The following is a 114,231-nucleotide window of genomic DNA, read 5'->3' as shown; positions in this document are numbered from 1 at the left end:
CGCGAAGCCTCCCTGTCCCTCGAACGTCAGCAGGCCGATGCCGAGGCGCGGCAGAAGCGCGAGATCGAAACCATCCGCGCCCGCGAAGAAGCCGAGACCGCCAAGGTCAAGGAAGAAGAGCGGCTGAAGGCCGAACAGGCGCGCATTCAGGCGCAGCAGGAAATCGACGTGCGCACCGAGAACCATCAGCGCGAAGTCGAAGTGGCCCAGCAGAACCGCCAGCGCGCGGTGGTCATCGAGGTGGAGAAAGTCACCCGCGCCAAGGACCTGGAAGTGGTGGCCCGCGAGCGTGAAGTGGAACTGCAACGCATCGAGAAAGAAAAGGCCCTGGAAGAGCAGCGCAAGAACATCGCCACGGTGATCCGTGAGCGGGTCGCGGTGGAGAAGACCGTGGCCCAGGAAGAAGAGCGGATCAAGGAAGTACGCGAAGTCTCCGAAGCCGAGCGCGCCAAGCAAGTGGTGGTGATCCAGGCCCAGGCCGAAGCCGAGCAGGATCTGGTGCGCCAGGTCAAACAGGCCGAAGCCGACGAAACCCGCTCCAAGCACAAGGCGGTGGAAATCAACAACCTGGCCCAGGCCGAACTGGAAGCGGCGGCCAAGCAGGCCGAAGCCAAGAAGCGCCTGGCCGAAGGCCTGGAAGCCGAGCGCGCCGCGCCTGGCCTGGCCGATGCCCGGGTGCTGGAAATCACCGCGGCGGCCCAGGAAAAAGAAGGCCTGGCTCAAGCCCGCGTACGCACCGAGCAACTGATTGCCGAAGCTCGCGGCGAGCAGGAAAAAGGCCTGGCCGACGCCCGCATCATGGAAGCCCAGGCGGCTGCCAAAGAGAAGGACGGCCTGGCCGAAGCCAAGGTCATGGAAGAGAAACTCGGGGCCCAGGCCCGTGGCGAAGAGCAATTGGGCGCGGCCAAGGCCAAGGCCACCAAGGACCTGGGTTCGGCCGAAGCCGAAGTGCTGCTGCAACGCCTGAACGCCGAAGCCGAAGGTCTGGGCAAGAAGTTCGGTGCCCTGGATTCCCTCAGCGACAGCGCGCGTCAGCACGAAGAGTTCCGCATGCAACTGGAGAAGAACTTCGAGGAAGCGATGGCCGCCATCGCCGCCAACAAGGACATCGCCAAGGACCAGGCCGAAGTGCTCTCGGCTGCTCTGAGCAAGGCCAAGATCGAGATCGTTGGCGGCGAAGGCGACTTCTTCAACTCCTTCGCCAAGTCGCTGTCGGTGGGCAAGGCCATCGAGGGCGTGGTGGGCAAGAGCCCGGTGGTCCAGGACGTCCTGGCACGCCTGCTCAATGGCAAGGGCGCCCCGGCGGTTGCCGCTGAACTGGCGGCCGCTGCCGTCTCGCGCAAGGCCGACGCGCCGTCTGCCGAAGCCTGACCCACACCTGGCACACCTGTAGCCGCTGCCGAAGGCTGCGAACGACTCCGCAGGAGGCGCAGCCCTTGAGGGCCTGATGGTCCTCAAGTGTCTGGCGCAGCTCCGCTGCAGGTCCGTGTCGGGCACCGGGCTCCAGGTTTGAGGAGCCCGCTTTTTTTGCACACCGCCGTAGATCCAGGAAGGCCACGATGTCGGACGCTCAAGTCGCAACTCCCCCGCAGGACGTATTGGACAAGGCTGTCGCCGAAGGCGGCGCCTATGAGGTGCTGCACAAGCGCCTGCTGGACCAGGGCCAGCGCCTGCGGGCCACCACCGACGACCTCAACCAGAGGCGTCTCGACGAGTTCGGCAACAGCCGCATGGAAGTGGTCGGGCGGGTGCGCATCCGCACCGAGAACAACTGCATCGCCCGGGACATCGTCCAGGTCGGCGACTGCCTGTTGTTCGGCTACAACGTGTTTATCGGCCTGAAGAAGGAAACCAGCGTCGCCGACGTGTTTTCCCTCTACCGGCTGGTGGAAGAGGGCGAAGGCTACGAAGCCGAACCCGTGCCCCTGGAAGGCAGTTTCCTTTCTGCCCAGGGCTTCCTCAACGATTTCAACGAGCTTTACACCTATTACAAGAACACCCGCCTGCTGCAACTGGCGATCCGTGACGGCAAGCTGCTGGCGAGTTTCCAGATCGGCGAGCGCGTCACCGATGTGCGGGTGTTCCGCTGGTCGATCTCGGTGGACGGGCGTGAAGTCCGTTACATCGACAACCGTGGCGAGCGGGATATCGCCCTGCCGGCACCCTTCGATTTCGAATGGAAGAAGGCCACCCGCGAGATGGTGGTCGAAGGCCGCTTCCCGCACCTGAACATCCTCGACACGGTGTTCGTCGAAACCATCGGCGGCGACCTGACCATCAAGGTCGAGAACAACACCGAGTCGGGCCTGGGCATCTACCGCGAAGAGGTGCTGGACAAGACCCAGTCCCTGGACGACTCGCAGATCGAATTCGCCCGCCTGGGCAGCCTGATCCTGCTCAAGGTCCTGCCGTACCGCGAAGAGCAGTGGCGCTATCTGGTGTTCAACAGCCTGACCCGCCAGGTGGAGCGCATCGACGCCATCGGCCTGGCCTGCGTGCAACTGCCGGAAGACCACGGGATCATCTTCCCTGGCGGCTATTACCTGCAGAGCGGCGAGTACAAAACCTTCGAACAGTCCATGGACGGCATGCGCTTCAAGCGCTCGGTGCGCTCGCCCAATGGTGAAGATGTGCAGTACATCTTCTACCACCCGGAGCAGGGCCGCTCGGTGCTGCTGACCTACAACATGATCAACCGCCAGTTGCAGAACCCGCTGTTCGGCCACGGCTACGCGCGCCTGGAAGACGGGCGCATGGTGATCTTCGCCGCCGAAGGCGACGAGCCGACCCGGGTGCACCCGATGCAGGTCTGGCAGACGCCATTCTTCACCGAGGAATACGCCGCGCGGCAACCGACCCGCAGCGGTTTCCTCGGGCGCATCGGCAATGCCGAACTGGTGCGCAGCGTGTCCGACCTCTACGACCTGTGCCGCGAGATCGACACCCCGGCGGTGTCGGTGCAGCGCTATTCGCTGCTGTGCCAGAACACCCGGCGCCTGTTCGATGTGTACCACTGGCTGGGCAGCGCCGAGCTGGACGGCCTGGCGCCGCTGCTGCGGGAAGTGGCGTCCACCTCGGAGCTGGTGCTGGATGAGTACGAGAAAGTCGAAAGCATCCGCCGTCAGTCGGACCAGGCCATGGTGGCCGCCGAGGCCAAGCAGAAAACCCTGCTCGACAGCCTGCTGGTGGACAGCTGGGATCAGGTGCAGAGCTTCGTCGATGCGCTGAACGGCATCACCGCCCAGCGCGGCCTGCTGCTGACCATTCGCGACTACCGCTACATCGACGTGGCGCGCATCGACGCCATGGAAGCCGAGCTGCTCAAGGCCCAGGAACGCACCGCCGCCGGCACTGCGACCTTCCTCGCCAGCGACCAGGCCCTGCAACCCTTCGTCACCCAGCTGGAAACCCTCGACGCCCAGGCGCAGAAAGCCGAAACCGTGGCCCAGCTCAGTGAGCCCCTGGGCGCTCTGCAAGCCATGGCCGGCGATCTGGACATGCTGTCGAGCCTGATGGCCTCGCTACAGATCGACGACGCCACCCAGCGCACCCGGATCATCGAATCCATCTCGCAGATCTACGCCCGCCTGAACCAGGCCAAGGCCCGCGCCGAGCAACGGCGCAAGGGCCTGGGCTCGACCGAGACCGTGGCCCAGTTCGGCGCCCAGTTCAAACTCTTCAGCCAGGGCATCACCAACGCCCTGGCCCAGGCCCAGGACCCCGAGCGTTGCGACGAGCAACTGTCGCGCTTGCTGGTGCAACTGGAGGAGCTGGAAAGCCGCTTTGGCGATCACGAACAGTTCCTCGGCGACATCCTCGGCAAGCGCGAGGAGTTGCTGGAAACCTTCGAGGCCCACAAGCAATCGCTGCTCGACGAGCGCCAGCGCAAGGCCCAGGGCCTGCTGGACGCGGCGCGGCGGATCCTCGACAGCCTCGGCCGGCGCACCGCCAAGTTCACCCAGGCCGAGGAGCTCAATGCGTTCTTCGCCGCTGACCCGCTGATCCTCAAGCTGCGGGAGCTGGCCGAGCGCCTGCGCGAGCTCAAGGACAGCGTCAAGGCCGACGATGTCGAGTCGCGCCTCAAGGGCGCCCGGGATCAGGCGGTGCGCGCCCTGCGCGACAAGACCGAGCTGTTCGAAGAGGGCGGCAACGTCATCAAGCTGGGGCCGCGCCACCGCTTCAGCGTCAACACCCAGGAGCTGGACCTGACCCTGATGCCCCGGGGCGATGAACTGCACCTGCACCTGACCGGCACGGATTTCCTCGAACCCCTGCGCGACCCCGAGCTGGAAGCCCTGCGCGACTTCTGGCAGGTGGCCCTGGAGTCGGAATCGGCCCAGCTGTACCGCGCCGAATACCTGGCCGGGCAAGTGCTGGACGCCGCCGACCAGGGCCAGGAGGGCCTGAGCCTGGAAAGCCTGAAACCCTTGCTGGCGCAGCCTGAAGAACTGGCGCGGGTGATCCGTGATTTTGCCGCGCCGCGCTACAAGGAAGGCTACGAGAAGGGCATTCACGACCACGATGCGGCGGCGATCCTGCTGCAACTGCTACCGCTGCGCGACAGCGCCGGCCTGCTGCGCTTCGGCGCGGCGGCGCGGGCCTTCGCCGCGCTGTTCTGGGACCGCCAGCAGCACTCGCCGCAACCGCAGCAATGGGCCGAACGGGCTCGCACCAGCCGGCATATCCAGCAACTGTTCGGCCGTCGTGAAGGCTTGCTGCAATTGCAGGAAGAAATCTTCCTGGCGCTGCAGGACTGGCGCCAGCAGCAGGCCTTCAGCCTGCCGGCGGAACTGCTGCCGGAAGCCGCCGAATACCTGGTGCAGGAGCTGGCGGCGGAGCGCATCGAATTCACCTTCAGCAAATACGCCAAGCAACTGCAGGAAGCCCTGAACTTGCGCCTGCAAGGCGCACGCATGTGGGACGACTACCAGCAGGCCCTGGCCCAGCTGGCCGAGCGCCCCGCCGCGCAGTGGGCGCTGGCCGGCAACTGGCTCTCGGCCTTGTGTGCCGAAGGCGAGTTCGCCGAATGGAGCGACTACGTGCCCGAGGCGGTGGCCCTGTCGCTGCTGCGGGAAGACTTTGCCAAGCGCATCACCGAAGTCGACCTGCGATTCAAGGTCGACAACCTGATGGGCGAACACCCGCGCATCCAGGAGCGCAGCCTGTCCCTCACCGTGGACGGTTTCTTTGCCCGCCTGCGGGCCCACCGCGAGCAGTTCCTGCCCGGCCTGCAGCGTTACCAGGCGCTGCGCCAGGGCATCATCAGTCGTGAGCGCTCGGCCCTGCGCCTGAGCGAATTCAAGCCGCGGCCGCTGAGTTCGTTCGTGCGCAACAAGCTGATCAACGATGTGTACCTGGGCTTTATCGGCGACAACCTGGCCAAGCAGATGGGCACCGTGGGCGAGAACAAGCGCACCGACCTGATGGGCCTGTTGATGCTGATTTCGCCACCGGGCTACGGCAAGACCACCCTGATGGAATACGTCGCCCACCGCCTGGGCCTGATCTTCATGAAGATCAACGGCCCGGCCCTGGGTCACCAGGTGCGTTCCCTGGACCCGGCCCAGGCGCCGGACGCCACTTCGCGCCAGGAACTGGAGAAGCTCAACCTGGCCCTGGAGATGGGCAACAACGTGATGCTCTATGTCGACGACATCCAGCACACCCACCCGGAATTCCTGCAGAAATTCATCTCGCTGTGCGACGGCACCCGACGCATCGAAGGCGTGTGGAAAGGCCGCACCAAGACCTACGACATGCGCGGCAAGAAGTTCTGCGTGGTGATGTCGGGCAACCCGTACACCGAGTCCGGCGAAGTGTTCAAGATCCCCGACATGCTGGCCAACCGGGCCGACATCTATAACCTCGGCGACACCCTGGGCGGCATGCAGGAAGCCTTCGCCCTGAGTTACATCGAGAACGGCCTGACTTCCAACCCGGTGCTGGCGCCCCTGGCCACCCGCGACATGGCGGACGTCTACCGCTTCGTCGCCAAGGCCGAAGGCAAGGCCTTCTCCAGCAACGAGCTGAGCCACAGCTACAGCGGCGCCGAGATCAACGAAATCACCACCACCCTGCAACGCCTGATGCAGGTGCGCGACGTGGTGCTGCGGGTCAACCAGCAGTACATCGCCAGCGCCGCCCAGGCCGACCAGTACCGCAGCGAGCCGCCGTTCAAGCTGCAAGGCAGCTACCGCAACATGAACAAGATGGCCGAGAAGATCTCGGCGGTGATGAACGACGCCGAGCTGCTGCAACTCTTGGCCGACCACTACCAGGGCGAATCCCAGCTGCTGACCACCGGCGCCGAGGAAAACCTGCTCAAGCTCGCCGAGCTGCGGGGTAACCAGACCCCGGAGCAGAGCGAGCGCTGGGCCCAGATCAAGCGCGACTTCGTGCGCAACCGCTCCATGGGCGGCAGCGACAGCGATGTCGGCACCCGGGTCGTGGCCCAGCTCAACGATCTGGTGGAAGGCGTGCGCGGCCTGGCCCGACCCGCGCAGCAGCATGACCTGCGCGAAGTGCTGGAAAACCTCTCCGAGCACCTGGAGAACAGCTTCCTGCCACTGATCAAGGTCATGCACAAGAAGATCGACGTCGACCTGCACAGCCACCAGCGCATCGGCGACATCGCCACGCGTGTGGACGAATTGAGCCGCATGCTCAGCCACGGCGATGTGCCCACCCTCAAGGACCCCCAATAGCCGCTGCCGGCTTGCCGGCGCACAGCCAAGGATCACGACATGGATTTTGCCCACCTGGACCAGCAACTGCGCGACAGCCTGCTGGACCTGAAACTGAGCAACGAAGAACGCGACGAACTGCGCCAGCTGGGCAGCGAACTGAGCAGCGACCAGGTGCGCTACCTGCGCAACCGGGCCTTTGATCTGGTGCGCGAGCTGGCGCTGACAGACAGCGCCAATGTGCTGCCGGCGCTGAAATGGCTGGAGCAGGTGATCAAGACCCTGGACACCCACAGCGCCCCGGTGCGCGACATGGCCAGCGCCCACTTCAGCCCGGGCGAGGATTGCCGGCGCAAGATCCGCGACCTGTGCCGCCAGGCGCGAGTCTCGGTGGATATCTGCGTGTTCACCATTTCCGACGATCAACTGAGCGACGAAATCCGCGCCTGCCACCAGCGCGGCGTGGCCGTGCGGGTGATCAGCGACAGCGAAAAACAGTACGACGTCGGCAGCGATATCGCCGCGCTACGCGAAGCCGGGGTGCCGGTGCGGATCGACGACACGCCGTTCCACATGCACCACAAGTTCGCCGTATTCGATGGCCGGACCCTGCTCAACGGCAGCTTCAACTGGACCCGCAGCGCCACCACCGGTAATGAGGAAAACCTGCTGGTGATCGACCATCCGCAACTGGTGGCCAGTTACCTCAAGGAGTTCAACGAGCTCTGGGCCCGCTACGCGCCGCGTTAAGGCGTGCAGCGGCGGGCCAGCACCCGGCCTCAGGCGGCGTTCGGCTGACTCCAGAGGCTGTCGTCGGCCAGCCTGTCGAGGAGTTTCTGGCGCAACCTATGGGCCTGTTCCGGGGCGCTCTGGCTCAGGGTTTCCAGGGCCAGGTGCAACTGCTGCAGCGGGTTTTCGCTGTTAAACAGGCTGCCCAGTTCCAGGCCGGCAATGGCTTCTTCGAAACGTTGCTGGCGGATATGGTTCAGCAGCGTGGCGTGGCTTAACTGGCTGGCATAGGAAACGTTCTGTTCCAGGCGGCTCTTGAGCTCGGCGGCCTTTGCCTGCTCGTCGATGTAGAGGTAGACCAGTGCCAGCTGTGCCAGGTGGTAGTTTTTTTCCGCTGGATCCAGCGCCGCATTCTGAGCTTCGTCGTCGAGCGCTTGCACGGTCTGGTCCAGCAGTTCGATGGCTTGCCGGGTCTGTTCCAGGTCGTGCAGCAATTTGGCCTGTGCTGCCTGTTTCACCGGGCGATCGGCATATTCGAGCTGGGTGTTGAGGAGCGCCACTTCCTCAAGACCGTTGCGGATCAGCTCGCTGTCGCGGCGCTGGGGCGCCAGGGCCGCCTGCACCCACAACTGGGTTTCCACGATCAGCAGGCGATGCCACGGCCATTGCTCAGCGCCACGCCAGGTCTCCAGTGTCAGCAGGGCCTGCTCCAGCAGGTGGGCGCACCAATGCGGGTGCTCCTCAAGGTAGGTGCGCCACAGAGAGAGCAGGCACCACAGACGCTGCGAGGGCGCGATCGCGCAGGCCTGCAAGGCCGCCTCGGCCTCGGCCAGCTCATGGCGCGCGACATGCCAGTGCAACAGGCTCAGCAGCATCTCGCTGGCGTGTCTCACCGGCACCTGCGCGATCAGCTGCGCCGCCAGGTCCGGGCGGCTGGCGTCCAGGATCAGCTTGAGCAGCGCTGGGTAGCCGCAGTAGTCCTCGGGCTCGGGGTTCTGCGCCAGCAGTTCGAACCCGGCGTCGAATTCCCCGGCTTGCATCAGCAAGACCACGACGATGATCTGGGCCGACGCGGGCAATTGCGCGGCCATGGCCGGGAACTGCGCGTCCTGCCCCTGGGCACGGTACTCGCGCAGGGTCTGTTCCAGTTCATACGGGTCCAGTTCGTCGGCCGGCTGTTTGAGCAGCAGTTGCCAGGCCAGGCCGAGGCTGATGGCGGCTTGCTCGGCCTGTCCCACACTGCGTTGCAGGGTCGCCAACTTCCGGTGCTCACCGGCACAGCCCTGGTTCAACTGCTCGACACCGAAGGTCACCAGCAAGGCGCGGGCCTGCTCAAGTTCACCGCGGGCCACCAACAGTGGGATGCGCAGCAGGGGTGCTGACGGCAGGGGCTGATGCAGGCGCTCCAACAGGCTCAGCACCGCCTGCGGGCCGTCCTCGTCGAGCAGGGTTTCGAGCAGTCGGTACAGCGCCATGGGCTGGTAGGTTTCGTCGAGCTCGGCCAGGACTTCCAGAGCCTGGGCCTGGTTGCCTTGCCGATACAGCGCGGCGGGTATCTGCAGCAGCCCCTGTTGCCGGGCTTTGCCCGTCAGGCGCTGGGCCAGTTGCAGGGCCACCTGCGGTTCGACGGCGCTCAGGTACGCGGCGCGATTGATCTGCGCCTCCTCGTCCAGGTTGATGCCCGGGCTGCTGCCCTGGTCATTGCTGCTGCCCTTGTGGGCATAGACCACCAGCAGCGAGATCACGCCGGTGATGAGCAGCAGGATGATAAGCACTTCCATGATTCGGCTTTCCTTGGGGGCGAGAACGGCTCAAGACTCTGGACGCCAACACAGCGCCCCGTTGGGGGCGCGCAAAAGGCCGCTGAGTCAATTCGCCTGAGAGGTGCGCCAGGCCTGCCCGCTGCTGAACCGCTCCATCAGTTGTTGCTGAAGTTCGGCGGCGCGCTCGGGGGCGCGCTGGTGCAGCTCCTCCAGGGCCTGATACAGGCGTGATAGCGGCTTCTTGTCGCTGAGCAGGACGCTCAGGTTCAGGGCTTCGATGGCCTGGGCGTAGCGCTGGTGCTCGATGTGATTGAGCAGCAGGTCCTCTTCCAGGTCGCGACTACCGGCCTCCAGGCTGTGCAATCGATCCTGCAGGGCCTGGGCCTGCTGCGCCTCGTCGATGCTCAGGTAGGCGCTGGCGATGTCCTCCAGGTAGAAGGTTTTGTCCATTTCATCGACCTCCGGCAGGCGGTCGCTATCCAGCAATGCCAGGGCCTGCTCCAGCAGGGTCCTGGCCTGGGCGGTCTGCCCCAGGTCGTGCAGCAGCCTGGTCTGCTCGCGAATGCACAGCAATTGCTGTTCGCCGTCTTGCTGCTGATGCAAGCGCTGCCATTCCTCAAGGCTGCTGCGCACCAGCCAACTGTCCCGGCGATGGGCCGGCAGTCGGCTTTGCAGCTGTAGCTGGGTGTACAGGGCCTGCATGCGCATGCCGCTCCAGAACTCCTGGTCATTCTTGTAACCGTCGATCTGTTGCAGCGCCTTGGCCAGCAGTGCCTCGGCCCATTGCGGCTGGGTGGCGTGGTGCTGCTCACAGAGACTGAGCATCAGCCCCGGATGCTGGCTATGTTCAGGTTCCAGGCTCAGCAGCAACGCTTCGGCCTCTGCGGTCCGGCCTTGTGTCGCCAGATGGCTCAGCAGGCTCAGCAGCAGGCTGTAGCGATGCAGGTCGGGGGCCTTCTCCAGCAGGCGCAGGGCGTTGTCGATGGGAGGAAGGGCCAGGGCCAGGTCCATCAGTTCGCTGTGGGTGGTGGAGTAGAGGTCTTCGCTGATGGGGGCCAGCAGGTTGAGGGCAGCGTCCAGTTGACCGGCCTGGATCAGGGCGGCGACTGCCTGGGCCCGTTCTTCTGCCGGCAGGGGCGCGGCGCGGGTGAGGATCGTGTCGAACTGACCCAGGGTTGCGCAGGCTTCGAACAGGCTGCGCAGCGTTGACTGGCGATGGCCGTCCTCGGATTGGTCAAACGCCGACCAGGCGAGCTCGACGCTGACCAGCGCCGCGTCCTGCATCCCGGCCTGATGCTGCAGGCGCGCCAGGATCAGCAGGTTGCCGATGCTCTGGCGTTCATGGGCGGCCGCTTGGCGCGGGTCGCTCAGTTCGCCCAGCACGGCCAGGGCCCGCTCCTGTTCGCCACGGGCCTGGAGGATACGCACTTGCAGCAGCGGCCAGCTGGGCAGGGATTCCCCCCAGTTCTCCAGGAGTTCCAGGCAGGCCTGGGTGTCGTCGCTGTCGAGCAGGGTTTCGATCAGGGTATTGAGCACGTAGTCCCGGGCGTGAGGCGGCAGTTGCTGGTACAGCTCCCGGGCCTGGGTTTTGTGGCCTGCCAGGTAGAGCTCGCTGGCCACCAGTTGCAAGGCCAGTTCCCGGGCTTCGCCGGGTAGCGTCTCTGCCAGTTTCAGCGCCAGCAGCGGTTCGGCCTTGCTCAGCAGCAGGGTCTGATTGATCTGCGCGGTGAGGTTGCTGGTCAGCTCCAGGTCCTCGTTTCGATCGGCGGTTTTCTGGCGGGAGTACAAAATCAGTGCGATGAACAGCAGCACGATGACAAGCAGGGTGACAAAGAGGGTCATGGACGTCCTTTTCTATTGAACTGCGGCGTTGGCGCGATGCGCGCCAGCTGATTCGCGCGGGGGTTATAAAACCCGGGCGGCAGGCTGGCAACCGACTTTACCGAGGCAATGCATTTCAGCGGATTTCAGCGCCAGGGCCGCTGGCCGGTCAGCGGTCGGGCAGGGCGGCAGGTTTCGGGTTAGACTTGCCGCCTTTTCGCACACTCAAGAAGCCCGCACATGGCCCAGCCGTCCACCACCTACAAATTCGAACTGAACCTGACCGACCTCGACCGCGGGGTCTATGAAAGCGTCAAGCAGACCATCGCCCGTCACCCTTCGGAAACTGAAGAGCGCATGACCGTGCGGCTGCTGGCCTACGCCTTCTGGTACAACGAGCACCTGTCGTTCGGTCGGGGTCTGTCGGATGTGGACGAGCCGGCACTGTGGGAAAAGAGCCTGGACGACCGCGTGCTGCACTGGATCGAAGTCGGCCAGCCGGACGCCGATCGCCTGACCTGGTGCTCGCGCCGCACCGAACGCACCAGCCTGCTGGCCTACGGCAGCCTGCGGGTCTGGCAGACCCGGGTGCTGGACGCGGTGAAGAACCTGAAGAACCTCAACATCGCAGGCGTACCCCAGGACGTTCTCGAAACCCTGGCCAAGGACATGCCGCGCGTCATCAAGTGGGACGTGATGATCAGCGAAGGCACGATCTTCGTCACCGATGATCGCGGCCAGCACGAAGTGCAGCTGGAATGGCTGCTGGGCGAGCGCGGCTGATTGCCCGCTCTGCCCCTGAACGATCCACCGTCCCCCCAGAGAAGTTGCTGTTAGCCCATGCGTATCGAACCCCGTGAGTTGCCCGCCGTCCTGCCCTTTCTCGGCGATCTGCCGCCACTGCTGACCCGCCTTTATGCCGCCCGTGGCGTGCAGTCGGTGGAGGAACTGGACAAGAGCCTGGCGCGGCTGATCCCGTATCAGCAGCTCAAGGGCATCGACGCCGCGGTGGACCTGCTGGTGACCGCCCTGGACCAGCGCCAGCGCATCCTCATCGTCGGCGACTTCGACGCCGATGGCGCCACCGCCAGCACCGTGGGTGTGCTGGGCCTGCGCCTGCTGGGCGCGGCCCATGTCGATTACCTGGTGCCCAACCGCTTCGAATACGGCTACGGCCTGACCCCGGAAATCGTCGCCGTGGCCCTGCAGCGCGAGCCGCAGTTGCTGATCACCGTGGACAACGGCATCTCCAGCGTCGAAGGCGTGGCGGCGGCCAAGGCCGCAGGCTTGCAAGTGCTGGTCACCGACCACCACTTGCCCGGCCATGAACTGCCGGCGGCGGACGCCATCGTCAACCCCAACCAGCCGGGCTGCGAGTTTCCGAGCAAGGCCCTGGCCGGGGTCGGGGTGATCTTCTATGTGCTGATGGCCCTGCGTGCGCGCCTGCGCAGCCTGGGTCACTATGAAACCCGGCCGCAGCCGAACATCGGCGAGCTGCTGGATTTGGTGGCCCTGGGTAGCGTGGCGGACGTGGTGCCCCTGGACGCCAACAACCGCATCCTGGTGCATCAGGGCCTGGAGCGGATTCGCGCCGGTCGCGCGCGGCCGGGGCTCAAGGCGATTCTCGAAGTGGCCAAGCGCGATCATTCGCGCATCACCTCCACCGACCTGGGCTTTATCCTCGGTCCGCGGCTCAACGCCGCCGGGCGCCTGGACGACATGAGCCTGGGCATCGAATGCCTGCTCAGCGACGACGTTTCCGCCGCGCGGGCCATGGCCGCCCAGCTCGACGAACTGAACCAGGACCGCAAATCCATCGAGCAGGGCATGCAGCGCGAAGCCCTGGCCCAGCTCAAGGAGCTGCCGGTGGAGTCGATGCCGTTCGGTCTGTGCCTGTTCGACGCCGACTGGCACCAGGGGGTGATCGGGATTCTCGCCTCGCGCCTGAAAGAGCGTTACCACCGTCCGACCATCGCTTTTGCCGACGCCGGCGAGGGCATGCTCAAGGGCTCGGCGCGTTCGGTGCCGGGCTTCCATATCCGCGACGCCCTGGACGCCGTGGCCGCGCGCCATCCGCAACTGATCAGCAAGTTCGGCGGCCACGCCATGGCCGCCGGCCTGTCGTTGCCGGAGCAGAACTTCCCGGCCTTCGCCGAGGCCTTCGACGAAGAAGTGCGGCGCCAGCTGCGCGAAGAAGACCTCACCGGGCGCCTGCTGTCGGACGGCACCCTGGCGGTGGAAGAGTTCCACCTGGAACTGGCCCGCGCCCTGCGCCACGCCGGTCCCTGGGGCCAGCACTTCCCCGAGCCGATGTTCCATGGCGTGTTCGAACTGGTGGAGCAACGCATCGTCGGCGAGCGTCACCTGAAAGTGGTGCTACGCAGCGAATGCGGCTCGCTGAAGCTGGACGGCATCGCCTTCGGCATCGACCGTGAAGTCTGGCCCAACCCGACCATTCGCTGGGTGGAACTGGCCTACAAGCTCGACCTCAACGAGTTCCGTGGCCAGGAAACCGTGCAGTTGATGATTGCCCATATCGAACCGCGTTAAGGGACGCTGCGGCTGGTTTCGCCAGACTTTTGGAAAGCGGGATGGCGGTATGTCTCTTTCTTTTGTAAGGGGTTTCCGAGACACTCCCGGGCGCTTGTGGCGATCTACTCAGCTGACTAGTCTCGGTTCATCACTGCCTATCAGTGATCGGGAATAGCAGCCCGGGTCGAACGCAAGCGATGCCATCAGCACTGCAATTCAGATTTGCAGTGTGCTGTTATGGCGGCTGTGCGTGGGGGCGCTTTCGGGCGCACCGGTTCCTCGACCCGGTCTGCTAGCCCGCGTACAGCCGCCACCCTTTTAAACGTCTAGCAGCGTTAGGTGTGGAGGCTTCATCGTCGAGGAGCTACACCATGAAAAAGATCGTTCCCGATCCGCCTGTTTCCCCTCCTTCTTCCCGTCGTAATCCTGCCCACGATCTGGCCAATGAAAGGGTTCGCCATGCCCTGGCCAATATCGGCGTAGAGGGCTCGCTGATCGCGACGCTGCAACCCACCGCCGCTGGTTCTGCGGGCCCCGATAACCCCTTCACTGTGCGCCCCGGTATCAGTGCCGAAGAAGCGCTGATTCATGTGTCCATGCTGCTCAAGGCCGCCGAGGAGGTGTCCGATGAAATCACCGAGCACGCCAGCGGCATCGAGCGTGGCCTGATCTGGTCGCTGGTGCATTCGGTGGAGATGGCCCGCGGCGTGGTGGAAGCCTTGCTCGATGGCAATCGCAGGGGGCCTGCAATCTGACGCTCTGCTAGCCGCTGCCCCGCCGCAGCGGCTAGCGCTTGGGTCCGGAGGCAAGTTTTTACCCCGGCACGCATCAGGAACCCTGCCAGCGACACTGTTGTCGACTAGTCTCTAAGCACTGTCTGATTGGCCTTGTGACCTTTTGTCATCCATCTTCCCGCGGGGGCGGGCGCTTCACTTCGCAGTCACTCGTCGACCGTTCAAACAGAACCCTGGAGCCTGACCATTGATCGAGAGGTGCCCCATGAGTCTGCTGCTTGAACCCTATACCTTGCGTCAACTGACCCTGCTCAACCGCATCGCCGTGTCGCCCATGTGCCAGTACTCGTCGGTGGACGGGCTGGCCAACGACTGGCATCTGGTGCACCTGGGCAGCCGCGCCGTCGGCGGCGCCGGGTTGATCTTCACCGAGGCCACGGCGGTCACCGCCGACGGCCGGATCACCGCCCAGGACCTGGGCCTGTGGAACGACGCGCAGATCGAACCCTTGCAGCGCATCACCCGTTTCATCACCGCCCAGGGCGCGGTGGCCGGCATCCAGCTGGCCCATGCCGGGCGCAAGGCCAGTACCCACCGGCCCTGGCTCGGCAAGTCCGGCAGCGTCAAGCCCGAGGACGGTGGCTGGGTGCCGGTGGGGCCCTCGCGGATTGCCTTCGACCCGCAGCACACGCCGCCCACCCAGCTCGACGAGGGGCAGATCGGCGAGATCATCCAGGCCTTCGTTGAGGCGGCCAAACGCGCGTTGGAGGCCGGTTTCAAAGTGGTGGAAGTGCATGCCGCCCATGGCTACCTGTTGCATCAGTTTCTCTCGCCCCTGAGCAACCAGCGCCAGGATCAATACGGCGGCTCGTTCGAAAACCGCATTCGCCTGGTGTTGCAGGTGACCGAGGCGGTGCGCGGGGTGTGGCCCGAGGAGCTGCCGCTGTTCGTGCGGGTGTCGGCCACCGATTGGGTGGAAGACGGCTGGAACCCCGACGAAACCGTGGAGCTGGCGCGGCGCCTCAAGGACCTGGGGGTGGATTTGATCGATGTGTCGTCCGGCGGCACTGCGGCCAATGCCGAGATTCCTACCGGTCCGGGTTATCAGACGCGCTTTGCCGAGCGGGTGCGCAAGGAATCGGGAATGGCCACCGGCACCGTGGGCTTGATCACCGAACCGGCTCAGGCCGAGCACATTCTGCGCACCTGCCAGGCGGACATCATCTTCCTGGCCCGGGAGCTGCTGCGCGACCCTTACTGGCCGCTGCACGCCGATGACGACCTGGGCGGGCGCAAGGCAATCTGGCCGGCGCAGTATCAGCGGGCGACCCACAGGGACCAGCCGATTCATGAGTCGGACTTGCGCGAGTAGCCATCGGGAAATGAAAAAACGCCGCTTTATCGTGAGATAAAGCGGCGTTTTTCTTGCTATCAGTGGCGAGGGAGCTTGCTCCCGCTCGGTCGCGCAGCGGCCGTAAAGCCTGAGGGCGGGGTGTGCGCTGGGGCCCTGGTGGCGGTGGTCATGGGGGGCGACAGGTCGCCCCAGCGGGAGCAAGCTCCCTCGCCACGATCAGCGGTTGGCCCCTCAGGCCTGGATCAGGGGTATTTGCGCTTGTCCGGCGCCGGTGGGAAGTACTGGTACAGCCAGGTTTCGCTCAGGGTGCGATCGTGGGTGCGGATGAACAGCCGCAGTTCCACCGGATCGACGCTGTCGTTGGTTGGGTACCAGTCGAAGAGGATGCGGTAGCCCTTGATCTCGTCCAGTACCAGGATGCTGAAGTCCTTGACCTCGCCGTTGGAAGCGGTGACCACCGGCTCGATGCCGGTGCCGGCGGGCAGGCGGTCGAGGCCGCCGCCGGTGAAGTCCACGGCAAAGCGTCGGGCCCAGACTGGCGGGTAATGCTCGCCCGGGGCCCAGCCCTCGACGAAGCCGCCCATGCCGGAGCGGGTGGCATGCACTCGCGCCAACGGCGTGCCCACCGGCGGCAGGGCGCTCCAGTAGAGCTTGTAGCCGTAGTTCAGGGAGTCGCCGGCGGCCACGGGTTGTTTCGGGGTCCAGAAGGCCACGATGTTGTCCATGGTTTCGCCGGTGGTGGGGATTTCCAGCAGGTCGATGCTGCCTTCGCCCCAGGCGGTGGTGGGCTCGACCCACAGGCTCGGGCGGCGGCTGTACCAGTCCACGGTGTCCTGGTAGCTGGCGAATTCATGGTCGGTCTGCACCAGGCCGAAGCCTTTCGGGTTGGTGTCGGCGAAGGCGTTGAATTGCAGGGTCGCCGGGTTGTTCAGCGGGCGGCAGATCCATTCGCCATTGCCGCGCCACATGGCCAGGCGGTCGGAGTCGTGGATCTGTGGGTGGATGGTGTCGCACATGCGCCGTTCATGGGTGCCGCAGCTGAACATGCTGGTCATCGGTGCGATACCCAGTTGTTCGATGGCGGTGCGGGCGTTGATGTGGGCGTCGATCTCCATCACCACGCGCTCGGCCTGGCAGTCGATGTCGAAGCGGTAGGCACCGGTGGCGCTCGGCGAATCCAGCAGGGCGTAGACCACGAAACGGGTGCTGTCCTTGTCCGGGGTCTCGAACCAGAACTGGGTGAAGTCGGGGAATTCCTCGCGGCGCTTGGCGTAGGTGTCGATGGCCAGGCCCCGGGCCGAGAGGCCGTACTGGCCGGTGGCGTCCACCGCCCGGAAGTAGCTGGCGCCGAGGAAGGACACCACGTCGTGCTTGTCCAGCTCCGGGGCCTTGAACAGCTTGAACCCGGCAAAGCCCAGGTCGCCCTTGAGCTGGGCAGTGTCGACGCTGGTGTTCTGGTAGTTGAACAGCGACGGGCGAAAGTGCACCTCCCGGGCCAGGCGGGTCTTGGGGTCGACGCTGTGCATGCGCACCGGCTGCTTGAAGCCCATGCCGACGTGGAAGAACTGCACGTCCAGCTGGCCGTTCAGGTCATTCCACAGCGAGTGCCGGCTGTCGTACTGGATGGCGTTGAATTGCTGCGGCGTCATCTGCGCCAGGGTCGGTGGCAGCACCTGCTTGGTGTCCAGGTATTGCTTGGCGGCCAATTGCTTGGCCTGGGCCTTGAGGCGCTCGAAATCGAAGGCCTGGGCCTCGCCATCAGCGGCGCCGGCCCAGGCTCGGGCGGCCAGCAGCCCGCTGGCCGAGAGGCCGGTGTAGGCCGCCAGGGCCATGGAAGCTTTGAGGAGGTGCCTGCGGTGCATAGATGAACCTTGTGGGGGGCTGGGATCGTCAGCCGCTCCTGGCTGACTGGGGGGATCGCAAGGTGAGGTCCGGCCATGCCATTGGCCAGACGCAGCGGACGATAAATAGAGGGTCGGTAGAATAAACGGTTCGCCCCGGGCAGAAAAATGCTTAGCTTGTGTCCATTGGTAACCACTTGAATCGCCTCAGGAACCGGCCTCATGTTGCACCTGCGTGCCCTTACCGCAAACGATATCCCGCAGCTCAAATGGATCGACCGCGCCGAAGTCATCGACGGCTTCTACCGGGTGCAGGCTGGCCGTCTGATCGGCTATGCCCAGCACGAGGTGGTGACGGGGTGGCCGGAGGGCGAGGCCGAGCATGACGCGCTGATCTTGCAGCAGTGTTACCAGCGTGGCGGCTGGTTGCATGGGGGCTTCGACGGTGAGGTCTTGGTGGCGGCAGCGGTGGTCGATTGCCTGGCGATCGAGTGCGCCGGGCTGGATTTGCGGCAGTTGAAATTCCTCCATGTGAGCCAGGCTTATCGCGGCCTTGGCCTGGGCCGCCAGCTGTTCGCCCTGGCCCGGGAGCAGGCCCTGGCCATGGGCGCCCAGGGCCTGTACGTGTCGGCCACGCCGTCGCGGCACACCGTGGATTTTTATACTGGCCTGGGCTGTGAGCTGCTGGCCGTCCCGGACCCGGAGCTGCTGCGCCTGGAGCCCGAGGATATCCACCTCTGTCTGCGGCTGGTTTAAGCCGGCGCGCGCTTGCGCCAGTGCGGCCAGGCACCGAGGGTCACCGCCCGCAACAGCCACTCGCAAGGGCCGTACTGATGAGTGCGCAGCCATAGGGCGCTGAGTTGCATCTGCAACAGGTAGATGGCGATCACCAGCAGGGGAATCCACAGCGGCGACAGGTGGTTGATCAGCCCCAGTCCGTAGCCGGTGAACAGCAGGCAGAGGATCAGCGATTGCAGCAGGTAGTTGCTCAATGACATGCGCCCCAGTGGCGCCAGGCATTGGCACAGGCGCTGGCCCAGAGGCGAGTCGAAGGCCCGGAGCAGCAGCATGGCGTAGCTGGCCGAGAGCAGCGGTGCGCTGATCTGGCTGATGCCGTAGCCGATGACTTCCAGGCCGCCACCGGGTGCGTAGGCGCTGCAGTAACCGTAGAGCAGGGCGCCCCCCAGACCGATGGGCAGGGTCAGGGCCAGCAGCCGGGGCACCCGCGTGGCAAAGCGTTCGGGCGCCACCAGCAGGCCTTTTCGTCCGGCCACATAACCCAGGAGGAACATCGCCAGGGTGCTGGGCCCTTGCAGCAGCCACAGGGCCGAGGCGGTTTCCAGCAAATGCGCCGCGTTGTAGCTGAGGGTGTCCAGCGCATCGGCGCCCAGGGCCCGCTCCTTGAGCAGCGGCTGGCCGTCGGCGGCCCCGGTAGAGAGGCCGGCGTTCAGCAGCTCGATGCCGAACAGCAGAATCAGCAGCGCCGTGGTGCCGATCAACAGGATCGCCAGGATGGCCGCGACCCGTGCCGTCAGCCCGCGCAAGGCCAGCAGCACCAGGCCCAGCAAGGCGTACAGGGTGAGGATCTCGCCATAGAACAACAGCGCACCATGCACCAGGCCGATGGCCAGCAAGGCCAGCTGCCGACGCAGCATGCGCGGCACGAAAGGTTCGCCCGCCCGCTCGGCTGAGGCCATCTGCAGGGTGAAGCTGTAGCCGAACAGGAAGGAGAACAGCAGGTAGAACTTGGCCTCGAACAGCACCGACACCAGCCAGCGGATCAGGTGGTCGAGGTCGCTGGCGTAGGCCGGGTTGCTGACCGGCGAGGCGTAGTAGGGATCGGCGAACGACCAGATGTTCACCGCCAGGATGCCCAGTAGCGCGAAGCCGCGCAGGGCGTCCACCTGCTGCAGGCGCGCCACCTGGCGCGGCAATGGCGCGTTCATTTTCGGGACCCGGTCAACAGGGCGTGTTGCAGGGGGACGAGGGGCATGGGCTGGCCTGTCGGTTAAAGGAGTGAGGGCTCAATTAACGCGATCAGGCGGCGAGGGGGCAATCAAACTCTTGTGAAAAAAAGTCAATGGGCCTGCGCCGCCCTGTCCGCCCCAGGGCTGGCACGCCGCTCCGGGTTCAGCTCTGCGCCGGCAGGCACTGGGCTCCGGCGGCGGGCGTTTCGCCTTTTTTCGTCCACCAGGTCAGGGGCCGGAGGCTGTTCAGGTCGCCGCGCTTGATCGCTTCCCGGTAGCAGGCCAGGGCCCGGGGGCCATCGGTGGTGCCCCACTTGCCCTCGGCGTAGCCGCTGCCCAGGTAGTAGTAGGCGTCGGCCGAGTCCAGTTCCCGGGCAGTGCGCAGTACCAGCTCTTCGGACTTGCGTGGTTGCTGGCATTCATTGACCGAGCCATCGCCGAGCGGATCGCAGTAGTACATCGACAGCATCAACGCCGCCTCGGCATCGGTCGCCGCGTAAGGCAGCAGCAATTCTTCCGGTTCCCCGGGCTTGAGCGCCGGGGCCATGCCCGAGTAGCCCAGGCTCACTGCCTGCACGGCCGCCTTGGCCGAGCCATGCCGGGCGGCGTCCAGCAGAAGCTGCTGGCCCAGCTCGAAGAAGTACTTGGTCAACAGGTACTGCTCCCGACCACCGTAGCCCAGGAACAGATCGGCCTTGCGCATCTGCCGCTGCAGGGCGGTTTCATTGGCCGGGGCATCCTGGTCGAGCAGGCCGTCCATGGACCACTGCTCGACCCGCACCAGTTGCCAGCAGGCGCCCTGTTGAAAGACGAAGGCCTGGAGCACGTCGCCCTGCGGGTCATGCACCACCAGGGTCTGGCTCTCCCAGAAGGATTGCAGTCCGGCCCGGGCCTGGGCCTTCGGATCGAGCAGGGTCAGCAGGTGTCGGGTATCGCCTGTCAGCTTGTGCCGGGTGGTGATCTCGCGTCCGTATTCGTCACGGCCCGGGCGCTGTTCGATCAGCGGCGAATCGGTGAACGCCTGCTGCAGCTGCGGGCTGCTGGCAAAGGCCTGGAGGAAGGTCGGCAGGTCGCTGGACGGGCAGGCGGGGGCAGCAGCCTGGGCCACTTGAGCGGCAGCACCGAGCAACAGGGCGGCGCACAGTGGGCGCAACAGATGACGAAGGGCGGGCATCGGCGAACTCGTTGAGTTGGGAAACGGAGCGGCGTTCATGGGGTGTCCGGGGCCGGCGCGGGCACGAAGCGGCGGCACAGCCACTGCGCCAGAGCGATCGCCAGTAGCGGTGGCACGCTCATCAGCAGGCAATAGACGTAGCCGCGGATCGGATGGTCGGGAAACATCGCCCAGGCGCTGAACAGCACCAGGGCGCCGACCAGGCCCAGCTTGGCCTTGAGGTTGGGCACCAGGGCCACCAGCACGCTGACGATGATCAGCAGATAAAACAGTAGATCCACCATCACGCCCAGGCCAAAGCCCTTGGCCAGGGCGCCGAAGTGGCTGCGATACAGCGGTACGCCCCAGACATGCGCCAGATAGAACAGCGGCGCCGGCAGCGCCAGCGGCACCAGGCTGGTGCAGATGCGCAGCAGGTGATAGCGGCTGGTGGCGTCCAGGCTCATGGACGGCACTTGCGGGCGGTGGCGGGGCGGGGCATGGGCGCATCCTTGCTGCCTGAAGGCGTTCGGCGATTGCGGTCGCGGGTAGCGGGGTTTTCAGGCGGCGGATAGTGCCGCAACTGGGGGCGCTTATCCAGTCTGGCAGCGCAGGACCGATCTGCAGGCGCTGGTCAGCCAGCGCCTGCCGGTGGCGAGGGGCGGTCAGTGCTTGAACATGACGTGACGCACCGTGGTGTAGTCCTCCAGGCCATACAGGGACATGTCCTTGCCGTAGCCGGAGAGTTTCTGGCCGCCGTGGGGCATTTCGCTGACCAGCATGAAGTGGGTGTTGACCCAGGTGCAGCCGTATTGCAGGCGTGCCGACAAGCGATGGGCGCGGCCGACGTCGGCGGTCCACATCGAGGAGGCCAGGCCGTAGTCCGAGTCGTTGGCCCATCCCAGGACCTGGGCTTCATCCTGGAAGCGGGTCACCGACACCACCGGGCCGAAGACTTCGCGGCGCACGATCTCGTCATCCTGCCGGGCGTCGGCCAGCACCGTGGGTTCGAAGAAGTAGCCGTCTCCCGGCACCGCCTTGCCCCCGGTGACCAGGCGTATGTGCGGCTGGGCAAGGGCGCGCTCGACAAAGCCGGCCACGCGCTCGCGATGCGCGGCGGTGATCAGTGGCCCCAGCTCGGTCGCCGGGTCGTCCTGCAGGCCGTGGCGGATGCTGCCGACGGCGGCGCCGAGCTGCTCGACGAAGCGCTCGTAGACCCCGTCCTGCACGTAGATCCGGCAAGCGGCGGTGCAATCCTGGCCGGCGTTGTAGAAGCCGAAGGCGCGGATGCCTTCCACCGCGGCGTCGATATCGGCGTCGTCGAAGATGATCACTGGGGCCTTGCCCCCCAGTTCCATGTGCATGCGCTTGACGCTGTCGGCGGTGCTGGAAATGATGTTCGCGCCGGTGGCGATCGAACCGGTGAGCGACACCATGCGGACCTTGGGATGGCTCACCAGCGGCTGGCCGACGCTCGGGCCACGGCCGAACACCAGGTTGAGCACGCCGGCCGGGAAAATCTCGCTGGCCAGCTGGGCCAGGCGCAGGGCGGTCAGCGGGGTCTGTTCCGAGGGCTTGAGCACCACGGTGTTGCCGGCGGCCAGGGCCGGGGCGATCTTCCAGGCGACCATCATCAGCGGGTAGTTCCAGGGGGCGATGGAGGCGATCACCCCCACCGGGTCGCGGCGGATCATCGAGGTGTGCCCGGGCAGGTATTCCCCGGCCGCCGAGCCGCCCAGGCAGCGGCTGGCGCCGGCGAAGAAGCGGAACACGTCGGCGATCGCCGGGATCTCGTCATTCAGGGCTGCGCTCAGGGGCTTGCCGCAGTTGTCCGATTCCAGCCTGGCCAGTTCGGCGCCGTGGGCCTCGATGGTGTCGGCGAGCTTGAGCAACAGCAGCGAGCGGTCCTTGGGCGGGGTCTGCGACCAGCTGGCGAAGGCGCTGTCGGCGGCCTGCACCGCAGCGTCCACCTGGGCCTGGCTGGCCTCGTTGATCTCAACCAGCACGCGGCCCAGGGCCGGGTTGTACACCGGCTGGGCCGGCCCCTCGCCGGCCACCAGTTGGCCGTTGATCAGCAATTTGGTCTGCATGTTCATCTCCTTTCTTGGCGCTTGGGGTAGGGACGCGGATCATTTGCCGCCGCTGCCGGCCACGCTCTCGCCGCCACGGGTCAGGTAGTAGGCGCCGAGGATCGGCAGCATGGTCACCAGCATCACCAGCATGGCCACCACGTTGGTCACCGGCACGTCCCGGGGCCGGCTCAACTGGTTGAGCAGCCACAGCGGCAGGGTGCGTTCATGGCCGGCGGTGAAGGTGGTGACGATGATTTCATCGAACGACAGGGCGAACGCCAGCATGCCCCCGGCCAGCAAGGCCGAACCGAGGTTGGGCAGGATGATGTAGCGGAAGGTCTGCCAGCCGTCGGCGCCCAAGTCCATGGAGGCTTCGATCAGGCTGTGGGAGGTGCGCCGCAGCCGGGCGATCACGTTGTTGTGGACGATCACCACGCAGAAGGTGGCGTGGCCGACGACGATGGTGAACAGGCCCGGCTCGATGCCCAGGGTCTTGAAGGTCGCCAGCAGGGCGATGCCGGTGATGATGCCCGGCAGGGCGATGGGCAGGATCAGCATCAGCGAGATGCCCTGCTTGCCGAAGAACTCGCGGCGGTACAGGGCCGCCGACGCCAGGGTGCCGAGGACCAGGGCGATCAGGGTGGCGATGGCGGCGATCTGCAGCGACAGCTGGATGGCGTCCAGCACGTCGGGGCGGCTGAAGGCCACGCTGAACCACTTCAGGGTCAGGCCCCGGGGCGGAAAGCTGAAGGCCGCGTCTTCGGTGTTGAAGGCATAGAGGAAGATGATCAGGATCGGGAAGTGCAGGAACACCAGCCCGCCCCAGGCCGCCAGGCGCAGGCCCAGGGATGCTTGTTCAGAGTGCATCGAAGGCCCCCAGGCGTTTGACGATGGACAGGTAGATGGCGATCAGCACGATGGGCACCAGGGTGAAGGCGGCGGCCATCGGCAGGTTGCCGATGGCGCCTTGCTGGGCGTAGACCATGCTGCCGACGAAGTAGCCCGGCGGGCCCACCAGTTGCGGCACGATGAAGTCCCCCAGGGTCAGGGAGAAGGTGAAGATCGAGCCGGCGGCGATGCCCGGCACCGCCAGCGGCAGGATCACCAGCATGAAGGTCTGGCGCGGCGTCGCCCCGAGGTCCGCCGAGGCCTGCAGCAGCGAGGGCGGCAGGCGCTCCAGGGACGCCTGGATCGGCAGGATCATGAACGGCAGCCAGATGTAGACGAACACCAGGAAGCGCCCCAGGTGCGAGGTCGACAAGGTGCTGCCGCCGACCCCGGGAACGCCCAGCAGCCATTGCAGCGGCGCCTCCAGCCCCAGGTGCTGGATGAACCACTGGGCCACGCCGCCCTTGGCCAGCAGCAGGGTCCAGGCATAGGCCTTGACGATGTAGCTGGCCCACATCGGCAGCATCACCGCGATGTAGAAGAACGCCTTGGTCTTGCCGCTGGTGTAGCGGGCCATGTAGTAGGCGATGGGAAAGGCGACGATGGCGCTGGCGATGGACACCGCCACGGCCATGCCCAGGGTGCGCAGGATGATGTCGGCGTTCGACGGCTGCAGCAGCGCGGCGAAGTTGCCCAGGGTCAGCTCCGGGGTGACCGCCATGGTGAAGTCGTCGAAGGTGTAGAAACCCTGCCACAGCAGGGTCAGCAGGGAGCCGAGGTAGATCGCGCCGAACCAGATCAGCGGCGGCACCAGCAGCAGCGTCAGGTACAGGTTGGGGCGCCGGTACAGCAGGTTGGACAAGCGCCGCAGGAGCGAGTCGCCGCTGCCTTGGACGAGGGCCTGGGTGCTCATTTCAGACCTCGTCCGTCACGCTGTCGGTCAGCGGGATCATCGCCTCCCGGGCCCAGCGGGCGCTGATGCGTTGTCCGGTGCAGTGGCTGCTGCCGGTGTCCTGCCACTGGTTGTTGGCCTGGCTGATGTTCAGGGTCTGGCCGTTGTCCAGTTTCACTTCGAAGCGGGTGGCGCTGCCCTGGTACTGGATATCGTGGAGCAGGCCGCTGATTTCGATCTCCGAGGCCGCCAGCGGGCCTTGGGCAAAACGCACGTGTTCCGGGCGGATGGAGAAGGGCTGCGGGCTGCCGCTGAGCTGTTGCGCCAGCTCGCCGCGAATCACGTTGGAGGTGCCGACGAACTCGGCGACGAAGGAGGTGGCGGGTTTCATGTACAGGTTGCGCGGGCTGTCCACCTGCTCAATGCGGCCCTTGTTGAATACCGCCACCCGGTCGGACATCGACAGGGCCTCGGTCTGATCGTGGGTGACGAAGATGAAAGTGATGCCCAGCTGGCGCTGGAGCTTCTTCAGTTCGCCCTGCATCTGCTCCCGCAGTTTCAGGTCCAGGGCCCCCAGGGGTTCGTCCAGCAGCAATACCCGTGGCCGGTTGACCAGGGCCCGGGCCAGGGCCACCCGCTGGCGCTGGCCACCGGACAGTTGCGCCGGCTTGCGCTCGCCATAGCCGCCCAGGGCCACCATCTCCAGGGCCGCCTCGGCGCGCTCCAGGCGTTCGTGGCGGGCCACGCCCTTGACCTTCAGGCCGTAGGCGACGTTGTCCCGCACGTTCATGTGGGGGAACAGTGCGTAGTCCTGGAACACCGTGTTGACGTCCCGTTGATAGGGCGGCAAGCCCGCGGCCTCGGCGCCGTGGATGCGGATCGAACCGGCGCTGGGCTGCTCGAAGCCGGCAATCAGCCGCAGGCAGGTGGTCTTGCCCGAACCGGACGGGCCGAGCATGGAGAAGAATTCACCGTCGTGGATATCGATGGACACCCGATCGACGGCCTTGACCTCGCCGAACTGACGGGAAACCTGGGTGAACTGGACTGCAAGGGTCATGGTGCACTGCTCCGAAAAGGCGCTGCCTGTCGCAGGCGTTGCCTGGGTCTTGCTCGATGGGCGGGGGGCACCGGCAAGCCGGCTCCTGGGGATGGGTTCAGGAGCCGGTTTGCTGGCGCAGGCGCTTAACGACCGCCCATGATCGCGATGTAGTCCTGGGTCCAGCGGCTGTAGGGCACGAACTTGCCGCCCTCGGCCTGCGGGGTTTTCCAGAAGGCGATCTTGTCGAACTGGTCGAAACCGTTGGTCTTGCAACCCTCGGCCCCCAGCAGCTCGCTCTCTTTGCAGGCCGCTGGCACCGCCGGCAACGAACCGAACCAGGCCGCGACATCGCCCTGGACCTTGGGCTTGAGCGACCAGTCCATCCATTTGTAGGCGCAGTTGGGGTGCTTGGCCTCGGCGTGCAGCATGGTGGTGTCGGCCCAGCCGGTGGCGCCTTCCTTGGGAATGGTCGAGGCAATCGGCTGTTTCTCGTTGACCAGGCCATTGACCTGATAGGGCCAGGCGCTGGAGGCCACCACGCCCTCGTTCTTGAAGTCGCTCATCTGCACCGTGGTGTCGTGCCAGTAGCGGTGGATCAGCGGTTGCTGGGCGCGCAGTAGATCGAGCACCGCCTGGTACTGGGCCTCGGTCAGTTCATAGGGGCTCTGGATCCCCAGTTCCGGCCGTGCGCTCTTCAGGTACAGCGCTGCGTCGGCGATGTAGATCGGCCCGTCATAGGCCTGGACGCGGCCTTTGTTGGGCTTGCCGTCCGGCAGGTTCTGCGCCTTGAACACCACGTCCCAGCTGGTGGGCGCCTGCTTGAACACCTGGGTGTTGTACATCAGCACGTTGGGGCCCCATTGGTAGGGCGTGCCGTAGGTCTTTTGCTCGACCACGTACCAGGGGCCGTCCTTGAGGCGCGGGTCGAGGTTCTTCCAGTTGGCGATCAGCGCGGTGTTGATCGGTTGCACCCGCTTGCCGGCGATCAATCGCAGGGAGGCGTCGCCGGAAGCGGTCACCAGGTCGTAGCCGCCCTTGGCCATGAGGCTGACCATCTCGTCGGAGGTGGCGGCGGTCTTGACGTTGACCTTGCAGCCGGTTTCCTGCTCGAAGCCGGTGACCCAGTCGTAGTTCTTGTCGCTCTCGCCCCGTTCGATGTACCCCGGCCAGGCGACGATATCCAGTTGGCCTTCGCCGGGACCCACGGCCTTGAGCGGTTCGGCGGCTTGCAGGCTGGCGCTGGCCAGCAGGGCGGTGGTGAGAGCACTGAGGATTGCGGTCTTGTGCGCGGACATGGGGATTGCCTCTGCTTTTATTAGGATTGGGGCAGTGGTTGACGATGGGGTGCTGCGGCCGCGGACGGCTTGTTATTAGCGTAGTGGTGTTATTTCAGCTCGTTGCCGTGGCGCGCCATGATGTGGCGCACCACGCTGTAGTCCTGCAGTGAATCGCTGGACAGGTCCTTGCCGTAGCCGGAGCGCTTGAGGCCGCCGTGGGGCATTTCACTGGCCAGCATGAAATGGCTGTTGATCCAGGTGCAGCCGTATTGCAGGCGCGCCGCCACTTGCATGGCCTTGTCCAGGTTTTGCGTCCAGACCGAGGAGGCCAGGCCGTATTCCGAGTCGTTGGCCCAGTCCACCGCCTGCTCCAGTTGTTCGAAGCGGGTAACGGTGACCACCGGGCCGAACACCTCGCGCTGGACGATCTCGTCGTTCTGGCGACAGCCGGCCAGCAGGGTCGGCTGGTAGTAGAAGCCGGCGCCGGAGTGCACCGCCGCGCCGGTGATGCGTTCGATGTGGGGCTGGCTCAGGGCGCGCTCGACGAAGCTGGCCACCCGGTCGCGCTGGCGGGTGCTGATCAGCGGACCGATTTCGTTGTCGGCGTCGCGCTTGCTGGCAAAGCGCAGGCTGCCGACGGCGCTGCCCAGCTCGGCCACCAGGCGCTCGTGGATACCGGCCTGGGCGTAGACCCGGCAAGCGGCGGTACAGTCCTGGCCGGCGTTGTAGTAGCCGTAGCTGCGCACGCCCTCGACCACGGCCTCCAGGTCGGCATCGTCGCAGACGATCACCGGTGCCTTGCCCCCCAGTTCCAGGTGGGTGCGCTTGAGGGTTTTGGCCGCGGCCTGGAGGATTTTCTGGCCGGTGACTATGTCGCCGGTGAGGGACACCATGCGCACTTTCGGATGGCTGACCAGATGGCTGCCGACCCCTTCGCCGCCACCGCAGACGATGTTGATCACGCCCCGGGGCAGCAACTGCGCCAGGCTCGGGGCCAGGGCCAGGATCGACAGCGGGGTGTGTTCCGAGGGCTTGAACACCAGGGTGTTGCCCGCCGCCAGGGCCGGGGCGATCTTCCAGGCGGCCATCATGATCGGGTAGTTCCAGGGCGCGATCGAGGCCACCACGCCCAAGGGGTCGCGGCGCACCATGCTGGTGTAGCCCGGCAGGTACTCACCGCTCAACTGGCCGTTCTGGCAGCGCACCGCGCCGGCGAAGAAACGGAACACGTCGATGCTGGCGCCAAGGTCGTCCTGGCGCGCCAGGTGCAGCGGCTTGCCGCAGTTCAGGGCTTCCAGGCGGGCCAGGTAGTCGGCCTGTTTTTCCAGGCTGTCGGCAATCGCCAGGAGCAGGTTCGCGCGTTGCTGCGGGGTGGTCCGCGACCAGCTGGCGAACGCCCGGTGGGCGGCGAGGATCGCGCTTTCCACCTGTTCGCTGCTGGCTTCGGCGATCTGCGTCAGCACCTCGCCGGTGGCCGGGTTGAGAATCGGCTCGACCCGGCCCTGGCCGCTCACCAGTTCGCCATCGATCAGCAACGCCGTGCACAGCGGAGTCTGTGGGCCAGCCATTTTGCGGGTTCTCTTTTCTGCTAGGGCCATGGGGCTCCCCTGGGGGTGAGGGCCCGGCCTGCTCTTGTCGGGAATGCCCAGAGACTAGTGGCGGGGCCTGAGGTCGACAAATTCTTAATACTCAAGGGGGCGTTCGATTAAATAGATGGCTTGCGCCCGCCCGGAGGCTGCTCCCGGGCCACGGTGAGGAAGGGGTCCACCAGGGCCGGGCGCGCGGTGCCCCGGCGCCAGGCCAGGCCGACATCCAGGGTCTGGTTGAGATCGGCCAGGGGCCGGGCCTCGATGATGTCGCCCTCCAGGGACCAGGGACGGTAGGTCATGTCCGGCTGGATCGACAGGCCGAGCCCGGCGGCCACCAGGCTGCGCACCGCTTCGGTGGAGGCGGTGCGCAGGCTGATCCGTGGCTGCAGCCCGGCCAGGCTCCACAGGCGCTGGGCGTTGCGTTCCATTTCGTCGACGTTGAGCTGGATCAGCGGCTCCCGGGCCACGTCCGCCAGGTTGATGCTGTCGTGTTCCAGCAAGGGGTGCCGGGGCGGCAGCCAGAGGCGGTGCGGCGAGTGGGTCAGGACTTCGGTCTGCAGGGCGTGGCGGTCTTCGAGGTTGGACAGGATCAGCACCCCGACGTCGATTTCGCCGCTGACCAGCAGGTGCTCGATATAGGGGCGTTCGTCCTCCATGACGCGGATGTCGACATTGGGGTAGGCGCGCTGGAAACGGGTCAGCAGGTCGGCCAGGTAATAGCCGGCCACCAGGCTGGCCACCCCCACGGTCAACTGCCCGGCCACCGGGTCGCTGTTCTGTTGCAGGCTGCGCTTGGCGTTGTCCACCGTGGCCAGGATCAGGTGTGCCTGACGCAGGAACTGATGCCCCTGGTGGGTCAGGGTCATGCCCTTGGCATGGCGGTTGAAGAGGGTGACGCCGATTTCCTGCTCCAGTTGCTGGATGGCCAGGGTCAGGGTCGACTGGGAAATGAACACCGCCTGGGCGGCGGCGGAGATCGAGCCGGTTTCGGCCACGGCGATAAAGTGACGGATCTGGCGCAAGGTCATCATGGCGGGGCTACCGGGCGGCTTTTTAGAAGTATTGGGCGCTGTATTGGTAAAACCGATGCCTTGTTTAGCACCTTTCCCTGATCCGGCGAAAGCAACATTCAGAAGCACTATCGTCCCCTGGCCCTCGGCACTTCTCTCTAGGCTTGCGGCCTTACGTGTCGACATGACACTGACTGTGCGGAGGCGGCAGATGAACACCCGTGGATTGCTCGATCAATTGCTCAGGTCCGGCCAGGAACTGTTGCAGAACCAGACCGGCAGCGCCTCAGGCGAGCGCGGCAAGGCCCAGCAGGGCGGCCTTGGCGGTTTGCTCGGGGGCAAGTCCGGCGGTCTTGGCGCATTGCTCGGCGGCGCTGGCGGCGGGGCCCTGGCCGCCGGGGCCATGGGCTTGCTGCTGGGCAACAAGAAGGCCCGCAAGTTCGGCGGCAAGGCCCTGACCTATGGTGGCCTCGCGGCCCTCGGCGTGCTGGCCTACAAGGCCTATGGCAACTGGCAGGCGCAACAGGGCGCGGCCCCGGGCCATGAGCCGCGGACCCTCGACCGGTTGCCGGCGCAGCAGGTCGAGCAGCACAGCCAGGCGATCCTCAAGGCCCTGGTGGCGGCTGCCAAGGCCGACGGCCATGTCGACGAGCGCGAGCGGGCGCTGATCGAGGACCAGTTGCGCAAGCTCGACAACGACCCGCAACTGCAGCAGTGGCTGCACAGCGAGTTGCACAAGCCGCTGGACCCGGCGGACGTGGCCCGCGCCGCCGGCACCCCGGAAATGGCCGCCGAGATGTACCTGGCCAGCGTGATGCTGGTGGATGAAGAGCACTTCATGGAGAAGGCCTACCTGGATGAGCTGGCGCGCCAGCTGCAACTGCCAGCGGGACTCAAGGCCGAACTGGAAAACCAGGTGCGCCAGAGCGCTGGCTGACGTTCGCGGCCGCTCCCTTGGCCATGGATGGCGGTTCTGCCCGGGGGATTTGCCGATATGCCTTGCGGGTCGAGAAAGGCCCGCTAAACCGCGAGCCAGAGCGGGCGCGCAAATTTGCCCAAAGTGCTGCCTGTGTCGTTAAACCACCCGTAAAACCGCTTTCGTCCTCGGCTATACTCCCCCCATTTTCGAATGGCCCCGAGGACTGACTGTGAAGAACTGGACGTTGCGCCAACGCATTTTGGCGAGCTTTGCGGTGATTATCGCCATCATGCTGCTGATGGTCGTCGTCTCGTACTCGCGCCTGTTGAAGATCGAAGCCGGTGAAAACAGCATGCGTGACGATGCGATCCCCGGGGTCTATTTCAGTTCGATGATCCGCAGCGCCTGGGTCGACACCTACCTGCAGACCCAGGAGATCATCGGCCTCAAGCAGAATCAGGACATCAGTTCCGAAGACAAGGCCGACTTCAAGGCATTTGAAGAGCGCCTGCAGGCGCAGATGAACAACTACAAGCAGACCCTCAACAGTCGCGAAGATCAGACCGAGTTCGATGCCTTCGAGAAAGACCATCAGGATTTCAATCGCATCCAGGCCGCGGTGCTCGATCTGCATTCCAAGCGTCAGGAAGCCGAGGCGATTCGCCTGTTCAACGAGCAACTGACGCCGGCCTGGGTGGCCGGACGGATGAAGCTCAATGACATCATCCGCGAGAACAAGGCCGTGGCCGATGCCGCCAGCGACGCCATCGACGAGGCGGTGGCGACGGCCAAGGTCAGCATGGGCGTGTCGTTGCTGGTGGCCATTCTTGCCGCCGGTCTGTGTGGCCTGCTGCTGATGCGGGCGATCATGGCGCCGATGAACCGCATCGTGAGCATTCTGGATGTGATGCGCACCGGCGACTTGAGCGGCCGCCTGAACCTGGACCGCAAGGACGAGTTCGGCGCCGTGGAAACCGGCTTCAACGACATGATGACCGAGCTCACCGCCCTGGTGTCCCAGGCCCAGCGTTCGTCGGTGCAGGTGACCACCTCGGTGACCGAAATTGCCGCCACGTCCAAGCAGCAACAGGCCACCGCCACCGAGACGGCGGCCACTACCACGGAAATCGGCGCCACTTCGCGGGAGATCGCCGCGACCTCCCGGGACCTGGTGCGCACCATGACCGAAGTGTCCAGTGCCGCCGACCAGGCCTCGGTGCTCGCCGGGTCGGGCCAGCAGGGCCTGGCGCGTATGGAGGACACCATGCACTCGGTGATGGGCGCTGCGGACCTGGTGAACGCCAAGCTGGCGATCCTCAACGAGAAGGCCGGCAACATCAATCAGGTGGTGGTGACCATCGTCAAGGTGGCCGACCAGACCAACCTGTTGTCGCTCAACGCCGCCATCGAGGCGGAGAAGGCCGGGGAATACGGCCGCGGCTTCGCCGTGGTGGCCACCGAGGTGCGACGCCTGGCGGACCAGACCGCCGTCGCCACCTACGACATCGAACAGATGGTCCGCGAGATCCAGTCGGCGGTGTCGGCGGGGGTCATGGGCATGGACAAGTTCTCCGAGGAGGTGCGTCGCGGCATGGCCGAAGTGCAGCAGGTGGGCGAGCAACTGTCGCAGATCATCCATCAGGTCCAGGCCCTGGCGCCGCGGGTGCTGATGGTCAACGAAGGCATGCAGGCCCAGGCCACCGGTGCCGAGCAGATCAACCACGCCCTGGTGCAATTGGGCGATGCCAGCAGCCAGACCGTCGAGTCCCTGCGCCAGGCCAGCTTTGCCATCGATGAGCTGAGCCAGGTAGCGGTAGGCCTGCGCAGCGGCGTTTCGCGTTTCAAAGTCTGATGGACGAACTGGCGCACAAGCGCAGTGGCGCTGCCGGGGCGAAAACCGCTCTGTTCCTGATGTTTCGCATCGGTCAGGAGCGCTATGCCTTGCAGGCCGTGGATGTGGTGGAGGTGCTGCCGCGCCTGCAGCTCAAGCCCATTGCTCGGGCGCCGTCCTGGGTCGCCGGGGTGTTTGCCTACCGCGGCGTGGTGGTGCCGGTGATTGATCTGTGCGAGCTGACCTTCGGCCGTCCGGCACAGTTGCGCACCAGTACCCGGCTGGTGCTGGTGCACTACCGCAGCGATGCCGAGCGGCCGCCACGGGTGCTGGGGCTGTTGCTGGAGCAGGCCAATGACACCCTGCGCTGCGATCCGCGGGAATTTCAGCCTTACGGCCTGGACAACCGCCAGGCCCCTTATCTGGGGCCGGTGCGGGAGGATGCCCAGGGGCTGCTGCAATGGGTGCGGGTCGACGACTTGCTGGCGGCCGAGGTGCGCGAGCTGCTGTTTCCCGAGGAGCCTCTGGACCCGGCGTCGCTTGAGGAGTCTCGATGAGTGACGAGCAACGGTTTTTCGATTTTCTCAAGGAGCGCATCGGCCTGGATGTGGCGTCGGTCGGCCCGGCGATCATCGAGCGCGCGGTGCGCCAGCGCTGCAATGCGCTGTACGCCCACAGCAGCGACGAATACTGGCAGAAACTGCAGGGCTCCCGGGAAGAGCAGCAGGCCCTGATCGAGGCGGTGATCGTTCCGGAAACCTGGTTTTTCCGCTACCCGGAATCCTTCGCCACCCTGGTCAAGCTGGCCAAGGCCCGCCTGGGACAGATCAACGGCATGCGCGCCCTGCGCCTGCTGAGCCTGCCGTGCTCCACCGGCGAAGAACCCTATTCGATCGCCATGGCCCTGCTCGACGGCGGCCTGGCACCCCATCAATTCAAGGTCGACGGCCTGGATGTGAGTCCGCTGTCGGTGGAGCGGGCCCGGGCCGCCCGCTATGGCAAGAACTCCTTTCGCGGCCAGCACACCGAGTTTCGTGAGCGGCACTTCCATATCGAGGGCGATCGGTATTGCCTCAGCGAGCGGGTGCGCGAGCAGGTGCGGCTGCAGGTGGGCAATGTCCTGGACCCCGGACTGCTGGCCGCCGAGCCGCCTTTCGACTTTGTCTTCTGCCGCAACCTGCTGATCTATTTCGACCAGCCGACCCAGCGCCAGGTGTTCGAGGTGCTCAAGCGCCTGACCCATGAAGAGGGCGTGCTGTTCATCGGCCCCGCCGAGGGCAGTCTGCTGGGGCGCCTGGGCATGCGTTCGATCGGCATTCCCCAGTCCTTTGCCTTCAGCCGGCAGCAGGAGCCGGAACCGGCGCCGCTGCCGGTGAGCTTGCCCAAGCCCCCGTCCTTGCCGCTGCGAGCGCCGCATCCGCCAGCCCCGGCGCCGCGGCCACGGCCCTTTGCCAGCCGCACGGCCCCGGCCCCCGCTCCAGCGCTAGACAACCCGCCGCTCAGCGATGCGGCGAGCCTGCTGGCCAGCATTGCCACCCTGGCCAACGAGGGCAAGAGCGCCGAGGCCCGTGCCGCCTGTGAGCGCTACCTGCAGCAGCATGAGCCGGTGGCCCAGGTGTTCTACTGGCTGGGCCTGCTCAGTGACGTGGCCGGCAATGCCATGGAGGCCCAGGGCTTTTACCGCAAGGCCTTGTACCTGGCGCCCCAGCACCCCGAGGCCCTGGCGCACCTGGCGGCGCTGCTGGCGTCCCAGGGCGATGTGGCCGGCGCCCAACGATTGCAGGCGCGGGCGGTGCGCAGCACCCGCGCTGCCGACAGTGAGTTGAAACGATGAGCCATTCCCTCTCATTGGACCTGACCCGTGAAGATGCCCAGGCCATCGACGATTGCTGGAACCGCATCGGCATCCACGGCGACAAGTCCTGCCCGTTGCTGGCCGAGCACATTCATTGCCGCAACTGTTCGGTGTACTCCGCCGCCGCCACCCGCCTGCTGGATCGCTATTCGTTGCGCCAGGAGGACCGCGAGCAATCGGTGGCCCTTTCGCCCGACAGCGATGTGGTCACCCGCTCGCTGCTGATCCTGCGTCTGGGCGAGGAGTGGCTGGGGCTGGCCACTCGCTGCCTGCTGGAAGTGGCGCCGCTGCAGGCGATCCATTCCTTGCCTCACCAGCGTTCGCGGGCGCTGTTGGGGGTGGCCAATGTGCGCGGGGCGCTGGTGGCCTGCCTGTCGTTGAGCGAGCTGCTGGGGCTCGATGGCGCGCCAGCCGGCGCCGCCCCTTCGGCACGGGTCATGCCGCGGATGCTGATCATTGGCGCCGAGGGCGGCCCGGTGGTGGTGCCGGTGGATGAGGTGGACGGTATCCATGCCATTGACGAGCGCATTCTTGCGGGCGCGGCGCTGTCCGGCGAGCAGGCCAACGCCAAGTACACCCGTGGCGTGTTGCAATGGCGGGGCCGCAGCCTGCGCTTGCTGGATGAAGAGCAGTTGCTCTTGGCCGTGACCCGGAGCCTGACATGACCCCCGATCAAATGCGCGATGCCTCGTTGCTGGAGCTGTTCAGCCTGGAAGCCGAGGCCCAGACCCAGGTGCTCAGTGCCGGACTGCTGGCGCTGGAACGCAATCCGACCCAGGCCGACCAGCTGGAAGCCTGCATGCGCGCGGCCCACTCCCTCAAGGGCGCGGCGCGGATTGTCGGGGTCGATGCCGGGGTCAGCGTCGCCCACGTGATGGAGGACTGCCTGGTCAGCGCCCAGGAGGGGCGGCTGTATTTGCAGCCCGAGCACATCGATGCGCTGTTGCAGGGCACCGACCTGTTGATGCGCATCGCCACGCCCGGCGGCGCCGAACAGGCCGCCCCGGACGTGCTTGCCTACGTGGCGCTGATGGAGCGCCTGCTGAGCCATGGCCCGGCGCTGTCGGACGCGCCTTTGCCCGCGGTGCCGGAGCCCGCGCCGCCCACGCCGCTGGACGCCATGCCGGAGGCCTTCAGCGAGCCCGAATCCCAGGTGTTGTCGAATGAGCCGGCGTTGGAATCGAACCTGAACCCGGCGCGTCCGGGCAGGCGCATGACCGAAGGCGGCGAGCGGGTGCTGCGGGTCACCGCCGAGCGTCTCAACAGCCTGCTGGACCTGTCGAGCAAGTCCCTGGTGGAAACCCAGCGGCTCAAGCCCTATTTGGCGACCCTGCAGCGTCTGCGGCGGATTCAGAGCAACAGCCTCTCCGCCCTGGAAAACCTCAACCTGCACCTCAAGGAGCACAGCCTGAGCCTGGAGGCCCAGGAAGCCCTGGGGGATGCGCGGCGGCTGCTGGCCGAGTCGCAGCAACTGCTGGCGGAAAAGACCGCCGAGCTGGACGAGTTCGGCTGGCAGGCCAGCCAGCGGGCCCAGGTGCTGTATGACACGGCCCTGGCCTGTCGCATGCGGCCCTTTGCCGATGTGCTCAGCGGTCAGGCGCGCATGGTCCGTGACCTGGGACGCAGCCTGGGCAAGCAGGTGCGGCTGGAGATCGAGGGTGAGAAGACCCAGGTCGATCGCGACGTGCTGGAGAAGCTCGAAGCGCCGCTGACCCATCTGCTGCGCAACGCCGTCGACCATGGCATCGAATTGCCCGAGCAGCGCTTGCTGGCGGGCAAGCCGGCAGAAGGGGTGATCCGCCTGCGGGCTTCGCACCAGGCCGGCCTATTGGTGCTGGAGCTGGGCGACGACGGCAACGGCGTCGACCTTGAGCGCCTGCGCCAGAGCATTGTCGAGCGCCAGCTGTCACCGGCGCAGACCGCCGCCCAGCTCAGCGAGGAAGAATTGCTGACGTTCCTGTTCCTCCCCGGCTTCAGCCTGCGGGACAAGGTCACCGAAGTGTCCGGGCGCGGCGTCGGCCTGGATGCGGTGCAGCACATGGTGCGGCAGTTGCGCGGGGCGGTGCTGCTGGAGCAGACCAGCGGCCAGGGCAGTCGCTTCCACCTGGAGGTGCCGCTGACCCTGTCGGTGGTGCGCAGTCTGGTGGTGGAAGTCGGCGACGAGGCCTATGCCTTTCCCCTGGCGCACATCGAGCGCATGTGCGATCTGCAGCCGGAGGAGATCGTCCAGGTCGAAGGGCGCCAGCATTTCTGGCACGAGAGGCAGCACGTCGGCCTGGTGGCGGCCAGTCAGCTGTTGCAGCGCCCGGCGACCCAGAGCAGCACGCCCACCCTCAAGGTGGTGGTGATCCGTGAGCGCGACGCGGTGTACGGCATCGCCGTGGAGCGCTTCATTGGCGAGCGCACCCTGGTGGTGCTGCCGCTGGACGACCGCTTGGGCAAGATTCAGGACATTTCCGCCGGAGCTTTGCTCGATGATGGCCGGGTGGCGCTGATCGTGGATGTCGAGGACATGCTGCGTTCGGTGGACAAGCTGCTCAATACCGGGCGCCTGGAGCGCATCGCGGGCAATCATCCGTTGCACGCACAGGCCGCGCGCAAGCGTATTCTGGTGGTCGACGACTCACTCACGGTGCGTGAGTTGCAACGCAAGCTGCTGATCAACCGCGGCTACGACGTGGCCGTGGCGGTGGATGGCATGGACGGCTGGAATGCCTTGCGTTCGGAAAGCTTCGACTTGCTGATCACTGATATCGACATGCCGCGAATGGACGGAATTGAATTGGTCACACTCTTGCGTCGCGACAATCGCCTGCAATCCCTGCCGGTGATGGTGGTGTCCTATAAGGATCGCGAGGAGGACCGGCGCCGTGGCCTGGACGCCGGCGCCGACTACTATCTTGCCAAGGCCAGCTTCCATGACGACGCGCTGCTGGATGCGGTGGTGGAACTGATTGGAGGCGCACGGGCATGAAGATCGCCATAGTCAACGACATGCCCATGGCGGTGGAGGCCCTGCGCCGGGCGCTGGCCTTCGACCCCAGCCATGAAGTGGTGTGGGTCGCCACCAATGGCGCCGAAGCGGTGAAGTACTGCGCCGAGCTGACCCCGGACCTGATTCTCATGGACCTGATCATGCCGGTGATGGACGGCGTCGAGGCCACGCGGCGGATCATGGCCGAGTCGCCGTGCGCCATCGTGATCGTCACCGTCGACCGCCAGCAGAATGTCCACAGAGTGTTCGAGGCCATGGGCCACGGCGCGCTGGACGTGGTCGATACCCCGGCCCTGGGAGCCGGCAATGCCCAGGAGGCGGCGGCGCCGCTCTTGCGCAAGATCCTCAATATCGGCTGGCTGATCGGCCAGCGTGGCAGCCGGGTACGGTCGGCGCCGGTGCCCTTGCGCAGCGGCGCTCCCCGCCAGGGCCTGGTGGCCATTGGCTCCTCCGCCGGAGGCCCGGCCGCCCTGGAGGTGTTGCTCAAAGCCTTGCCAAAGGACTTCCCCGCCGCCATCGTGCTGGTCCAGCATGTCGATCAGGTGTTTGCCGCGGGCATGGCCGAATGGCTCAGCAGCGCCTCCGGCCTGCGGGTGCGCCTGGCCCGGGAGGGTGAGCCGCCGCAAAGTGGCACGGTATTGCTGGCGGGCACCAACCATCACATCCGTTTGCTGAAGAACGGCACCCTGGCCTACACCGCCGAGCCGGTGAACGAGATCTATCGGCCCTCCATCGACGTGTTTTTCGAAAGCGTCGCCAGCTACTGGAATGGCGATGCGGTGGGGGTGCTGCTGACCGGCATGGGCCGTGACGGCGCCCAGGGCTTGAAGCTGATGCGCGACCAGGGATTTTTGACCATCGCTCAGGACCAGAACAGTAGCGCGGTGTATGGCATGCCCAAGGCGGCGGCTGCCATCGGCGCCGCCACAGAGATTCGCCCACTGGACAAGATCGCTCCACGTTTGCTGGAGATATTTGCCAAATGACTGATAAACGCAGCTGTCCTGGCCAGGTAGCAACTCAGGTGACAACCCATGAATGATTTACAGCTCGACGAATTCAAGACCGATGAAAATGCCGCCATGGTGTTGCTGGTGGACGACCAGGCCATGATCGGCGAAGCGGTTCGGCGTGGGTTGGCGAATGAGGAAAACATCGATTTCCACTTTTGCGCCGATCCGCACCAGGCCATTGCCCAGGCGATCCGCATCAAGCCCACGGTGATTCTCCAGGACCTGGTGATGCCGGGTCTGGACGGCCTGACTCTGGTGCGTGAGTACCGCAACCACCCGGCGACCCAGAACATCCCGATCATCGTCCTCTCCACCAAGGAAGACCCGCTGATCAAGAGCGCGGCCTTTGCCGCCGGGGCCAACGACTACCTGGTCAAGCTGCCGGACAACATCGAGCTGGTAGCGCGGATCCGCTATCACTCGCGCTCCTACATGACCCTGCTGCAACGCGACGCCGCCTATCGGGCGCTGCGGGTCAGCCAGCAGCAGTTGCTGGACACCAACCTGGTGTTGCAGCGGCTGATGAACTCCGACGGCCTGACCGGACTGTCCAACCGCCGGCACTTCGACGAATACCTGGAGCTGGAATGGCGCCGGGCGATGCGCGAGCAGAGTCAGCTGTCGTTGCTGATGATCGACGTCGACTACTTCAAGATCTACAACGACACCTTTGGCCACCTGGAGGGCGATGAAGCCCTGCGCAAGGTGGCCACGGCGATTCGCGAGGCCAGCAGCCGGCCCTCGGACCTGCCGGCGCGCTATGGCGGCGAGGAGTTCGTGCTGGTGCTGCCCAACACTTCGCCGGGAGGGGCGCGGCTGGTGGCCGAGAAACTGCGGCAGACCGTCGAAGCCCTGAAAATTCCCCATAACGCCCCGGTGGAAGGCTCCAGCCTGACCATCAGCATCGGTCTTTCCACCATCACCCCGCAGCCCAACAGCCATTGCCGGCAGTTGATTTCGGCGGCGGACAAGGGGCTGTACCTGGCGAAAAACAACGGTCGCAATCAGGTCGGGATCGAGTAGGCAGTTTCCGCTTGTCCTCTAGGCGTCAGCCATTTCCGTGGTCGGCGCCTGATCCTGTGCAACCTCCACCAGGGTGTCTCTGAACAGGTAGTAGCTGTGGCTCGCGGTGTGCCGACACGTGAGCTTTACCGCTTCGATGCGATAGGTGGTGTAGGTGTTGAGTGTCTTATCGATGAACCAGTTGTTCAGCAGGTTGCCAGGGGCGATCGGATAGTCGCCAAAGCTGTAGTCCATGTAGCCGCCCCTGTAAACGTGGACCCAGCGACAGCTGAACCTGGCCTGCAGCCATTGGGTTCGCTCACCGACCTCATCCGCCAGCATTCTTGTGCGGTAGTAGATCCACCACCACAAAAAGATCAGCCAGGGCACTACCAGGGCGCAGGCCAGTGCCGGTGAGACCATCAGCCAGATTCCCATCAATGGCATAAAGGCCAGTGCGCTGAAGAGCGCAGCGAAAAACGCCTGGACGCCTCTCCAGTTTCGGCGCTCCCTGCACTGGATGTTTTCTATTTCTGCGCTGTTGAGTGTGCGTCCCATGAGCCTGATGCTTCCTTGTCATTTCGGCTGGGATTGTATAGCGCTGGCCGGTCTCAAGAGCTCCGTGGTTGCACATTGCAGCCCGTGAGCATCGAAGGCGGTGTGTCTTGCCGAGCAGGGCTTGCAGGTAAGTGATGAGAATAAAATTCAGTGTGCACTTGGATTTCAGTGGGGCTGTCACTGAAATTAGATGGCCGATTCGCCGCTAAAGCCGCTAAGCGGGCTGCCGTGATTCGGTGATTCCGTTATAATCGCCGGCTTTCAAAAGTTCGCCAACGAGTGCCGCCCCCCATGGAAATCAACCCGATCCTGAACACCATCAAGGACCTGTCCGAGCGCTCCGAAACTATTCGGGGGTATCTTTGACTACGATCAAAAGCATGAGCGTCTGACCGAGGTCAATCGCGAGCTTGAAGATCCGAGTGTCTGGAACAAACCCGAATACGCCCAGGAGCTGGGCCGCGAGCGCGCTGCGCTGGCACAGATCGTCGAGACCCTGGACGAGCTGAACAGCGGTCTGGCCGACTGCCGCGACCTGCTGGACATGGCGGTCGAGGAAGAAGATGAAGGCGCAGTGGGCGATGTGGTCGCCGAGCTGGCCCGGCTTGAGGAAAACCTCGCCAAGCTGGAATTTCGCCGCATGTTCAGCCATGAAATGGACCCGAACAACGCCTACCTGGACATCCAGGCCGGTTCCGGCGGCACCGAAGCCCAGGACTGGGCCAACATCCTGCTGCGCATGTACCTGCGCTGGGCCGACAAGCGTGGTTTCGAAGCGACCATCATGGAGCTGTCGGCCGGTGAAGTGGCCGGGATCAAGGGCGCGACCGTGCACATCAAGGGCGAGTACGCCTTCGGTTGGCTGCGTACCGAGATCGGCGTGCACCGCCTGGTGCGCAAGAGCCCGTTCGACTCCGGCAACCGTCGCCACACCTCGTTCTCCGCGGTGTTCGTCTCGCCCGAGATCGACGACAAGGTGGAAATCGAGATCAACCCGGCCGACCTGCGGATCGACACCTACCGTTCCTCCGGTGCCGGTGGTCAGCACGTAAACACCACCGACTCGGCGGTGCGTATCACCCACGTACCGACCAACACCGTGGTCAGCTGCCAGAACGAACGTTCCCAGCACGCCAACAAGGACACCGCCATGAAAATGCTGCGGGCCAAGTTGTACGAGCAGGAAATGCAGAAGCGCAACGCGGCGTCCCAGGCCCTGGAAGACACCAAGTCGGACATCGGCTGGGGTCACCAGATCCGCTCCTACGTGCTCGACGCGTCGCGGATCAAGGACCTGCGCACCAACATCGAACGCAGCGACTGCGACAAGGTGCTCGACGGCGACATCGACGAATACCTGGAAGCCAGCCTGAAATCCGGACTGTAAACAGACGCGATACAGGATCGGCTGACTCAACGCGATCCCTGTAGGAGCCAGCTCTGCTGGCGATCCCCGGGCCGCAAGGCCCGGGGGCAACGAACCTGATGGAATATCTAAAGACATGAGCGACCAACAACTCGACCCGCAAGCCCTGCAACAGGAAGAGAACTCCCTGATCGCCCTGCGCAAGGAAAAGCTTGCTGCCGAGCGCGCCAAGGGCAATGCCTTCCCGAACGACTTCCGCCGCGAAAACTACTGCCAGGACCTGCAGAAGCAGTACGCCGACAAGACCAAGGAAGAGCTCGCAGAGGCGGCGATCCCGGTCAAGGTCGCCGGTCGCATCATGCTCAACCGTGGCTCGTTCATGGTGATCCAGGACATGACCGGTCGCATCCAGGTCTACGTCAACCGCAAGACCCTGTCCGAAGAAACACTGGCCGCGGTGAAAACCTGGGACATGGGCGACATCATTGCCGCCGAAGGCACCCTGGCCCGTTCCGGCAAGGGTGACCTGTACGTTGAAATGACTCACGTGCGCCTGCTGACCAAGTCCCTGCGCCCGCTGCCGGACAAGCACCACGGCCTGACCGACACCGAACAGCGCTACCGCCAGCGCTACGTCGACCTGATCGTCAACGAAGAGGTGCGCCAGACTTTCCGCGTGCGTTCGCAAGTGATCGCGCACATCCGCAGCTTCCTGATGAAGCGCGACTTCCTCGAAGTCGAAACGCCGATGCTGCAGACCATTCCGGGCGGCGCCGCGGCCAAGCCGTTCGAAACCCACCACAACGCCCTGGACATGGAAATGTTCCTGCGTATCGCGCCTGAGCTGTACCTCAAGCGTCTGGTGGTCGGTGGTTTCGAGAAGGTGTTCGAGATCAACCGCAACTTCCGTAACGAAGGCGTTTCGACCCGGCACAACCCTGAATTCACCATGTTGGAGTTCTACCAGGCCTACGCCGACTACGAAGACAACATGGACCTGACCGAAGAGCTGTTCCGTGAACTGGCACAGCTGGTACTGGGCAGCACCGACGTGCCGTATGGCGACAAGGTGTTCCACTTCGGCGAGCCGTTCGCCCGCCTGTCGGTGTTCGACTCGATCCTCAAGTACAACCCCGAGCTGACCGCCGATGATCTGAACGACATCGACAAGGCCCGCGCCATCGCCAAGAAAGCCGGGGCCAAGGTGCTGGGCTTCGAAGGCCTGGGCAAGCTGCAGGTGATGATTTTCGAAGAGCTGGTGGAGCACAAGCTGGAGCAGCCGCACTTCATCACCCAGTACCCGTTCGAAGTGTCGCCGCTGGCTCGTCGCAACGACGACAACCCCAACGTCACCGACCGTTTCGAGCTGTTCATTGGCGGCCGCGAAATCGCCAACGCCTACTCCGAGCTCAATGACGCGGAAGACCAGGCCGAGCGTTTCATGGCCCAGGTGGCGGACAAGGATGCCGGCGACGACGAAGCCATGCACTACGACGCCGACTTCGTCCGTGCCCTGGAGTACGGCATGCCGCCCACCGCCGGTGAAGGTATCGGCATCGACCGCCTGGTGATGCTGCTGACCAACTCGCCGTCGATCCGCGACGTGATCCTGTTCCCGCACATGCGGCCGCAAGCTTAAGCGTTGTGAACAAGAAGCCGCCTTCAACAGGCGGCTTTTTATTGTCTGGCTGGAACTGACGTACCGCTTCTAATTCTGTGTGATTTTTCAGAGGGAATACCTGTCGTGAACCGCGCAATTGCTCAAGAAGGTGCAGCTGGCATCGCCACTGCGGTGGCTGAAAGTGTTCAGTACCAGGGGCGCAAGGCCAGCCGACAGGGCAGTGAACAGCGCAGACAGGAGATTCTCGACGCCGCCATGCGCATTGTCGTGCGTGACGGTGTGCGGGCCGTGCGTCACCGCGCGGTGGCCGCCGAAGCCGGTGTGCCCTTGTCGGCCACCACTTATTACTTCAAGGACATCGATGACCTGCTCACCGATACCTTCGCCCAATACGTCGAGCGCAGCGCGGCGTTCATGGCCAAGCTGTGGGCCAGCAACGAAGGGTTGCTGCGCGAGATGGTCGCCTACGGTGATGGCAGCCCGGCGTCGCGCTCGCAATTGGCCGATGACATTGCCCGCCTGACCGCCGACTACGTCCAGCGTCAGTTGCACACCCGTCGCGAGCACCTGATGGCCGAGCAGGCGTTCCGCCAGGAGGCGCTGCTCAACCCGCGCCTGGCGCAGCTGGTGCGCTCGCACCAGCAGATCCTGCTCCAGGGCACCTGCCAGTTCTTCCAGGTCCTGGGCTCGCGGGAGCCGCAGCAGGATGCCAAGGTGTTGACGTCTATAATCGGCCGGATGGAATATCAGGGCCTGCTCAACGACAGCGAGCCACAGGCGGAGGAGGAGATGCTGGGCATCCTCACCCGCTACATGCACCTGGTGCTGGCTTCGGTCTGATTCATCCGTCCCCGGGCTGGCGCCGCGATTCAGGCGGTGCAGCCGGCGTCAGCGGCTACAGTGATTCTGGTGTTCAAGGGAGAGTGGCATGCAAGCCTGTCGGGTCCTGATGGCTCTGGCGTTTCTTCTGCTCAGTGGTTGCCTGGTGGTCTTCAAGGAGCCGCTGCCGGCCGAGCAGGCAGCGCCTGCCGCGTTGCTGGGCAAATGGGCCAGCCAGAATGCCTGGGGCGAGCCGCTGAACATCGAGGTGCGCCAGATCGGCGCCAACCGCTATCGGGCCGCGAGCTTCCCCGGCGGCATGGCGCGCCCGCGCGACACCTACGAGTTCACGGTGTCGCAACATGGCAATCGCTGGTACCTGTCAGCCGCGGTGCCCCAGGCCTTCGGCGGGCACTACAGCATTGCCGGGTTCGAACTGACGGCCAGGCACGAGCTGGTGCTCTATACCCTGGACCTGGAACAGATTCGCCAGTCCCTGGGTCAAAAGGCCCTGAGCGGGGAGCCCATGCCCACGGCCGAGGGCGAGGGGCTGCTGATCAGCAGTCCGTTGCCCGAGGTCTTCGCTTACCTTGACGATCCCGCCAACTCCGACCTGTTCGTCGAGACGGCACGTTTCAAGCGCGTGGCCCGCTGAGCCTGCGCCACAGACCCAATCAATAGGAACTTCCGGTGGACGATTACCAGCAGACGATACGCACTTTGTCCGATCGCATAGTGCTGGCACAGACCCCGATCCGCGTACTGGATGCGGTGAAGTGGGACGAGAACATCCGCAAGGGCTTTCTCAAGGCCAAGGGCAAGGAGATGCCTGCGGTGGATCGCGCCTATTACGAAGGACGGCCGCTGTCCTTCGATTCCGGAGCGGTAAAGCTGGAATTCCAGAACATCGAGCGCGACATCACCCGGCAGTTGGGGCAGTTCAGCCCGGTGGGGCAGATCATGCGCCGCATGTGCAAGGAATACCGCATGGTGGTGCGCATGCTCGAAGCCCGCGGCACCGGCGACTTCGGGCTGATTTCCCAGGAGCTCTACGGCGCCGCCTCCGATGCCTTCCACGCCGGCGATCCGACCCTGGCGGACCTCGGGCTGATGATGTCCGACTACCTGAACAACATCGACGGGCGCGGCGATCTCAAGGACGAACCCAAGGTGCTCAGTGCCAAGCAGGCGGTCAGCCTGTTGCAGAGCCGGCTGAACAAGGTGTTCGGCGAGGCCGAGGAAACCATCCGCGTGTTCGAGTCCGACGGTATCGTCGCCGACGCCGCGGCGGGCGCTGACTACATCAAGATCCGCAGCGACGCGATGTTCAACGAGCGCGATGTGCGGGCCCTGGAAGTCCATGAGGGACTGGTGCATGTGGGCACCACCCTCAACGGCCTGAACCAGCCGATCTGCACCTTCCTGGCCAAGGGCCCGCCCTCGTCCACGGTGACCCAGGAAGGCCTGGCGATCCTCATGGAAATCATCACCTTCGCTTCCTACCCGAGTCGCCTGCGCAAGTTGACCAACCGCACCCGGGCCATCCACATGGTGGAGGAGGGCGCGGACTTCCTGCAGGTGTTCGAGTTCTTCCGCGAGCAGGGTTTCGAGATGGCCGAGAGCTACGGCAACGCCAGCCGGGTGTTCCGCGGTTCGGTGCCCACAGGGCTGCCGTTTACCAAAGACTTGTCCTATCTCAAGGGCTTCATCATGGTTTACAACTACATTCAGCTGGCCGTGCGCAAGGGCAAGCTGGAGCAGATCCCCTTGCTGTTCTGCGGCAAGACCACCCTGGAAGACATGCGCACCTTGCGCCAGCTGGTGGATGAAGGCCTGGTGGTGCCACCCAAGTACCTGCCGGACCAGTTCCGTGACCTGAATGCCCTGTCGGCCTGGATGTGTTTCTCCAACTTCCTCAACCACCTGAGCCTGGACCGGATCGAGGCGGACTACTCCAATATCCTTTGAATCGTTCCGGGGGGCACACATGGACGTATTGATAGCTGCACGGAGTGGCCGATGATGCGCATCCTGGCCGCGCTGACCCTGTTGCTGTGCCTCAATGGCTGCAGCTCGCTGCTGTTCTATCCCGAACCCGGGCTGCCCTTCACTCCCGAACGGGCCAAGCTTGAATACCGTGACGTGACCCTGACCAGCGCCGATGGCCTCAAGCTGCATGGCTGGTGGCTGCCGGCCAAGCCGGGAGTGGCGGTCAAGGGCACGGTGCTGCACCTGCATGGCAACGGCGGCAACCTGGCCTGGCACCTGGGGGGCAGTTGGTGGCTGCCGGAGCAGGGCTATCAGGTGCTGCTGCTGGACTATCGCGGTTATGGCCTGTCCGAAGGGGCGCCGAGCCTGCCGGCGATCTACCAGGACGTCGATGCCGCGTTCAAGTGGCTGGACCAGGCGCCTGAGGTGCAGGGCAAACCCTTGATCGTGCTCGGACAAAGCCTGGGTGGCGCCCTGGCCATTCACTATCTGGTGGAGCACCCCGAGCGTCAGGCCCGGCTCAAGGCCATCGTCCTCGATGGCGTGCCGGCCAGTTATCGCGATGTCGGGCGTTATGCCCTGAGCACCTCCTGGCTGACCTGGCCGCTGCAGGTGCCGCTGTCGTGGCTGGTGCCGGACGCCGACAGCGCGATCAACTCGCTGCCGCGCCTGACCGGGGTGCCGAAACTCATCTACCACAGCATCGACGATCCGATCGTGCCCCTTTCCAATGGCATCCGCGTGTATCAAGCTGCGCCCCCGCCCAGGGTCCTGCAACTGACCCGCGGCGGCCATGTGCAAACCTTTGCCGATCCGACCTGGCGCAGCGTGATGCTGCGCTACCTCGATGATCCGCAGCATTTCGACGGGTTGCGTCGCCTGGGGGAAATCCCCAATTACCCGACGCCCCCGAATTCAGCCGTTGAACCTCCAGAGAGTCCGCAATGAGTGAAGAACGCAACGCCATTCCAATGATCATCACCGGTATCTGCAGCATCATCGTTACCGTGGGCAGCCTGTGGTACTACGGCTATCTGCACTTCGCCAAACCGGAAGACGCGCTGCTGCTCAGCGACTTCACCATGCTCAAGACCGTGCCGGGCGAGGACTACAAGATCTCCCTGCAACCGGCCGATGAAGTGGCCCAGTGCATCGATGGCGTGCTGGTGCTGTTCGACACCCAGCAGAAGGGCCTGACCGGGGTCCTGGTGAACAAGAAGAAGCAGGCCGTGCGCTGCATGGGCCAGGAGACTCCGCAACTGCAGCAGTGATCGGCTCGCCGGCAAGCCGGCTGCTCAAGGGATAACCGCACACAAAAACGCCGCCGACCTGAAGAGGTCGGCGGCGTTGCGTTTCACCTGCCTATATAAGGCAGGGGCGACATCAGTTGCGGCTGATGGCCGAACGTGGCGCCACCGGCTGGTTGTCGTTGGAAATGGTCACTTCCACCCGACGGTTCATGGCGCGACCGGACACGCTGCCGTTATCGGCCACCGGATATTCCTTGCCATACCCCTGGCTGACGATGCGCGATGGGTCGACGCCCATGCGGATCAGGGCCATCTGTACCGAGCCGGCACGGCGCTCGGACAGGGACTGGTTGTAGGAATCGCTGCCGGTGCTGTCGGTGTAGCCTTCGACGATCACCTTGCGGTCCGGGTTCTGCTGGAGAAATTGCGCCAGCTTGTTGATGTTCACCAGGCCGCTGGACTTCAGGTCGGACTTGTTGGTGGCGAACAGCACGTCACCAAAGGTCACCAGGGTGCCGCGATCGGTCTGCTTGGCGTTGAGGCTGTCCTGCAGCTGCTTGATCTGCGCGTCACGGGCTTCGAGGATCGCGCGGGCGCGCTGGTCGCCGGCGTCCTTGAGCTTGGCTTCGGCGGTGCGCAGGGCGATGGTTTCCTTGGCCACTTCAACCCGCTGGTTGGTCAGGTAGGCCAGTTGGTCGACCTTCTTCTCGTCTTCCTTGTTCAAGTAGGCCTTGTCGGCCTTGTCCATCCAGTCGGCGGCGTCCTTGGTTTCCAGGGCCGCGACTTTGCTCGCCTGCGGGTTGGCTTGCAGGCCGGAGAAGTTGGTCCGGGCGTTTTCCAGGTTGGCGTTGGGCGGGGTGGAGCAGGCCGCCAGGGCTACGCTCATGGCCAACAGGGCAGGGATCATCAGTTGTTTGCGCATAATGGTTCGTCCTTTCAATCAAATACGAGTACGTGGGAATCGGCGGCGGCTTACTGCACGCTGCGCATACCTTCCTGACGCAGTTCCTGAACGCCTTTCTGCGAGTCTTTCAGCGCCTGTTCGGCCTTGGCGGCCTGGGCCTTGCGCTCGGCGACACGGGCGTCCCACTCGGCTTGTTCGGCCAGGCGACGGGCTTCGTCGTACTTCTTGTCGTGCATGGCGATCTCGGCTTGCTTGAGCTTGTCCTGGGCCGACTTCATTTCCACGGCGGCGAACTCGGTGCCGCCTGCGCTCACTGCGCTATTGACCGCAGATTGCGTGACCGCGTACTGCTCGGAAGGCGGGTTACCGGCACAACCGGCCAGTACCATGCTGCTACCGAGGGCCAGCGCGGCCAGCTTCAGCCCGCGCAGAGAGGTGAACGAGGATTTGGCAGTGCTGATCTTCATGGTCTTCAACTCCATTGGGTAACTCCTGAAAAACATCAATATCCATCCCGGTCCTGGCGCCGTGACGCTTAAGTGACGGGCGCTGATGGCAAAATTTGAAACGGCCGTTCCAGTGATGGCTACTGGGTGTGACCCGAGGCTTTTTTGAATAGTTCAGAGAAAGATGGCGATTGGCCGGAAAAAAACTGACGGCTCGGACAAGGCTCTAAATCGGGAACTTTTGCCGTGCAGCGGGGTATGCCCGGCCCTGTTCAGGGCCGGGGAGGATGACGTTCAACAGGCTTTGGAGAAGGCGCCGACTCAGTGCTTCGGCTTGTCGGACGGGCTGGCCATGAGCTGCAGATGCTGGCGTGAAAGGGCCAGAAAGCGCGGTGTCGGACCGATATCTTCGTACAGCGGATCGCCCTCTTCATCGGTGGCCACGACGTGCTGGCCCTGGATGTAGGGAAAGCTCGCCTCCAGCTCTTCCAGGGCGGCGCCGATCAGTTCGCCGAGCAATTCCTCGGTCTGGCGTTTGGGGTACATCTCGGAGAGGGCGGCCAGGCGCGCGGCGGCTTCCACGTCCAGGTGAATCCGGTAGGCGGTCTTGCTCAGGCGCCCCTTGGCGTTTTCTTCCCAGTGTTGTGCGAGTTCACGGATTTTCATGCTGACCTCGATGAACGCCTGCTCGTGGCAGGTTGGGTTGAGTGACCGGCCGGGGCCGGTGCGTGGCCCTTGTGCGGCCTACCCTTGAGATTAGCCCCTGCGGCCAGGGTTGCCCGGGATCAGCTCGCAGGCTTGCTAAGGCAGGCGTGCAGGCGGCACTCTTGAGCCTTCCGTGCCGCCTTGAGTCTGCTGGAGAACACCTCGATGACCGATATTGATGCGCGCTTGCGCGAAGACGTTCACCTCTTGGGCGAACTGTTGGGCAATACCATCCGTGATCAGTACGGGGAGGCTTTCCTCGACAAGATCGAGCAGATCCGCAAGGGCGCCAAGGCCGATCGCCGGGGCTCGCCCGGGGCCGAATTGAGTGCCAGTCTCGACTCGCTGAGCGAAGACGAATTGCTGCCGGTGGCGCGGGCCTTCAACCAGTTCCTCAACCTGGCGAACATCGCCGAGCAGTATCAGTTGATTCACCGCCGCGACGAGTCGCAACCGGCGCCCTTCGAAGCCCGGGTGCTGCCGGAGCTGCTGGCGCGGTTGCGGGCCGAGGGGCACTCCGCCGACGCCCTGGCCCGGCAGTTGGCGCGTCTGGAGATCGAGCTGGTGCTCACCGCCCACCCTACCGAAGTGGCGCGCCGCACCCTGATCCAGAAATACGATGCGATTGCCGCGCAGTTGGCGGCCCAGGACCATCGCGATCTGACCAGCGCCGAGCGCGGGCAGATCCAGGAACGCCTGCAACGACTGATCGCCGAAGCCTGGCACACCGAGGAAATTCGCCGTACCCGGCCGACCCCGGTGGATGAGGCCAAGTGGGGCTTTGCGGTGATCGAGCATTCGCTGTGGCAAGCGATCCCCAATTACCTGCGCAAGGCCGACAAGGCGCTGTTTGAAGCCACCGGCCTGCGTTTGCCCCTGGAGTCGGCGCCGATCCGTTTCGCTTCGTGGATGGGCGGCGACCGCGACGGCAACCCCAATGTCACCGCCAGCGTGACCCGCGAAGTGTTGCTGCTGGCGCGCTGGATGGCCGCCGATCTGTATCTGCGTGACGTCGATCACCTGGCCGCCGAGTTGTCCATGCAGCAGGCCAGCCCGGCCCTGCTGGCCAAGGCCGGGGACAGTGCCGAGCCCTATCGCGCGCTGCTCAAGCAACTGCGCGAGCGCCTGCGGGCCACCCGCAACTGGGCCCAGGCGGCGCTGGGCGCGGCGGTGCCGGCCGGGCCCGAGGTGTTGCAGAACAATCGCGATCTGCTGGAGCCCTTGCAGCTGTGCTACCAGTCGCTGCACGAATGCGGCATGGGCGTGATTGCCGACGGTCCGTTGCTTGACTGTTTGCGCCGGGCGGTGACGTTCGGCCTGTTCCTGGTGCGCCTGGATGTGCGTCAGGACTCCAGTCGGCATACCTCGGCCATGACCGAGATCACCGATTACCTGGGCCTGGGTCGCTATGCCGACTGGAGCGAAGAGGACCGCATCACGTTCCTCAATCGCGAACTGGCCAGTCGGCGGCCGTTGTTGCCGGGCTACTTCAAGCCATCGGCGGACACTGCCGAAGTGCTCGCCACCTGTCGCGAGATCGCCCAGGCGCCGGCGGCGTCCCTGGGGTCCTACGTGATTTCCATGGCCGGAGCGGCCTCCGATGTGCTGGCGGTGCAATTGCTGCTCAAGGAGTCCGGGGTGCTGCGGCCGATGCGCGTGGTGCCGCTGTTCGAAACCCTGGCGGACCTGGACAACGCCGGCCCGGTGATGGAGACGCTGCTGCACCTACCGGGCTATCGCTCGCGGCTGCAGGGGCCTCAGGAGGTGATGATCGGCTACTCGGATTCGGCCAAGGATGCCGGGACCACCGCTGCCGCCTGGGCGCAGTATCGGGCGCAGGAGCGGCTGGTGGATATCTGCCGTGAACAACAGGTGGAACTGCTGCTGTTCCACGGTCGCGGCGGTACGGTGGGGCGCGGCGGCGGTCCGGCCCACGCGGCGATCCTGTCGCAGCCGCCGGGTTCGGTGGCGGGGCGCTTCCGCACCACCGAGCAGGGGGAAATGATCCGTTTCAAATTCGGCCTGCCGGACATCGCCGAGCAGAACCTCAACCTCTACCTGGCAGCGGTGCTGGAGGCGACCCTGCTGCCACCACCACCACCGGAGCCGGCCTGGCGTCACCTGATGGACGAGCTGGCCAGCGATGGGGTCCAGGCCTATCGCGCGGTGGTGCGGGACAATCCGCAATTCGTCGAGTACTTCCGCCAGTCCACCCCGGAGCAGGAGTTGGGCCGCCTGCCCCTGGGCAGTCGACCGGCCAAGCGCCGGGCGGGTGGGATTGAAAGCCTGCGGGCGATCCCGTGGATCTTCGGCTGGACCCAGACCCGCCTGATGCTGCCGGCGTGGCTCGGCTGGGAGGCCGCCTTGAGCAAGGCGCTGGCCCGGGGCGAGGGTGAGTTGCTGGGGCAGATGCGCGAGCGATGGCCGTTCTTCCGCACCCGCATCGATATGCTGGAAATGGTGCTGGCCAAGGCCGATGCGGACATTGCCCGCTCCTATGACGAGCGCCTGGTGGAGGCGGAACTGCTGCCATTGGGGGCGCATTTACGCGACCTATTGTCGCAGGCCTGCGCGGTGGTCCTGGGGTTGACCGGACAGTCGCAATTGCTGGCCCACAGCCCCGATACCCTGGAGTTCATCCGCCTGCGCAATACCTACCTGGATCCGCTGCACCTGCTGCAGGCGGAGCTGCTGGCGCGCTCGCGCAAGCAGGAGGCGCCGCAGGGAAGCCCCGTGGAACAGGCGTTGCTGGTCTCCGTGGCCGGTATCGCCGCCGGTTTGCGCAATACCGGCTGAGGCGGCAGGGGGCTGTTTGCCTGCTCTGGCGCAGCCCCGATCAGGACAAACCCAAGGTGTCGCTCAGATTCATCTGGCGACACTTTGTTATGGGGTTGCGACTTGTTCTACCCGGCCAAAGTGGCACAAAAAGGCCGGGTTCCTCCGACTTTCGACTGCTTGTGCGGGCTGTGTCGGCTGTGTATCTTGATCAGCCTTTGGCCGTTTGGGCGGTCATCACCCTATTTTTGAGATTGGCCCCACGAGGCGAATCCGAGCGTTTCTAAATAAAAAATTGAGGAGCACATCGATGCGCGTAATTCTGCTGGGAGCTCCCGGGGCCGGTAAAGGTACTCAGGCAAAGTTCATCACCGAAAAGTTCGGCATTCCACAGATCTCCACCGGCGACATGCTGCGTGCCGCGGTCAAGGCCGGCACCGAGCTGGGCCTGAAGGCCAAGAGCGTGATGGACAGCGGTGGCCTGGTGTCCGACGACCTGATCATCAACCTGGTCAAGGAGCGCATCAGCCAGCCTGACTGTGCCAAGGGTTTCCTGTTCGACGGTTTCCCGCGCACCATTCCTCAGGCCGAAGCACTGGTCAAGGCCGGTGTGGAACTGGATAACGTGGTGGAAATCGCGGTCGACGACGAAGAGATCGTCCAGCGTATCGCCGGTCGCCGTGTACACGAGGCCTCGGGCCGCGTGTACCACACCGTCTACAACCCGCCGAAGACTGCCGGCAAGGACGACATCACCGGTGAAGACCTGGTGCAGCGCAAGGACGACACCGAAGAAACCGTGCGTCATCGTCTGTCGGTCTACCACTCCCAGACCAAGCCGCTGGTGGAGTTCTACCAGCAACTGGCCTCGACCCAGGGCAAGCCGAAGTACAGCCACATCCCAGGTGTTGGCTCGGTGGAAGTGATCACTGCCAAGGTACTTGAAGCCCTGAGCTGAATTGCCTGATCGTTTGATCGTTCAACGGCCCGCTTGCGGGCCGTTGCTGTTTATAATGCGTCACTTTTTTCAATGCCGATGGAACCCCGAATGAGCACCTTGCTGGCCCTGGACACCGCGACTGAAGCTTGCTCCGTTGCTTTGCTGCATGACGGCAAGGTCACGAGTCATTACGAGGTGATCCCGCGCCTGCATGCGCAGAAGCTGTTGCCGATGATCAAGGAACTGCTGGCCAATGCCGGTACCACCCTGCAGGCGGTGGATGCCATCGCCTTTGGCCGTGGCCCGGGCGCCTTCACCGGCGTGCGGATCGCCATTGGCGTGGTGCAGGGGCTGGCCTTCGCCCTGGAGCGTCCGGTGCTGCCGGTGTCCAACCTGGCGGTGCTGGCCCAGCGCGCGTTGCGTGAGCACGGTGCGACCCAGGTGGCCGCGGCCATCGATGCGCGCATGGATGAAGTCTATTGGGGCTGCTATCGGGAAACGGCCGGCGAGATGCGTCTGGTGGGGGCCGAGGCGGTATTGCCGCCGGAAGTCGCGGCCTTGCCGGAAGACGCCGCTGGCGACTGGTTTGGCGCGGGCACGGGCTGGGGGTATGGCGAGCGCATTGCCGTGCCGCTCAGCGCTCAGGACGCGGGCATGCTGCCCCATGCCGAAGACCTGCTGACCTTGGCGAGATTTGCCTGGGAGCGGGGCGAGGCGATCGTCGCCGATGAGGCACAACCGGTCTATCTGCGGGATAAGGTGGCCACGCCCAAAGCCCGTTGAGGGCTGTCCAAGTGGTTGCGGTTGTTCAGATTTATGCTGCTGGCAGCCGCCAATCGTCTGGTTTTGTGCATCGCTCTTGCCCGGTTTTAAACCTTTTGGCTTTTCTGTGTTCTAGTTATCACTCGGGCATTTGCTAAGTCGCAGCGGTGCCGCTAAATTGCCATCATTGACCCCGGGCTTTTCAGTATGCGCATAGACGGCATCTCCTCGCAGTCCTACCCCATCAAGCGCAAGCCTCGCAAAGGCCCGGTGCTGGTAGATGAGTCCCTGGATGATGCCGATGCCGACGCCGTCGACGTCCAGTCCGAACCCCAGAGCCGTTCCCAGGCTTCTGCCCCCCGCACCGGTAATCTCCCCGCCCGTCCACAGGACATGATCTTCCAGCGCGCGATGAAAAAGAGCGTGGCCAATGCCCTGGCCAGCTACTTGACCACCGCCGGCTTTGTCGATTGGGATCTGGAAGTGGTAGGGCTCGACCTGCACATCTGATGCTGCCTTATTTCCTCGGTTGTCCTTCCTGGAGCGAAAACGCCTGGCGTGAGTACCTGTATCCGCAAGACGCCCGGGCGAATGATTTTCTCGGCCTGTATTCGCAGGTCTTCAACGCCGTCGAAGGCAACACCACCTTCTATGCCCGCCCCGCGCCGACGACGGTGCAGCGCTGGGCCGAGATCATGCCCGAGCACTTTCGCTTCACCGCCAAGTTTCCCGGCGACATCAGTCACGGCGGTGACCTGCGCCAGCAGTTGAGCGCGGCCGAGAGCTTCATTCAATTGCTCAGCCCCCTGGGTGACCGGGTATCGCCCCTGTGGTTGCAACTGCCGGCCAGCTTCGCGCCTCAGCGACTGGCGGAGCTGGCGGGTTTTATCGAGGGCCTGCAGCGGCCACTGGCGGTGGAGGTCCGGCACCCGGAATTCTTTGCCAAGGGCGATGCCGAGCGCATGCTCAACCGATTGTTGCGTGAGCGGGGTGTCGAGCGTATCTGCCTGGATCCGCGGGCCTTGTTCAGTTGCACCTCCAGTGCTCCGGCGGTGCTGCATGCGCAGTCGAAAAAGCCCCGGGTGCCGCCACGTCCGGCGGCTTTCACGCAGTTTCCCCAGGTGCGTTTCATCGGCCATCCGGAGCTGGAGGCCAATGATCCGTTTCTGCTGCCCTGGATCGACAAGGTGGCCACCTGGATCGAGGAAGGGCGCACGCCCTATGTGTTCCTGCACACTTCCGACAACCGCTTGGCCGCTGAACTGGCCCGGCGCTTTCACGCTCGGCTGATGCAACGTTTGCCTGGCTTGCCCGCGTTGCCTGAGTTATACAGAGAGCCCGCCGCGGAGCAGCTCGGCCTGCTCTGAGGCGCCTTCATGGCCTTCTTCAGGAGCGAGCAAATGGACGCGCAATCCCTTCGAGCCAACGCTTTCAAGGCCCTGCACGAGCGTGCCGGTGCCTTTGTCATTCCCAATCCCTGGGATGCCGGTTCCGCGAGGATGCTGGCCGGCCTTGGTTTCGAGGCGCTGGCCACCACCAGCGCGGGCTATGCCTTCTCTCTGGGGCGTCCGGATGCCGAGGGCGCGGTGAGCCTGGAAGATACCTTGAACAACGTCCGCGGGATTGTCGGCGCCAGCAGCCTGCCGGTGGCGGTGGACCTGGAAAACGGTTTTTCCGACACTCCTGAAGGCTGTGCCCAGGCTTTGTTGCTGGCGGCGGCCAGTGGCGTGGTGGGCGGTTCGATCGAGGATGCCAGTGGACGTGCCGACCAGCCCATTTATGACTTCAATCTGGCCGTGGAGCGTATCGAGGCCTGTGTGGCCGCAGCCCGCAGCCTGCCATTTCCCTTCACCCTGACGGCTCGGGCAGAGAATCTGCTCCACGGTCGCGACGATCTGCCTGACACCATCCGCCGGCTGCAGGCCTTTGCCGAAGCCGGGGCCGATGTGCTCTACGCACCGGGGTTGCGCAGTGCCGAGGATATCCTGCAAGTGGTGCGGGCCGTGGCCCCCCGGCCGGTGAACGTGCTGATGGCCGGCGGCCTCAACCTGAGCGTGACGCAACTGGCGGAGCTGGGGGTCAAGCGCATCAGCGTCGGTTCGGCCATGGCTCGCGCGGCCTATGGGGCGTTCTACCGCGCGGCTGAGGACATTCGCGATCACGGTCGCTTCGATTTCGCCGAGCGGGCGATGCCGTTCCAACAGATCAATCAATTGTTCAAGCAGCCATGAATAGGGAGTTTGTGTGCGGAGGCTGAAAGTGCTGGGCGCCCTGTTGCTGCTGGGCGCCCTGTTGTTGATCGGCATCCGCCTGGGCTGGTTGCCGGTGGCTGATGCGTGGAACCCCTGGGCGCCATTGGATGTGCAGGCCAAGCCCAATCTACTGACCCGTTTCAAGCTGGCGCGGCTGCGGGACGATCCGCAGCTGTGCGATCAGGTGTTGGCGCGCTCCGGTTTGCGCACCAGCCGCCAACCCGACAGTCGTGGCGATGTGGCCTGTCCGCTGAGCAATACCTTGCGGGTGCAAGGTGGTGCAGTTGCGTTGAGCAGCAGCTTTCTCGCCAGTTGCCCGCTGGCCGTGGCTTTTGCCCTGTTTGAGCGTCATGGGCTGCAGCCGGCGGCGCAGGCGGTGTATGGGCAGTCGGTGGCGCGGGTCGATCACCTGGGCAGCTTTGCCTGCCGCAATATGTATAGCCGCGAAAAGGCGGCGCGCAGTCAGCATGCCAGCGCCAATGCCCTGGATATCGCCGGCTTTCGTTTGAGCGATGGACGCAGTATCAGCGTGCTGCGGGACTGGCCCAGGGACAGCAACGAAGGGCGCTTTTTGCGCTTGGCCCGGGACGGCGCCTGCGATGCGTTCAATGTGGTGCTGGGGCCGGACTACAACAGCGCGCACCGCAACCATTTCCATCTGGATGTAGGGCCTTGGTGGGTGTGTCGCTAAAGCGCGGCTCAGGCGGCGATGCGCAGGTTCTGCAGGATCAGCGGGCGTGCCCAGCCGATGTCGAAGTCCATCTGCCGTTGCTGTTCGATGAGTTCTTCCGGCGGGAACGGTTCGGCCGGCTTGTCCAGTAGATCCAGCTCGAATTCGGCAATTGGCAGGTGCAGAGGGCGCGGCTCCGGTGCCGGGCCGGGAGCGGGCACTGGCTGGCCGGCATTGAGCACGAGCGGCCGCACCCAGCCACTTTCGAAGTCCTGCTGGCGTTGCTGGGCGATGATTTCTTCCGGCGGGAAAGGCGCAGCGGGTTTGTCCAGCAGATCCAGTTCGAATTCGGCAATCGGCAGGAACAGCGGCTCGGGAGGGCGGACTTCGGTTTCCTGCACGTCGCAGTGGCGCTGATTGACGATCTGCGTCAGCACATCGCTGCCGCCCGCCGGTTCTACCGGGCCGTCGACGGCAACTGCCGGCAGCCCTTCAACGCTCGCGCCATCTCCCCGTTGCTCGGCCAGGGCCTGGGCAAAGAAGTCCTGCCACAGATGGCTGACGCCGCTCAGTGCCTGGGAGTTGCGTAGGCCATAGTCGCCGTGGCGAGAGATATAACCTATCGATGTGCGTTGAATGTCTGACATTGCTCTCGGTCGACGCTTGAGCTCTGGCAAAATGGCCGATAGTTCTGTTATCGGCAGTTTTTGCCGATCATTAATTTTTTGAGTGTGGTTTCAGATGAATGAGCAACCCGCGGCCTGCCGCATCCACGTCGAGGCCCTGGGCGCTGGCTTCGAGCCCCTGGCGCGGCAATGGGCCGAGCGCCTGGGGCTGCCCTTGCAGATCGACGAGCCGGAGTTCGCCCTGCAGGTCGGTGAGCAGGGCCTGCAATTGCAGCAACTGGGGGCCGATGCGCCGGGGCCGGTACGGGTCGACTTCGTGGAAGGCGGCGCGGCCCATCGACGCCTGTATGGCGGTGGCAGCGGACAGATGATCGCCAAGGCGGTGGGGGTGGCGCAAGGCGTGCGGCCTCGAGTGCTGGATGCCACGGCGGGGTTGGGCAAGGACGGTTTTGTCCTGGCCACCCTTGGGTGCGAGATGAGCCTGATCGAACGCCAGCCGTTGATTGGCGCGCTGCTGGAAGACGGCCTGGCCCGTGCCGCGCTGGACGCCGAAGTGGCGCCGATCGTGGCTCGCATGCAGTTGCTCAAGGGCAACTCCATCGAGCTGATGCGCAACTGGGAGGGCGAGCCGCCCCAGGTGATCTACCTCGATCCGATGTTTCCTCATCGGGAAAAAAGCGCCTTGGTGAAAAAGGAAATGCGCCTGTTCCGCCCGCTGGTGGGGGATGACAACGATGCGCCAGCGCTGCTGGCCGCAGCCCTGGCCCTGGCCAGCCATCGGGTGGTGGTCAAGCGTCCGCGCAAGGCACCCTGCATTGACGGACCCAAGCCGAGTCACGGGCTGGAGGGCAAGTCCAGCCGCTATGACATCTATCCGAAGAAGGCCCTCAAGGCCTGAATCCGATCTAGGCAGTTTCAGGGGAGGGCTCCTGGTTGTAGGCGCCGGCTTGCCGGCGAAGGCGATCCAGGGCCTCTTCGCTGGCAAGCCAGCTCCTACGCCAGCCAGCTCCTGCACATGCCGGTTTTTATGGCCGGTAGGCGCGGATGAACAGCGCCACCACTTCCTGCACGTGCTCTTCCGCCGCGGCGCCCTTCAACGGCTCGCCGCAGCCATAGAGCAGGCGGAAGTTGGCCCCGCCCTTGAGCATGCAGAAGAAGTGTTCGGCGGCATTGCGCGGCTTGTCGATGTGCAAGGTGCCCAACTCATTGATTCGCCTCAGCAGCCGTTCCATGCCTTGCAACACGCGCTCCGGGCCGGCCTCGATGAACATCTGCGAGAGCTTGGGATCCTGGTTGCCCAGGGCCATGATCAGGCGATGCAGGTTCACCGACTCGTCGCTGTTGATCAGTTGGTGAAAGCCTCGGGCGATGTTCAGCAGGACGCCTTCCACCGACGTGTCGGGCGTCAGTTCGTAGATCAGCGTCGGCAGCTGTTCTTCGCACTTGGCCACCACCGCGGCGGTGAACAGGGTCTCCTTGTCATTGAAGTGGCTATACACCGTGAGCTTTGAAACGCCGGCTTCGGCGGCGACCGCATCCATGCTGGTACTGGCGTAGCCATTGCTCAGAAACAGGTTTTTCGCTGCTTCGAGGATGGCCTGGCGCTTGGCCAGATCCTTGGGCCTGCCTGGCCCAACGTTTGCGGAGAGATTGTCGGACATTTTTCGCTGTTAATACTGGACTGGTGAGTTTGCTATTAATAACATACCGGCCAGTATAATTATTCAAAGCACCATTAGCGAAGGGTCGCCGCCATGTTCCGCTATGCCTTGCCAGTCAGCCTGGCTTTTTTTCTGTCTGCTTGTGGGCACGAAGAGCCCGTTCAAATGGGGATCCGGCCGGCCATGGTGGTCCAGCCAGAGCCTTCGGCACAGGCTGCGGACAGTTATCCCGGCGAGGTGCGTGCCCGTTACGAACCCGAGCTGGCATTCCGCATTGGCGGCAAGGTCAGTCGACGACTGGTCGAGGAGGGCGAGCGGGTCAAGGCCAATCAGCCCCTGGCCGAGCTCGATCCTCAGGACGTGCGCCTGCAGCTTGAAGCCACCCGGGCCCAGGTCACGGCGGCCACCGCCAACCTCAACCTGGTGCGTGCCGAGCGCGATCGCTACAAGACCCTGCTGGAGCGGCAGATGGTCAGCCGTTCCCAGTACGACAATGCCGAAAACCTCTACCGCGCCGGTGAAGCGCGGCTGAAGCAGATCAAGGCCGAGTTCGACGTGGCCAACAACCAGGCCGGTTATGCCGTGCTGCGGGCCCCCCAGGATGGCGTGGTGGCCAAGCGCGCCGTGGAAGTCGGGCAAGTGGTGGCGGCGGGGCAGACGGTATTCACCCTGGCCACGGACGGTGAGCGTGAAGTGCTGATCAGCTTCCCCGAGCAGAACTACGCTCGCTTCAAGATTGGCCAGCCGGTGTCGGTGGAGCTCTGGACCCAGCCGGGCCAGCGTTTCGACGGTCGCATCCGCGAGCTGTCGCCAGCGGCCGATCCCAAGTCCCGAACCTTTGCCGCACGCATCGCTTTCATGGCCGGCAAGGTTCCGGCGGAGCTGGGCCAGAGTGCCCGGGTGTTTATCCAGCACACCGATGCGCAGTCGCTGTCGGTGCCGTTGTCGGCCCTGTCTGCCGAAGGTGGCGCGACCTACGTCTGGCGTGTCGACGCCAACAACACCCTGCACAAGACGCCGGTGCGGGTCGGTGCCTTCGGCGAGAAGAGCGTGCCGGTGCTCGAAGGCTTGAGTGCCAGTGATTGGGTGGTGGCCGCCGGGGTGCATGTGCTCCATGAGGGCTTGCAGGTACGCCCGGTGGATCGCTCCAATCGTGTGGTCAACCTGGCGGCCAAGGAGTAGTCCCGATGGGTTTCAACCTTTCCGCCTGGGCGTTGCGCAATCGCCAGATCGTCCTGTTCCTGATGCTATTGCTAGCCATTGTCGGCGCCTTGTCCTACACCAAGCTGGGCCAGAGCGAAGACCCGCCTTTCACCTTCAAGGCCATGGTGATCCGCACCAACTGGCCGGGGGCCACGGCCCAGGAAGTGTCGCGCCAGGTCACTGAGCGCATTGAAAAGAAACTGATGGAAACCGGTGAATACGATCGCATCGTGTCCTTCTCCCGCCCCGGGGAATCCCAGGTGACCTTCATTGCCCGGGACTCGATGCATTCCAACGAGATTCCCGATCTCTGGTACCAGGTCCGCAAGAAGATCAGCGACATCCGCCATACCTTGCCGTCGGGCATCCAGGGGCCGTTCTTCAACGATGAGTTCGGCACCACCTTCGGCAATATCTATGCGCTGACGGGCAAGGGCTTCGACTACGCCGTGCTCAAGGATTACGCCGACCGCATCCAGATCCAGCTGCAGCGGGTCAAGGACGTGGGCAAGGTCGACCTGCTGGGCCTGCAGGACGAGAAAATCTGGATCGAACTGTCCAACGTTAAGCTGGCGACCCTGGGTCTGCCGCTGGCCGCGGTGCAGCAGGCGCTGGAGGAACAGAACGCCGTCTCCACCGCCGGGTTCTTCGAGACCCCCAGCGAGCGGGTGCAATTGCGGGTATCGGGCAATTTCCAGACGGTGGAGCAGATTCGCAATTTCCCGATCCGCATCGCTGACCGCACCTTCCGCATCGGTGATGTGGCGGATGTGCGCCGGGGCTTCAATGATCCGCCGGCCCCACGCATGCGCTTCATGGGCGAGGACGCCATCGGCCTGGCGGTGGCGATGAAGGAGGGCGGCGACATCCTGGTGCTGGGCAAGGCCCTGGAAGGCGAGTTCTCGCGCCTGCAGAACAGCCTGCCGGCAGGGATGGAGCTGCGCAAGGTGTCCGACCAGCCGGCGGCGGTGAAGACCGGGGTCGGCGAGTTCGTGCGGGTGCTGGCCGAGGCGCTGATCATCGTCCTGCTGGTGAGCTTCTTCTCGCTGGGCGTGCGCACCGGGATGGTGGTGGCCCTGGCGATTCCCCTGGTACTGGCGATGACGTTCGCCACCATGTACTACCTGGGGATCGGCCTGCACAAGATTTCCCTCGGCGCGCTGGTGCTGGCCCTGGGGCTGTTGGTGGACGACGCGATCATCGCGGTGGAGATGATGGCGATCAAGATGGAACAGGGCTTTGACCGGATCAAGGCCGCCAGCTTTGCCTGGACCAGCACCGCTTTCCCCATGCTCACCGGCACCCTGATCACCGCTGCAGGCTTCTTGCCGATTGCCACGGCCCAGTCCGGCACTGGCGAGTACACCCGCTCGATCTTTCAGGTGGTGACCATTGCCCTGGTGGCGTCGTGGATCGCCGCCGTGGTGTTCGTTCCCTACCTGGGGGAGAAGCTCCTTCCGGATCTGGCCAAGCTCCATGCCGCCAAGCACGGCGCCGAGTCCAATCCCCACGGCACGCCTTTCTACCAGCGCGTGCGCCGGGTGGTGGGCTGGTGCGTGGAGCGGCGCAAGACCGTGATCGTCCTGACCCTCCTGGCGTTTGTCGGCTCGGTCATGCTGTTCCGCTTCGTTCCGCAGCAGTTCTTCCCGGCCTCGGGACGCCTGGAGCTGATGGTCGACCTGAAGCTGGCGGAGGGCGCGTCCCTGAGCAATACCGCCGACGAGGTCAAGCGCCTGGAGGCGATGCTCAAGGATCACCCGGGCATCGATAACTACGTGGCCTATGTGGGCACCGGTTCGCCGCGTTTCTACCTGCCGCTGGATCAGCAACTGCCGGCCACCAGCTTTGCCCAGTTCGTGGTGCTGGCCAAGTCCATCGAGGAGCGCGAAAGCCTGCGGGGCTGGCTGATCTCGACCCTCAATGAACAGTTCCCGGCCCTGCGCTCGCGGGTCACGCGGCTGGAAAACGGCCCGCCCGTGGGTTACCCGGTGCAGTTCCGGGTCACCGGCGAGCACATCGAGGAAGTTCGCGCCCTGGCCCGCAAGGTGGCGGCCAAGGTGCGGGAGAACCCCCATGTGGTCAACGTGCACCTGGACTGGGAGGAGCCGAGCAAGGTGGTTTACCTGAACGTCGATCAGGACCGGGCCCGGGCTCTGGGCGTCAGCACTGCCAACCTGTCGAAGTTCCTGCAGAGCTCGCTGATCGGCTCCACCGTCAGCCAGTACCGCGAGGACAACGAGCTGATCGAGATCCTCCTGCGGGGCACCCGGCAGGAACGCACCGAGCTGGCATTGCTGCCGAGCCTGGCGGTGCCCACCGACAACGGCAAGAGCGTGTCGCTGTCACAGGTGGCGACCCTGGAATACGGCTTTGAGGAAGGGGTGATCTGGCACCGCAACCGCCTGCCCAACGTCACGGTGCGAGCCGATATCTACGGCAAGGAGCAGCCGGCGACCCTGGTGCAGCAGATTCTGCCGACCCTGGAGCCGGTCCGCGCCGAACTGCCGGATGGCTACCTGCTGGAGGTGGGCGGCACCGTCGAGGACTCGACCCGTGGCCAGAACTCGGTGAAGGCTGGCGTGCCGCTGTTCATCGTGGTGGTGCTGACCTTGCTGATGATCCAGCTGCGCAGTTTCTCGCGCACGGCCATGGTGTTTCTCACCGCGCCCCTGGGGCTGATCGGGGTCACCCTGTTTCTGCTGGTGTTCCGCCAGCCGTTCGGCTTCGTGGCGATGCTCGGGACCATTGCCCTGTCGGGGATGATCATGCGCAACTCGGTGATCCTGGTGGATCAGATCGAGCAGGACATCAAGGCCGGGCAGCAGCCCTGGGACGCGATCATCGAAGCCACGGTGCGGCGTTTCCGGCCTATCGTGCTGACGGCCCTGGCGGCGGTGCTGGCGATGATTCCGCTGTCACGCAGCGTGTTCTTCGGGCCGATGGCGGTGGCCATCATGGGCGGGCTGATCGTGGCGACGGCATTGACCCTGCTGTTCCTGCCGGCCCTTTACGCGGCCTGGTTCCGCGTCAAGAAATCCTAGGGGCCGGTTTGCCGGCGAACAGGCCCCTGAGGCGGACGCCTGTTCTGGCGACGCCTTCGCTGGCAAGCCAGCTTTTGCGGTGCGGGTGTGATCAAGGGGCGCACATTGCACCTGGCGTAGGAGCCGGCTTGCCGGCGAACAGGCCCTTGAGGCCGGCGTCTGCCTACAGACGCCTTCGCCAGCCAGCTGGCTCCTACCGCTGAGGGGAAGGTCTTTACAGGGTGCCGAAGACTTTCTTGGCCAGGCTGGTGGCCGCGGCCGCCGGGTTCTGGCGAATGGCTTCTTCCTGCTTGCCGATCATTTCGAACAGGCCATTGAGGGCTTGCTCGGTCACGTAGCTTTCGATGTTGGCGCTCTTGGCATCCAGTACACCCAGGGTCGCGGCCTGGCCTGCGAAGGAGTTGTACTGCTTGGCCAGGCCCACCTGGTCGGTGGCCTGCTTGACGATCGGCAGGAACTTGGCGCGGATCTGCTCGCGGCTGCTCTTGTCCAGGTACTGGGTGGCAGAGTCCTTGCCACCGGCGAGAATGCCCTTGGCGTCCGCCACGGTCATTTTCTTCACCGCATCCACCAGCAGCGCCTGGGCTTGTGGCACTGCCGCCTCGGCGGCCTTGTTCATGCTGGTTTCCAGCTGATCGACCTGATCACCCATGCCGAACTGCTTCATCTTCTTCGCCACTTTGCCCAGGTTGCCCGGCAGTTCGATGCGCACATCGGGGTTGTTGCTGAAACCGCCAGGGGTCCCCAGCTGTTTCACGGCGATCTGCGCGCCCTGGGTCAGGGCGTCCTTGAGGCCGCCGCTGGCGTCACCCTGGGACAGGTCGCTGAGGGACAGGGCCAGGGCGCTGGCGGAGATCAACAGACCAGCGCACAGGCTGGTGAAGCGGAGCGAAGTACGGAGCATGGCGGCTTCCTTGGACAATGAGAGTTAACGTACAGCGTCGACACGGAGTCTCAGCGGCTGGGGATCCTTGCCGTCGAGATTGACTCCGTTGTGTTCGGTAGTGATGAACATCAGCTTGCCGTCCAGCTCGATCCGCGCGCTGACCGCGTAGCGGTGGCCGGGCTTGACCTGGGCCGGGTCGTAGCTGAGGTGGAACGGCAGCGGCACCTGGCCCTTGATCGGACCGCTCTGCTCGGCCAGGACTTGCGCCGGCGCGTCCGCCAGGGATACGTCCTGCAGGCTCACGCTCAGGGTGGCGGCCGGTGGCAGGGCGATGCGCTGCAGGTAGAAGACTTCACCATCGAGGCTGGCCTTGGCCGCAGGCTGCATGGCTTGGCAGGCGCCGAGCAGCGCGGTGGCCGCCAGCAGGATGAGTTGTTTCATTGGGGATCTCCGTATCGGGGGCGCCGCAGATCCTGCGGCGCCGATAAGAATCTAGTCGCTTTGCACCGGCGCCGCGAGCTGCTCGGCGGCATCTTCGCTGCGGTGCAGGGCGACCTGACGGATCGACAGGCGAATCTCCGCCGGCAGCACGCGCTTGGCCGCGCCTTCGGCCAGTTCCCCCAGCAGAGGGTGGTAGCTCAGCTTGCCGGCGTCGTCGCGGCGCAACACGCCCTGGTCCAGCAGGGTCTGGATGAAGTGGCGGAACAGGCTCTTGTCGAAGAACTCCGGGGCATTGAGGCCATGCAGGATCGACAGGCGCTGGGCCATGACCGTGCACAGGTCTTCCAGCTCTTCGGCGCTGATGCTGTTCTGGCCGCTGTTGAGCAGCAGGGAGATGGCCATGTAGAAGCGCTGCAGGGTCTGGGCGATGCTCTTGGACAGCAGGGTCAGCAGGACAAAATGCCGCGAGCTGGGGGCCGGACGCAGGTACAGGTCTTTCTCGAAGCGCAGCAGGCCCTGTTCGACAAAGGCCTCCAGCCACTGGTCCACCACCGCATCCAGCTCTTCCAGCGACCAGCGAATGAACAGCTCCGCCTGCAGGTAGGGATACAGCGCCCGGGTGTAGCGCAGGATCTGTTCGCGGCTCATGCGCGACGAACTCTGGAAGAAGCTCGCCAGCAGCGCCGGCAGGGCGAAGATGTGCAGCACGTTGTTGCGGTAGTAGGTCATCAGGACGGCGTTCTGCTCGTCCAGGTAGAGGATCTTGCCCAGAGCGTCGCTTTGCTCGGCCAGCAGGTCCATGTCCTTGACGTGCTGGATCAGCGCCCGGCCATCGCCTTCCGGCAATGTGGTGTGGGGCGAGTAGGGCACGCGGCGCAACAGTGCCAGGTACAGGTCCAGGACCCGGGCCATGGCGCGTTCGTCCAGGGCCAGGCGGCTGGTGGAGAGCAGGGCCAGGGCCACCAGATTCACCGGGTTGATCGCCGCGGCTTCGTTGAGGTGCTGGGCCACCCGTTCGCCCAGGCGGTTGGTGGTTTCGTTGAGCCAGGCCGGGCGGTACTGCGGGCCCAGCTCCTGAGTGCGCCAGTCCGGCTGCTCCTGGTCGAGGAATTGCGCCAGCTTGATCGGCTCGCCGAAGTTCACCGCCACCTGGCCGAAGCGCTGTTTGAGGGCGCCGATGACCTTGAAGATGTCGAAGATCGACTCCTTCTTCTTGCTCGCGCCGCGCAGTTCGCCCAGGTAGGTACGGCCTTCCAGCACTCGCTCGTAGCCGATGTACACCGGCACGAAAACGATCGGCATGCGCGAATTGCGCAGGAAGCTGCGCAGGGTGATGGCCAGCATCCCGGTCTTGGGTTGCAGCATGCGTCCGGTGCGCGAGCGACCGCCTTCGACGAAGTACTCCACCGGGAAACCCTTGGTGAACAGGGTGTGCAGGTATTCGTTGAACACCGAGGTGTACAGCGGGTTGCCCTTGAAGGTGCGGCGCATGAAAAAGGCCCCGCCGCGGCGCAGCAGGCCACCGATCACCGGCATGTTGAGATTGATCCCGGCGGCGATGTGCGGCGGGGTCAGGCCGTTGCGGAACAGCAGGTAGGAGAGCAACAGGTAGTCGATATGGCTGCGGTGGCAGGGCACGTAGATCACTTCGTGCCCCTGGGCGATCTTCTGCACGCCTTCGAGGTGGTTGACCTTGATCCCGTCGTAGATCTTGTTCCAGAACCAGCTGAGCACCACTTCCAGGAAGCGGATCGCGGTGTAGGTGTAGTCCGAGGCGATCTCGTTGCCGTAGCGCAGGGCCTGGGCCTTGGCCTTTTCCGGGGAGATCTTCTCGCGCTCGGCCTCATCCAGAATCGCCTGTTTCACCAGGGGCTGGTTGAGCAGGCCCTTGACCAGGTTGCGCCGGTGGGAAATGTCCGGGCCGATGACCGCCGCCTTGAGGTTGCGAAAGTGCACCCGCAGGATGCGCTGGGCCATGCGCACGGTGCGCTCGTGGCCCTTGTTGTGTTCGATCAGTTCGCGCAGGTTGATCGGCGCGGAGAACTGCACCCGGGTCTTGCGCCCCAGGATCATGATGCTCAGCAGCCGGCGCAGGCGCCCGGTGACCGCCCAGCTGTCGGCGAACAGCAGTTTCCACGGGCTGGACTCGCTGTCCGGAGACTGGCCCCAGAACACGCTGACCGGAATGATCTGCGCATCTTCGGCGGCGTTCTGGGTCAGGGCGCTGACCAGCCGGGTCAGGGTCGGTGGCGCCCCGCGCTTGTCCTGCCGGCCGAGCCAGTCGGGCTCCGGGGTCAGGTAGAAGAAGGCCGCGGGCTCCAGCAGATTGCCCACCGACACCGGCAGTACCGGGCGTGGCAGCCCGGCCTTGGTGCATTCAGTATCGACCACGGCCAGATCAGTCAGGGACGGGTTTTGCAGGACGTAGAACACCGGCCGGCTGCGGTCGAGGTCGAGGGTGAAGGACGACTGGTTGATGGTTTCCGAGCGCACCCAGAGGTACAGCAGGCGGCGCAAGGTGCCAAACACGAGACGGCGGATCGGGGAGCGGGTCATACGGCTTCTGCGTGAGTGAATATGTGGATGAACACAAAACCGAGCACCTGCTCGGGGCCGGTAGTGTGCCGGATTCGTCGAAAATCGGCAAAAAAGCGCCGAAACAAGATTGAGTTGAGAGTTTTTACGCCTGTCATATACTCGGCCGACTCTCCAGCGGCCGTGTTGCCTCCTGTCATAGAGAGGCAGGTCGAGGGAAAGTTCTCAAGGCTGGGTGGCAGTGCATCCGGCCAATAATAAAAAAATGAGGTATGGATTCATGACTACTCGTGAGACCGGCAATGTGAAGTGGTTCAACGACGCCAAGGGCTACGGCTTTATTCAGCGGGAAGGTGGGGCGGACGTGTTTGTCCACTACCGAGCGATCCGTGGCGAAGGCCACCGCTCCCTGACCGAAGGCCAGCAGGTGGAGTACGCCGTGGTTGAAGGCCAGAAAGGTCTGCAGGCCGAAGACGTCGTCGGCCTGTAACCAACCTTGTAGGAGCTGGCTTGCCAGCGAAAGGGGGGGCGCTGGCGATGCAATGCTCAGGGGCCTCTTCGCCGGCAAGCCGGCTCCTACGGGTATGCGCTGTTCAGGCGGTGCGCCAGGTAATCTCTTCTTCACCGTCGGCGCTGATGCGAATCCAGCGATCGGCGGACTCTTCACCCTCTTCCTCGACCCAGCTGCCCGGTGCGCAGCGCACTTCCACGTTCAAGGCGGTAAAGGCGGCGCGGGCGCAGGCGATGTCGTCATCCCACGGGGTCTGGTCGCTTTCCAGGTACAGGCTGTTCCACTTGCCCACCGCTTTGGGCAGCCAGGTCACGGGTACCGAGCCTGCGGTGCATTTGTAGGTCTGGCCCTTCTGTACCCAGTCGCTGCAAGGGCCGAGCACGGCGCCGAGCCAGGCGGCGATGGCCTTGTAGTCGACGTCGGCGTCTTTCAGGTAAATCTCGATATCGGGCTGGCGCATGGATGTCCTCATTGCCGGTCTGAAAAATCCATTCGCGGATTTCTTCGACCCCGGGCCGATGCCCGAAGTCGTGGGTTCTAGTGGGGGTTATTGCAGCACGAAGTAATCGTAGCGCATCGACACGCTGACCTCGAAAGGCTCGGTTTGCTCGATCACCGCGGCCCGGCGTTCGGCGCTGGCGCGCCAGCCGTGAGGGGTCATGGCCAGCAGGTTGGCGCGATCTTCCGGGCGCTCCAGGCGCAGCTTGAACTCGAGGGTTTCGCTGTGGGCCTGGGTCATGCCCTCAGGCACCAGGGCCAGGTGCTTGTCGTCGGTGTACTCGCGCACTTCGTCGTACAGGCGCTCGCGCAACTCCATCAGGTGGCCGCTGGTCGGGCCGACCTTCATCAGGCCGCCGCCGGGGCTCAACAGGCGCTTGGCCTCCAGCCAGTCCAGGGGGCTGAAGACGCTGGCGAGGAACTGGCAGCTGGCATCGGCCAGGGGGATGCGCGCCATGCTGGCGACCATCCAGGTCAGTTGCGGCGCCCGGCGGCAGGCGCGTTTCACCGCTTCCCGGGAAATATCCAGGGCGTAGCCGTCGGCACCGGGCAGGGCCTCGGCCAGTTGCGCGGTGTAGTAACCCTCGCCACAGCCGATGTCGACCCAGCGCTGGGGCGCGCGTTCGGCCGCCAGCTCGGCCAGGCGCCGGGCCACCGGGGCGTAGTGCCCGGCGTTGAGAAAGTCGCGGCGGGCCTCGACCATGGCCTGGTTGTCGCCCGGGTCACGGCTGTTCTTGTGCTGCACCGGCAGCAGGTTCAGGTAGCCCTGGCGTGCGCGGTCGAAGCGATGCCCGGCCGGGCAGACCACGCCGTTGTCCACGGCATTCAGCGGGGCGCTGCAAAGAGGACAGGCCAGCATCAGGCAAGCAACTTGACGAGCGTCTGGTAGTAGATCTCGGTCAGCACATCCAGATCGCTGGCCAGGATCCGCTCGTTGACCTGGTGGATCGTGGCGTTGACCGGGCCCAGTTCCACCACCTGGGTGCCCAGGGTGGCGATGAAACGCCCGTCGGACGTACCGCCGCTGGTGGACGCCTTGGTTTCGCGGCCGGTGACCTGCTTGATGCTGGCCGAAACCGCGTCCAGCAGGGCGCCGGGTTCGGTGAGGAACGGCAGCCCGGACAGGGCCCAGTCCACGTGCCAGTCCAGGCCGTGCTTGTCGAGGATCGCCGCCACCCGTTGTTGCAGGCCTTCCACGGTGGATTCGGTGGAGAAGCGGAAGTTGAACACCGCCACCAGATCACCGGGGATCACGTTGGTGGCGCCGGTGCCGGAATTGAGGTTGGAGATCTGGAAGCTGGTGGGCGGGAAGAAGGCATTGCCGTCGTCCCAGTGCTCGGCCGCCAGTTCCGCCAGGGCCGGCGCCGCCAGGTGGATCGGGTTCTTCGCCAGGTGCGGGTAGGCCACGTGGCCCTGTACCCCGCGCACCGTCAGCTTGGCGCCGAGGGAGCCGCGGCGGCCGTTCTTGACCACGTCGCCCACCAGGCTGGTGCTCGAAGGCTCGCCGACGATGCACCAGTCCAGGCGCTCCTTGCGCGCCGCCAGGCGTTCCACCACGGCCTTGGTGCCGTGGTGCGCCGGACCTTCTTCGTCGCTGGTGATGAGGAAGGCCACCGAGCCCTTGTGGTCCGGGTAGTCGGCGACAAAGCGCTCGGCGGCCACCAGCATGGCCGCCAGGCTGCCTTTCATGTCCGCCGCGCCACGGCCGCAGAGCATGCCGTGTTCATCGATCAGGGCTTCGAACGGGTCGTTCTGCCAGGCCTGGACCGGGCCGGTGGGCACCACGTCGGTGTGCCCGGCAAAGCACAGCACCGGGCCTTCATGCTGGCCATGGGTGGCCCAGAAGTTGTCCACGTCCTCGATGCGCATCGGTTCCAGCTTGAAGCCGGCATCGCCCAGGCGCTGCATCATCAGCTTCTGGCAATCGGCGTCGACCGGCGTCACCGAGGGGCGACGGATCAGATCACAGGCAAGTTGCAGGGTCGGCGAAAGCTCGGCGTGGGCCGTCATGGGGAACTCCGGTGCAAGGCAAGATCAGGCGCGGCTCTTTTCTTGTTGTAGGAGCGAGCGTGCTCGCGATGGACTCAAGAGCGGCGCAGAGCATCAGGTGCTGGCGTCATTCTTGACCTCTATCGCGAGCACGCTCGCCCCTACAGGGAGAGCTGCGGGGCTAGGCGCGCAAAATGGCGGATATCTTAAAGCAAAACGGCGGCCTGAGGCCGCCGTTTAGTGCTTTGCGTCGATTTAGGCGGCTGGAGCCGGCTCGGGGTGTTCCGCCGGTTTTGGCAACGACGAAAGGAAGGCCATGACCAGCGCCGCCACATAGGGCAGCGACTGCACCAGGAGCATGGTCACCCAGAAGCGCATGTCGTTGCTCGGCAGGCCCTGCACCAGGAAGATCCCCAGCGCCGCGCCCCACAACAGCAGCATGATGAACAGCTCTTCCCGGGCTTCCGAGATCGCTACCCAGAAGCCGTGGTTGTCGGCGTTCTTCGGCGTGCGGAAGAACGGAATGCTGCTGGTGAAGAAGCCGTACAGCACCGCCTTGGCGATGGTGTGGGACAACGCCAGGCCCGCCAGGGCCGCGCAGAACGCGTCCTTGAGGTTGACCCCCACCGCCCGGCGGTAGAGGAAGATGATCTTGCCGACCTTGAACACGAACAGCGCCAGCGGCGGGATGGCGAAGATCAGCAGCGGCGGGTCGACCCGTTGCGGCACGATGATCATCGCCGCCGACCACAGCAGGGCGCCGACGGTGAAGAAGATGTTCATGCCGTCCGCCACCCACGGCAGCCAGCCCGCGAGGAAGTGGTAGCGCTGGCCGCGGGTCAGCTCGGTGTCCTTGCCGCGCAGCAGGCTGGCGGTGTGGCGCTTGATGATCTGGATCGCGCCATAGGCCCAGCGGAAGCGCTGCTTCTTGAAGTCGATGAAGGTGTCGGGCATCAGGCCCTTGCCGTAGCTTTCGTGGTGGTAGGCCGCCGACAGGCCTTTCTCGAACACCCGCAGGCCCAGCTCGGCGTCTTCGCAGATGCACCAGTCGGCCCAGCCCAATTCTTCCAGCACCGAGCGCCGGGTCATGGTCATGGTGCCGTGCTGGATGATCGCGTCGCGGTCGTTGCGGGTGACCATGCCGATATGGAAGAAGCCCTTGTATTCCGCGTAGCAGAGCTTCTTGAAGGTGCTTTCGTTCTGGTCGCGGTAGTCCTGGGGCGACTGCACGATGGCGATCTTCGGATCGGCGAAGTGCGGCACCATGTGCTTGAGCCAGTTGCGGTCGACGCAGTAGTCGGAGTCGATCACCGCGATCACTTCGGCATCCTTGGCGGTGTGCGGCAGCAGGTAGTTCAGCGCGCCGCCCTTGAAGCCGGCCAAGGGCGCGACGTGGAAGAACTTGAAGCGCGGCCCTAAGGTTTCGCAATAGGCCTGCACCGGCTCCCAGACCGCCGGGTCCTTGGTGTTGTTGTCGATGATCAGGACTTCGAAGTCCGGGTAATCGAGGTTGGCCAGGGCATTGAGGGTCTGTTTGACCATCTCCGGCGGCTCGTTGTAGCAAGGCACGTGGATCGAGACTTTCGGCCGGTAGTTGGAGTCGCCTTCCACCGGCAGGAACTCGCGCCGGCGCTTGTGGATCCACACCGCCTCGGCCAGCTCATGGGCCTCGGTCAGCAGCACGATGAACACCCCCAGAGCACCAAGCGCGAGCAAAAAGCCCACGGTCAGGCTGAACCAGGTGCTGTATTGCTGGCTGTAGTCGTAGCCGATCCACACCAGCACCGAACCGCAGAGAAACGCGATGAAGGTCAGGAAGGTCCGGCCGCGCTGGCGCAGGGCCGAGCCGTCGATCATCAGCAGGGTCAGGGACAGCAGCGCCAGCACCACCGAACCGATGGCCAGCACCCGCCATTGCGGGATCGCCACCACTGGGCCTTCGAAGTTGAATTTCTGCTGGCGCGCGGCGTTGAACACGCCCCAGTAGGCGCCCACCGAACCTTCGTCGCTGGCCTTCCACGGCTGGTCGAAGGCTTCGATGACAAAGTAGTTGTAGCCCTGGCGGTTGAGCTTGTTGACCAGGGTCCGCAGGTAGATCGCCTGGTCCGCGGGGCTGGCGTCAGCGCCACCGCGCATGCGGCCGTTGCTCGGCCAGCCCACTTCGGACAGCAGCAGCGGTTTTTTCGGGAACATCTTCTTCAGGTCCCGGGCGCGGTCGAGGACGAACTGCCCGGCCTTGTCCATCGGGATGAACTCCCAGTAGGGCAGGATGTGCGCGGCGATCAGGTCGACGTGCTTGGCCAGCTCCGGGTGTTCTTCCCAGACGTGCCACTGTTCCGAGGTGGTGACCGGGACTTTCACCGCGGCGCGGACCCGGTCGAGAAGCACCGACAACTGGTCGGCGGTGATTTCCTTGCGGAAGATCGCTTCGTTACCCACCACCACCCGCACTACGCTGCGCGAGCTGTTGGCCAGCTCGATGGCGCGCATGATTTCCCGCTCGTTGCGCTCCAGGTCCGGACTGATCCAGATGCCCAGGGTCACGCGCAGGCCGAACTCTTCCGCCAGCTTGGGAATATCCTGCAGGCTGCCGTCCACCGAATAGGTACGGATGTTGTCCGTCAGTTTGCTCATGATCTCCAGGTCGCGACGCATTTCATCGTCGGACGGGTACTGGTCCTTCTGCGGGAACTGGCCCTGCTGGAAAGGCGAGTAGGAAAAACCGGAGATCTGTTCCGGCCAGTCGGGGGCCGAGACCGGGCGATTGATCAACGCCCAGAAGCCGGTAAAGAGCGCGGCAATGGCCAGCACTATCACCAGGTTGAGTCCAAATTTACGCGATGACATAGCTATTTCGGGTTCCAAAAGGTGTGGAACGAGGGAAGGGTTGGCAGGCGCCAAACGGCGGGCATCCTACACCGGCCCTCAACTGAGCGTACAGCGCACAGAGGAAAGCCAGACCTTGGGCACTTGAATTGCGTTTAAGTTCTTTACTTGTAGCTGGCGGCTTAAAACTTGTCGCTTCCGCACCCTATAATGCGCGCCGGTTTTTTAGGTGATGGTCATGAGTACAGAAGATCCACGGTTTGCCGGCGTCGCCCGTTTGTATGGCATTGAAGGCCTGGAGCGGTTGCGGGCGGCCCATGTGGCGATTGTCGGTGTCGGCGGCGTCGGCTCCTGGGCGGCGGAAGCCATCGCTCGCTGCGGGGTGGGCGAGATCTCGCTGTTCGACCTCGACGATGTCTGCGTCAGCAACAGCAACCGCCAGTTGCACGCCCTGGACAGCACCGTGGGCAAGCCCAAGGTCGAGGTCATGGCCGAGCGCCTGCGCGGCATCAACCCGGATTGCCGCGTGCACGCGGTGGCGGACTTCGTCACCCGCGAAACCATGGCCGAATACATCACCCCGAACATCGACTGCGTGATCGACTGCATCGACAGCGTCAATGCCAAGGCGGCGCTGATCGCCTGGTGCAAGCGGCGCAAGATCCAGATCATCACCACCGGCGGCGCCGGCGGGCAGATCGATCCGACGCTGATCCAGGTCTGCGACCTGAACCGCACCTTCAATGACCCGCTGGCCTCCAAGGTGCGTTCCACGTTGCGCCGCGATTATGGCTTCTCGCGCACCGTGACCCGGCATTACAGCGTGCCCTGCGTGTTTTCCACCGAGCAGCTGCGCTACCCGAAGCCGGACGGCAGCATCTGCCTGCAGAAGAGCTTTGTCGGCGACGGGGTCAAGCTCGACTGTGCCGGCGGTTTTGGCGCGGTGATGATGGTCACCGCGACCTTCGGCATGGTGGCGGCGACCAAGGCGGTGGACAAGGTTGTTGCTGGCGTGCGCCGCCCCTCGGAACGCAGCAAACCCCTGTAGCCGCTGCCGCAGGCTGCGATGGGGGCTTGAGGCCGCTAGAGGTCTGGCGGGAGATCGCCAGGCAAGGTCCTGCGGACCTTTTCGCAGCCTCGCAGGCTCGGCAGCGGCTACAGGGGGCCGGCCAGTTCGTTCATGCGTTGCAAGACGGCGTTCAAGCCGTTGCTGCGTGATGGTGAGAGTTGGCGCGACAGGCCCAGTTGATTGAACCAGTCCGCCAGGTCCACTTCCCGCAACTGCTGCGCCGTCAGGCCGTTGACCCGGGCCAGCAGCAAGGCCACCAAACCGCGAATCAGCCGTGCATCGCTGGCGGCGGCAAACTGCCAGCGCCCTTCATGCAGCTTTGCCACCAGCCAGACCTGGCTTTCACAACCCAGCACCCGATTGGCTTCGATCTTGTCCGCTTCGTCCAGGGCCGGCAGGCGCTCGCCCCATTGCATCAGCAGGCGCGCCCGCTGTTCCCAGCCGGCAGCGCCCTGGAACACTTCCAGGGCGGCGACGGCATCCGCCGGCAGGCTCATCGCAGCAACTCCAGGGCCTGATCCAGGGCCTCGAAGAAGCGCTCCAGATCCTCGGAGTCGTTGTACAGCGCCAGGGACACGCGGATCGCTCCGGCCAGCCCCAGGCTCTGCATCAGCGGCATGGCGCAGTGATGCCCGGCGCGCACGGCAATGCCTTGTTCGGTCAGCAGGTGGGCCAGGTCGGCGTTGTGTACGCCATCGACGACGAAGCTGGCCAGGGCCACTTGCGGTGCGCCCAACAGGCGGATGCCCTTGCGCGCTTGCAGGCCGTGCAGCAGGTAGGCGTGCAGCGCCGCTTCATGGGCGCTCACGGCCTGTTGATCCAGGCCGGCGAGGTAATCCAGGGTCGCGCCCAGGCCGATAACCCCGGCAATCGGCGGGGTGCCGGCCTCGAAGCCCAGCGGCGCCGGGCGGAAGCTGGCGTGATGGTAGTCGGCGTTCTGGACCATTTCGCCGCCGAACTGCCAGTGGCGCAGCCCCTTGAGCGCCTCATGGCGGCCAAACAGCACGCCGACCCCGTCCGGGCCGTAGAGCTTGTGGCTGGAGAACACATAGAAGTCGCAGCCCAGGGCCTGCACGTCATGACGGCCATGGACCACACCCTGGGCGCCGTCGATCACAGTCAGTGCACCCCGGGCCTTGGCCATGGCCAGCAGTGGGCTCAAGGGCTGCCAGGCACCGAGCACGTTGGACAGCTGGCTCAGCGCCAGCAGCCGGGTTCTCGGGCCGATCAGCTGGCTGGCCGCTTCGATATCGAGCAAGCCGTCGGCATCCAGCGGCAGGACGATCAGCTTGAGTTGACGCCGGGCGGCCAGTTGCTGCCAGGGCAGCAGGTTGGCGTGGTGTTCCAGGGCGCTGATGACGATTTCATCGCCGCTGTCGAATAAGTGTTCCAGGCCGTAGGCCAACAGGTTCAGCGCGGAGGTGGCGCCGTGGGTAAAGACGATGTGCCCGCTGTCACCGGCATTGAGCCACTGGCCGACCTTGCTGCGGCTGTCCTCGAAGGCCTGGGTGGCGTGGGCGCCGGGCAGGTGTTGCGCGCGATGCACATTGGCCGCGCCATTGGCGTAGTAGTGGGCCAGGGCGTCCAGCAGGGCTTGGGGTTTTTGCGTGGTGGCGGCGTTGTCCAGGTAGGTCTGGTCCTGGCGCTGCAGGGCGGCGATGGCCGGGAAGTCGGCGCGCCAGGGGGAGGGTACAAGCATGGTGGCAGAACTCGTTTGAACAGGCCGGGCGCCGATGATAAGCGCCCGGCCGGTTCCAGTGAAACCGAATCGCTGCTTCGGCTCTGCAGGAAAACTGCCTGCGCTTCGACCATGCGGCGCGCTGGGCGCCTTCGGCGTTACGCAGAAGCAGGCTCGGAATGCTCATGTAGGTCCCTACACTGCGCTTCCTCGCCTGCTTTTGCCTTGCCTGATCTTTGCTCGGCGAGTTTTCCTACAGGCCTAGTTGTGAGCGTGCAGCGCTTCGTTGAGCTCGATGGCCGACTTGTGGGTCTTGCACTCCACGGCGCCGGTTTCCGAGTTGCGACGGAACAGCAGGTCCGGCTGGCCGGCCAGTTCACGGGCCTTGAGCACCTTGACCAGCTGGTTGTTCTCGTCCAGCAGCGCCACCTTGGTGCCGGCGGTCACGTACAGGCCCGATTCCACGGTGTTGCGGTCACCCAATGGGATACCGATACCGGCGTTGGCGCCGATCAGGCAGCCTTCGCCGACCTTGATCACGATGTTGCCGCCACCCGACAGGGTGCCCATGGTGGAGCAGCCGCCGCCCAGGTCCGAACCCTTGCCGACGAACACGCCCGCCGATACACGGCCTTCGATCATGCCCGGGCCTTCGGTGCCAGCGTTGAAGTTGACGAAGCCTTCGTGCATCACGGTGGTGCCTTCGCCGATGTAGGCGCCCAGGCGAATCCGCGCGCTGTCAGCGATACGCACGCCGCTCGGCACCACGTAGTCGGTCATCTTCGGGAACTTGTCTACCGAGAACACTTCCAGCAGTTCGCCGCGCAGGCGGGCTTCCAGTTGGCGCTCGGCCAGCTCGCCCAGATCGATCGCGCCCTGGCTGGTCCAGGCCACGTTCGGCAGCAGCGGGAACACCCCGGCCAGACTCAGGCCGTGCGGCTTGACCAGACGGTGGGACAGCAGGTGCAGCTTGAGGTAGGCCTCTGGAGTGGAGGTCAGTTGAGCGTCTTCGGCCAGCAGGGTGGCGACCAGCGGCTTGTGGCTTTCGGCCAGGCGGGTCAGCAGGGCGGCCTGGGTGGCGTCGATGCTCTTCAGTGCGTCGGCCATTTGCGCGGCCTGGGCGGTGGTGAAGGTGATGGCCTGGTTGCCTTCGCTGTAACCGAGGATCGGTGCGACAGCGGCAACGATTTCGGCGGCAGGATTGAGCAATGGCGATGCGTAGAACACTTCCAGCCAGGCGCCTTGACGATTTTGGGTGCCGACACCGAATGCCAGGCTGAACAGAGTAGTGGACATGCAGTTACCTCTTGCGAAATAGAGTGAGCAGGCTTACTTGAGCGCCGCTGCGTAAAGGTCTGGCTTGAAGCCAATCAGGGTCTTGTCTCCGAGATCGAGCACCGGGCGCTTGATCATCGAGGGTTGCGCGAGCATCAGTTCAACGGCTTTCGCCTGGTCGAGATCGGCTTTGCTTTCGTCATCGAGTTTGCGAAAGGTCGTGCCTGCGCGGTTCAACACCACCTGCCAACCGTGCTCGTCGCACCATTGGTTCAGGTGCTCACGGTCAATGCCGGAGGTTTTGTAATCGTGGAAGTCATAGCTGACAGCGTGTTCATCGAGCCAGGTGCGCGCCTTTTTCATGGTGTCACAGGCTTTGATGCCGAAAAGGTGCAAGGTTTTGCTTGAAGCGGTCAAGGAATTGCCCCCTTTGGAGATGCTGGAGATCAAAGGTCACGGATTATGCCACGACCGCAGCGCTTCGGCGTCGGCCTGAAATCGGCTTTGTCGCAGGTTGTTGCGTGGCAGGGCGTGGGGCTTGCGACTTATGTGCAGCGGTCAGCAGCAAGTTTAAGCGGCTAATATGGCACTTCGTCGGCGATTCTCAGCAGAGGTCGGTACGATTTTTCTTGTTGAGCCATGGATTTTCGCTTTATGCAGACTGCCTATACCGTCCTCATCCTGCTGATGCTGGTGAGCCTGTCGCGGCTGGTGGGCCGGGTGATTCCATTGCCCTTGCCCCTGGTACAGATTATCGCCGGGGCCTTGCTGGCCTGGCCGACCCTGGGTTTGCATGTGGCCCTGGACCCGGAATTGTTCCTCTTCCTGTTCCTGCCACCGCTGCTGTTTTCCGATGGCTGGCGCATGCCCAAGCGTGAATTCTGGCGTTTGCGGGGGCCGATCCTGACCCTGGCGGTGGGTTTGGTGCTGTTTACCGTGGTCGGTGCCGGGTATTTCATTCACTGGCTGCTGCCGACCATTCCTCTGCCGGTGGCTTTCGCCCTGGCCGCGGTGCTGTCGCCCACCGACGCCGTGGCGGTGTCGGCGATTTCCCAGAACCGTCTGCCGACCCCGCTGATGCACATGCTCCAGGGCGAGGCCTTGATGAACGACGCCTCGGGCCTGGTGACCTTCAAGTTCGCCCTGGTGGCGGCCGTGACCGGGGTGTTTTCCCTGGCCAATGCCAGCCTGACCTTTGTCCTGGTGGCGGTGGGCGGGCTGGCGGTCGGCGTGGCCCTGAGCTGGTTGGTCGGGCGCCTGCGTGCCTGGATGATCGCCCGCGGCTGGGACGACCCGGCGACCCATGTGGTGTTCATGCTGCTGTTGCCGTTCGCCGCTTATGTGCTGGCCGAACGCCTGGGGGCCTCGGGCATCCTTTCCGCCGTGGCGGCGGGGATGATGCAGAGCTGGCTCGACCTGCTGCCGCGCCAGACCAGCACCCGGCTGCTCAATCGCAGTGTCTGGTCGTTGCTGGAGTTTGCCTTCAACGGGTTGATTTTCCTGCTCTTGGGACTGCAACTGCCGGACATCATCAAGGCCGTGGTCAGTCATGAAACCTCACTCTGGCCGACCCTGTTCTATCGCTGCCTGGATGTGCTGGCGATTTTCCTGGTGCTGCTGGTATTGCGCTTTATCTGGGTGCAGAGCATCTGGCGCCTGTCCGGGCTGTTGCGGCGCTGGCGTGGCAAGGGCGAACTGACCCTGGTGCCCACCGCGCGTTCCTGCTGGCTGCTTACCGTGGGCGGGGTGCGCGGGGCGGTGACCCTGGCGGGCGTGATGTCGGTGCCGCTATTGCTCGGTGCTGGCGAAGCCTTCCCCGAGCGCGACCTGCTGATCTTCATTGCCGCCGGGGTGATCCTGCTGTCCCTGGTGGCGGCCTGCATCGCCTTGCCGCTGCTGTTGCGCGGCATTGTCAAAAGCCCTGACGACAAGCGCCGCGGCGAAGTTCGCGATGCCTGGCGCAAGACCGCCGAGGCGGCGATCCATGCCCTGGAAGCCGAGGAAGTGGCCGAAACCAGTGAGGTTCCGGATGCGGCCCAAGCGGCGCTGGCCACTGAACTCAAGGGACGCTTGATGGCCGAGTACCGGCATCAGTTGGAGGTCTACAACGACTCCGCCGAGGCCCAGGCCCTGGCGTTGCAGATGGACTTGCTGGAGCGCCGCCTGCGGCTCAAGGCCCTGCGCGCGCAACGCCTGGAGCTGTACCGTCTGAGCCGACATCACCAGATTGGTGACGACGTACTGCGTGAGGTGTTGGCGGACCTGGATTTGAGCGAGGCGAATCTGGGGGTGGTGAAGTGAACGAATGAAGCTTTCGTCGGCAAGCCGACTCCTACAGAGAGGGTGTAGGAGCCGGCTTGCCGACGAAGGGCCTCACGCGCGACGCAACACGAAATCGCGAATCCGTTCCGCGGCTTCCACACACTCCGCCAGCGGCGCGACCAGCGCCATGCGCACACGTCCGGCACCGGGGTTGGTGCCGTCCACATCCCGCGACAGATAAGAGCCCGGAACCACGGTCACGTGCTCCTGCTCGAACAGGTCGCGGCAGAAGGCGGCGTCATCCCCGGCCACGTTCGGCCACAGGTAGAAGCTGCCGTCCGGGCGCTGCACGTCCATCACCGGCGCGAGGATCGCCAGCACCGCGTCGAACTTCTCGCGGTACAGGGCGCGGTTGGCGCGCACGTGCACTTCGTCGTTCCAGGCGGCGACGCTGGCCAGTTGGGTCTGCACCGGCATGGCGCAGCCGTGGTAGGTGCGGTACAGCAGGAAGCCCTTGAGGATCTCGGCGTCGCCGGCCACGAAGCCGGAGCGCAGGCCCGGCAGGTTGGAGCGCTTGGACAGGCTGTGGAACACCACGCAACGCTTGAAGTCCTTGCGGCCCAGTTCGACGCAGGCGCTGAGCAGGCCCGGCGGCGGGGTCTGTTCGTCGAAGTACAGCTCGCTGTAGCACTCGTCTGCGGCGATCACGAAGTCGTATTCGTCGGCCAGGGCGATCAGATTTTTCAGGGTGTCCAGCGGAATCAGTGCGCCGGTGGGGTTGCCCGGGGAGCACAGGAAGAGGATCTGGCAGCGCTGCCAGATCTCGGCCGGTACGGCGTCGAAATCCGGGTTGAAGCCGTTTTCGTCCAGGCACGGCAGGTAGTGCGGCTTGGCTCCGGCGAGGAAGGCTGCGCCTTCGTAGATCTGATAGAACGGGTTGGGGCTGACCACCAGGGCGTCGTCGCCGCGGTTGACCACGGTCTGGGTGAAGGCGAACAGGGCTTCGCGGGTGCCGTTGACCGGCAACACGTTGCGCGCCGGGTCGATCCAGCCGCTTGGCACGCCAAAGCGTCGCTCGCACCAGCCGCCGATGGCTTCACGCAGGGCCGGGATGCCCAGGGTCGTGGGGTAGACCGCCATCTGATCGAGGTTGCTGGCCAGGGCTTCGGCGACAAAACTCGGCGAGCGGTGCTTGGGCTCGCCGATGGACAGGGCGATGGGGCGCTTGTCCGGGTTGGGCGTCACGGTGCCGAGCAGGGCCCGCAGCTTTTCGAACGGGTAGGGCTGCAACTGGTTCAGAGCGTTGTTCATCGGTGCGTTTTCTCACTCAAAGCGGCGGTTCGGACCCTTCAGATGCTCAGGCGGGTCGTTTCGAGAGTCGGTTCGTGGCTGACACTCAACTGTTCGACGATCGCATCCTGCAAGCGGCTGCACAGCTGGGGGTCGGAAAGAGGCTGGTTGTGCGCATCGGTAATGAAGAACACGTCTTCCACGCGCTCGCCCAGGGTGGCGATCTTGGCATTCTGCAGCGACAGGTCGAACTCCAGGAAGATCTTGCCGATCCGCGCCAGCAGGCCAGGGCGGTCCGGGGCGCTGAGTTCGAGCACGGTCACCGGGCGCTGGGCGTCGTTGTGGATGGTCACCTCGGGCTCGAAGGCAAAGTGCTTGAGCTGGCGCGGCACCCGGCGCTGGATGATGGTCGGGTAATCGTCGGGGTTGCGCAGGGCGTCGGTCAGGCCCTTGCGGATCTGCTCGACCCGCTGCGGGTTGTTGCCGATGGATTCGCCGTCGTTGTCCAAGACGATGTAGGTGTCGAGGGTGAACTGGCTGCTGGAGGTGATGATGCGTGCGTCATGGATGTTCAGGTTGAGCTGGTCCATGGCGGCCACGGTCACCGCGAAGAAGTCGTGCTGGTCCGGGGCGTAGATGAAGATCTGGGTGCCGCCCTCGAACTCGCGTTGGGTGATTTCCTTGATCAGCACCAGTGGCCCGCCATCGGCCGGTTGCTGGAGGATCGCATCGCTGTGCCAGGCCACATCGCCGGCGGTGTGGCGCAGGAAGTAGTCGTCTCCCAGTTGCGACCAGAGTTGCTCGACTTCGTCCGGGTCGGTGCCGTTGCGCACCAGGATGTCCAGGGCGGCGCTCTGGGTCTGGCGGATCTGCTCTTCGCGGTCCACCGGGTTTTCCAGGCCGCGGCGCAGGGCACGCTTGGTTTCGGTGTAGAGCTGGCGTAACAGACTGGCGCGCCAGGAGTTCCACAGGGTCGGGTTGGTGGCGTAGATGTCGGCGACCGTCAGTACGTAGAGGTAGTCGAGGCGGGTCTGGTCGACCACGGTCTGGGCGAAGTCGTGGATCACCTGCGGGTCGGACAGGTCCTTGCGCTGGGCGGTGGTGGACATCACCAGGTGGTTCTGCACCAGCCAGACGATCAGCCGGGTGTCCCACAGAGGCAGTTGATGGCGCACGCAGAAGGCCTCGGCATCCACCGCGCCGATCTCCGAGTGGTCGCCGTGGCGGCCCTTGCCGATGTCATGGTAGAGGCCGGCCAGGTAGATCAGCTCGGGCTTGGGCAGCTTGCCCATGAGCTTGCTGGCCAGGGGGAATTTCTCGGAGATCGGCGTGTACTGCATCTTGCGCAGGTGCTTGATCAGATTCAGCGTGTGGGCGTCCACGGTATAGATGTGGAACAGGTCGTGCTGCATCTGTCCGACGATGAAGCCGAACTCCGGCAGGTAGCGCCCGAGGATGCCGTAGCGGTTCATCCGCCGCAGGTTGCGGTGGATGCCGATCTCGCATTTGAACAGTTCGATAAACAGGCTGGTGTTGCGGATATCGTGACGGAAGTCATCGTCGATCAGGTGCCGGTGCTCACGCAGCAGGCGGATGGTGTCGGCGCGCACGCCTTTGATCTCCGGGTGCTGGGCCATCAGCACGAAGATTTCCAGCATGGCGAACGGCGTGCGTTTGAACACGTTGTCGTTGATCGCCTCGATGTAGCCGTCGTGCAGTTGGAAGCGCGCGTTGATCGGCTGTGGCGGGGCTTCGTCCTCGGGGGCGAGGATCACCTCTTCGAAGTGCTGGATGATCAGGTCGCTCAACTGGGCGATGCTCATCACCACCCGGTAGTACTGTTGCATGAAGCTTTCAATCGACTGCTTGACGTCTTCACCGCTGAAACCCAGCAGCTCGGCGATGGAGCGTTGGTGATCCAGCAGCAGACGGTCTTCGGCGCGACCGGCGAGCATGTGCAGGGCGTAGCGGACCTTCCACAGGAACTCCTGGGAGGAGGCCAGCAGGGCGTTTTCGCTTTCCACCAGGAAGCCTTCGCCGGCCAGGGCCCGCAGGTTCAGGGTGCCGTACTGGCGCCGGGCGACCCAGAGAATGGTCTGGATATCCCGTAGGCCGCCGGGGGAGCCTTTGACGTTGGGCTCCAGGTTGTATTCGGTGTCGTTGTACTTGTGGTGGCGGGCCTTCTGTTCGGCGCGCTTGGCCAGGAAGAAGTCCTTGCTCGGCCACATGTGCGCGGTGCTGGTGACGTCCAGCATGCGCTGGCGCAGGTGCTCGGGGCCTGCGATGGTGCGGCTTTCCATCAGGTTGGTGATCACCGTCAGGTCGGCCCGGGCCTCCTCGGCGCACTCGTCCACCGAGCGCACGCTTTGCCCGACTTCCAGGCCGATGTCCCAGAGCAGGGTGAGGAAACGTTCGATGGAGTCGCGAAAGATCTCGTGATCGGCGCTGTCCAGGAGGATCAGCAGGTCGATGTCGGAATAGGGGTGAAGCTCGCCGCGGCCGTAGCCGCCGACCGCCACCAGGGCGATGTCGGCCTCTTTGCTCCAGGTGAACTGGTCCCAGGCCTTTTGCAGGATGTTGTCGATGAACCAGGCGCGATCCTCGATCAGCCGGCGGATTTCCCGTCCGCTGCGAAAGCGGTTGTCGAGCACTTCCCGTGCCTGGCGGATGGCTTTCTTGAAGGCGGCGATGGGGCTGGCCTTCAGTGCCAGTTCCGCCTGGAACTGGCCACGGTCGAAGAGTTCGGGATCCACCTGCGGCATCGATTGGCTTTCCTTTCTATCTATAAGGTCGGGACGCGGCGTTGTGGGTCAGGCAGATACCCGGGGGATGGTGTCATCGCTGCGCAGGGTGAAGATCTCGTAGCCGGTCTCGGTGACCAGCAGGGTGTGTTCCCACTGCGCCGAGAGCTTGCGGTCCTTGGTGATGGCGGTCCAGCCGTCGCCCAGTACCTTGGTGTCGGCCTTGCCCTGGTTGATCATCGGCTCGATGGTGAAGGTCATGCCGGCCTTGAGTTCCATGCCGGTGCCGGCGCGGCCGTAGTGCAGGATCTGCGGCTCTTCGTGGAATACCTTGCCGATGCCGTGACCGCAGAATTCGCGGACGACCGAGAAGCCGTTCTTTTCCGCGTGCTTCTGGATCACTTCGCCGATGTCGCCCAGGCGGCAGCCCGGCTTCACCAGTTCGATGGCCTTGTACATGCACTCCTGGGTGATCTGCGACAGGCGCTCGGCCCAGACCGGCACGCTGCCGACGTGGAACATGCGGCTGGTGTCGCCGTGGTAGCCGTCCTTGATGACGGTGACGTCGATGTTCAGGGTGTCGCCATCCTTCAGCGGCTTCTCATTGGGGATGCCGTGGCACACCACGTGGTTGATCGAGGTGCAGATCGACTTGGGGAAGCCCTTGTAGTTCAGCGGTGCCGGGATGGCGCCTTGCACATTGATGATGTAGTCGTGGCAGATGCGGTCCAGTTCTTCGGTGGTGACACCGGGTTTGACATGCTCGGCAATCATTTCCAGCACTTCGGCGGCCAGTTTGCCGGCGACACGCATTTTTGCGATGTCCTCGGGGGTTTTGAGGGTGACGGTCATACAGGCTCTCTTGGCGCTCAGTGGCGCGATATACACGGAATGGCTTGAAAACCTGCCCCGGCAAGGCTGGCGCCGGGATGGAATCAGTGAGGTTTTCGGAAGCCGCAAAGGTGCGATTCTAACAGACGCTCAGTGTAAATCTGAGGTTCTGCTGGCGCTTGTCTGCATACAATGGCGCATTCTGGGCTGATTCCAACAACTGGGCAAAAACTCCAGGGATCGGCGGATGTGAATCCGGGTTCCGTTTTGGCCCTTGCTGTGGTATAAAATGCGCCGCTTTCCGGGGATGCCCCGAAAAGCCCAAACCCACACACGTGTCGACACGATGACCTGGGTGCCCTCAGCACATGCTGTTGGTTGGTCATTGGGATACGTGGAGGCCTAACCCGACTTATTAAGGAACTATCATGTCCCAAGTCAACATGCGCGATATGCTGAAGGCCGGTGTGCACTTCGGTCACCAAACTCGTTACTGGAACCCGAAAATGGGTAAGTACATTTTCGGTGCGCGCAACAAGATTCACATCATCAACCTTGAAAAAACCCTGCCAATGTTCAACGAAGCTCTGACTTTCGTAGAGCGTTTGGCCCAGGGCAAAAACAAGATTCTGTTCGTCGGCACCAAGCGTTCCGCTGGCAAGATCGTTGCTGAAGAAGCAGCACGTTGCGGTTCGCCGTACGTCGATCACCGCTGGTTGGGCGGCATGCTGACCAACTACAAAACCATCCGTGCTTCCATCAAGCGTCTGCGTGACCTTGAAGTGCAGGCAGAAGACGGCACTTTCGCCAAGCTGACCAAGAAAGAGGCGCTGATGCGCACTCGCGATCTGGAAAAGCTGGATCGTTCCCTGGGTGGTATCAAGGACATGGGCGGCCTGCCTGACGCACTGTTCGTGATCGACGTTGATCACGAGCGCATCGCGATCACCGAAGCCAACAAGCTGGGCATCCCGGTCATCGGCGTTGTCGATACCAACAGCAGCCCGGAAGGCGTTGACTACATCATCCCAGGCAACGATGACGCCATTCGCGCCATCCAGCTGTACATGGGTTCGATGGCTGACGCTGTGATCCGTGGTCGCAACAACGTTGCTGGCGGCACCGAAGTGTTCGAAGAAGCTGCAGCACCGGCGGCTGAAGCCTGAGTAACTGACGCTTAGCGTTTACTCAGCACGCAAAAAGGGGGCTTGGCCCCCTTTTTGCCAACTCGAAAATCATTTCGTCGTCGCGCCCCGACAGATTCTGTCATCCGGGGCTGTTATGAAATGAATTCGGGGCAGCGCCCAAGAATTGAACGCCCGTTCGATCGGGTGGAATGGTTGAAAACCTATCCAAGAGGATTTTGAAAATGGCAGAGATTACTGCAGCGTTGGTCAAAGAACTGCGCGAGCGTACCGGCGAAGGCATGATGGATTGCAAAAAGGCCTTGACCAAGGCCGGCGGCGACATCGAGAAAGCCATTGATGACATGCGTGCTTCCGGCGCCATCAAGGCTGCCAAGAAAGCAGGCAACGTGGCTGCTGAAGGTGCTATCGCCATCAAGGACGACGGTAAAGCCGCTGTCCTGCTGGAAGTGAACTCGCAGACCGACTTCCTGGCTCTGCAGGACGACTTCAAGGCATTCGTTGCTGCCAGCGTTGAAAAAGCGTTCGCTGACAAGCTGACCGACGCCGCTCCGCTGATCGAAGCTCAAGAAGCCGATCGTCTGATCCTGGTCGGCAAGACCGGTGAGAACGTCAACATCCGTCGTCTGGCTCGCGTTGAAGGTGACGTGGTCGGTACTTACCTGCACGGTAACAAGATCGGTGTTGCGGTCGTTCTGAAGGGCGGCTCCGTTGAGCTGGCCAAAGACATCGCCATGCACGTAGCGGCAAGCAACCCTGAGTTCCTGCTGCCTTCGCAGGTTTCTGCCGAAGCCATCGAGCGCGAAAAAGCTGTGTTCCTGCAGCTGAACGAAGACAAGATGAAAGGCAAGCCAGCCGAAATCGTCGAGAAAATGATCGCTGGCCGTATCAGCAAGTTCCTGGCTGAAGCCAGCCTGGTTGAGCAAGCGTTCGTCAAGGATCCAGAAGTCACCGTAGGTGCTCTGGCCAAGAAAGGCGGTGCTGAAATCGTTTCCTTCACTCGTTTCGCCGTAGGTGAAGGCATCGAGAAGAAAGAAGACAACTTCGCTGAAGAAGTCGCTGCACAGCTGGCTGCTGCCAAGCAACAGTAAGACGGTTTTTCAACTGTCGCCCAGAAGAGGCTGCCCGCTCACGCGCGCAGCCTCTTTTCAAATGGGCAGGGCAATTTTGTTGTTTTACCTCGGAACCGGTTTACAAAGTCGTGTTCTGATGGCGCTGTGACAGCGTCACGCTAGAGTGAACGCAGGCTGAAAACAGCCCGCAAAGAATTTTTAAATACGCCGCAGGAGAGATTCGCAATGGCTCAGCAGGGCAGTGGTTATCAAGCTCGCTATAAACGCATTCTACTCAAGCTTAGCGGCGAGGCCCTGATGGGCTCGGAAGAGTTCGGGATCGACCCCAAGGTGCTCGATCGCATGGCGCTGGAAGTCGGCCAACTGGTTGGCATCGGTGTCCAGGTAGGTTTGGTGATCGGTGGTGGCAACCTGTTCCGTGGCGCCGCATTGAGCGCAGCCGGGATGGATCGGGTCACGGGCGACCACATGGGCATGCTGGCCACTGTGATGAACGCCCTGGCCATGCGCGATGCGCTGGAACGTGCGAATATCTCGGCCATCGTGATGTCCGCTATTTCGATGGTCGGTGTGACCGATCACTATGACCGTCGCAAGGCCATGCGCCACCTGAACTCCAAAGAAGTGGTGATTTTCGCGGCCGGTACCGGCAACCCGTTCTTCACTACCGACTCCGCAGCCTGCCTGCGCGCCATCGAGATCGATGCCGATGTCGTGCTCAAGGCAACCAAGGTCGACGGTGTTTACACTGCAGACCCGTTCAAGGACCCGCATGCCGAGAAGTTCGATCATCTGACTTACGATGAAGTGCTGGATCGCAAGCTGGGAGTGATGGACCTGACGGCTATCTGCCTGTGCCGCGACCACAAGATGCCGCTGCGGGTATTCAACATGAACAAGCCCGGCGCCCTGCTGAATATCGTGCACGGTGGCGCTGAAGGAACCCTGATCGAGGAAGGCGAACAATGATCAACGAAATCAAGAAAGACGCCCAGGAACGCATGAAGAAGTCCCTGGAATCGCTGGCCCATGCATTCGGCCAGATCCGCACCGGCAAGGCGCACCCCAGTATCCTGGGCAGCGTGATGGTGCCTTACTACGGTACCGACACGCCGTTGAGCGGCGTTGCCAACGTGACCGTGAAAGACTCCCAGACTCTGCAGGTCGTGCCGTTCGAGCGCAACATGCTCGGCGCCATCGACAAGGCCATTGGCAGTGCCGGTCTTAACCTCAACCCGACCAACCTGGGCGAGCTGCTGCTGATCAAGATGGCGCCGCTGACCGAGGAAACCCGCAAGGGCTTCACCAAGCAGGCGCGTGCCGCCGCCGAGGACGCACGGGTTGCTGTGCGCAACATTCGTCGCGATGCCCTGGGCGAGTTGAAGAAGCTGACCAAGGACAAGGAAATCAGCGAAGACGAAGAGCGCCGTGGCAGCGCCGAAATCGACAAGCTGATCAAGGACTTTGAAGCTCAGATCGCCAAGGCGACTGAGGAAAAAGAAAAGGACTTGATGGCCGTTTAAGGGTCAGGCGTTTTCATGGAAAAGACCAAGCAGTCCGTGTTGTCCTCGGTGCCGCGCCATGTCGCGATCATCATGGACGGAAATAACCGCTGGGCCAAAAAACGCTTCATGCCGGGTGTTGCCGGGCATAAGGCGGGTGTCGATGCGGTACGTGCAGTGATCGAAGTGTGCGCTGAGGCCAAGGTCGAGGTGCTGACCCTGTTTGCCTTTTCCAGTGAAAACTGGCAACGCCCGGCTGATGAAGTCAGCGCCTTGATGGACCTGTTCTTCAAGGCGTTGCGTCGTGAGGCCAAGCGCCTCAACGAGAACAACATCAGCTTGCGGATCATTGGCGATCGTTCGCGCTTTCATCCCGAACTGCAGGCGGCGATGCGCGAGGCGGAAGCCATTACCGCCGGTCCTGATCGTTTCATCCTGCAGATTGCCGCCAACTATGGCGGGCAGTGGGATATCGCCCAGGCAGCCCAGCGCCTGGCGCGCGAGGTCCAGGCCGGTCATCTGCGGCCCGAGGACATCACTCCGGGCCTGTTGCAGACCTGTCTGGCAACCGGCGATCTGCCATTGCCGGACTTGTGCATCCGTACCGGCGGCGAACATCGCATCAGTAACTTCCTGCTGTGGCAACTGGCCTATGCCGAGTTGTATTTCTCCGACCTGTTCTGGCCGGACTTCAAACACGAAGCCATGCGCAATGCGCTGGCCGATTACGCATCTCGCCAGCGGCGCTTCGGTAAGACGAGCGAGCAGGTCGAGGCTGGAGCCCGGGTTTAATGCTTAAACAACGAATCATTACGGCACTGATCCTGCTGCCGATCGCTCTGTGCGGGTTTTTCCTGCTGGAAGGGTCGGGGTTTGCCCTGTTCATCGGTCTGGTGGTGAGCCTGGGAGCCTGGGAATGGGCGCGCCTGGCTGGCTTCGAAGCGCAGCCGGCTCGGGTCGCCTTTGCCCTGGTGGTGGCGGCGATGCTGTTGCTCATGCACCTGGCTCCGGGCGTTGCGCCTTGGGTGCTGGGCGCCGCGGTGCTGTGGTGGGCGGTGGCGACGTTCCTGGTGCTGACTTATCCGCGCACCAGCGAGCACTGGTCGGGAGTCGCGCCCAAGCTGGTGATTGGTCTGTTGATCCTGTTGCCAGCCTGGCAGGGCCTGGTGTTCATCAAGCAGCTGCCACTGGGTAACTGGTTGATCATGTCGGTCATGGTGCTGGTGTGGGGCGCGGACATTGGTGCCTATTTTTCCGGCAAGGCTTTCGGCAAGCGCAAGCTGGCGCCCCAGGTCAGTCCTGGCAAGAGCTGGGAAGGCGTGTATGGCGGCCTGGCCTTGAGCCTGGTGATCACCGCTGTGGTCGGGCTGGTGCGTGACTGGAGTGTCGGGCAGATTCTGCTGGGGCTGCTGGGAGCAGCCATCGTGGTGTTTATTTCCGTGGTCGGTGATCTGACCGAGAGCATGTTCAAGCGTCAGTCGGGCATCAAGGACAGCAGTAACCTGTTGCCGGGTCATGGTGGCGTGCTCGATCGGATCGACAGCCTGACGGCGGCTATCCCGGTTTTTGCGGTGCTGCTGTGGGTGGCCGGACTGTGAGTGCTGTCCAGCAGGTAACGGTTCTGGGGGCTACGGGTTCCATAGGTCTGAGCACCTTGGACGTGATTGCCCGTCATCCGGAGCGCTATCAGGTGTTTGCCCTCACCGGGTTCAGTCGTCTGGCGGAGTTGCTGGCATTGTGCATTCGCCACGTGCCGCGCTTTGCGGTGGTGCCGGAGGTGGCCGCCGCCAGCCGCTTGCAGGAAGAGCTGCGGGCTGCCGGTCTGTCGACCCAGGTTCTGGTGGGTGAGCAAGGTTTGTGTGACGTCGCGTCGGCGCCTGAGGTCGATGCGGTGATGGCGGCGATTGTCGGGGCGGCGGGTTTGCATCCGACCCTGGCCGCTGTAGAGGCTGGCAAGAAGATTCTGCTGGCCAACAAGGAAGCGTTGGTGATGTCCGGCGCGCTGTTCATGCAGGCGGTGGGCAAGAGTGGTTCGGTGCTGCTGCCCATCGACAGCGAGCACAATGCGATCTTTCAGTGCATGCCCGCCGACTTCTCTCGGGGTTTGGGGGCAATCGGGGTGCGACGGATTCTGCTGACGGCCTCAGGCGGTCCATTCCGTCAGACGCCGCTGGCCGAGCTTGAGCGTGTCTCGCCCGAGCAGGCGTGTGCCCATCCGAACTGGTCCATGGGGCGCAAGATTTCCGTGGATTCGGCGAGCATGATGAACAAGGGCCTGGAGCTGATCGAGGCCTGCTGGTTGTTCGATGCCAGGCCTTCACAGGTTGAAGTGGTGGTGCATCCCCAGAGCGTGATTCACTCCCTGGTGGATTATGTCGACGGTTCGGTGCTGGCGCAGTTGGGTAATCCTGATATGCGCACGCCGATCGCCAATGCCCTGGCCTGGCCGGAGCGTATCGACTCCGGTGTTGCGCCGCTGGATCTGTTTGCGATTGCCCGTCTGGACTTCGAAGCGCCCGACGAGCAGCGGTTTCCTTGTCTGCGGCTGGCGCGTCAGGCTGCCGAGGCGGGAGGCAGTGCCCCGGCGATGCTCAATGCAGCCAACGAAGTGGCGGTTTCGGCGTTTCTCGAACGGCGCATCCGTTATCCGGAAATCGCGAGTATCATCGACGAAGTTTTGGTCCGTGAGCCTGTAGTCTCAGTCAATGAACTCGATGCGGTGTTTGCGGCGGACGCCAAGGCCCGGAGCCTGGCGGAACAATGGTTGCAGCGTAACGGGCGATAGGATGCGCGACCGCGCGAGTGGCGGCGAACCGGATTGCGGAGAAAGTAGATGAGCGCGCTCTATATGATTGTCGGCACCCTGGTAGCCCTGGGCGTGCTGGTCACCTTCCACGAATTCGGCCACTTCTGGGTCGCCCGCCGCTGTGGCGTCAAGGTACTGCGCTTCTCCGTGGGCTTCGGCATGCCGCTGCTGCGCTGGCACGATCGTCGTGGCACTGAGTTCGTGATCGCCGCCATTCCGCTGGGCGGTTACGTGAAAATGCTCGATGAGCGTGAAGGCGATGTGGCGGTCGAGGAGCTGGATCAATCCTTCAATCGCAAATCGGTTCGCCAGCGTATCGCCATTGTCGCCGCAGGTCCGATTGCCAATTTCCTCCTGGCGCTGGTGTTCTTCTGGGGCCTGGCGATGCTGGGCAGCCAACAGGTGCGGCCGGTTATCGGTGATGTCGAGGCGGGTAGTATCGCCGCGCAGGCCGGTCTTGCCGCCGGTCAGGAAATCATCGCTATCGATGGTGAACCGACCTCCGGCTGGGCTGCGGTCAATCTGCAGTTGGTGCGTCGTTTGGGTGAAAGTGGCGCTCTGCAGGTGTTGGTGCGCGAGCAGGGCGCGACTGCGGAGTCGCCCCGTCAACTGGTGTTGGACAAGTGGCTCAAGGGGGCTGATGAGCCGGACCCTATCCGTTCCCTGGGGATTCGCCCATGGCGGCCGGCGTTGCCGCCGGTGCTGGCTGAGCTGGACCCGAAAGGCCCGGCCCAGGCCGCGGGCCTGAAAAGTGGTGATCGTCTGCTGGCCCTTGATGGGCAGTCGCTCAATGACTGGCAGCAAGTGGTCGATTGGGTGCGGACGCATCCTGGCAGCAAGATTGTGCTGCAAGTGGAGCGCGATGGTGCTCGAGTCGAGATCCCGGTAACTTTGGCCAGTCGCGGCGAAAGCAAGGCGCCCAGCGGTTACCTTGGGGCCGGGGTGAAGGCGGTAGACTGGCCGCCGGAGATGCTCCGCGAGGTCAGTTACGGTCCGCTTGAGGCCATTGGCGAAGGGGCCCGGCGGACCTGGACCATGAGCGTCCTGACCCTGGAATCACTGAAGAAAATGTTGTTCGGCGAGCTCTCGGTAAAAAACTTGAGTGGACCGATAACCATTGCTAAAGTGGCGGGCGCTTCTGCCCAGTCGGGCATTGCTGATTTCTTGAATTTCCTTGCTTATCTGAGTATTAGCCTGGGTGTTCTGAATTTGTTGCCCATCCCGGTACTGGATGGGGGGCATTTGTTGTTTTATCTGATCGAGTGGGCGCGTGGTCGTCCCTTGTCGGATCGGGTGCAAGGTTGGGGGATACAGATCGGTATCAGCTTGGTGGTCGGAGTCATGCTGCTTGCTCTGGTCAACGATCTGGGTCGTCTGTAACGCTTCGCTGAATTGCGAATCTGCCGCATTTTGCGGCAGTTTGTTTATTGCCAGTTGGAATAAGAAAGGACTTCATGAAACGTCTGCTGCTAACTGCGGTTCTCACCGTATTGATGATCGCCGAAGTTCACGCCGAGTCCTTCACTATCTCCGATATCCGCGTCAACGGCCTTCAGCGCGTTTCCGCGGGTAGCGTCTTTGGTGCCTTGCCGTTGAACGTCGGCGAGCAGGCGGACGACCGTCGCCTGGTGGAATCCACTCGTGCGCTGTTCAAAACCGGTTTCTTTCAAGACATCCAGCTGGGCCGCGATGGCAACGTCCTGGTCATCACGGTAGTCGAACGGCCGTCGGTTGCCAGTATCGAGATCGAAGGCAACAAGGCGATCTCTACCGAAGACCTGATGAAGGGCCTGAAGCAGTCCGGCCTGGCCGAAGGCGAGATCTTCCAGCGTGCGACTCTCGAAGGCGTGCGTAACGAGCTGCAGCGTCAATATGTCGCCCAGGGTCGTTACTCGGCCACCGTTGAAACCGAAGTGGTGCCGCAACCACGCAACCGGGTTGGCTTGAAGGTCAAGATCAACGAAGGTACGGTCGCCGCCATTCAGCACATCAACGTGGTGGGCAACACGGTTTTCCCTGATGAAGACCTGATTGGCCTGTTCGAGCTCAAGACCACCAACTGGCTGTCGTTCTTCAAGAACGACGACAAATACGCTCGTGAAAAGCTGTCCGGTGACCTGGAGCGTCTGCGTTCCTATTACCTCGATCGCGGCTATATCAACATGGATATCGCTTCGACCCAGGTGTCCATCACCCCGGACAAGAAGCACGTCTACATCACTGTCAACGTCAACGAAGGCGAGAAGTACAGCGTTCGCGACGTCAAGCTCAGCGGCGACCTGAAGGTCCCTGAAGACCAGGTCAAGGCCCTGTTGCTGGTGGAGAAGGGGCAAGTCTTCTCGCGCAAGCTGATGACCACCACTTCCGAACTGATCACTCGTCGTCTCGGTAACGAGGGTTACACCTTCGCCAACGTCAACGGCGTGCCGCAGCCCCACGATGAAGATCACACCGTGGACATCACCTTCGTGGTGGATCCGGGCAAGCGTGCCTACGTCAACCGCATCAACTTCCGTGGCAACACCAAGTCCGAGGATGAAGTGCTGCGTCGTGAAATGCGTCAGATGGAAGGTGGCTGGGCTTCGACCTACCTGATCGACCAGTCCAAGACTCGTCTGGAGCGCCTGGGCTTCTTCAAGGAGGTCAACGTCGAGACTCCGGCCGTTCCGGGTGTCGATGACCAGGTTGACGTGAACTACGCGGTAGAAGAGCAAGCCTCCGGTTCGATCACCGCCAGCGTCGGTTTCGCCCAGAGTGCCGGTCTGATCCTCGGTGGTTCGATCACTCAGAACAACTTCCTGGGTACCGGTAACAAGGTCAGCATCGGCCTGACCCGCAGCGAGTACCAGAGCCGCTACAACTTCGGCTACGTTGACCCCTACTGGACCGCCGACGGCGTGAGCCTGGGCTACAACGCCTTCTATCGCACCACTGACTACAAAGACCTCGACGTCAACGTGGCCAGCTATGCGGTGGACAGCCTGGGTGCCGGTGTCAGCGTGGGTTACCCGATCAGTGAGACTTCGCGTCTGACCTTCGGCCTGACTGCGCAGCAGGACAAGATCAAGACTGGTCTGTACACCGTCGATGAGATTTTCGACTTCGTGAATCAACAGGGCAGCAACTACCTGAACTTCAAGGCGTCCGCCGGCTGGTCCGAATCGACCTTGAATAAAGGTGTGCTGGCCACCCGAGGCCACTCTCAGAGTTTGGTCTTGGAAGCCACAACCCCGGGTAGCGATCTTTCGTTCTTCAAGCTTGATTACCGTGGCCAGATGTTCCAGCCGCTGACTGAAAACTACACCATGCGCTTCCATACCGAGCTCGGCTACGGTGACGGCTATGGCTCAACCAATGGTTTGCCGTTCTACGAGAACTACTATGCTGGTGGTTTCAACTCGGTTCGTGGTTTCAAGGACAGCACTTTGGGTCCACGCAGTACCCCAAGTCGTGGTGCTGGTGTAACGGGCAACGTAGGCACTGCAGCCGACCCTGATCAGGATCCGCTGCCGTTCGGTGGTAACGTCTTGATCCAAGGTGGTGCTGAGCTGTTGTTCCCACTGCCATTCGTCAAAGATCAGCGTTCCCTGCGGACGTCGGTGTTCTGGGATGTGGGTAACGTGTTCGATTCCAAATGTTCGAACGTGAAAAATACCAACGGCGTTTCCTCCAACACGCAGTGCAATGACATCAGCCTCAGCAATCTGGCCAGCTCCGTGGGCGTCGGTGTGACTTGGGTTACGGCCTTGGGTCCACTGAGCTTCGCCCTGGCAATGCCAGTGAAGAAACCGAATAACGCTGAGACCCAGGTGTTCCAATTCTCCCTCGGTCAGACTTTCTAATAGCCTGACCCAAGATAACGACAATGGATTTTGTAGGAGTGCATCGTGCGTAAGTTGACTCAATTGGTTCTCCTGGCCTCCGTTCTGGTCGCGAGCCCGGCGTTTGCCGAAATGAAAATCGCCGTTCTGAACTATCAGATGGCACTGCTGGAATCCGATGCGGCGAAGAAGTACGCAGTGGATGCCGAGAAAAAGTTCGGTCCGCAACTGACCAAACTGAAAACCCTGGAAAGCAGCGCCAAGGGCATCCAGGATCGTCTGGTGGCCGGTGGCGACAAGATGCAGCAGGGCGAGCGTGAACGTCTGGAGCTTGAGTTCAAGCAAAAGGCTCGTGACTTCCAATTCCAGTCCAAGGAACTGAACGAAGCCAAGGCTGTTGCTGACCGCGAGATGCTCAAGCAACTGAAGCCGAAGCTGGACAGCGCAGTTGAAGAAGTCATCAAGAAAGGCGGTTTCGATCTGGTCTTCGAGCGTGGCGCAGTGATCGATGTCAAACCTCAGTACGACATCACTCGCCAAGTCATCGAGCGCATGAATCAGCTGAAGTAAGCCATGACCGCGATTATAAAACTCGGCCAGTTGGCCGAGTTCCTCGGCGCCACCTTGCGTGGCGACGCGGAGAAGGAAATCACTGGGCTAGCCACCTTGCAGGAGGCTGGCCCAGCTCAGTTGAGCTTTTTGGCAAACCCGCAATACCGCAAGTACCTGGTGGACTGCCAGGCCGGCGCGGTGTTGTTGAAAGCCGCTGATGCCGAAGCCTATGCCGGTGACGCATTGGTGGTGGCCGATCCTTACCTGTCTTACGCCCGTATTTCACATCTGTTCGACCCCAAGCCCAAAGCAGCGGCCGGCATTCACCCGTCTGCGGTGATTGCCGCTGATGCTCAGGTGGATCCAACAGCCAGCATCGGCCCGTTTGCGGTGATCGAAGGTGGTGCCCGCATCGGCGCCGGAGTGACCATCGGCGCTCATTGCTTTATCGGTGCCCGCTGCGAGATCGGCGAGGGCGGGTGGCTGGCTCCAAGGGTCACCCTGTACCACGACGTGCGCATCGGTAAACGAGTGGTTATCCAGTCGGGCGCGGTGCTGGGTGGCGAAGGTTTTGGTTTTGCCAACGAGAAAGGCGTCTGGCAGAAGATCGCGCAGATTGGCGGCGTGACCATCGGTGACGATGTCGAGATCGGCGTCAACACCGCCATCGACCGTGGTGCCCTGGCCGACACCGTCATCGGCAATGGCGTGAAACTCGATAACCAGATTCAGATCGCCCACAACGTTCAGGTCGGTGATCACACCGCCATGGCCGCTTGTGTGGGGATTTCCGGCAGCACCAAGATCGGCAAGCACTGTATGCTCGCCGGCGGTGTGGGCCTGGTCGGGCACATCGATATTTGTGACAACGTATTCCTCACTGGAATGACCATGGTGACTCACTCGATTACCGAGCCGGGTGCCTACTCTTCCGGTACAGCCATGCAACCTGCTGCCGAGTGGCGCAAGAGCGCTGCACGCATCCGTCAGCTCGATGATCTTGCGCGACGCCTGCGTCAGTTGGAAAAGCGCGTTGGGGGCGTGACCCCTGACGGCAATGCTTCATCAGATGGCTGATACCATTTCCATATTAAGTGTGCACAGCCGCTAGACGGCCTCCTTGATTTGCTAGAGGGGCGTGCGCTAGTCGCGCGCTCCCACTCTTTACTACAGGCTTCCCCCCGAAATGATGGACATCAACGAGATTCGCGAATACCTGCCTCACCGTTACCCTTTCCTGTTGGTGGATCGGGTAGTGGACCTGGATGTTGAGGGCAAGTGCATTCGTGCCTACAAGAATGTCAGCATCAACGAACCGTTCTTCAATGGTCACTTTCCTGCGCATCCGATCATGCCGGGCGTACTGATCATCGAAGCCATGGCTCAGGCTGCGGGCATTCTCGGTTTCAAGATGCTCGACGTGAAGCCAGCCGATGGCACCCTGTATTACTTCGTCGGCTCCGACAAGCTGCGCTTCCGCCAGCCAGTGCTGCCGGGCGACCAGCTGATTCTTGAAGCCAAGTTCATCAGCTGCAAGCGCCAGATCTGGAAGTTCGAGTGCCAGGCCTCGGTCGACGGCAAGCCGGTGTGCTCTGCTGAAATCATCTGTGCGGAACGCAAACTATGAGTTTGATTGACCCTCGCGCAATCATCGATCCGACGGCCGTCCTGGCCGACGACGTTGAGGTTGGCCCGTGGTCGATCATCGGCGCTGGTGTGGAAATCGGCGAGGGTACAGTGATCGGGCCCCATGTCATTCTCAAGGGCCCCACCCGGATCGGTAAGCACAACCGCATCTACCAGTTTTCTTCGGTAGGTGAGGACACCCCTGATCTGAAGTACAAAGGCGAGGAAACCCGCCTGGTCATCGGTGACCACAACGTGATCCGCGAAGGCGTGACCATTCACCGTGGCACCGTCCAGGACCGTTCCGAAACCACCCTGGGCGATCACAACCTGATCATGGCCTACGCCCACATCGGTCACGACAGCGTCATTGGCAACCACTGCATCCTGGTCAACAACACAGCGCTGGCCGGCCATGTACATGTCGACGACTGGGCGATTCTTTCCGGTTTTACCCTGGTGCATCAGTACTGCCATATCGGCGCCCACAGCTTCTCCGGCATGGGCACCGCCATCGGCAAGGATGTACCGGCGTTCGTCACGGTGTTCGGCAACCCGGCCGAAGCCCGCAGCATGAATTTCGAAGGCATGCGCCGTCGCGGCTTCAGCGAGGACGCGATCCATGCACTGCGGCGTGCCTACAAGGTGGTTTACCGCCAGGGGCTGACCGTGGATCAAGCCTTGGCCGAACTGGCCGAAGCGGCTGTGGAGTTCCCGGAAGTCGCGGTGTTTCGTGACTCGATCCAGTCTTCGACTCGCGGCATCACCCGTTAATCATGAACACTCTGCGTATTGCGCTGGTGGCTGGCGAAGCCTCCGGCGACATTCTCGGCGCCGGTCTGATGCGAGCCCTCAAGGCTCAGCACCCGGCTGTCGAATTCATTGGTGTCGGCGGTCCGTTGATGCAGGCCGAAGGTCTGACCTCGTACTTCCCCATGGAGCGCCTGGCGGTCATGGGGTTGGTCGAGGTGCTTGGGCGACTGCGTGAGCTGCTGGCGCGACGCAAGAAGCTGATCCAGACCCTGATTGCCGAAAAGCCGGATGTATTCATCGGTATCGATGCGCCGGATTTCACCCTGAATATCGAACTCAAGCTGCGTCAGGCCGGAATCAAGACCGTGCACTACGTCAGCCCGTCGGTCTGGGCCTGGCGCCAGAAGCGGGTGCTGAAGATTCGCGAAGGCTGCGACCTGATGCTCACGCTGTTTCCCTTCGAGGCTAGGTTCTACGAAGAGAAAGGCGTACCGGTGAAGTTCGTCGGCCACTCTCTGGCCGATGCCATTCCGCTGCAGGCGGACCGGGCGGCGGCGCGTGCCGAATTGGCCCTGCCGGACGGGCCTCTGGTGGCGCTGATGCCCGGCAGTCGTGGCGGTGAAGTGGGGCGCCTGGGGGCGTTGTTCCTGGATGCCGCACAGCGCTTGCGTGCCCTGCGCCCCGGTGTGCGCTTCATCATGCCGTGCGCCAGCCCGGAGCGTCGGGTCCAGCTTGAAGAGCTGCTGGCCAGTCGCGACCTGCCGCTGACCTTGCTCGATGGCCAGTCCCACAAGGCCCTGGCCGCCTGCGACGCGGTGCTGATCGCTTCGGGCACCGCGACCCTCGAAGCCTTGCTCTACAAGCGTCCAATGGTGGTGGCCTACCGTTTGGCGCCGCTGACCTTCTGGATTCTCAAACGCATGGTCAAGAGCCCCTACATTTCCCTGCCGAATCTGCTGGCCCAGCGCCTGCTGGTGCCGGAGCTGCTGCAGGATGACGCCACCGCCGAAGCCCTCGCGCAAACCTTGTCGCCGCTGATCGAAGGCGGGCAAGAGCAGACCCGCGGTTTTGACGAGATCCACCGAACCTTGCGCCGCGATGCGTCCAACCAGGCCGCGCAAGCGGTGCTTGAGCTGATCGGCAAATCACGATGAGTAACGCGAAGATGCAGATGGGCCTGGACTTCACCCTGGTGGCGGATGCCGAGGATCTGGTGGCCGGTGTCGATGAAGTCGGCCGTGGCCCCTTGTGCGGAGCCGTTGTCACCGCGGCGGTGATTCTCGACCCGAAACGGCCGATTCTTGGCCTCAATGATTCGAAGAAGCTCACCGAGGCCCGTCGCGAGAAGCTGTTCGACGAAATCTGCGAAAAAGCCCTGAGCTGGTGCATTGCCCGGGCTGAAGTCGAGGAAATCGACGAATTGAATATCCTCCACGCCACCATGTTGGCCATGCAGCGGGCGGTGGAGGGGCTGAGCGTGACCCCGAAGCTGGCGATGATCGATGGCAACCGCTGCCCCAAGCTGGCCATGCCGGCCGAGGCGGTGGTCAAGGGCGATAGCAAGGTTCCAGCGATTGCCGCGGCATCGATTCTGGCCAAGGTCAGCCGCGATCGGGAAATGGCCGCATTCGAACTGATCTACCCGGGCTACGGCATCGGTGGCCATAAGGGCTATCCGACGCCGGTGCACCTGGAAGCCCTGGCCCGCCTGGGGCCGACGCCGATTCACCGGCGCTCCTTCGCCCCGGTGCGACAAGCCTACGAGGCCCTTGAGGCGCGGGGCGAGATTCCGTCCTGAGGCTGATGTTTTAGTCGAGGCCCGGTACAATCCGGGCCTTGTTGTTTTCGCGCTTATTACAGGATCACTATGCCGGCTTCATTCGTTCACCTGCGCCTGCACACTGAGTACTCCCTGGTCGACGGCCTGGTGCGGATCAAGCCGCTGGTCAAAGCCCTGACCGGCATGGGCATGCCTGCGGTAGCGGTTACCGACCAGAACAACATGTGTTCCCTGGTTAAGTTCTACAAGGCCAGCATGGGCGCCGGGATCAAGCCGATCTGTGGTGCCGACCTGTGGCTGTCGAACAAGGACCCGGACAACGCCCTGAGCCGAATCAGCCTGTTGGTGATGAACGCCGTGGGCTATCGCAATCTGACCGAGCTGATTTCCCGCGGCTTTATCGATGGCCAGCGCAACGGCCAGATCATCATCGAGCGCGAATGGGTCGCGGAGGCCGCGGAAGGCCTGATCATGCTCTCGGCGGCCAAGGAGGGGGAGATCGGCATGGCGCTGATCGCCGGTGACCTGGAGGTCGCCGAGACCCTGGCCCGGGAGTGGATGGCGGTGTTCCCGGACCGTTTCTACCTGGAGGTGCAGCGCACCAACCGACCCAATGACGAAGAGCAACTGCACGCCGCCGTAGCCCTGGCCGACAAGATCGGTGCGCCGCTGGTGGCCACCAACGATGTGCGCTTCATCAAGCAGGAAGACTTCGAAGCCCATGAAACCCGGGTGTGCATCGGTGAAGGCCGGGCCCTGGACGATCCGCGCCGTTCGAAGAACTACAGCGACCAGCAGTACCTGAAAAGCGCCGAGGAAATGGCCGAGCTGTTCAGCGACCTGCCCGAGGCCTTGGAAAACACTGTCGAGATCGCCAAGCGTTGCAACATCGAGGTCAAGCTGGGCAAGCACTTCTTGCCCGACTACCCGATTCCCGATGGCATGACCATCGATGAGTACTTCCGCAAGGTTTCCTTCGACGGCCTGGAAGAGCGCCTCAGCGTGCTGCTGCCCAAGGACACCACCGAGGACTACGAGGCCAAGCGCCAGGTCTATGTCGACCGGCTGAATTTCGAGCTGGATATCATCATCCAGATGGGCTTCCCCGGTTACTTCCTGATCGTTATGGACTTTATCCAGTGGGCCAAGAATAACGGTGTGCCGGTAGGTCCGGGCCGGGGATCGGGTGCCGGTTCCCTGGTGGCCTATGTGCAGAAGATCACTGACCTCGACCCGCTGGAATACGACCTGCTGTTCGAACGTTTCCTTAACCCGGAACGGGTCTCCATGCCCGACTTCGACGTCGACTTCTGCATGGACGGTCGTGACCGGGTGATCGACTACGTGGCCGAGAAGTACGGCCGCAACGCGGTGAGCCAGATCATCACCTTCGGTTCCATGGCGGCCAAGGCGGTGGTGCGTGACGTGGCGCGGGTCCAGGGCAAGTCCTACGGCCTGGCCGACCGTCTGTCGAAGATGATCCCCTTCGAAGTCGGCATGACCCTGGAAAAAGCCTACGAGCAGGAAGAGATCCTGCGGGACTTCATCAAGGTCGATGAAGAGGCGGCGGAAATCTGGGAGATGGCGCGCAAGCTCGAGGGCGTGGTGCGTAACGTCGGCAAGCACGCCGGGGGCGTGGTGATCGCGCCGACCAAGCTCACTGACTTCTCGCCGATCTACTGCGACGAAGAAGGCGGCGGCCTGGTGACCCAGTTCGACAAGGATGACGTCGAGGCGGCGGGTCTGGTGAAGTTCGACTTCCTCGGTCTGCGGACCCTGACCATCATCGACTGGGCACTGAAAACCATTAACCGCGACCGCGCCAAGGTCGGCGAGGAACCGCTGGATATCGCCTTTATCCCGCTGGACGACAAGCCGACCTACAGCCTGTTGCAGAAAGCTGAAACCACCGCGGTGTTCCAGCTTGAATCCCGGGGCATGAAGGAGCTGATCAAGAAGCTCAAGCCCGACTGCCTGGAAGACCTGATCGCACTGGTGGCCCTGTTCCGTCCGGGGCCGCTGCAATCGGGCATGGTGGATGACTTCATCAACCGCAAGCACGGGCGCGCCGAACTGGCCTACCCGCACCCCGACTATCAGTACGATGGCCTGCGCCCGGTGCTGGCGCCGACCTACGGCATCATCCTGTATCAGGAACAGGTGATGCAGATCGCTCAGGTCATGGCCGGTTACACCCTCGGTGGTGCGGACATGCTGCGTCGGGCCATGGGTAAGAAAAAGCCCGAGGAAATGGCCAAGCAGCGTGGCGGTTTCATTGAGGGTTGCGCCAGCAACAACATCGACGCCGACCTGGCGGGCAACATCTTCGATCTGGTGGAAAAGTTCGCCGGTTACGGCTTCAACAAATCCCACTCCGCCGCCTACGGCCTGGTGTCCTACCAGACTGCCTGGCTCAAGGCGCACTACCCGGCGCCGTTCATGGCGGCGGTACTGTCTGCGGATATGCACAACACCGACAAGGTCGTGACCTTGATCGAGGAAGTGCGGACCATGAAGCTGCGCCTCGACGCACCGGATGTGAACACCTCCGAGTTCAAGTTCACGGTGAACGACGAAGGTCGCATCGTCTACGGCCTGGGAGCGATCAAGGGCGTCGGCGAGGGGCCGGTGGAAGCCATCACCGAAGCCCGCGAGGCAGGCCCTTTCAAGGATCTGTTCGATTTCTGCGCCAGGGTCGACCTCAAGCGCATCAACAAGCGGACCCTGGACGGCCTGATTCGCAGTGGCGCCCTGGACCGTCTCGGCCCGCACTTCTTCGACGAGCCCAAGGCCTACCAGGCCAACATCGACCAGAACCGCGCGGTGCTGCTGGCGGCCATGGAAGAGGCGATCAAGGCGGCAGAACAGACCGCCCGGACCCACGACAGTGGTCACGCCGACCTGTTCGGCGGAGTGTTTGTCGAGGAAGACGCGGACGTCTATGCCAACCACCGCAAGGCCAAGGAACTGACCCTCAAGGAGCGCCTGAAGGGCGAGAAAGATACCCTCGGGCTGTACCTGACCGGGCACCCGATCGATGAGTATGAAGGCGAGATCCGTCGCTTCGCCCGTCAGCGCATCATCGATCTGAAGCCGGCCCGGGATACCCAGACGGTGGCGGGCATGATCATTGCCCTGCGGGTGATGAAGAACAAGAAGGGCGACAAGATGGGCTTCATCACCCTCGATGACCGCTCAGGAAGGATCGAGGCCTCGCTGTTCGCCGATGCGTTCCATTCGGCGCAGTCGCTGTTGCAGACCGACGCCATGGTGGTGGTGGAAGGCGAGGTCAGCAACGACGACTTCTCCGGCGGCCTGCGCTTGCGGGTCAAGCGGGTGATGAGCATGGAAGATGCGCGGACCAACCTGGCGGAAAGCCTGCGCCTGAAAGTCCATAGCGATGCACTCAAGGGTGATCAGCTACGCTGGCTGGGCGAGCTGTTCAAGCGCCATCGCGGCGCGTGCCCGATCACCATGGAGTACAGCCGTCATGACGCCAAGGCCTTGCTGCAGTTTGGCGAGAACTGGCGGATCGACCCGGCGGACAGCTTGATTCAAGCCCTGCGTGACCAGTTCGGGCGAGACAACGTCTTCCTCCAATACCGTTGACGGTAAGGCGCCAGCATTGCGCCTTGTCGCCACTTGAATTTTTAATCTCGACCTCAACGCGCCCGTCCCTTAAGGTAGGGCGCGAATAGACAACCGGCCGGCCCAAGCCCCCTTGGACGTCGAGCCCAGACGGACGCCTATGAACCCGAATTTTCTTGATTTCGAACAGCCGATCGCCGACCTGCAAGCCAAGATCGAAGAGTTGCGCTTGGTCGGTAATGACAATTCGCTGAATATCGGCGATGAGATTTCCCGCCTGCAGGACAAGAGCAACACCCTGACCGAGGACATCTTCGGCAAGCTCACCAGCTGGCAGATCGCACGTCTGGCACGGCACCCGCGTCGTCCATACACCCTGGACTACATCCAGCACATCTTCACCGAGTTCGACGAGCTGCATGGCGATCGCCACTTCTCCGACGACGCAGCGATTGTCGGTGGGGTTGCCCGCCTGGACGAGCAGCCGGTGATGATCATCGGTCATCAGAAGGGCCGTGAAGTACGCGAGAAGGTCCGCCGCAACTTCGGCATGCCGCGTCCGGAAGGCTACCGCAAGGCCTGCCGCCTGATGGAAATGGCCGAGCGCTTCAAGATGCCGATCCTGACCTTCATCGACACACCGGGCGCCTATCCGGGCATCGACGCTGAAGAGCGCAACCAGAGCGAGGCCATTGCCTGGAACCTGCGGGTCATGGCACGCCTGAAAACCCCGATTATCGCCACCGTGATCGGTGAGGGTGGTTCCGGCGGCGCATTGGCCATCGGTGTCTGCGACCAGTTGAACATGCTGCAATATTCCACTTATGCGGTGATCTCGCCGGAAGGCTGCGCCTCGATCCTGTGGAAAACCTCGGAAAAGGCTGCCGATGCGGCCGAGGCCATGGGCATCACCGCCGAGCGTCTCAAAGGCCTGGGCATTGTCGACAAAGTCATCAGCGAGCCGTTGGGTGGCGCCCATCGTGATCCGGCGGCGGCTGCCGCTTCGATCCGCGCCGAGCTCAGCTCGCAGTTGGCGATGCTCAAGGAAATGGATAACGACACCTTGCTGGCCCGTCGTTATGACCGCCTCATGAGCTACGGTCTCTGATCGAGCAGCGCTTTCCCCGGTAGGGGCATGCTCGTTCGCGACCCAGGCGCCGCCATCGACTCGATGGCGGCGTCGTTGCTTATAGCGGGCAAGTGACTGCGCCACCCGGCCGCGCCTACAGGTCTTGATCGCTTCATGAACGCTCTCAGCGCCAAATTGCTGCACAGTCTGAGGCCTTGGCTCGATGCCAAGGTCTGGCGTGTCGCCTTCTCCGGTGGTCTTGACTCCACTGTCCTGCTGCACCTGCTTGCCCATCTGGCGCAACAGCAACCCTTGCCGAAACTGATGGCGGTGCATGTCCACCATGGGCTGCAAGAAGCGGCGGATGCCTGGCCGGATCATTGCCAGGCGATCTGCGATGCTCTGGGCGTACCCCTGCAAGTGATCCGGCTGCAGGTACGGGCCGCTGCCAGTCTTGAACAGGCTGCCCGCGAGGCTCGATACGGCGCATTTGCCGCGCTCACCGCGGCCCATGAACTGCTGCTGACGGCGCAGCATCGTGAGGATCAGGCCGAAACCCTGCTGTTTCGTCTGTTGCGCGGAGCTGGGGTCCGGGGCTTGTCGGCAATGCCGGCGTGCCGGTCTCTGGGGGGCGGGCAGTTATTGCGGCCTTTGCTTGGCGTGTCGCGTCAGGAGCTTGAGCGCTATGCCGCCGAGCAGGGCCTGAGTTGGGTCGAGGACCCTTCAAATGCCGATCATCAGTATTCGCGCAACTACCTGCGGCATCAGGTCATGCCCTTGTTGCAGGCGCGCTGGCCTCAGGCGGCGACCAGCATGAGCCGCAGTGCCGCGCACCTGAGGGAAGCCCAGGGCCTGCTCGACGAGCTGGCAGTGCAGGATCTGGCGGCGGCCCAGGGTGGCGACTGTTTTCCCTGGCTTGGCCTGCCGTCGCTGGCCCTTGCGCCGTTGCAGGCCTTGTCCCCGGCCCGCCAGCGCAACGCCCTGAGTCATTGGCTGGGTGGGTTTGGCCGTTTGCCCGATACCGATCATTGGCACGGGTGGGAGAACCTGCGCGATGCCGGCGCCGATGGGCGACCGCTGTGGCGCCTGGCCGATGGTGAACTGCATCGTGCGTGTGGGCGAATCTGGTGGCTGTCCGGTGCCTGGCTGCAGCCGGTGCAGGGGCCGGTTGAATGGCTGGATCCGACGCGCCCATTGCGCTTGCCGGGCAATGGCGAGGTGTTTTTCAGCGCAAGGGCACCCCAGGGGCCGTTGCACATAGGCTACCGACAGGGAGGGGAGGTCATGCAGGTGGCAGGACGCGGCCATCGTGACCTCAAGCGTCTGCTCAACGAAGCCGGGCTCCCGGGGTTCGTCCGTGGCAGATTGCCGCTGTTGTATCAGGGGCAGCGGCTGCTGGCGCTGGCGAACCTGCCTGGGCCCGGCGCGGAACCTCCGACAGGCTGGCAATTGCATTGGCGACCACTGACCAGCGATCAAGGTTTGAGCTGAAAGGGGCTTTCCGGTAGACTACGCTCCCTTCTTGATACAACTTCTGTGGATTCGCCTGAATTGCAGGAGTTGCCGATTACCAAGCAGTCTTTGCTGGGCGATTCCAAAAAATGTGTAGCGAGCAACCTACCGGTGTTTTTGCATCCGGTCTGTCACCACGCGGCGGTTTTTTTGAAAGGTGCACTGTGATTAATGCAGGTGATCGGGGGCTTCGGCCTTCCTTCGCTTTCCCCGGCGGCACTGACCGCTTTAACGCAGACTTCTAGGGTTTTTCATGACGCGCTACATATTCGTCACGGGCGGTGTTGTTTCTTCATTGGGGAAAGGCATTGCCTCGGCTTCATTGGCGGCCATCCTGGAGGCGCGGGGGCTTAAGGTCACCATGCTCAAGCTGGACCCGTACATCAACGTCGACCCGGGCACCATGAGCCCGTTCCAGCACGGTGAAGTGTTCGTCACCCACGACGGCGCCGAGACCGACCTGGACCTGGGCCACTACGAGCGGTTCATCCGCACGACCATGACCCAGAACAACAACTTCACCACTGGCCGCGTATACGAGCACGTACTGCGCAAGGAGCGCCGTGGTGATTACCTGGGCGCCACCATCCAGGTGATTCCGCACATCACCGACGAGATCAAGCGTCGCATCATCAAGGGCGCTGGCGATGCCGACGTGGCCCTGGTGGAAATCGGCGGTACCGTGGGCGACATCGAGTCGCAACCGTTCCTCGAAGCCATCCGCCAGCTGCGTGTGGAAGTCGGTTCCAAGCGCGCGATGCTGATGCACCTGACCCTGGTTCCGTACATCGCCACCGCTGGCGAGACCAAGACCAAGCCGACCCAGCACTCGGTAAAAGAGCTGCGTTCGATCGGCCTGCAGCCTGACGTGCTGATCTGCCGCTCCGACCATCCGGTGGATGTGTCCTCGCGTCGCAAGATCGCCCTGTTCACCAACGTTGAAGAACGTGCGGTGATCTCCCTGGAAGACGTCGACACCATCTACAAGATCCCGGCCGTGCTGCACGCCCAGGGCCTGGACGATTTCGTCGTCGAGCGTTTCGGCCTGCAATGCAACGGCGCCGACCTGTCCGAGTGGGAAAAGGTGGTGGACGCCAAGCTCAACCCTGAGCACGAAGTCACCATCGCCATGGTCGGCAAGTACATGGAGCTGCTGGACGCCTACAAGTCGCTGATCGAAGCGATGAGTCACGCCGGCATCACCAACCGCACCAAGGTCAACCTGCGCTACATCGACTCCGAAGATATCGAGAACCAGGGCACCGCGCTGCTGGAAGGTGTCGACGCGATCCTGGTTCCAGGCGGCTTCGGTCTGCGTGGCGTGGAAGGCAAGATCACCGCGGTGCAATACGCTCGCGAGAACAAGGTGCCGTACCTGGGTATCTGCCTGGGCATGCAAGTGGCGGTCATCGAGTTCGCCCGTAACGTCATGGGCTGGAAAGATGCCAACTCCACCGAGTTCGATCGCGCCAGCGGCCACCCGGTCGTCGGCCTGATCACCGAGTGGGAAGACGCGACCGGCGCTGTTGAAGTGCGTAACGAAGCGTCCGACCTGGGCGGCACCATGCGCCTGGGCGCTCAGGAATGCTTGCTGGAAGCGGGCTCCAAGGTCCACGACTGCTACGCCAAGGACGTGATCGTCGAGCGTCACCGTCACCGTTACGAAGTGAACAACAAGCTGCTGCCTCAGCTGATCGAGGCGGGGCTGAAGATTTCCGGTCGCTCGGGCGACGGCGCCCTGGTAGAAGTGGTTGAGGCTGCGGATCATCCGTGGTTCGTCGCTTGCCAGTTCCACCCGGAGTTCACCTCGACGCCACGTGACGGTCACCCACTGTTCAGCGGTTTCGTCAAAGCAGCATTGGCTCAACACCAGAAGAAGGCGTGAACCTGATGGCGCAGAAGATCATCCGCGTAGGCAACATCGAGATCGCCAACGACAAGCCTATGGTGCTGTTCGGCGGCATGAACGTGCTGGAAAGCCGCGACATGGCGATGCAGGTCTGTGAAGAGTACGTGCGGGTGACCGAGAAGCTCGGTATCCCCTACGTGTTCAAGGCCAGTTTCGACAAGGCCAATCGTTCGTCGGTGACCTCCTACCGTGGCCCGGGCCTGGAAGAGGGCATGCGGATTTTCGAAGACGTGAAGCAGGCCTTCGGCGTGCCGATCATCACCGACGTCCACGAACCGGCCCAGGCCGCCGTGGTCGCCGAAGTCTGCGACATCATCCAGTTGCCGGCGTTTCTCTCGCGGCAGACCGACCTGGTGGTGGCCATGGCCAAGACCGGCGCGGTGATCAATATCAAGAAGGCCCAGTTCCTCGCGCCCCAGGAAATGAAACACATCCTGAGCAAGTGCGAAGAGGCGGGCAACGATCAGTTGATCCTCTGCGAACGCGGTTCCAGCTTCGGCTACAACAACCTGGTAGTGGACATGCTCGGCTTCGGCATCATGAAGCAGTTCGAATACCCGGTGTTCTTCGACGTCACCCATGCCCTGCAGATGCCGGGCGGTCGCGCAGACTCCGCAGGTGGTCGCCGGGCCCAGGTCACCGACCTGGCCAAGGCTGGCATGAGCCAGTCCCTGGCCGGGCTGTTCCTGGAAGCCCATCCGGATCCCGACCACGCCAAGTGCGACGGCCCTTGCGCCCTGCGTCTGGACAAGCTTGAGCCGTTCCTGGCTCAGCTCAAGGCTCTGGACGAACTGGTCAAGAGTTTTCCGACGGTAGAAACCGCGTAAAACCGATTTCTCCGGTAAAGTACCGCACGATTATTGCTCAGGCCCCCGGGCCTGAGCCTTATCGTCTGCAAGACTGCCCGCTTCCCCCGCCTTGCCGACGGTAAAAGATTTCCTACAGCTGCGTCGTTTTCGTCAACTTTGGAGTGTTTACAACAATGGCAAAAATCGTCGACATCAAAGGTCGTGAAGTTCTCGACTCCCGTGGCAACCCCACTGTCGAAGCGGACGTGCTTCTCGACAACGGCATCATCGGCAGTGCTTGCGCGCCGTCCGGTGCCTCCACCGGCTCGCGCGAAGCGCTGGAGCTGCGTGATGGCGACAAGAGCCGTTACCTGGGCAAGGGCGTGCTCAAGGCGGTAGCCAACATCAACGGTCCGATCCGCGACCTGTTGCTGGGTAAAGACCCGATCGACCAGAAGGCGCTGGATCACGCGATGATCGCCCTGGACGGTACCGAGAACAAAGCGTCCCTGGGCGCCAACGCCATCCTCGCCGTGTCCCTGGCCGCGGCCAAGGCTGCCGCCCAGGACCAGGACCTGCCGCTGTACGCCCACATCGCCAACCTCAACGGCACCCCAGGCGTCTACTCGATGCCGGTGCCGATGATGAACATCATCAACGGTGGCGAGCACGCCGATAACAACGTCGACATCCAGGAGTTCATGGTGCAGCCGGTTGGCGCCAAGTCCTTCTCGGAAGGTCTGCGCATGGGCACCGAGATTTTCCATCACCTCAAAGCCGTGCTGAAGGCCCGTGGCCTGAACACTGCTGTGGGCGACGAAGGTGGTTTCGCGCCGAACCTGGCTTCCAACGAAGACGCGCTGAAAGTCATCTCCGAAGCGGTGGCCAACGCCGGTTACACCCTGGGCACCGACGTGACCCTGGCTCTGGACTGCGCCGCCAGCGAATTCTACGAAGACGGTAAGTACAACCTGTCCGGCGAAGGCCAAGTGTTCACCGCCGAAGGTTTCGCCGAGTACCTCAAAGGCCTGACTCAGCGCTACCCGATCATCTCCATCGAAGACGGCCTGGACGAGTCCGACTGGGCGGGCTGGAAGATCCTCACCGACAAGATCGGCGACAAAGTGCAACTGGTCGGTGACGACCTGTTCGTGACCAACACCAAGATCCTGAAAGAAGGCATCGACAAGAAGATCGCCAACTCGATCCTGATCAAGTTCAACCAGATCGGCACCCTGACCGAAACCCTGGAAGCCATTCAGATGGCCAAGGCTGCCGGTTACACCGCGGTGATCTCGCACCGTTCCGGCGAAACCGAAGATTCGACCATCGCCGACCTGGCCGTGGGCACCTCGGCTGGCCAGATCAAGACCGGCTCCCTGTGCCGTTCCGACCGCGTATCCAAGTACAACCAATTGCTGCGTATCGAAGAGCAATTGAACGGCAAGGCCAAGTACAACGGTCGCGGCGAGTTTCGCGGCTAAGCCGTAGATGGTAAAAAGACACCGGATTGTGTCGGGAAAATCGCTACAGCGAGTTTTTTGCCACTAATCTGATGCCTTAAGAGCACAAGCCTGGTTCTTCCAGGCTTCGTGCTATCAGTAGGTCCGAAGTTGTTGGCATGGCTGTCTTTTTTCACTGGATACCCGATATTCGATGCGCAGTCCCAATTGGTTGTTCCTGGTCTTGCTCTTGCTGCTGGCCGGCTTGCAGTACCGCCTGTGGGTGGGGAACGGCAGCTTGGCCCAGGTAGCTGACCTGACTCAGCAGATTGCCGACCAGCACGCTGAAAACGAGCGTTTGCTGGAGCGAAATCGCGTACTCGATGCGGAAGTCATGGAGTTGAAGAAGGGCATGGAGACCGTTGAAGAGCGGGCTCGCCATGAGCTGGGCATGGTCAAGGAGGGTGAAACCCTCTACCAGTTGGCCCAATGAGCATTAGGCTGCCGGCCTTCTGGGCCGTGATTCCTGCCGCGGGCGTCGGTGCCCGCATGGCCGCGGACCGTCCCAAGCAGTACCTGCAACTGGGCGGACGCACAATTCTCGAACACAGCCTCGGCTGTTTTCTCGACCATCCAGGCCTCAAGGGGCTGGTGGTCAGTCTGGCGCTGGACGATCCTTACTGGCCGACCCTGGCCTGCGCCCATGATTCGCGGATTCAGCGGGTCGAAGGTGGCGCCGAGCGCTCCGGTTCGGTGCTCAATGCCCTGCTTCATCTGCATGCCCAAGGCGCGGCCGATGAGGACTGGGTGCTGGTTCACGATGCCGCACGCCCCAATCTTTCCCGAGATGACCTGGACAAGCTGCTGAGTGAATTGGCGCACGACCCAGTGGGCGGGCTGCTGGCGGTGCCGGCCCGGGACACCCTGAAGCGGATCGACAAGCACGGAAGGGTTCTGGAAACCGTGGATCGCAGCCTGATCTGGCAGGCCTACACGCCGCAGATGTTCCGGCTTGGCGCGCTGCATCGCGCCCTGGCCGACAGCCTGGTGGCTGATGTGGCAATCACCGATGAGGCTTCGGCAATGGAATGGGCCGGGCAGGCGCCACGCCTGATCGAAGGCCGTTCCGACAACCTCAAGGTCACTCGTCCCGAGGATCTTGAGTGGCTGCGCCAGCGTTGGTCCAACCGCCGCTGATCGCGGGCAGCGGCTACATATCGCGGTATTCCGGGCGTTCGGCCAAGCCGTGCTTGAGATAATCCACCAGCTTGCGCACTTTCGGCGACAGATGCCGTTGCTGGGGATAGAGCGCCCAGACTGCGGTGTTGGGCGGCTGGTGAGCTTCCAGCAAGGAAACCAGCGTACCGTCCTGCAGGTGCTCCAGAACGTAGTAGTCCGGCAGTTGGCAGAGCCCAACGCCTTGTAACGCCGCGTCCAGCACTGCCTGTCCGCTATTGCAGCGCCAGTTGCCCAGCACCCTTTGCGAAAATTCGCGCCCATCGACTTCCAGCTGCCAGATATCCGAGCTGCCGATCAGGCAATTGTGCCGGCTCAATTCCGACAGGCTGTGAGGGCGGCCATAGCGTTCCAGATAGGACGGCGATGCACATAGATACATGCGCCGTGGCGCCAGGCGAGTGGCGACCAGGCGAGAGTCCTGCAGGCGTCCCAGGCGAATGGCCAGGTCGAGCCCCTCGTGCACCAGGTCCAGGGGACGGTTGCTCAGTTCGATGTCCACCCGCAGCTGCGGGTAGAGGCCCATGAAACGCGTGACCAGTGGCACGATAAAACGCTCGCCATAGGCCACTGCGCAAGTCATGCGCAGCATGCCCTTGGGCTCGCTGGTCAGGTCCCCCACGGCCCGCAGCGCTTCCTCGCGCCCGTCCTGCAAGCGTTGGCAATGCTGGAGAAAGGTCTGCCCGGCCTCGGTCAGGGTCACCCGGCGGGTACTGCGATACAGCAGGCGGGTCTGCAAGCGCTCTTCGAGGCGCACCACCTGGCGGCTGATATGAGAAGAGGACACCCCCAGGCGTTCGGCAGCGGCAGTGAACTGGCTGCATTCGGCGACCGCGACGAATTCGTCGATGCCTTCCCAACGGTTTTCGCTCATTGATTATCCCTGTATGGCAATAATGTTTTGCTTTTGCCTGGATTATTCATCGCCTTGCGCTGTTTTACACTCACGGCCTCGTTTTTATTCGCTGGAGAGTCAGGATGATCAAGTCACGTGCTGCCGTAGCCTTCGAGGCCAAGAAGCCCCTGGAAATCGTCGAAGTGGATGTCGCCATGCCCAAGGCCGGCGAAGTACTGCTGCGGGTTGTCGCTTCCGGCGTCTGCCACACCGACGCCTACACCCTGTCCGGCGCCGACCCGGAAGGCATCTTTCCGGCGATCCTCGGCCACGAAGGTGGTGCAGTTGTAGAAGCAGTGGGCGAGGGCGTGACCTCTGTAGCAGTGGGCGATCATGTGATCCCGCTGTACACCCCGGAATGCGGCAAGTGCAAATTCTGCCTGTCGGGCAAGACCAACCTCTGTCAGGCTATTCGCGCAACCCAGGGCAAAGGCTTGATGCCGGATGGCACCACGCGCTTTTCCTACAAGGGCCAGCCCATTTTCCACTACATGGGCACCTCGACATTCTCCGAGTACACCGTGCTGCCGGAAATCTCCGTGGCCAAGATCCCCAAGGAAGCGCCTCTGGAGAAGGTCTGCCTGCTGGGTTGCGGCGTGACCACGGGCATTGGCGCGGTGATCAACACCGCCAAGGTCAAGGCCGGTGACACCGTGGCCATCTTCGGCCTGGGCGGTATTGGCCTGTCGGCGGTAATCGGTGCGGTCAAGGCCAAGGCCGGGCGCATCATCGCCATTGATATCAACCCGGCCAAGTTCGAGATCGCCAAGCAACTGGGCGCTACCGATTGCGTCAACCCCAAGGATTTCGATCGTCCGATCCAGGAGGTCATTGTCGACATGACCGACGGCGGCGTGGATTTCTCCTTCGAATGCATCGGCAACGTGCAGCTGATGCGCGCCGCGCTGGAGTGCTGCCACAAGGGCTGGGGCGAGTCGGTGATCATCGGTGTGGCCGGTGCCGGCCAGGAAATTTCGACCCGTCCCTTCCAGTTGGTGACTGGCCGGGTATGGCGTGGTTCGGCTTTCGGTGGCGTGCGCGGCCGCAGCGAACTGCCAAGCTACGTGGAAATGTCCCAGACCGGCGAAATCCCGCTGGATACCTTCATTACCCACACCATGGGCCTGGAAGACATCAACAAGGCATTCGACCTGATGCACGAAGGCAAGAGCATTCGTTCGGTCATTCATTTCTAAGAGCAGCGGCAAGCGGCAAGTTGCCAGCTCCAAGGGGGGATGCCCACTTGCGGCGGGTAGCTTGCGGCTTGTGGCTGGAGGTCTGCCATGAGTCTGGAAAACCTTTCCTGCCAGAAAAGCTTCGGCGGCTGGCATAAACGCTATAAACATCATTCCCAGGTGTTGGGCTGTGACATGGTGTTCGCGGTGTATTTGCCGCCCCAGGCGGAACAGGGCGGCAAGTTGCCGGTGCTTTACTGGTTGTCCGGCCTGACCTGCACCGACGAGAACTTCATGCAAAAGGCTGGCGCCCAACGCCTGGCGGCGGAGCTGGGCCTGATCATCGTGGCTCCGGATACCAGCCCTCGCGGCGCAGGCGTGCCCGGTGATCCGGAGGGCGCCTGGGATTTTGGCCTGGGCGCGGGGTTCTATCTGAACGCGACGCAGGAGCCCTGGGCCCAGCATTATCGGATGCATGACTATGTGGTGAACGAGCTGCCGGAACTGGTGGAGGCGCACTTTCCCGCGTCGGACAAGCGTGGGATCAGCGGGCATTCCATGGGCGGGCACGGAGCATTGGTCTGCGCGTTGCGTAATCCCGGTCGCTATCAGTCGGTTTCGGCGTTCGCGCCTATCAGTAATCCCATGGATTGCCCTTGGGGGCAGAAGGCATTTTCCCGGTATCTGGGGGAAGAGCGCTCACGCTGGCGCGAGTGGGATGCCAGCGTATTGATCGCCGAGGCCACCGAGAAGCTGCCGTTGCTGGTGGATCAGGGCGATCGTGACGATTTCCTCGCCGGCCAGCTCAAGCCTGAAGTGCTGCAGCAAGCGGCAAAGAATGCCGGGCATGAGCTGACGTTGCGCATGCAGCCCGGCTATGACCACAGCTACTTCTTTATCGCCAGCTTTATAGACGATCACTTGCGGCACCACGCACGTGCTCTTAACGCCTAATACCTGCCAAAGCAGGTAGAATCACGCCCTGACTTTTTCGGGGCGTTTTTTTATGCGTATTGGCCACGGCTACGATGTGCACCGTTTCGCTGAGGGCGACTTCATTACTTTGGGCGGTGTGCGCATTGCCCATCATTCTGGGTTGCTCGCCCACTCCGACGGGGACGTGTTGTTGCACGCGCTCAGTGATGCCCTGCTGGGCGCCGCGGCGCTGGGGGATATCGGCAAGCATTTTCCGGACACCGATCCGCAGTTCAAAGGCGCCGACAGCCGCGTCCTGCTGCGTCATGTTGTCGCGCTGATCCACGCCCAAGGCTGGAAGGTCGGCAACGTCGACAACACCATCGTCGCCCAGGCCCCGAAAATGGCGCCTCATATTGAAACCATGCGGGCCTTGATCGCCGAGGACCTGCAAGTCGAACTGGATCAAGTGAACGTGAAGGCCACCACCACCGAAAAGCTCGGTTTCGTCGGTCGCGAGGAAGGTATCGCGGTGCACTCCGTGGCCTTGTTGCTGCGCTCATGAATGAATCGCAACTGTTGGGCCCGCGGGCCTATGGCGATGCCCTGGGCCGTGCGGTGCTCAAGGCCACAGCCGAAGATTTCCAAGTCGATGAAGTGCTCGATATCCCGCTGAGCGGTGAAGGCGAGCACCTGTGGCTGTGGGTGGAAAAGCGCGGCCTGAATACCGAAGAGGCGGCGCGGCGGATTGCCAAGGCCGCCGGAGTGTCGTTGCGCACCGTGAGCTACGCCGGGCTCAAGGATCGCCAGGCGCTGACTCGCCAGTGGTTCAGCGTGCAACTGCCGGGCAAGGCTGATCCGGACCTTGGCGCGGCGGAAAACCACACCCTGAAAATCCTCAAGGCCACCCGCCACAAGCGCAAGCTGCAGCGCGGAGCCCATGCGGCCAACGGTTTTACTCTGCGTCTGACAGAGCTTACGGCGGATCATGCGGCCATCGATGAGCGTTTGCGGCAGTTCGCCCAACAGGGGATTCCCAACTATTTCGGCGCCCAGCGTTTTGGTCACGACGGCGGCAATTTGGTGGACGCCCGCGGCTGGGCCGAGCGCCAGGCTCTGCCAGAGCAGCGCAACGTGCGTTCGCGCCTGCTTTCCACGGCTCGCAGCTATCTGTTCAATCAGGTGCTGGCGGCCCGGGTGGCGGACGGCAGCTGGCAGCAGGCGCAGGTAGGTGACCTGTTGGCGTTTACCGACAGTCGCAG

Annotated in this window: 97 protein-coding genes (2 of these 97 cut by a window edge); 63 read left to right on the top strand and 34 right to left on the bottom strand. The window is 63.5% G+C overall.

The features are described 5' to 3' along the window. The 3 genes from GGI48_RS09265 to GGI48_RS09255 form a co-directional block, all read left to right on the top strand. A protein-coding gene (locus tag GGI48_RS09265; RefSeq protein WP_016963965.1) for a flotillin family protein crosses the window boundary here: on the top strand, positions 1-1,371 show its 3' portion. It extends 705 nt beyond the left edge of the window; only the last 1,371 of its 2,076 coding nucleotides appear in the window; the start codon falls outside the window, past its left edge; it ends in the stop codon at positions 1,369-1,371. 188 nt (positions 1,372-1,559) lie between these two features. Further along, complete coding sequence (locus tag GGI48_RS09260) at positions 1,560-6,704, top strand: DNA repair ATPase (RefSeq protein WP_179597952.1); 5,145 nt, start codon at positions 1,560-1,562, stop codon at positions 6,702-6,704. Between the two features lie 39 nt (positions 6,705-6,743). Beyond that, on the top strand, positions 6,744-7,433 hold the full coding sequence (locus GGI48_RS09255) for a phospholipase D-like domain-containing protein (RefSeq protein ID WP_179597950.1): 690 nt from the start codon (positions 6,744-6,746) through the stop codon (positions 7,431-7,433). Positions 7,434-7,462: 29 nt separating this feature from the next. On the opposite strand, the gene GGI48_RS09250 is transcribed toward GGI48_RS09255, so the two are convergent. Next, positions 7,463-9,193, bottom strand: a complete 1,731-nt coding sequence (locus GGI48_RS09250; protein WP_179597948.1) for a hypothetical protein — start codon at positions 9,191-9,193, stop codon at positions 7,463-7,465. A gap of 87 nt (positions 9,194-9,280) precedes the next feature. Then, a complete protein-coding gene (locus GGI48_RS09245; protein ID WP_179597946.1) occupies positions 9,281-11,017 on the bottom strand; it encodes a hypothetical protein in 1,737 nt (578 codons plus the stop codon). A gap of 219 nt (positions 11,018-11,236) precedes the next feature. Here GGI48_RS09245 and GGI48_RS09240 point away from each other — a divergent pair, with 219 nt between their 5' ends. The 4 genes from GGI48_RS09240 to GGI48_RS09225 all read left to right on the top strand — a co-directional run bounded on the left by GGI48_RS09240 (position 11,237) and on the right by GGI48_RS09225 (position 15,634). Then, positions 11,237-11,779: a YaeQ family protein gene (locus GGI48_RS09240; RefSeq protein WP_041116152.1), complete on the top strand. Its 543-nt coding sequence runs from the start codon at positions 11,237-11,239 to the stop codon at positions 11,777-11,779. Between the two features lie 57 nt (positions 11,780-11,836). Further along, positions 11,837-13,546: a single-stranded-DNA-specific exonuclease RecJ gene (gene recJ, locus GGI48_RS09235; RefSeq protein WP_179597944.1), complete on the top strand. Its 1,710-nt coding sequence runs from the start codon at positions 11,837-11,839 to the stop codon at positions 13,544-13,546. Positions 13,547-13,899: 353 nt separating this feature from the next. Further along, the gene (locus GGI48_RS09230) at positions 13,900-14,283 is read left to right on the top strand and encodes a DUF6124 family protein (protein ID WP_179597942.1); all 384 of its coding nucleotides are present in this window, start codon (positions 13,900-13,902) and stop codon (positions 14,281-14,283) included. A 244-nt stretch (positions 14,284-14,527) separates the two neighbouring features. Further along, the gene (locus tag GGI48_RS09225) at positions 14,528-15,634 is read left to right on the top strand and encodes an NADH:flavin oxidoreductase/NADH oxidase (RefSeq protein WP_103741027.1); all 1,107 of its coding nucleotides are present in this window, start codon (positions 14,528-14,530) and stop codon (positions 15,632-15,634) included. Between the two features lie 224 nt (positions 15,635-15,858). Here GGI48_RS09225 and GGI48_RS09220 read toward each other — a convergent pair whose 3' ends face one another. After that, a complete protein-coding gene (locus GGI48_RS09220) occupies positions 15,859-17,478 on the bottom strand; it encodes a glucan biosynthesis protein D (protein ID WP_179597940.1) in 1,620 nt (539 codons plus the stop codon). 201 nt (positions 17,479-17,679) lie between these two features. Between GGI48_RS09220 and GGI48_RS09215 the strand changes: the two genes are divergently transcribed. Further along, complete coding sequence (locus GGI48_RS09215) at positions 17,680-18,213, top strand: GNAT family N-acetyltransferase (protein ID WP_179597938.1); 534 nt, start codon at positions 17,680-17,682, stop codon at positions 18,211-18,213. Here the strand turns inward: GGI48_RS09215 and GGI48_RS09210 are convergent. The 10 genes from GGI48_RS09210 to GGI48_RS09165 form a co-directional block, all read right to left on the bottom strand. Next, a complete protein-coding gene (locus GGI48_RS09210) occupies positions 18,210-19,403 on the bottom strand; it encodes a DUF418 domain-containing protein (RefSeq protein ID WP_179597936.1) in 1,194 nt (397 codons plus the stop codon). The two genes, GGI48_RS09215 and GGI48_RS09210, sit on opposite strands and share 4 nt — an antisense overlap. A gap of 184 nt (positions 19,404-19,587) precedes the next feature. Next, entirely contained in the window at positions 19,588-20,598 is a 1,011-nt protein-coding gene (locus tag GGI48_RS09205) for a hypothetical protein (protein WP_260620642.1), read from the bottom strand. Positions 20,599-20,633: 35 nt separating this feature from the next. Further along, positions 20,634-21,044, bottom strand: coding sequence for a hypothetical protein (locus tag GGI48_RS09200; protein WP_179597934.1), 411 nt, complete (start codon positions 21,042-21,044; stop codon positions 20,634-20,636). A gap of 198 nt (positions 21,045-21,242) precedes the next feature. Continuing rightward, positions 21,243-22,667: a gamma-aminobutyraldehyde dehydrogenase gene (locus GGI48_RS09195; protein WP_179597932.1), complete on the bottom strand. Its 1,425-nt coding sequence runs from the start codon at positions 22,665-22,667 to the stop codon at positions 21,243-21,245. Positions 22,668-22,706: 39 nt separating this feature from the next. After that, on the bottom strand, positions 22,707-23,516 hold the full coding sequence (locus GGI48_RS09190; RefSeq protein WP_047301992.1) for an ABC transporter permease: 810 nt from the start codon (positions 23,514-23,516) through the stop codon (positions 22,707-22,709). Further along, the gene (locus GGI48_RS09185) at positions 23,506-24,450 is read right to left on the bottom strand and encodes an ABC transporter permease (protein ID WP_047301993.1); all 945 of its coding nucleotides are present in this window, start codon (positions 24,448-24,450) and stop codon (positions 23,506-23,508) included. The genes GGI48_RS09190 and GGI48_RS09185 overlap by 11 nt, the downstream gene beginning before the upstream one ends. A gap of 1 nt (position 24,451) precedes the next feature. Then, on the bottom strand, positions 24,452-25,489 hold the full coding sequence (locus GGI48_RS09180) for an ABC transporter ATP-binding protein (RefSeq protein WP_016963989.1): 1,038 nt from the start codon (positions 25,487-25,489) through the stop codon (positions 24,452-24,454). Between the two features lie 125 nt (positions 25,490-25,614). Further along, positions 25,615-26,766, bottom strand: coding sequence for a putative ABC transporter substrate-binding protein YdcS (ydcS, locus tag GGI48_RS09175; protein ID WP_179597930.1), 1,152 nt, complete (start codon positions 26,764-26,766; stop codon positions 25,615-25,617). A gap of 89 nt (positions 26,767-26,855) precedes the next feature. Beyond that, positions 26,856-28,346, bottom strand: coding sequence for a gamma-aminobutyraldehyde dehydrogenase (locus GGI48_RS09170; protein WP_179597929.1), 1,491 nt, complete (start codon positions 28,344-28,346; stop codon positions 26,856-26,858). Positions 28,347-28,453: 107 nt separating this feature from the next. After that, positions 28,454-29,368, bottom strand: a complete 915-nt coding sequence (locus GGI48_RS09165; RefSeq protein WP_179597927.1) for a LysR family transcriptional regulator — start codon at positions 29,366-29,368, stop codon at positions 28,454-28,456. 190 nt (positions 29,369-29,558) lie between these two features. On the opposite strand from GGI48_RS09165, the gene GGI48_RS09160 reads away from it, so the two are divergent. The 8 genes from GGI48_RS09160 (at position 29,559) to GGI48_RS09125 (ending at position 38,983) form a co-directional block, all read left to right on the top strand. After that, entirely contained in the window at positions 29,559-30,284 is a 726-nt protein-coding gene (locus GGI48_RS09160; protein ID WP_179597925.1) for a tellurite resistance TerB family protein, read from the top strand. 211 nt (positions 30,285-30,495) lie between these two features. Next, positions 30,496-32,118, top strand: a complete 1,623-nt coding sequence (locus tag GGI48_RS09155; protein ID WP_047302003.1) for a methyl-accepting chemotaxis protein — start codon at positions 30,496-30,498, stop codon at positions 32,116-32,118. Next, the gene (locus tag GGI48_RS09150; protein ID WP_016967739.1) at positions 32,118-32,654 is read left to right on the top strand and encodes a chemotaxis protein CheW; all 537 of its coding nucleotides are present in this window, start codon (positions 32,118-32,120) and stop codon (positions 32,652-32,654) included. Before GGI48_RS09155 ends, GGI48_RS09150 begins: the two co-directional genes overlap by 1 nt. Next, positions 32,651-33,931, top strand: coding sequence for a CheR family methyltransferase (locus GGI48_RS09145; RefSeq protein ID WP_179597923.1), 1,281 nt, complete (start codon positions 32,651-32,653; stop codon positions 33,929-33,931). The genes GGI48_RS09150 and GGI48_RS09145 overlap by 4 nt, the downstream gene beginning before the upstream one ends. Next, positions 33,928-34,617 carry a chemotaxis protein CheW gene (locus GGI48_RS09140; RefSeq protein WP_047302009.1) on the top strand — a complete coding sequence of 230 codons (690 nt, stop codon included), beginning with the start codon at positions 33,928-33,930 and terminating at the stop codon, positions 34,615-34,617. The genes GGI48_RS09145 and GGI48_RS09140 overlap by 4 nt, the downstream gene beginning before the upstream one ends. After that, positions 34,614-36,926: a hybrid sensor histidine kinase/response regulator gene (locus tag GGI48_RS09135; RefSeq protein ID WP_179597921.1), complete on the top strand. Its 2,313-nt coding sequence runs from the start codon at positions 34,614-34,616 to the stop codon at positions 36,924-36,926. The genes GGI48_RS09140 and GGI48_RS09135 overlap by 4 nt, the downstream gene beginning before the upstream one ends. Further along, positions 36,923-37,933, top strand: coding sequence for a chemotaxis response regulator protein-glutamate methylesterase (locus tag GGI48_RS09130; RefSeq protein WP_016967769.1), 1,011 nt, complete (start codon positions 36,923-36,925; stop codon positions 37,931-37,933). Before GGI48_RS09135 ends, GGI48_RS09130 begins: the two co-directional genes overlap by 4 nt. 48 nt (positions 37,934-37,981) lie before the next feature. After that, positions 37,982-38,983 (top strand): PleD family two-component system response regulator, encoded by a 1,002-nt coding sequence (locus tag GGI48_RS09125; RefSeq protein ID WP_016967768.1) that lies wholly within the window; start codon positions 37,982-37,984, stop codon positions 38,981-38,983. Between the two features lie 18 nt (positions 38,984-39,001). Here GGI48_RS09125 and GGI48_RS09120 read toward each other — a convergent pair whose 3' ends face one another. Then, complete coding sequence (locus tag GGI48_RS09120; protein ID WP_179597919.1) at positions 39,002-39,520, bottom strand: hypothetical protein; 519 nt, start codon at positions 39,518-39,520, stop codon at positions 39,002-39,004. Positions 39,521-39,811: 291 nt separating this feature from the next. On the opposite strand from GGI48_RS09120, the gene prfB reads away from it, so the two are divergent. The 7 genes from prfB (at position 39,812) to GGI48_RS09085 (ending at position 46,586) form a co-directional block, all read left to right on the top strand. After that, positions 39,812-40,907, top strand: a protein-coding gene (gene prfB / locus GGI48_RS09115) for a peptide chain release factor 2 (protein ID WP_103741041.1) whose coding sequence is annotated in 2 segments (ribosomal slippage) — positions 39,812-39,883 and positions 39,885-40,907 — 1,095 coding nt in all. Because the reading frame shifts where the segments join, the coding sequence is not laid out codon by codon here. A 115-nt stretch (positions 40,908-41,022) separates the two neighbouring features. Beyond that, positions 41,023-42,525: a lysine--tRNA ligase gene (lysS, locus tag GGI48_RS09110; protein ID WP_016967765.1), complete on the top strand. Its 1,503-nt coding sequence runs from the start codon at positions 41,023-41,025 to the stop codon at positions 42,523-42,525. A gap of 105 nt (positions 42,526-42,630) precedes the next feature. Continuing rightward, a complete protein-coding gene (locus tag GGI48_RS09105; RefSeq protein ID WP_016967764.1) occupies positions 42,631-43,347 on the top strand; it encodes a TetR/AcrR family transcriptional regulator in 717 nt (238 codons plus the stop codon). Positions 43,348-43,435: 88 nt separating this feature from the next. Then, positions 43,436-43,981, top strand: coding sequence for a hypothetical protein (locus GGI48_RS09100; protein WP_103741042.1), 546 nt, complete (start codon positions 43,436-43,438; stop codon positions 43,979-43,981). 35 nt (positions 43,982-44,016) lie between these two features. Then, entirely contained in the window at positions 44,017-45,294 is a 1,278-nt protein-coding gene (locus GGI48_RS09095) for a flavohemoglobin expression-modulating QEGLA motif protein (RefSeq protein ID WP_016967762.1), read from the top strand. A 54-nt stretch (positions 45,295-45,348) separates the two neighbouring features. Beyond that, positions 45,349-46,263, top strand: coding sequence for an alpha/beta hydrolase (locus tag GGI48_RS09090; protein ID WP_047302184.1), 915 nt, complete (start codon positions 45,349-45,351; stop codon positions 46,261-46,263). Next, on the top strand, positions 46,260-46,586 hold the full coding sequence (locus tag GGI48_RS09085) for a hypothetical protein (protein ID WP_016967760.1): 327 nt from the start codon (positions 46,260-46,262) through the stop codon (positions 46,584-46,586). The genes GGI48_RS09090 and GGI48_RS09085 overlap by 4 nt, the downstream gene beginning before the upstream one ends. Before the next feature lie 112 nt (positions 46,587-46,698). Here the strand turns inward: GGI48_RS09085 and GGI48_RS09080 are convergent, their stop codons facing one another. The 3 genes from GGI48_RS09080 to GGI48_RS09070 form a co-directional block, all read right to left on the bottom strand. Then, a complete protein-coding gene (locus GGI48_RS09080; RefSeq protein ID WP_016967759.1) occupies positions 46,699-47,487 on the bottom strand; it encodes an OmpA family protein in 789 nt (262 codons plus the stop codon). A gap of 50 nt (positions 47,488-47,537) precedes the next feature. After that, the gene (locus GGI48_RS09075) at positions 47,538-47,951 is read right to left on the bottom strand and encodes a DUF4398 domain-containing protein (protein WP_016967758.1); all 414 of its coding nucleotides are present in this window, start codon (positions 47,949-47,951) and stop codon (positions 47,538-47,540) included. 285 nt (positions 47,952-48,236) lie between these two features. Next, entirely contained in the window at positions 48,237-48,581 is a 345-nt protein-coding gene (locus GGI48_RS09070) for a pilin assembly protein (RefSeq protein ID WP_103741043.1), read from the bottom strand. Positions 48,582-48,785: 204 nt separating this feature from the next. Here GGI48_RS09070 and ppc point away from each other — a divergent pair, with 204 nt between their 5' ends. The 7 genes from ppc (at position 48,786) to GGI48_RS09035 (ending at position 56,040) form a co-directional block, all read left to right on the top strand. Further along, positions 48,786-51,416: a phosphoenolpyruvate carboxylase gene (gene ppc / locus GGI48_RS09065; protein WP_047302017.1), complete on the top strand. Its 2,631-nt coding sequence runs from the start codon at positions 48,786-48,788 to the stop codon at positions 51,414-51,416. Between the two features lie 289 nt (positions 51,417-51,705). Then, positions 51,706-52,353, top strand: coding sequence for an adenylate kinase (gene adk, locus GGI48_RS09060; protein ID WP_016967755.1), 648 nt, complete (start codon positions 51,706-51,708; stop codon positions 52,351-52,353). Positions 52,354-52,443: 90 nt separating this feature from the next. Beyond that, on the top strand, positions 52,444-53,118 hold the full coding sequence (tsaB, locus tag GGI48_RS09055) for a tRNA (adenosine(37)-N6)-threonylcarbamoyltransferase complex dimerization subunit type 1 TsaB (RefSeq protein WP_179597917.1): 675 nt from the start codon (positions 52,444-52,446) through the stop codon (positions 53,116-53,118). Between the two features lie 186 nt (positions 53,119-53,304). Next, on the top strand, positions 53,305-53,607 hold the full coding sequence (locus GGI48_RS09050) for a hypothetical protein (RefSeq protein WP_179597915.1): 303 nt from the start codon (positions 53,305-53,307) through the stop codon (positions 53,605-53,607). Then, entirely contained in the window at positions 53,604-54,464 is an 861-nt protein-coding gene (locus GGI48_RS09045; RefSeq protein WP_047302186.1) for a DUF72 domain-containing protein, read from the top strand. The genes GGI48_RS09050 and GGI48_RS09045 overlap by 4 nt, the downstream gene beginning before the upstream one ends. A gap of 33 nt (positions 54,465-54,497) precedes the next feature. Beyond that, positions 54,498-55,328: an oxaloacetate decarboxylase gene (locus tag GGI48_RS09040; RefSeq protein WP_047302021.1), complete on the top strand. Its 831-nt coding sequence runs from the start codon at positions 54,498-54,500 to the stop codon at positions 55,326-55,328. Positions 55,329-55,341: 13 nt separating this feature from the next. Further along, complete coding sequence (locus tag GGI48_RS09035; protein ID WP_047302023.1) at positions 55,342-56,040, top strand: extensin family protein; 699 nt, start codon at positions 55,342-55,344, stop codon at positions 56,038-56,040. 8 nt (positions 56,041-56,048) lie between these two features. Here GGI48_RS09035 and GGI48_RS09030 read toward each other — a convergent pair whose 3' ends face one another. Next, positions 56,049-56,666 (bottom strand): hypothetical protein, encoded by a 618-nt coding sequence (locus tag GGI48_RS09030; protein WP_042942077.1) that lies wholly within the window; start codon positions 56,664-56,666, stop codon positions 56,049-56,051. Positions 56,667-56,760: 94 nt separating this feature from the next. On the opposite strand from GGI48_RS09030, the gene GGI48_RS09025 reads away from it, so the two are divergent. Beyond that, on the top strand, positions 56,761-57,543 hold the full coding sequence (locus GGI48_RS09025; protein WP_016967748.1) for a class I SAM-dependent methyltransferase: 783 nt from the start codon (positions 56,761-56,763) through the stop codon (positions 57,541-57,543). A 127-nt stretch (positions 57,544-57,670) separates the two neighbouring features. On the opposite strand, the gene GGI48_RS09020 is transcribed toward GGI48_RS09025, so the two are convergent. Then, positions 57,671-58,306, bottom strand: coding sequence for a TetR/AcrR family transcriptional regulator (locus tag GGI48_RS09020; RefSeq protein ID WP_016967747.1), 636 nt, complete (start codon positions 58,304-58,306; stop codon positions 57,671-57,673). A 93-nt stretch (positions 58,307-58,399) separates the two neighbouring features. Here GGI48_RS09020 and GGI48_RS09015 point away from each other — a divergent pair, with 93 nt between their 5' ends. Together GGI48_RS09015 and GGI48_RS09010 are read left to right on the top strand one after the other, a co-directional pair. Beyond that, a complete protein-coding gene (locus GGI48_RS09015) occupies positions 58,400-59,488 on the top strand; it encodes an efflux RND transporter periplasmic adaptor subunit (RefSeq protein WP_047302025.1) in 1,089 nt (362 codons plus the stop codon). Positions 59,489-59,493: 5 nt separating this feature from the next. Further along, a complete protein-coding gene (locus tag GGI48_RS09010; RefSeq protein WP_047302026.1) occupies positions 59,494-62,550 on the top strand; it encodes an efflux RND transporter permease subunit in 3,057 nt (1,018 codons plus the stop codon). A gap of 214 nt (positions 62,551-62,764) precedes the next feature. On the opposite strand, the gene GGI48_RS09005 is transcribed toward GGI48_RS09010, so the two are convergent. From GGI48_RS09005 to plsB, 3 genes are read right to left on the bottom strand one after another with little or no spacing between them, the layout of a single operon-like run. Further along, complete coding sequence (locus GGI48_RS09005) at positions 62,765-63,454, bottom strand: DUF4197 domain-containing protein (protein WP_016967744.1); 690 nt, start codon at positions 63,452-63,454, stop codon at positions 62,765-62,767. Positions 63,455-63,478: 24 nt separating this feature from the next. Then, positions 63,479-63,877 carry a YbaY family lipoprotein gene (locus GGI48_RS09000; RefSeq protein WP_016967743.1) on the bottom strand — a complete coding sequence of 133 codons (399 nt, stop codon included), beginning with the start codon at positions 63,875-63,877 and terminating at the stop codon, positions 63,479-63,481. 51 nt (positions 63,878-63,928) lie between these two features. Further along, positions 63,929-66,433 carry a glycerol-3-phosphate 1-O-acyltransferase PlsB gene (gene plsB, locus GGI48_RS08995; RefSeq protein ID WP_103741050.1) on the bottom strand — a complete coding sequence of 835 codons (2,505 nt, stop codon included), beginning with the start codon at positions 66,431-66,433 and terminating at the stop codon, positions 63,929-63,931. A 259-nt stretch (positions 66,434-66,692) separates the two neighbouring features. Between plsB and GGI48_RS08990 the strand changes: the two genes are divergently transcribed. Next, complete coding sequence (locus GGI48_RS08990) at positions 66,693-66,902, top strand: cold-shock protein (RefSeq protein WP_011059510.1); 210 nt, start codon at positions 66,693-66,695, stop codon at positions 66,900-66,902. A gap of 103 nt (positions 66,903-67,005) precedes the next feature. Here the strand turns inward: GGI48_RS08990 and GGI48_RS08985 are convergent, their stop codons facing one another. The 4 genes from GGI48_RS08985 to GGI48_RS08970 form a co-directional block, all read right to left on the bottom strand. Continuing rightward, complete coding sequence (locus tag GGI48_RS08985; protein WP_179597913.1) at positions 67,006-67,383, bottom strand: hypothetical protein; 378 nt, start codon at positions 67,381-67,383, stop codon at positions 67,006-67,008. Positions 67,384-67,470: 87 nt separating this feature from the next. Next, positions 67,471-68,280, bottom strand: a complete 810-nt coding sequence (locus GGI48_RS08980; protein WP_016962569.1) for a putative RNA methyltransferase — start codon at positions 68,278-68,280, stop codon at positions 67,471-67,473. Then, positions 68,280-69,431 (bottom strand): succinyl-diaminopimelate desuccinylase, encoded by a 1,152-nt coding sequence (gene dapE, locus GGI48_RS08975; RefSeq protein WP_016962570.1) that lies wholly within the window; start codon positions 69,429-69,431, stop codon positions 68,280-68,282. Before dapE ends, GGI48_RS08980 begins: the two co-directional genes overlap by 1 nt. 234 nt (positions 69,432-69,665) lie before the next feature. After that, positions 69,666-72,257 carry a glycosyltransferase gene (locus GGI48_RS08970; RefSeq protein ID WP_047302032.1) on the bottom strand — a complete coding sequence of 864 codons (2,592 nt, stop codon included), beginning with the start codon at positions 72,255-72,257 and terminating at the stop codon, positions 69,666-69,668. 211 nt (positions 72,258-72,468) lie between these two features. Between GGI48_RS08970 and tcdA the strand changes: the two genes are divergently transcribed. Further along, on the top strand, positions 72,469-73,284 hold the full coding sequence (tcdA, locus tag GGI48_RS08965) for a tRNA cyclic N6-threonylcarbamoyladenosine(37) synthase TcdA (protein WP_409565355.1): 816 nt from the start codon (positions 72,469-72,471) through the stop codon (positions 73,282-73,284). A 107-nt stretch (positions 73,285-73,391) separates the two neighbouring features. Here tcdA and GGI48_RS08960 read toward each other — a convergent pair whose 3' ends face one another. The 4 genes from GGI48_RS08960 to GGI48_RS08945 all read right to left on the bottom strand — a co-directional run bounded on the left by GGI48_RS08960 (position 73,392) and on the right by GGI48_RS08945 (position 76,621). After that, positions 73,392-73,802, bottom strand: a complete 411-nt coding sequence (locus tag GGI48_RS08960; RefSeq protein WP_179597909.1) for a SufE family protein — start codon at positions 73,800-73,802, stop codon at positions 73,392-73,394. Beyond that, positions 73,799-75,004 (bottom strand): aminotransferase class V-fold PLP-dependent enzyme, encoded by a 1,206-nt coding sequence (locus GGI48_RS08955; protein ID WP_179597907.1) that lies wholly within the window; start codon positions 75,002-75,004, stop codon positions 73,799-73,801. The genes GGI48_RS08960 and GGI48_RS08955 overlap by 4 nt, the downstream gene beginning before the upstream one ends. Positions 75,005-75,244: 240 nt before the next feature. Further along, a complete protein-coding gene (gene dapD / locus GGI48_RS08950) occupies positions 75,245-76,279 on the bottom strand; it encodes a 2,3,4,5-tetrahydropyridine-2,6-dicarboxylate N-succinyltransferase (RefSeq protein WP_015634328.1) in 1,035 nt (344 codons plus the stop codon). A 33-nt stretch (positions 76,280-76,312) separates the two neighbouring features. Continuing rightward, positions 76,313-76,621: an arsenate reductase gene (locus GGI48_RS08945; RefSeq protein ID WP_230493600.1), complete on the bottom strand. Its 309-nt coding sequence runs from the start codon at positions 76,619-76,621 to the stop codon at positions 76,313-76,315. 291 nt (positions 76,622-76,912) lie between these two features. Here GGI48_RS08945 and GGI48_RS08940 point away from each other — a divergent pair, with 291 nt between their 5' ends. Then, the gene (locus GGI48_RS08940; protein WP_016962575.1) at positions 76,913-78,559 is read left to right on the top strand and encodes a Na+/H+ antiporter; all 1,647 of its coding nucleotides are present in this window, start codon (positions 76,913-76,915) and stop codon (positions 78,557-78,559) included. Positions 78,560-78,631: 72 nt separating this feature from the next. Here the strand turns inward: GGI48_RS08940 and dapC are convergent, their stop codons facing one another. Genes dapC through map form a run of 3 tightly spaced genes read right to left on the bottom strand, consistent with a single transcriptional unit; the run spans position 78,632 to position 83,403 of the window. Then, the gene (gene dapC / locus GGI48_RS08935; protein WP_179597905.1) at positions 78,632-79,831 is read right to left on the bottom strand and encodes a succinyldiaminopimelate transaminase; all 1,200 of its coding nucleotides are present in this window, start codon (positions 79,829-79,831) and stop codon (positions 78,632-78,634) included. 38 nt (positions 79,832-79,869) lie between these two features. Further along, the gene (locus GGI48_RS08930; RefSeq protein ID WP_016962577.1) at positions 79,870-82,572 is read right to left on the bottom strand and encodes a [protein-PII] uridylyltransferase; all 2,703 of its coding nucleotides are present in this window, start codon (positions 82,570-82,572) and stop codon (positions 79,870-79,872) included. 48 nt (positions 82,573-82,620) lie between these two features. Continuing rightward, positions 82,621-83,403 carry a type I methionyl aminopeptidase gene (gene map, locus GGI48_RS08925; protein ID WP_179597903.1) on the bottom strand — a complete coding sequence of 261 codons (783 nt, stop codon included), beginning with the start codon at positions 83,401-83,403 and terminating at the stop codon, positions 82,621-82,623. A gap of 407 nt (positions 83,404-83,810) precedes the next feature. Between map and rpsB the strand changes: the two genes are divergently transcribed. The 23 genes from rpsB to ispD all read left to right on the top strand — a co-directional run bounded on the left by rpsB (position 83,811) and on the right by ispD (position 109,945). Then, positions 83,811-84,548, top strand: a complete 738-nt coding sequence (gene rpsB, locus GGI48_RS08920) for a 30S ribosomal protein S2 (RefSeq protein WP_011059524.1) — start codon at positions 83,811-83,813, stop codon at positions 84,546-84,548. Between the two features lie 203 nt (positions 84,549-84,751). Further along, positions 84,752-85,618, top strand: a complete 867-nt coding sequence (tsf, locus tag GGI48_RS08915; RefSeq protein WP_016962579.1) for a translation elongation factor Ts — start codon at positions 84,752-84,754, stop codon at positions 85,616-85,618. Positions 85,619-85,825: 207 nt separating this feature from the next. After that, positions 85,826-86,569, top strand: coding sequence for a UMP kinase (gene pyrH, locus GGI48_RS08910; protein ID WP_011059526.1), 744 nt, complete (start codon positions 85,826-85,828; stop codon positions 86,567-86,569). Beyond that, entirely contained in the window at positions 86,566-87,123 is a 558-nt protein-coding gene (gene frr, locus GGI48_RS08905) for a ribosome recycling factor (RefSeq protein WP_011059527.1), read from the top strand. The genes pyrH and frr overlap by 4 nt, the downstream gene beginning before the upstream one ends. Positions 87,124-87,138: 15 nt before the next feature. Next, positions 87,139-87,894, top strand: coding sequence for a polyprenyl diphosphate synthase (gene uppS / locus GGI48_RS08900; protein ID WP_047302041.1), 756 nt, complete (start codon positions 87,139-87,141; stop codon positions 87,892-87,894). Then, positions 87,894-88,700: a phosphatidate cytidylyltransferase gene (locus GGI48_RS08895; protein ID WP_179597901.1), complete on the top strand. Its 807-nt coding sequence runs from the start codon at positions 87,894-87,896 to the stop codon at positions 88,698-88,700. The genes uppS and GGI48_RS08895 overlap by 1 nt, the downstream gene beginning before the upstream one ends. Then, positions 88,697-89,887, top strand: coding sequence for a 1-deoxy-D-xylulose-5-phosphate reductoisomerase (gene ispC / locus GGI48_RS08890; protein WP_179597899.1), 1,191 nt, complete (start codon positions 88,697-88,699; stop codon positions 89,885-89,887). The genes GGI48_RS08895 and ispC overlap by 4 nt, the downstream gene beginning before the upstream one ends. A gap of 48 nt (positions 89,888-89,935) precedes the next feature. Further along, positions 89,936-91,288 (top strand): sigma E protease regulator RseP, encoded by a 1,353-nt coding sequence (gene rseP, locus GGI48_RS08885; RefSeq protein ID WP_179597897.1) that lies wholly within the window; start codon positions 89,936-89,938, stop codon positions 91,286-91,288. Positions 91,289-91,362: 74 nt separating this feature from the next. Further along, positions 91,363-93,750, top strand: coding sequence for an outer membrane protein assembly factor BamA (bamA, locus tag GGI48_RS08880; RefSeq protein ID WP_179597895.1), 2,388 nt, complete (start codon positions 91,363-91,365; stop codon positions 93,748-93,750). A gap of 45 nt (positions 93,751-93,795) precedes the next feature. Beyond that, on the top strand, positions 93,796-94,299 hold the full coding sequence (locus GGI48_RS08875) for an OmpH family outer membrane protein (RefSeq protein WP_016964695.1): 504 nt from the start codon (positions 93,796-93,798) through the stop codon (positions 94,297-94,299). A 3-nt stretch (positions 94,300-94,302) separates the two neighbouring features. Beyond that, positions 94,303-95,358 (top strand): UDP-3-O-(3-hydroxymyristoyl)glucosamine N-acyltransferase, encoded by a 1,056-nt coding sequence (gene lpxD / locus GGI48_RS08870; protein WP_016964694.1) that lies wholly within the window; start codon positions 94,303-94,305, stop codon positions 95,356-95,358. Positions 95,359-95,467: 109 nt separating this feature from the next. Further along, a complete protein-coding gene (fabZ, locus tag GGI48_RS08865; RefSeq protein ID WP_007924058.1) occupies positions 95,468-95,908 on the top strand; it encodes a 3-hydroxyacyl-ACP dehydratase FabZ in 441 nt (146 codons plus the stop codon). Beyond that, positions 95,905-96,681 carry an acyl-ACP--UDP-N-acetylglucosamine O-acyltransferase gene (gene lpxA, locus GGI48_RS08860; protein WP_047302052.1) on the top strand — a complete coding sequence of 259 codons (777 nt, stop codon included), beginning with the start codon at positions 95,905-95,907 and terminating at the stop codon, positions 96,679-96,681. Before fabZ ends, lpxA begins: the two co-directional genes overlap by 4 nt. A gap of 2 nt (positions 96,682-96,683) precedes the next feature. After that, positions 96,684-97,814, top strand: coding sequence for a lipid-A-disaccharide synthase (gene lpxB, locus GGI48_RS08855; protein ID WP_016964692.1), 1,131 nt, complete (start codon positions 96,684-96,686; stop codon positions 97,812-97,814). An 11-nt stretch (positions 97,815-97,825) separates the two neighbouring features. Further along, complete coding sequence (gene rnhB / locus GGI48_RS08850) at positions 97,826-98,458, top strand: ribonuclease HII (RefSeq protein WP_060837769.1); 633 nt, start codon at positions 97,826-97,828, stop codon at positions 98,456-98,458. Between the two features lie 69 nt (positions 98,459-98,527). Next, a complete protein-coding gene (dnaE, locus tag GGI48_RS08845) occupies positions 98,528-102,049 on the top strand; it encodes a DNA polymerase III subunit alpha (protein WP_016964690.1) in 3,522 nt (1,173 codons plus the stop codon). A 139-nt stretch (positions 102,050-102,188) separates the two neighbouring features. Further along, positions 102,189-103,136, top strand: coding sequence for an acetyl-CoA carboxylase carboxyltransferase subunit alpha (locus tag GGI48_RS08840; protein ID WP_016964689.1), 948 nt, complete (start codon positions 102,189-102,191; stop codon positions 103,134-103,136). 135 nt (positions 103,137-103,271) lie between these two features. Beyond that, positions 103,272-104,588 (top strand): tRNA lysidine(34) synthetase TilS, encoded by a 1,317-nt coding sequence (gene tilS / locus GGI48_RS08835; RefSeq protein ID WP_179597893.1) that lies wholly within the window; start codon positions 103,272-103,274, stop codon positions 104,586-104,588. Positions 104,589-104,862: 274 nt separating this feature from the next. Beyond that, positions 104,863-106,494, top strand: coding sequence for a CTP synthase (locus tag GGI48_RS08830; protein WP_016964687.1), 1,632 nt, complete (start codon positions 104,863-104,865; stop codon positions 106,492-106,494). A gap of 5 nt (positions 106,495-106,499) precedes the next feature. Next, entirely contained in the window at positions 106,500-107,345 is an 846-nt protein-coding gene (kdsA, locus tag GGI48_RS08825; RefSeq protein ID WP_042940934.1) for a 3-deoxy-8-phosphooctulonate synthase, read from the top strand. Positions 107,346-107,500: 155 nt separating this feature from the next. Next, complete coding sequence (eno, locus tag GGI48_RS08820) at positions 107,501-108,790, top strand: phosphopyruvate hydratase (RefSeq protein WP_060837772.1); 1,290 nt, start codon at positions 107,501-107,503, stop codon at positions 108,788-108,790. 172 nt (positions 108,791-108,962) lie between these two features. Beyond that, positions 108,963-109,241, top strand: coding sequence for a cell division protein FtsB (gene ftsB / locus GGI48_RS08815; protein WP_011059544.1), 279 nt, complete (start codon positions 108,963-108,965; stop codon positions 109,239-109,241). Then, entirely contained in the window at positions 109,238-109,945 is a 708-nt protein-coding gene (ispD, locus tag GGI48_RS08810; protein ID WP_016964684.1) for a 2-C-methyl-D-erythritol 4-phosphate cytidylyltransferase, read from the top strand. Before ftsB ends, ispD begins: the two co-directional genes overlap by 4 nt. A gap of 13 nt (positions 109,946-109,958) precedes the next feature. Here ispD and GGI48_RS08805 read toward each other — a convergent pair whose 3' ends face one another. Next, positions 109,959-110,858: a LysR substrate-binding domain-containing protein gene (locus tag GGI48_RS08805; RefSeq protein ID WP_179597891.1), complete on the bottom strand. Its 900-nt coding sequence runs from the start codon at positions 110,856-110,858 to the stop codon at positions 109,959-109,961. Between the two features lie 104 nt (positions 110,859-110,962). Here GGI48_RS08805 and GGI48_RS08800 point away from each other — a divergent pair, with 104 nt between their 5' ends. From GGI48_RS08800 to truD, 4 genes are all read left to right on the top strand, one after another. Further along, positions 110,963-112,075: an S-(hydroxymethyl)glutathione dehydrogenase/class III alcohol dehydrogenase gene (locus tag GGI48_RS08800; RefSeq protein WP_011059547.1), complete on the top strand. Its 1,113-nt coding sequence runs from the start codon at positions 110,963-110,965 to the stop codon at positions 112,073-112,075. A gap of 87 nt (positions 112,076-112,162) precedes the next feature. After that, a complete protein-coding gene (fghA, locus tag GGI48_RS08795; RefSeq protein ID WP_047302061.1) occupies positions 112,163-113,008 on the top strand; it encodes an S-formylglutathione hydrolase in 846 nt (281 codons plus the stop codon). Between the two features lie 52 nt (positions 113,009-113,060). Continuing rightward, positions 113,061-113,534 carry a 2-C-methyl-D-erythritol 2,4-cyclodiphosphate synthase gene (gene ispF / locus GGI48_RS08790; protein ID WP_016964680.1) on the top strand — a complete coding sequence of 158 codons (474 nt, stop codon included), beginning with the start codon at positions 113,061-113,063 and terminating at the stop codon, positions 113,532-113,534. Continuing rightward, a protein-coding gene (gene truD / locus GGI48_RS08785; protein WP_179597889.1) for a tRNA pseudouridine(13) synthase TruD crosses the window boundary here: on the top strand, positions 113,531-114,231 show its 5' portion. Its footprint extends 358 nt past the window's final position; the window shows 701 of its 1,059 coding nt (coding positions 1-701); the start codon lies at positions 113,531-113,533; its stop codon lies off the right edge, out of view. The genes ispF and truD overlap by 4 nt, the downstream gene beginning before the upstream one ends.

The organism is Pseudomonas protegens, from assembly GCF_013407925.2.
Classification (GTDB): domain Bacteria; phylum Pseudomonadota; class Gammaproteobacteria; order Pseudomonadales; family Pseudomonadaceae; genus Aquipseudomonas; species Aquipseudomonas fluorescens_AP.
The sequence above is the reverse complement of the archived record's forward strand: the minus strand, read 5'-3'. Positions and strand labels throughout refer to the sequence as shown.

Excerpts from the sequence above, each read along its gene's own strand:
- GGI48_RS09260 (WP_179597952.1), top strand. The coding sequence starts at position 1,560 with ATGTCGGACGCTCAAGTCGCAACTCCCCCGCAGGACGTATTGGACAAG.
- GGI48_RS09255 (WP_179597950.1), top strand. The coding sequence starts at position 6,744 with ATGGATTTTGCCCACCTGGACCAGCAACTGCGCGACAGCCTGCTGGAC.
- GGI48_RS09250 (WP_179597948.1), bottom strand. The coding sequence starts at position 9,193 with ATGGAAGTGCTTATCATCCTGCTGCTCATCACCGGCGTGATCTCGCTG.
- GGI48_RS09245 (WP_179597946.1), bottom strand. The coding sequence starts at position 11,017 with ATGACCCTCTTTGTCACCCTGCTTGTCATCGTGCTGCTGTTCATCGCA.
- GGI48_RS09240 (WP_041116152.1), top strand. The coding sequence starts at position 11,237 with ATGGCCCAGCCGTCCACCACCTACAAATTCGAACTGAACCTGACCGAC.
- recJ (WP_179597944.1), top strand. The coding sequence starts at position 11,837 with ATGCGTATCGAACCCCGTGAGTTGCCCGCCGTCCTGCCCTTTCTCGGC.
- GGI48_RS09230 (WP_179597942.1), top strand. The coding sequence starts at position 13,900 with ATGAAAAAGATCGTTCCCGATCCGCCTGTTTCCCCTCCTTCTTCCCGT.
- GGI48_RS09225 (WP_103741027.1), top strand. The coding sequence starts at position 14,528 with ATGAGTCTGCTGCTTGAACCCTATACCTTGCGTCAACTGACCCTGCTC.
- GGI48_RS09220 (WP_179597940.1), bottom strand. The coding sequence starts at position 17,478 with ATGCACCGCAGGCACCTCCTCAAAGCTTCCATGGCCCTGGCGGCCTAC.
- GGI48_RS09215 (WP_179597938.1), top strand. The coding sequence starts at position 17,680 with ATGTTGCACCTGCGTGCCCTTACCGCAAACGATATCCCGCAGCTCAAA.
- GGI48_RS09210 (WP_179597936.1), bottom strand. The coding sequence starts at position 19,403 with ATGAACGCGCCATTGCCGCGCCAGGTGGCGCGCCTGCAGCAGGTGGAC.
- GGI48_RS09205 (WP_260620642.1), bottom strand. The coding sequence starts at position 20,598 with ATGCCCGCCCTTCGTCATCTGTTGCGCCCACTGTGCGCCGCCCTGTTG.
- GGI48_RS09200 (WP_179597934.1), bottom strand. The coding sequence starts at position 21,044 with ATGAGCCTGGACGCCACCAGCCGCTATCACCTGCTGCGCATCTGCACC.
- GGI48_RS09195 (WP_179597932.1), bottom strand. The coding sequence starts at position 22,667 with ATGCAGACCAAATTGCTGATCAACGGCCAACTGGTGGCCGGCGAGGGG.
- GGI48_RS09190 (WP_047301992.1), bottom strand. The coding sequence starts at position 23,516 with ATGCACTCTGAACAAGCATCCCTGGGCCTGCGCCTGGCGGCCTGGGGC.
- GGI48_RS09185 (WP_047301993.1), bottom strand. The coding sequence starts at position 24,450 with ATGAGCACCCAGGCCCTCGTCCAAGGCAGCGGCGACTCGCTCCTGCGG.
- GGI48_RS09180 (WP_016963989.1), bottom strand. The coding sequence starts at position 25,489 with ATGACCCTTGCAGTCCAGTTCACCCAGGTTTCCCGTCAGTTCGGCGAG.
- ydcS (WP_179597930.1), bottom strand. The coding sequence starts at position 26,766 with ATGTCCGCGCACAAGACCGCAATCCTCAGTGCTCTCACCACCGCCCTG.
- GGI48_RS09170 (WP_179597929.1), bottom strand. The coding sequence starts at position 28,346 with ATGGCCCTAGCAGAAAAGAGAACCCGCAAAATGGCTGGCCCACAGACT.
- GGI48_RS09165 (WP_179597927.1), bottom strand. The coding sequence starts at position 29,368 with ATGATGACCTTGCGCCAGATCCGTCACTTTATCGCCGTGGCCGAAACC.
- GGI48_RS09160 (WP_179597925.1), top strand. The coding sequence starts at position 29,559 with ATGAACACCCGTGGATTGCTCGATCAATTGCTCAGGTCCGGCCAGGAA.
- GGI48_RS09150 (WP_016967739.1), top strand. The coding sequence starts at position 32,118 with ATGGACGAACTGGCGCACAAGCGCAGTGGCGCTGCCGGGGCGAAAACC.
- GGI48_RS09145 (WP_179597923.1), top strand. The coding sequence starts at position 32,651 with ATGAGTGACGAGCAACGGTTTTTCGATTTTCTCAAGGAGCGCATCGGC.
- GGI48_RS09140 (WP_047302009.1), top strand. The coding sequence starts at position 33,928 with ATGAGCCATTCCCTCTCATTGGACCTGACCCGTGAAGATGCCCAGGCC.
- GGI48_RS09135 (WP_179597921.1), top strand. The coding sequence starts at position 34,614 with ATGACCCCCGATCAAATGCGCGATGCCTCGTTGCTGGAGCTGTTCAGC.
- GGI48_RS09130 (WP_016967769.1), top strand. The coding sequence starts at position 36,923 with ATGAAGATCGCCATAGTCAACGACATGCCCATGGCGGTGGAGGCCCTG.
- GGI48_RS09125 (WP_016967768.1), top strand. The coding sequence starts at position 37,982 with ATGAATGATTTACAGCTCGACGAATTCAAGACCGATGAAAATGCCGCC.
- GGI48_RS09120 (WP_179597919.1), bottom strand. The coding sequence starts at position 39,520 with ATGGGACGCACACTCAACAGCGCAGAAATAGAAAACATCCAGTGCAGG.
- lysS (WP_016967765.1), top strand. The coding sequence starts at position 41,023 with ATGAGCGACCAACAACTCGACCCGCAAGCCCTGCAACAGGAAGAGAAC.
- GGI48_RS09100 (WP_103741042.1), top strand. The coding sequence starts at position 43,436 with ATGCAAGCCTGTCGGGTCCTGATGGCTCTGGCGTTTCTTCTGCTCAGT.
- GGI48_RS09090 (WP_047302184.1), top strand. The coding sequence starts at position 45,349 with ATGCGCATCCTGGCCGCGCTGACCCTGTTGCTGTGCCTCAATGGCTGC.
- GGI48_RS09085 (WP_016967760.1), top strand. The coding sequence starts at position 46,260 with ATGAGTGAAGAACGCAACGCCATTCCAATGATCATCACCGGTATCTGC.
- GGI48_RS09080 (WP_016967759.1), bottom strand. The coding sequence starts at position 47,487 with ATGCGCAAACAACTGATGATCCCTGCCCTGTTGGCCATGAGCGTAGCC.
- GGI48_RS09075 (WP_016967758.1), bottom strand. The coding sequence starts at position 47,951 with ATGGAGTTGAAGACCATGAAGATCAGCACTGCCAAATCCTCGTTCACC.
- GGI48_RS09070 (WP_103741043.1), bottom strand. The coding sequence starts at position 48,581 with ATGAAAATCCGTGAACTCGCACAACACTGGGAAGAAAACGCCAAGGGG.
- ppc (WP_047302017.1), top strand. The coding sequence starts at position 48,786 with ATGACCGATATTGATGCGCGCTTGCGCGAAGACGTTCACCTCTTGGGC.
- adk (WP_016967755.1), top strand. The coding sequence starts at position 51,706 with ATGCGCGTAATTCTGCTGGGAGCTCCCGGGGCCGGTAAAGGTACTCAG.
- tsaB (WP_179597917.1), top strand. The coding sequence starts at position 52,444 with ATGAGCACCTTGCTGGCCCTGGACACCGCGACTGAAGCTTGCTCCGTT.
- GGI48_RS09050 (WP_179597915.1), top strand. The coding sequence starts at position 53,305 with ATGCGCATAGACGGCATCTCCTCGCAGTCCTACCCCATCAAGCGCAAG.
- GGI48_RS09040 (WP_047302021.1), top strand. The coding sequence starts at position 54,498 with ATGGACGCGCAATCCCTTCGAGCCAACGCTTTCAAGGCCCTGCACGAG.
- GGI48_RS09030 (WP_042942077.1), bottom strand. The coding sequence starts at position 56,666 with ATGTCAGACATTCAACGCACATCGATAGGTTATATCTCTCGCCACGGC.
- GGI48_RS09025 (WP_016967748.1), top strand. The coding sequence starts at position 56,761 with ATGAATGAGCAACCCGCGGCCTGCCGCATCCACGTCGAGGCCCTGGGC.
- GGI48_RS09020 (WP_016967747.1), bottom strand. The coding sequence starts at position 58,306 with ATGTCCGACAATCTCTCCGCAAACGTTGGGCCAGGCAGGCCCAAGGAT.
- GGI48_RS09015 (WP_047302025.1), top strand. The coding sequence starts at position 58,400 with ATGTTCCGCTATGCCTTGCCAGTCAGCCTGGCTTTTTTTCTGTCTGCT.
- GGI48_RS09010 (WP_047302026.1), top strand. The coding sequence starts at position 59,494 with ATGGGTTTCAACCTTTCCGCCTGGGCGTTGCGCAATCGCCAGATCGTC.
- GGI48_RS09005 (WP_016967744.1), bottom strand. The coding sequence starts at position 63,454 with ATGCTCCGTACTTCGCTCCGCTTCACCAGCCTGTGCGCTGGTCTGTTG.
- GGI48_RS09000 (WP_016967743.1), bottom strand. The coding sequence starts at position 63,877 with ATGAAACAACTCATCCTGCTGGCGGCCACCGCGCTGCTCGGCGCCTGC.
- plsB (WP_103741050.1), bottom strand. The coding sequence starts at position 66,433 with ATGACCCGCTCCCCGATCCGCCGTCTCGTGTTTGGCACCTTGCGCCGC.
- GGI48_RS08990 (WP_011059510.1), top strand. The coding sequence starts at position 66,693 with ATGACTACTCGTGAGACCGGCAATGTGAAGTGGTTCAACGACGCCAAG.
- GGI48_RS08985 (WP_179597913.1), bottom strand. The coding sequence starts at position 67,383 with ATGCGCCAGCCCGATATCGAGATTTACCTGAAAGACGCCGACGTCGAC.
- GGI48_RS08980 (WP_016962569.1), bottom strand. The coding sequence starts at position 68,280 with ATGCTGGCCTGTCCTCTTTGCAGCGCCCCGCTGAATGCCGTGGACAAC.
- dapE (WP_016962570.1), bottom strand. The coding sequence starts at position 69,431 with ATGACGGCCCACGCCGAGCTTTCGCCGACCCTGCAACTTGCCTGTGAT.
- GGI48_RS08970 (WP_047302032.1), bottom strand. The coding sequence starts at position 72,257 with ATGTCATCGCGTAAATTTGGACTCAACCTGGTGATAGTGCTGGCCATT.
- tcdA (WP_409565355.1), top strand. The coding sequence starts at position 72,469 with ATGGTCATGAGTACAGAAGATCCACGGTTTGCCGGCGTCGCCCGTTTG.
- GGI48_RS08960 (WP_179597909.1), bottom strand. The coding sequence starts at position 73,802 with ATGAGCCTGCCGGCGGATGCCGTCGCCGCCCTGGAAGTGTTCCAGGGC.
- GGI48_RS08955 (WP_179597907.1), bottom strand. The coding sequence starts at position 75,004 with ATGCTTGTACCCTCCCCCTGGCGCGCCGACTTCCCGGCCATCGCCGCC.
- dapD (WP_015634328.1), bottom strand. The coding sequence starts at position 76,279 with ATGTCCACTACTCTGTTCAGCCTGGCATTCGGTGTCGGCACCCAAAAT.
- GGI48_RS08945 (WP_230493600.1), bottom strand. The coding sequence starts at position 76,621 with ATGAAAAAGGCGCGCACCTGGCTCGATGAACACGCTGTCAGCTATGAC.
- GGI48_RS08940 (WP_016962575.1), top strand. The coding sequence starts at position 76,913 with ATGCAGACTGCCTATACCGTCCTCATCCTGCTGATGCTGGTGAGCCTG.
- dapC (WP_179597905.1), bottom strand. The coding sequence starts at position 79,831 with ATGAACAACGCTCTGAACCAGTTGCAGCCCTACCCGTTCGAAAAGCTG.
- GGI48_RS08930 (WP_016962577.1), bottom strand. The coding sequence starts at position 82,572 with ATGCCGCAGGTGGATCCCGAACTCTTCGACCGTGGCCAGTTCCAGGCG.
- map (WP_179597903.1), bottom strand. The coding sequence starts at position 83,403 with ATGACCGTCACCCTCAAAACCCCCGAGGACATCGCAAAAATGCGTGTC.
- rpsB (WP_011059524.1), top strand. The coding sequence starts at position 83,811 with ATGTCCCAAGTCAACATGCGCGATATGCTGAAGGCCGGTGTGCACTTC.
- tsf (WP_016962579.1), top strand. The coding sequence starts at position 84,752 with ATGGCAGAGATTACTGCAGCGTTGGTCAAAGAACTGCGCGAGCGTACC.
- pyrH (WP_011059526.1), top strand. The coding sequence starts at position 85,826 with ATGGCTCAGCAGGGCAGTGGTTATCAAGCTCGCTATAAACGCATTCTA.
- frr (WP_011059527.1), top strand. The coding sequence starts at position 86,566 with ATGATCAACGAAATCAAGAAAGACGCCCAGGAACGCATGAAGAAGTCC.
- uppS (WP_047302041.1), top strand. The coding sequence starts at position 87,139 with ATGGAAAAGACCAAGCAGTCCGTGTTGTCCTCGGTGCCGCGCCATGTC.
- GGI48_RS08895 (WP_179597901.1), top strand. The coding sequence starts at position 87,894 with ATGCTTAAACAACGAATCATTACGGCACTGATCCTGCTGCCGATCGCT.
- rseP (WP_179597897.1), top strand. The coding sequence starts at position 89,936 with ATGAGCGCGCTCTATATGATTGTCGGCACCCTGGTAGCCCTGGGCGTG.
- bamA (WP_179597895.1), top strand. The coding sequence starts at position 91,363 with ATGAAACGTCTGCTGCTAACTGCGGTTCTCACCGTATTGATGATCGCC.
- lpxD (WP_016964694.1), top strand. The coding sequence starts at position 94,303 with ATGACCGCGATTATAAAACTCGGCCAGTTGGCCGAGTTCCTCGGCGCC.
- fabZ (WP_007924058.1), top strand. The coding sequence starts at position 95,468 with ATGATGGACATCAACGAGATTCGCGAATACCTGCCTCACCGTTACCCT.
- lpxA (WP_047302052.1), top strand. The coding sequence starts at position 95,905 with ATGAGTTTGATTGACCCTCGCGCAATCATCGATCCGACGGCCGTCCTG.
- lpxB (WP_016964692.1), top strand. The coding sequence starts at position 96,684 with ATGAACACTCTGCGTATTGCGCTGGTGGCTGGCGAAGCCTCCGGCGAC.
- rnhB (WP_060837769.1), top strand. The coding sequence starts at position 97,826 with ATGCAGATGGGCCTGGACTTCACCCTGGTGGCGGATGCCGAGGATCTG.
- dnaE (WP_016964690.1), top strand. The coding sequence starts at position 98,528 with ATGCCGGCTTCATTCGTTCACCTGCGCCTGCACACTGAGTACTCCCTG.
- GGI48_RS08840 (WP_016964689.1), top strand. The coding sequence starts at position 102,189 with ATGAACCCGAATTTTCTTGATTTCGAACAGCCGATCGCCGACCTGCAA.
- tilS (WP_179597893.1), top strand. The coding sequence starts at position 103,272 with ATGAACGCTCTCAGCGCCAAATTGCTGCACAGTCTGAGGCCTTGGCTC.
- GGI48_RS08830 (WP_016964687.1), top strand. The coding sequence starts at position 104,863 with ATGACGCGCTACATATTCGTCACGGGCGGTGTTGTTTCTTCATTGGGG.
- kdsA (WP_042940934.1), top strand. The coding sequence starts at position 106,500 with ATGGCGCAGAAGATCATCCGCGTAGGCAACATCGAGATCGCCAACGAC.
- eno (WP_060837772.1), top strand. The coding sequence starts at position 107,501 with ATGGCAAAAATCGTCGACATCAAAGGTCGTGAAGTTCTCGACTCCCGT.
- ftsB (WP_011059544.1), top strand. The coding sequence starts at position 108,963 with ATGCGCAGTCCCAATTGGTTGTTCCTGGTCTTGCTCTTGCTGCTGGCC.
- ispD (WP_016964684.1), top strand. The coding sequence starts at position 109,238 with ATGAGCATTAGGCTGCCGGCCTTCTGGGCCGTGATTCCTGCCGCGGGC.
- GGI48_RS08805 (WP_179597891.1), bottom strand. The coding sequence starts at position 110,858 with ATGAGCGAAAACCGTTGGGAAGGCATCGACGAATTCGTCGCGGTCGCC.
- GGI48_RS08800 (WP_011059547.1), top strand. The coding sequence starts at position 110,963 with ATGATCAAGTCACGTGCTGCCGTAGCCTTCGAGGCCAAGAAGCCCCTG.
- fghA (WP_047302061.1), top strand. The coding sequence starts at position 112,163 with ATGAGTCTGGAAAACCTTTCCTGCCAGAAAAGCTTCGGCGGCTGGCAT.
- ispF (WP_016964680.1), top strand. The coding sequence starts at position 113,061 with ATGCGTATTGGCCACGGCTACGATGTGCACCGTTTCGCTGAGGGCGAC.